General features: G+C 69.4%; 101 protein-coding genes, 1 other RNA gene and 2 pseudogenes (1 of these 104 running past the window's edge). 51 read left to right on the forward strand and 53 right to left on the reverse strand.

The genetic code is table 11. The annotated features are described in order from the left end of the window. Positions 1–797: 797 nt before the first annotated feature. Positions 798–959, reverse strand: a complete 162-nt coding sequence (locus ACWDMM_RS17700) for a hypothetical protein (RefSeq protein ID WP_357109063.1) — start codon at positions 957–959, stop codon at positions 798–800. Between the two features lie 85 nt (positions 960–1,044). Between ACWDMM_RS17700 and ACWDMM_RS17705 the strand changes: the two genes are divergently transcribed. The 5 genes from ACWDMM_RS17705 (at position 1,045) to ACWDMM_RS17725 (ending at position 6,005) form a co-directional block, all read left to right on the forward strand. Further along, positions 1,045–2,013 (forward strand): helix-turn-helix domain-containing protein, encoded by a 969-nt coding sequence (locus tag ACWDMM_RS17705; protein WP_357109060.1) that lies wholly within the window; start codon positions 1,045–1,047, stop codon positions 2,011–2,013. Between the two features lie 219 nt (positions 2,014–2,232). Then, positions 2,233–2,790 (forward strand): bifunctional adenosylcobinamide kinase/adenosylcobinamide-phosphate guanylyltransferase, encoded by a 558-nt coding sequence (gene cobU / locus ACWDMM_RS17710; RefSeq protein ID WP_195077812.1) that lies wholly within the window; start codon positions 2,233–2,235, stop codon positions 2,788–2,790. A 545-nt stretch (positions 2,791–3,335) separates the two neighbouring features. Continuing rightward, positions 3,336–4,418: a nicotinate-nucleotide--dimethylbenzimidazole phosphoribosyltransferase gene (gene cobT / locus ACWDMM_RS17715; protein ID WP_195077811.1), complete on the forward strand. Its 1,083-nt coding sequence runs from the start codon at positions 3,336–3,338 to the stop codon at positions 4,416–4,418. Beyond that, positions 4,415–5,170 (forward strand): adenosylcobinamide-GDP ribazoletransferase, encoded by a 756-nt coding sequence (locus ACWDMM_RS17720; RefSeq protein ID WP_357109056.1) that lies wholly within the window; start codon positions 4,415–4,417, stop codon positions 5,168–5,170. The genes cobT and ACWDMM_RS17720 overlap by 4 nt, the downstream gene beginning before the upstream one ends. A 121-nt stretch (positions 5,171–5,291) precedes the next feature. Next, positions 5,292–6,005 carry an MBL fold metallo-hydrolase gene (locus tag ACWDMM_RS17725; protein WP_357109053.1) on the forward strand — a complete coding sequence of 238 codons (714 nt, stop codon included), beginning with the start codon at positions 5,292–5,294 and terminating at the stop codon, positions 6,003–6,005. A 1-nt stretch (position 6,006) separates the two neighbouring features. Here the strand turns inward: ACWDMM_RS17725 and ACWDMM_RS17730 are convergent, their stop codons facing one another. The 3 genes from ACWDMM_RS17730 to ACWDMM_RS17740 form a co-directional block, all read right to left on the reverse strand. Continuing rightward, a complete protein-coding gene (locus ACWDMM_RS17730; RefSeq protein ID WP_195077808.1) occupies positions 6,007–7,104 on the reverse strand; it encodes a branched-chain amino acid aminotransferase in 1,098 nt (365 codons plus the stop codon). A gap of 94 nt (positions 7,105–7,198) precedes the next feature. After that, positions 7,199–8,299, reverse strand: coding sequence for a glycine cleavage system aminomethyltransferase GcvT (gcvT, locus tag ACWDMM_RS17735; RefSeq protein ID WP_357109050.1), 1,101 nt, complete (start codon positions 8,297–8,299; stop codon positions 7,199–7,201). Further along, positions 8,296–8,949 (reverse strand): GNAT family N-acetyltransferase, encoded by a 654-nt coding sequence (locus ACWDMM_RS17740; protein WP_357109047.1) that lies wholly within the window; start codon positions 8,947–8,949, stop codon positions 8,296–8,298. Before ACWDMM_RS17740 ends, gcvT begins: the two co-directional genes overlap by 4 nt. A 110-nt stretch (positions 8,950–9,059) precedes the next feature. On the opposite strand from ACWDMM_RS17740, the gene ACWDMM_RS17745 reads away from it, so the two are divergent. Together ACWDMM_RS17745 and ACWDMM_RS17750 are read left to right on the forward strand one after the other, a co-directional pair. After that, the gene (locus ACWDMM_RS17745) at positions 9,060–9,857 is read left to right on the forward strand and encodes a TetR/AcrR family transcriptional regulator (RefSeq protein ID WP_357109044.1); all 798 of its coding nucleotides are present in this window, start codon (positions 9,060–9,062) and stop codon (positions 9,855–9,857) included. Positions 9,858–9,866: 9 nt separating this feature from the next. Then, positions 9,867–11,378: a leucyl aminopeptidase gene (locus ACWDMM_RS17750; RefSeq protein WP_195077804.1), complete on the forward strand. Its 1,512-nt coding sequence runs from the start codon at positions 9,867–9,869 to the stop codon at positions 11,376–11,378. Between the two features lie 179 nt (positions 11,379–11,557). On the opposite strand, the gene ACWDMM_RS17755 is transcribed toward ACWDMM_RS17750, so the two are convergent. After that, positions 11,558–11,920: an oxidoreductase gene (locus tag ACWDMM_RS17755; protein WP_397070071.1), complete on the reverse strand. Its 363-nt coding sequence runs from the start codon at positions 11,918–11,920 to the stop codon at positions 11,558–11,560. 260 nt (positions 11,921–12,180) lie between these two features. On the opposite strand from ACWDMM_RS17755, the gene sucB reads away from it, so the two are divergent. From sucB to lipA, 5 genes are all read left to right on the forward strand, one after another. Continuing rightward, the gene (sucB, locus tag ACWDMM_RS17760; RefSeq protein WP_357109041.1) at positions 12,181–13,953 is read left to right on the forward strand and encodes a 2-oxoglutarate dehydrogenase, E2 component, dihydrolipoamide succinyltransferase; all 1,773 of its coding nucleotides are present in this window, start codon (positions 12,181–12,183) and stop codon (positions 13,951–13,953) included. A 19-nt stretch (positions 13,954–13,972) separates the two neighbouring features. After that, positions 13,973–14,881: a TIGR01777 family oxidoreductase gene (locus tag ACWDMM_RS17765; protein WP_449938423.1), complete on the forward strand. Its 909-nt coding sequence runs from the start codon at positions 13,973–13,975 to the stop codon at positions 14,879–14,881. After that, a complete protein-coding gene (locus ACWDMM_RS17770; protein ID WP_195077801.1) occupies positions 14,878–15,414 on the forward strand; it encodes a GNAT family N-acetyltransferase in 537 nt (178 codons plus the stop codon). Before ACWDMM_RS17765 ends, ACWDMM_RS17770 begins: the two co-directional genes overlap by 4 nt. 396 nt (positions 15,415–15,810) lie before the next feature. After that, positions 15,811–16,557, forward strand: coding sequence for a lipoyl(octanoyl) transferase LipB (gene lipB / locus ACWDMM_RS17775; protein WP_195077800.1), 747 nt, complete (start codon positions 15,811–15,813; stop codon positions 16,555–16,557). Positions 16,558–16,642: 85 nt separating this feature from the next. Further along, the gene (gene lipA, locus ACWDMM_RS17780) at positions 16,643–17,683 is read left to right on the forward strand and encodes a lipoyl synthase (protein ID WP_195077799.1); all 1,041 of its coding nucleotides are present in this window, start codon (positions 16,643–16,645) and stop codon (positions 17,681–17,683) included. Positions 17,684–18,304: 621 nt separating this feature from the next. On the opposite strand, the gene ACWDMM_RS17785 is transcribed toward lipA, so the two are convergent. After that, entirely contained in the window at positions 18,305–18,478 is a 174-nt protein-coding gene (locus ACWDMM_RS17785) for a hypothetical protein (RefSeq protein ID WP_357109033.1), read from the reverse strand. Between the two features lie 171 nt (positions 18,479–18,649). On the opposite strand from ACWDMM_RS17785, the gene ACWDMM_RS17790 reads away from it, so the two are divergent. Next, complete coding sequence (locus ACWDMM_RS17790) at positions 18,650–19,228, forward strand: transglycosylase SLT domain-containing protein (protein ID WP_195077797.1); 579 nt, start codon at positions 18,650–18,652, stop codon at positions 19,226–19,228. 72 nt (positions 19,229–19,300) lie between these two features. Here ACWDMM_RS17790 and ACWDMM_RS17795 read toward each other — a convergent pair whose 3' ends face one another. Both ACWDMM_RS17795 and ACWDMM_RS17800 read right to left on the reverse strand, forming a co-directional pair. Further along, positions 19,301–20,074, reverse strand: a complete 774-nt coding sequence (locus ACWDMM_RS17795; RefSeq protein WP_323123881.1) for an esterase/lipase family protein — start codon at positions 20,072–20,074, stop codon at positions 19,301–19,303. 443 nt (positions 20,075–20,517) lie between these two features. Next, positions 20,518–21,924 (reverse strand): helix-turn-helix domain-containing protein, encoded by a 1,407-nt coding sequence (locus tag ACWDMM_RS17800; RefSeq protein WP_449938429.1) that lies wholly within the window; start codon positions 21,922–21,924, stop codon positions 20,518–20,520. A gap of 91 nt (positions 21,925–22,015) precedes the next feature. Here ACWDMM_RS17800 and ACWDMM_RS17805 point away from each other — a divergent pair, with 91 nt between their 5' ends. The 7 genes from ACWDMM_RS17805 (at position 22,016) to ACWDMM_RS17835 (ending at position 26,267) form a co-directional block, all read left to right on the forward strand. After that, entirely contained in the window at positions 22,016–22,231 is a 216-nt protein-coding gene (locus tag ACWDMM_RS17805) for a hypothetical protein (RefSeq protein WP_357109026.1), read from the forward strand. Next, positions 22,228–22,437, forward strand: a complete 210-nt coding sequence (locus ACWDMM_RS17810; RefSeq protein ID WP_195077794.1) for a hypothetical protein — start codon at positions 22,228–22,230, stop codon at positions 22,435–22,437. Before ACWDMM_RS17805 ends, ACWDMM_RS17810 begins: the two co-directional genes overlap by 4 nt. Positions 22,438–22,555: 118 nt before the next feature. Continuing rightward, positions 22,556–23,062 carry a DNA-directed RNA polymerase subunit beta gene (locus ACWDMM_RS17815; protein ID WP_195077793.1) on the forward strand — a complete coding sequence of 169 codons (507 nt, stop codon included), beginning with the start codon at positions 22,556–22,558 and terminating at the stop codon, positions 23,060–23,062. Between the two features lie 143 nt (positions 23,063–23,205). Then, positions 23,206–23,757, forward strand: a complete 552-nt coding sequence (locus ACWDMM_RS17820; RefSeq protein ID WP_195077792.1) for a DUF3558 domain-containing protein — start codon at positions 23,206–23,208, stop codon at positions 23,755–23,757. A 21-nt stretch (positions 23,758–23,778) separates the two neighbouring features. Beyond that, positions 23,779–24,147 (forward strand): hypothetical protein, encoded by a 369-nt coding sequence (locus ACWDMM_RS17825; protein ID WP_195077791.1) that lies wholly within the window; start codon positions 23,779–23,781, stop codon positions 24,145–24,147. A 13-nt stretch (positions 24,148–24,160) separates the two neighbouring features. Continuing rightward, positions 24,161–25,447, forward strand: a complete 1,287-nt coding sequence (locus tag ACWDMM_RS17830) for a hypothetical protein (RefSeq protein ID WP_357109021.1) — start codon at positions 24,161–24,163, stop codon at positions 25,445–25,447. 58 nt (positions 25,448–25,505) lie between these two features. Then, entirely contained in the window at positions 25,506–26,267 is a 762-nt protein-coding gene (locus ACWDMM_RS17835; protein ID WP_357109019.1) for an ESX secretion-associated protein EspG, read from the forward strand. A gap of 188 nt (positions 26,268–26,455) precedes the next feature. Here the strand turns inward: ACWDMM_RS17835 and ACWDMM_RS17840 are convergent, their stop codons facing one another. From ACWDMM_RS17840 to ACWDMM_RS17855, 4 genes are all read right to left on the reverse strand, one after another. Next, on the reverse strand, positions 26,456–26,971 hold the full coding sequence (locus tag ACWDMM_RS17840) for a hypothetical protein (protein WP_357109016.1): 516 nt from the start codon (positions 26,969–26,971) through the stop codon (positions 26,456–26,458). Between the two features lie 378 nt (positions 26,972–27,349). Then, positions 27,350–28,246: a hypothetical protein gene (locus tag ACWDMM_RS17845; protein ID WP_357109013.1), complete on the reverse strand. Its 897-nt coding sequence runs from the start codon at positions 28,244–28,246 to the stop codon at positions 27,350–27,352. Then, positions 28,243–28,590 carry a hypothetical protein gene (locus ACWDMM_RS17850; RefSeq protein WP_195077786.1) on the reverse strand — a complete coding sequence of 116 codons (348 nt, stop codon included), beginning with the start codon at positions 28,588–28,590 and terminating at the stop codon, positions 28,243–28,245. The genes ACWDMM_RS17845 and ACWDMM_RS17850 overlap by 4 nt, the downstream gene beginning before the upstream one ends. A 2-nt stretch (positions 28,591–28,592) precedes the next feature. After that, complete coding sequence (locus tag ACWDMM_RS17855) at positions 28,593–29,168, reverse strand: YbaB/EbfC family nucleoid-associated protein (protein WP_195077785.1); 576 nt, start codon at positions 29,166–29,168, stop codon at positions 28,593–28,595. Between the two features lie 356 nt (positions 29,169–29,524). Here ACWDMM_RS17855 and ACWDMM_RS17860 point away from each other — a divergent pair, with 356 nt between their 5' ends. After that, positions 29,525–30,265: a hypothetical protein gene (locus ACWDMM_RS17860; protein WP_357109008.1), complete on the forward strand. Its 741-nt coding sequence runs from the start codon at positions 29,525–29,527 to the stop codon at positions 30,263–30,265. A 24-nt stretch (positions 30,266–30,289) separates the two neighbouring features. On the opposite strand, the gene ACWDMM_RS17865 is transcribed toward ACWDMM_RS17860, so the two are convergent. Continuing rightward, a complete protein-coding gene (locus ACWDMM_RS17865; RefSeq protein ID WP_357109006.1) occupies positions 30,290–33,736 on the reverse strand; it encodes an AAA family ATPase in 3,447 nt (1,148 codons plus the stop codon). A 136-nt stretch (positions 33,737–33,872) separates the two neighbouring features. On the opposite strand from ACWDMM_RS17865, the gene ACWDMM_RS17870 reads away from it, so the two are divergent. The 3 genes from ACWDMM_RS17870 (at position 33,873) to ACWDMM_RS17880 (ending at position 39,207) form a co-directional block, all read left to right on the forward strand. Beyond that, positions 33,873–35,294, forward strand: coding sequence for a WGR domain-containing protein (locus ACWDMM_RS17870; protein ID WP_195077781.1), 1,422 nt, complete (start codon positions 33,873–33,875; stop codon positions 35,292–35,294). A 129-nt stretch (positions 35,295–35,423) separates the two neighbouring features. Further along, positions 35,424–36,917, forward strand: coding sequence for a serine hydrolase domain-containing protein (locus tag ACWDMM_RS17875; RefSeq protein ID WP_449938438.1), 1,494 nt, complete (start codon positions 35,424–35,426; stop codon positions 36,915–36,917). Positions 36,918–37,014: 97 nt separating this feature from the next. Beyond that, a complete protein-coding gene (locus ACWDMM_RS17880; RefSeq protein WP_195077779.1) occupies positions 37,015–39,207 on the forward strand; it encodes an elongation factor G-like protein EF-G2 in 2,193 nt (730 codons plus the stop codon). A 579-nt stretch (positions 39,208–39,786) separates the two neighbouring features. Here ACWDMM_RS17880 and ACWDMM_RS17885 read toward each other — a convergent pair. From ACWDMM_RS17885 to ACWDMM_RS17895, 3 genes are read right to left on the reverse strand one after another with little or no spacing between them, the layout of a single operon-like run. Next, positions 39,787–42,009 (reverse strand): hypothetical protein, encoded by a 2,223-nt coding sequence (locus ACWDMM_RS17885; RefSeq protein ID WP_449938442.1) that lies wholly within the window; start codon positions 42,007–42,009, stop codon positions 39,787–39,789. Continuing rightward, positions 42,009–43,961: a type VII secretion target gene (locus ACWDMM_RS17890; RefSeq protein ID WP_449938445.1), complete on the reverse strand. Its 1,953-nt coding sequence runs from the start codon at positions 43,959–43,961 to the stop codon at positions 42,009–42,011. Before ACWDMM_RS17890 ends, ACWDMM_RS17885 begins: the two co-directional genes overlap by 1 nt. A 34-nt stretch (positions 43,962–43,995) precedes the next feature. Further along, complete coding sequence (locus ACWDMM_RS17895; protein WP_195077776.1) at positions 43,996–44,376, reverse strand: hypothetical protein; 381 nt, start codon at positions 44,374–44,376, stop codon at positions 43,996–43,998. Positions 44,377–44,535: 159 nt separating this feature from the next. On the opposite strand from ACWDMM_RS17895, the gene ACWDMM_RS17900 reads away from it, so the two are divergent. Together ACWDMM_RS17900 and ACWDMM_RS17905 are read left to right on the forward strand one after the other, a co-directional pair. Beyond that, positions 44,536–45,918 carry an FAD-binding protein gene (locus tag ACWDMM_RS17900; protein WP_449938448.1) on the forward strand — a complete coding sequence of 461 codons (1,383 nt, stop codon included), beginning with the start codon at positions 44,536–44,538 and terminating at the stop codon, positions 45,916–45,918. A 73-nt stretch (positions 45,919–45,991) separates the two neighbouring features. Beyond that, complete coding sequence (locus tag ACWDMM_RS17905) at positions 45,992–47,014, forward strand: hypothetical protein (RefSeq protein ID WP_357205347.1); 1,023 nt, start codon at positions 45,992–45,994, stop codon at positions 47,012–47,014. Between the two features lie 193 nt (positions 47,015–47,207). Here the strand turns inward: ACWDMM_RS17905 and glnA are convergent, their stop codons facing one another. Continuing rightward, positions 47,208–48,644, reverse strand: a complete 1,437-nt coding sequence (gene glnA, locus ACWDMM_RS17910) for a type I glutamate--ammonia ligase (RefSeq protein ID WP_067800793.1) — start codon at positions 48,642–48,644, stop codon at positions 47,208–47,210. Positions 48,645–48,896: 252 nt separating this feature from the next. On the opposite strand from glnA, the gene ACWDMM_RS17915 reads away from it, so the two are divergent. Continuing rightward, positions 48,897–49,352 (forward strand): RDD family protein, encoded by a 456-nt coding sequence (locus ACWDMM_RS17915; protein WP_195077765.1) that lies wholly within the window; start codon positions 48,897–48,899, stop codon positions 49,350–49,352. A gap of 119 nt (positions 49,353–49,471) precedes the next feature. Here the strand turns inward: ACWDMM_RS17915 and ACWDMM_RS17920 are convergent, their stop codons facing one another. Further along, on the reverse strand, positions 49,472–50,206 hold the full coding sequence (locus ACWDMM_RS17920; protein WP_195077764.1) for a DUF4191 domain-containing protein: 735 nt from the start codon (positions 50,204–50,206) through the stop codon (positions 49,472–49,474). Between the two features lie 62 nt (positions 50,207–50,268). Beyond that, positions 50,269–50,712, reverse strand: coding sequence for a TY-Chap domain-containing protein (locus ACWDMM_RS17925; protein WP_357108983.1), 444 nt, complete (start codon positions 50,710–50,712; stop codon positions 50,269–50,271). A gap of 409 nt (positions 50,713–51,121) precedes the next feature. Between ACWDMM_RS17925 and ACWDMM_RS17930 the strand changes: the two genes are divergently transcribed. From ACWDMM_RS17930 to ACWDMM_RS17945, 4 genes are read left to right on the forward strand one after another with little or no spacing between them, the layout of a single operon-like run. Beyond that, complete coding sequence (locus ACWDMM_RS17930; RefSeq protein ID WP_357108980.1) at positions 51,122–52,789, forward strand: CocE/NonD family hydrolase; 1,668 nt, start codon at positions 51,122–51,124, stop codon at positions 52,787–52,789. Continuing rightward, entirely contained in the window at positions 52,786–54,156 is a 1,371-nt protein-coding gene (locus ACWDMM_RS17935) for a M20 family peptidase (RefSeq protein WP_357108977.1), read from the forward strand. Before ACWDMM_RS17930 ends, ACWDMM_RS17935 begins: the two co-directional genes overlap by 4 nt. Beyond that, positions 54,153–55,028, forward strand: a complete 876-nt coding sequence (locus ACWDMM_RS17940) for an alpha/beta hydrolase (protein ID WP_195077760.1) — start codon at positions 54,153–54,155, stop codon at positions 55,026–55,028. Before ACWDMM_RS17935 ends, ACWDMM_RS17940 begins: the two co-directional genes overlap by 4 nt. Positions 55,029–55,037: 9 nt before the next feature. Beyond that, positions 55,038–55,490, forward strand: a complete 453-nt coding sequence (locus ACWDMM_RS17945) for a 6,7-dimethyl-8-ribityllumazine synthase (protein WP_195077759.1) — start codon at positions 55,038–55,040, stop codon at positions 55,488–55,490. Positions 55,491–55,493: 3 nt separating this feature from the next. Here the strand turns inward: ACWDMM_RS17945 and ACWDMM_RS17950 are convergent, their stop codons facing one another. The 3 genes from ACWDMM_RS17950 to ACWDMM_RS17960 all read right to left on the reverse strand — a co-directional run bounded on the left by ACWDMM_RS17950 (position 55,494) and on the right by ACWDMM_RS17960 (position 58,803). Further along, positions 55,494–56,930: a neutral zinc metallopeptidase gene (locus ACWDMM_RS17950; protein WP_357108974.1), complete on the reverse strand. Its 1,437-nt coding sequence runs from the start codon at positions 56,928–56,930 to the stop codon at positions 55,494–55,496. A gap of 132 nt (positions 56,931–57,062) precedes the next feature. Beyond that, positions 57,063–58,007, reverse strand: a complete 945-nt coding sequence (locus ACWDMM_RS17955) for an endonuclease/exonuclease/phosphatase family protein (RefSeq protein WP_323123887.1) — start codon at positions 58,005–58,007, stop codon at positions 57,063–57,065. 103 nt (positions 58,008–58,110) lie between these two features. Then, entirely contained in the window at positions 58,111–58,803 is a 693-nt protein-coding gene (locus tag ACWDMM_RS17960; RefSeq protein WP_357108971.1) for a class I SAM-dependent methyltransferase, read from the reverse strand. Between the two features lie 112 nt (positions 58,804–58,915). Between ACWDMM_RS17960 and ACWDMM_RS17965 the strand changes: the two genes are divergently transcribed. Continuing rightward, positions 58,916–59,242 (forward strand): hypothetical protein, encoded by a 327-nt coding sequence (locus ACWDMM_RS17965; RefSeq protein WP_195077756.1) that lies wholly within the window; start codon positions 58,916–58,918, stop codon positions 59,240–59,242. A 156-nt stretch (positions 59,243–59,398) separates the two neighbouring features. Here ACWDMM_RS17965 and ACWDMM_RS17970 read toward each other — a convergent pair whose 3' ends face one another. Together ACWDMM_RS17970 and ACWDMM_RS17975 are read right to left on the reverse strand one after the other, a co-directional pair. Next, entirely contained in the window at positions 59,399–60,052 is a 654-nt protein-coding gene (locus ACWDMM_RS17970) for a cysteine hydrolase family protein (RefSeq protein ID WP_357109080.1), read from the reverse strand. A gap of 2 nt (positions 60,053–60,054) precedes the next feature. Next, complete coding sequence (locus ACWDMM_RS17975) at positions 60,055–60,381, reverse strand: YciI family protein (protein ID WP_067801329.1); 327 nt, start codon at positions 60,379–60,381, stop codon at positions 60,055–60,057. A gap of 106 nt (positions 60,382–60,487) precedes the next feature. Between ACWDMM_RS17975 and ACWDMM_RS17980 the strand changes: the two genes are divergently transcribed. Then, positions 60,488–60,823, forward strand: a complete 336-nt coding sequence (locus ACWDMM_RS17980) for a winged helix-turn-helix transcriptional regulator (RefSeq protein ID WP_357108968.1) — start codon at positions 60,488–60,490, stop codon at positions 60,821–60,823. Between the two features lie 50 nt (positions 60,824–60,873). Here ACWDMM_RS17980 and ACWDMM_RS17985 read toward each other — a convergent pair whose 3' ends face one another. From ACWDMM_RS17985 to ACWDMM_RS17995, 3 genes are all read right to left on the reverse strand, one after another. Beyond that, entirely contained in the window at positions 60,874–63,885 is a 3,012-nt protein-coding gene (locus ACWDMM_RS17985; protein ID WP_357108966.1) for a bifunctional [glutamine synthetase] adenylyltransferase/[glutamine synthetase]-adenylyl-L-tyrosine phosphorylase, read from the reverse strand. A 58-nt stretch (positions 63,886–63,943) separates the two neighbouring features. Next, entirely contained in the window at positions 63,944–65,281 is a 1,338-nt protein-coding gene (locus ACWDMM_RS17990) for a glutamine synthetase family protein (protein WP_195077753.1), read from the reverse strand. A 164-nt stretch (positions 65,282–65,445) separates the two neighbouring features. After that, on the reverse strand, positions 65,446–66,984 hold the full coding sequence (locus ACWDMM_RS17995) for an alpha/beta hydrolase (protein WP_357205429.1): 1,539 nt from the start codon (positions 66,982–66,984) through the stop codon (positions 65,446–65,448). Positions 66,985–67,171: 187 nt separating this feature from the next. Here ACWDMM_RS17995 and panB point away from each other — a divergent pair, with 187 nt between their 5' ends. The 5 genes and pseudogenes from panB to ACWDMM_RS18020 all read left to right on the forward strand — a co-directional run bounded on the left by panB (position 67,172) and on the right by ACWDMM_RS18020 (position 71,306). Next, positions 67,172–68,026: a 3-methyl-2-oxobutanoate hydroxymethyltransferase gene (panB, locus tag ACWDMM_RS18000; RefSeq protein ID WP_357108961.1), complete on the forward strand. Its 855-nt coding sequence runs from the start codon at positions 67,172–67,174 to the stop codon at positions 68,024–68,026. A 74-nt stretch (positions 68,027–68,100) separates the two neighbouring features. Then, positions 68,101–68,898 carry a phosphotransferase gene (locus ACWDMM_RS18005; protein ID WP_195077751.1) on the forward strand — a complete coding sequence of 266 codons (798 nt, stop codon included), beginning with the start codon at positions 68,101–68,103 and terminating at the stop codon, positions 68,896–68,898. Between the two features lie 91 nt (positions 68,899–68,989). Further along, positions 68,990–69,439: a hypothetical protein gene (locus ACWDMM_RS18010; protein WP_195077750.1), complete on the forward strand. Its 450-nt coding sequence runs from the start codon at positions 68,990–68,992 to the stop codon at positions 69,437–69,439. 13 nt (positions 69,440–69,452) lie between these two features. Next, a pseudogene (pip, locus tag ACWDMM_RS18015) lies at positions 69,453–70,400 on the forward strand (prolyl aminopeptidase); the annotation flags it as partial. A gap of 21 nt (positions 70,401–70,421) precedes the next feature. Further along, positions 70,422–71,306, forward strand: a complete 885-nt coding sequence (locus ACWDMM_RS18020) for a CHAD domain-containing protein (protein ID WP_323123954.1) — start codon at positions 70,422–70,424, stop codon at positions 71,304–71,306. Between the two features lie 18 nt (positions 71,307–71,324). Here the strand turns inward: ACWDMM_RS18020 and ACWDMM_RS18025 are convergent, their stop codons facing one another. Continuing rightward, positions 71,325–72,776: an RNB domain-containing ribonuclease gene (locus tag ACWDMM_RS18025; protein WP_357205332.1), complete on the reverse strand. Its 1,452-nt coding sequence runs from the start codon at positions 72,774–72,776 to the stop codon at positions 71,325–71,327. A gap of 16 nt (positions 72,777–72,792) precedes the next feature. Next, positions 72,793–73,107 carry a hypothetical protein gene (locus tag ACWDMM_RS18030; RefSeq protein ID WP_228827325.1) on the reverse strand — a complete coding sequence of 105 codons (315 nt, stop codon included), beginning with the start codon at positions 73,105–73,107 and terminating at the stop codon, positions 72,793–72,795. 451 nt (positions 73,108–73,558) lie between these two features. Between ACWDMM_RS18030 and ACWDMM_RS18035 the strand changes: the two genes are divergently transcribed. Beyond that, positions 73,559–73,918: a hypothetical protein gene (locus ACWDMM_RS18035; RefSeq protein WP_357108956.1), complete on the forward strand. Its 360-nt coding sequence runs from the start codon at positions 73,559–73,561 to the stop codon at positions 73,916–73,918. A gap of 91 nt (positions 73,919–74,009) precedes the next feature. On the opposite strand, the gene rnpB is transcribed toward ACWDMM_RS18035, so the two are convergent. Continuing rightward, an RNA gene (gene rnpB / locus ACWDMM_RS18040) (RNase P RNA component class A) lies at positions 74,010–74,424 on the reverse strand. Between the two features lie 36 nt (positions 74,425–74,460). On the opposite strand from rnpB, the gene ACWDMM_RS18045 reads away from it, so the two are divergent. The 3 genes from ACWDMM_RS18045 (at position 74,461) to ACWDMM_RS18055 (ending at position 76,507) form a co-directional block, all read left to right on the forward strand. Then, positions 74,461–75,348 (forward strand): alpha/beta hydrolase, encoded by an 888-nt coding sequence (locus ACWDMM_RS18045; RefSeq protein WP_195077747.1) that lies wholly within the window; start codon positions 74,461–74,463, stop codon positions 75,346–75,348. 76 nt (positions 75,349–75,424) lie between these two features. Next, a complete protein-coding gene (locus tag ACWDMM_RS18050) occupies positions 75,425–75,997 on the forward strand; it encodes an NUDIX hydrolase (RefSeq protein WP_357108953.1) in 573 nt (190 codons plus the stop codon). 48 nt (positions 75,998–76,045) lie between these two features. After that, positions 76,046–76,507, forward strand: coding sequence for a GNAT family N-acetyltransferase (locus tag ACWDMM_RS18055; protein WP_195077745.1), 462 nt, complete (start codon positions 76,046–76,048; stop codon positions 76,505–76,507). Positions 76,508–76,513: 6 nt separating this feature from the next. On the opposite strand, the gene ACWDMM_RS18060 is transcribed toward ACWDMM_RS18055, so the two are convergent. Together ACWDMM_RS18060 and ACWDMM_RS18065 are read right to left on the reverse strand one after the other, a co-directional pair. After that, on the reverse strand, positions 76,514–78,217 hold the full coding sequence (locus tag ACWDMM_RS18060) for a GNAT family N-acetyltransferase (RefSeq protein ID WP_449938467.1): 1,704 nt from the start codon (positions 78,215–78,217) through the stop codon (positions 76,514–76,516). A 260-nt stretch (positions 78,218–78,477) separates the two neighbouring features. Further along, positions 78,478–78,891, reverse strand: coding sequence for a hypothetical protein (locus ACWDMM_RS18065; RefSeq protein ID WP_357205326.1), 414 nt, complete (start codon positions 78,889–78,891; stop codon positions 78,478–78,480). 130 nt (positions 78,892–79,021) lie between these two features. Here ACWDMM_RS18065 and ACWDMM_RS18070 point away from each other — a divergent pair, with 130 nt between their 5' ends. Beyond that, positions 79,022–79,834: a helix-turn-helix domain-containing protein gene (locus tag ACWDMM_RS18070; RefSeq protein WP_449938471.1), complete on the forward strand. Its 813-nt coding sequence runs from the start codon at positions 79,022–79,024 to the stop codon at positions 79,832–79,834. A 7-nt stretch (positions 79,835–79,841) separates the two neighbouring features. Here ACWDMM_RS18070 and ACWDMM_RS18075 read toward each other — a convergent pair whose 3' ends face one another. The 7 genes from ACWDMM_RS18075 to cobC all read right to left on the reverse strand — a co-directional run bounded on the left by ACWDMM_RS18075 (position 79,842) and on the right by cobC (position 95,350). Continuing rightward, positions 79,842–87,077, reverse strand: a complete 7,236-nt coding sequence (locus ACWDMM_RS18075; RefSeq protein WP_449938474.1) for an amino acid adenylation domain-containing protein — start codon at positions 87,075–87,077, stop codon at positions 79,842–79,844. A gap of 178 nt (positions 87,078–87,255) precedes the next feature. Then, positions 87,256–89,727 (reverse strand): FAD-dependent monooxygenase, encoded by a 2,472-nt coding sequence (locus ACWDMM_RS18080; protein ID WP_449938477.1) that lies wholly within the window; start codon positions 89,725–89,727, stop codon positions 87,256–87,258. A 314-nt stretch (positions 89,728–90,041) separates the two neighbouring features. After that, positions 90,042–91,223, reverse strand: coding sequence for a bifunctional RNase H/acid phosphatase (locus tag ACWDMM_RS18085; RefSeq protein ID WP_449938479.1), 1,182 nt, complete (start codon positions 91,221–91,223; stop codon positions 90,042–90,044). A 31-nt stretch (positions 91,224–91,254) separates the two neighbouring features. Continuing rightward, positions 91,255–91,992, reverse strand: coding sequence for a zinc ribbon domain-containing protein (locus ACWDMM_RS18090; RefSeq protein ID WP_195077739.1), 738 nt, complete (start codon positions 91,990–91,992; stop codon positions 91,255–91,257). A 72-nt stretch (positions 91,993–92,064) separates the two neighbouring features. Next, positions 92,065–92,709, reverse strand: coding sequence for a hypothetical protein (locus ACWDMM_RS18095; protein WP_195077943.1), 645 nt, complete (start codon positions 92,707–92,709; stop codon positions 92,065–92,067). A gap of 123 nt (positions 92,710–92,832) precedes the next feature. Then, entirely contained in the window at positions 92,833–93,954 is a 1,122-nt protein-coding gene (locus tag ACWDMM_RS18100; protein WP_449938482.1) for a Nif3-like dinuclear metal center hexameric protein, read from the reverse strand. A gap of 355 nt (positions 93,955–94,309) precedes the next feature. Further along, a complete protein-coding gene (gene cobC / locus ACWDMM_RS18105; protein ID WP_357108931.1) occupies positions 94,310–95,350 on the reverse strand; it encodes an Rv2231c family pyridoxal phosphate-dependent protein CobC in 1,041 nt (346 codons plus the stop codon). A 44-nt stretch (positions 95,351–95,394) separates the two neighbouring features. Between cobC and ACWDMM_RS18110 the strand changes: the two genes are divergently transcribed. Further along, complete coding sequence (locus ACWDMM_RS18110; RefSeq protein ID WP_195077736.1) at positions 95,395–95,916, forward strand: low molecular weight protein-tyrosine-phosphatase; 522 nt, start codon at positions 95,395–95,397, stop codon at positions 95,914–95,916. Beyond that, positions 95,916–96,806: an SURF1 family cytochrome oxidase biogenesis protein gene (locus ACWDMM_RS18115; protein WP_195077735.1), complete on the forward strand. Its 891-nt coding sequence runs from the start codon at positions 95,916–95,918 to the stop codon at positions 96,804–96,806. Before ACWDMM_RS18110 ends, ACWDMM_RS18115 begins: the two co-directional genes overlap by 1 nt. Positions 96,807–96,858: 52 nt before the next feature. On the opposite strand, the gene ACWDMM_RS18120 is transcribed toward ACWDMM_RS18115, so the two are convergent. Next, positions 96,859–97,248, reverse strand: coding sequence for a VOC family protein (locus tag ACWDMM_RS18120; protein ID WP_195077734.1), 390 nt, complete (start codon positions 97,246–97,248; stop codon positions 96,859–96,861). A 281-nt stretch (positions 97,249–97,529) separates the two neighbouring features. Continuing rightward, on the reverse strand, positions 97,530–98,447 hold the full coding sequence (locus ACWDMM_RS18125) for a cobalamin biosynthesis protein (protein ID WP_357108927.1): 918 nt from the start codon (positions 98,445–98,447) through the stop codon (positions 97,530–97,532). 138 nt (positions 98,448–98,585) lie between these two features. Between ACWDMM_RS18125 and sigJ the strand changes: the two genes are divergently transcribed. Further along, the gene (gene sigJ, locus ACWDMM_RS18130; RefSeq protein ID WP_357108924.1) at positions 98,586–99,536 is read left to right on the forward strand and encodes an RNA polymerase sigma factor SigJ; all 951 of its coding nucleotides are present in this window, start codon (positions 98,586–98,588) and stop codon (positions 99,534–99,536) included. Here the strand turns inward: sigJ and ald are convergent, their stop codons facing one another. Next, positions 99,537–100,646 carry an alanine dehydrogenase gene (gene ald / locus ACWDMM_RS18135; protein ID WP_195077731.1) on the reverse strand — a complete coding sequence of 370 codons (1,110 nt, stop codon included), beginning with the start codon at positions 100,644–100,646 and terminating at the stop codon, positions 99,537–99,539. Between the two features lie 130 nt (positions 100,647–100,776). Next, positions 100,777–101,544, reverse strand: a complete 768-nt coding sequence (locus ACWDMM_RS18140) for an MBL fold metallo-hydrolase (protein WP_195077730.1) — start codon at positions 101,542–101,544, stop codon at positions 100,777–100,779. 71 nt (positions 101,545–101,615) lie between these two features. Here ACWDMM_RS18140 and ACWDMM_RS18145 point away from each other — a divergent pair, with 71 nt between their 5' ends. The 3 genes from ACWDMM_RS18145 to ACWDMM_RS18155 all read left to right on the forward strand — a co-directional run bounded on the left by ACWDMM_RS18145 (position 101,616) and on the right by ACWDMM_RS18155 (position 103,490). Beyond that, positions 101,616–102,611: a GlxA family transcriptional regulator gene (locus tag ACWDMM_RS18145; RefSeq protein WP_357108920.1), complete on the forward strand. Its 996-nt coding sequence runs from the start codon at positions 101,616–101,618 to the stop codon at positions 102,609–102,611. 10 nt (positions 102,612–102,621) lie between these two features. Beyond that, positions 102,622–103,137 (forward strand): gamma carbonic anhydrase family protein, encoded by a 516-nt coding sequence (locus ACWDMM_RS18150; RefSeq protein WP_357108917.1) that lies wholly within the window; start codon positions 102,622–102,624, stop codon positions 103,135–103,137. Between the two features lie 167 nt (positions 103,138–103,304). Then, entirely contained in the window at positions 103,305–103,490 is a 186-nt protein-coding gene (locus tag ACWDMM_RS18155) for a hypothetical protein (RefSeq protein WP_039803648.1), read from the forward strand. Between the two features lie 24 nt (positions 103,491–103,514). Here the strand turns inward: ACWDMM_RS18155 and ACWDMM_RS18160 are convergent, their stop codons facing one another. Beyond that, entirely contained in the window at positions 103,515–104,510 is a 996-nt protein-coding gene (locus tag ACWDMM_RS18160) for a GAF domain-containing protein (protein ID WP_449938492.1), read from the reverse strand. Positions 104,511–104,617: 107 nt separating this feature from the next. Then, positions 104,618–105,430 carry an SDR family NAD(P)-dependent oxidoreductase gene (locus ACWDMM_RS18165; protein ID WP_449938495.1) on the reverse strand — a complete coding sequence of 271 codons (813 nt, stop codon included), beginning with the start codon at positions 105,428–105,430 and terminating at the stop codon, positions 104,618–104,620. Between the two features lie 343 nt (positions 105,431–105,773). On the opposite strand from ACWDMM_RS18165, the pseudogene ACWDMM_RS18170 reads away from it, so the two are divergent. After that, positions 105,774–106,175 (forward strand): annotated as a pseudogene (locus ACWDMM_RS18170) (TetR/AcrR family transcriptional regulator); the annotation flags it as partial. Here the strand turns inward: ACWDMM_RS18170 and ACWDMM_RS18175 are convergent. Further along, complete coding sequence (locus tag ACWDMM_RS18175) at positions 106,098–108,038, reverse strand: Eco57I restriction-modification methylase domain-containing protein (protein ID WP_449938498.1); 1,941 nt, start codon at positions 108,036–108,038, stop codon at positions 106,098–106,100. The pseudogene ACWDMM_RS18170 and the gene ACWDMM_RS18175 overlap by 78 nt on opposite strands. 182 nt (positions 108,039–108,220) lie before the next feature. Here ACWDMM_RS18175 and ACWDMM_RS18180 point away from each other — a divergent pair, with 182 nt between their 5' ends. Continuing rightward, positions 108,221–108,907 (forward strand): nitroreductase, encoded by a 687-nt coding sequence (locus ACWDMM_RS18180; RefSeq protein ID WP_195077725.1) that lies wholly within the window; start codon positions 108,221–108,223, stop codon positions 108,905–108,907. A gap of 20 nt (positions 108,908–108,927) precedes the next feature. Here the strand turns inward: ACWDMM_RS18180 and ACWDMM_RS18185 are convergent, their stop codons facing one another. The 7 genes from ACWDMM_RS18185 to aceE all read right to left on the reverse strand — a co-directional run. Then, entirely contained in the window at positions 108,928–109,413 is a 486-nt protein-coding gene (locus tag ACWDMM_RS18185; RefSeq protein WP_195077724.1) for a winged helix-turn-helix transcriptional regulator, read from the reverse strand. 233 nt (positions 109,414–109,646) lie between these two features. After that, entirely contained in the window at positions 109,647–111,080 is a 1,434-nt protein-coding gene (locus ACWDMM_RS18190; protein ID WP_195077723.1) for an acyl-CoA carboxylase subunit beta, read from the reverse strand. Between the two features lie 122 nt (positions 111,081–111,202). Then, on the reverse strand, positions 111,203–112,453 hold the full coding sequence (locus ACWDMM_RS18195) for a KasA/KasB family beta-ketoacyl-ACP synthase (protein WP_195077722.1): 1,251 nt from the start codon (positions 112,451–112,453) through the stop codon (positions 111,203–111,205). A 10-nt stretch (positions 112,454–112,463) separates the two neighbouring features. Further along, positions 112,464–112,766 carry a meromycolate extension acyl carrier protein AcpM gene (acpM, locus tag ACWDMM_RS18200; RefSeq protein ID WP_039796877.1) on the reverse strand — a complete coding sequence of 101 codons (303 nt, stop codon included), beginning with the start codon at positions 112,764–112,766 and terminating at the stop codon, positions 112,464–112,466. Positions 112,767–112,888: 122 nt separating this feature from the next. Next, positions 112,889–113,803 (reverse strand): ACP S-malonyltransferase, encoded by a 915-nt coding sequence (locus ACWDMM_RS18205; RefSeq protein ID WP_357108904.1) that lies wholly within the window; start codon positions 113,801–113,803, stop codon positions 112,889–112,891. A 128-nt stretch (positions 113,804–113,931) separates the two neighbouring features. After that, positions 113,932–115,266 (reverse strand): PucR family transcriptional regulator, encoded by a 1,335-nt coding sequence (locus ACWDMM_RS18210; RefSeq protein WP_323123891.1) that lies wholly within the window; start codon positions 115,264–115,266, stop codon positions 113,932–113,934. Positions 115,267–115,277: 11 nt separating this feature from the next. Next, a protein-coding gene (aceE, locus tag ACWDMM_RS18215) for a pyruvate dehydrogenase (acetyl-transferring), homodimeric type (RefSeq protein WP_397070030.1) crosses the window boundary here: on the reverse strand, positions 115,278–115,343 show its final stretch. Its footprint extends 2,850 nt past the window's final position; only the last 66 of its 2,916 coding nucleotides appear in the window; its start codon lies off the right edge, out of view; the stop codon is at positions 115,278–115,280.

The following is a 115,343-nucleotide window of genomic DNA, read 5'->3' on the forward strand; positions in this document are numbered from 1 at the left end:
CTCGCGTGTGCGCGGCCGCCGCTTGCTCCTTCGTCGCGTACGCGGCGGCCGCGCACACGCGAGCCGGGCCGCGAACGGCGGATGCTCGGTCTCGCTTCGCTCGAAACCTAGAGTTGCGGTGCGCTGGGCGCGTCGGTAGCGGAATCCGCTGCCCGGTGCACGGGATTTCGAGTGGCTGGCTGACAAACCGACCGAGCCAGACTCCGACGGTGGCCGACGCCTTTGGCCTGATCGGCAAGCGGCTGACGCGTACTCCCTCGCGCGCAGGCGACGACTGCGCACACGCGAGCAGGGGCCGCGAACGGAACAGGCTCGGTCTCGCTTCGCTCGAAACCTGGAGTTGCGGTGCGCTGGGCGCGTCAGTAGCGGAATCCGCTGCCCCGGTGCACGCGGTCCGAAATGGCTGGTCCAAGCCGCATGAGTCAGGTCGCGACGGTTGCCGCCGCACGGTCCCTGTTCGTGCCGATCGGTCCGAGACTGTCCCTGATTCTTCGCCGCGTGGGCGACGGACGCGAACACGCGAGCCGGATCGCGAACGGCGCACGCTTGATCTTGCTTCGGTCGCCGTCAGGGCGCGTGAGAATCGAATCCTGTCGCCAGGTGCACGCGGTGTGGAGTGGCTGGCCGGCAGGCAGCCGGATCGTGTCGTGACGGTTGCCGCGGTTGCCCCGTGTTCGGCCAGGTCAGCCAAGGGCTGTTGTTTGCTCCATCGTCGCGTCTGCGGCGGTCAGCCGACGCGAGCCGAGGCGGCCAGATTTCCGGTCCGGCGCGTGACGCGACCGGAGAGATCCAACTGGTCAGCGGTGGTGGGTGTTGCGGCCGAGCATGGCGGTCAATTCCGAGTGCAGCCGTTGCGCGTCGCGGTCGATCACCTGCGCGGAGCCCGCGCGGTCGGTGCCGCGGGCGACGAGTGTGGCAAACGCCACGATGACTGCCAAGGTGATGAGGAAAGTAACCATGGCAGTAATTTTGCGGTCAATGATTTACCGCCGACAGTGGCGGTACCGACATTGTTCGTCAAAATCCGGCCACTAGACTGGCGGCATGCTGTCGAAGGTCGCCGTGGTGCTGTCCGAACGCATGGCCATGTTCGAATTCGGGGTCATCTGTGAGGTTTTCGGGCTCGACCGCACCGCCGACGGACTGCCCGCCTTCGATTTCCGGGTGTGCGGGGCCGAGCCGGGCGTCCCGTTGCACTCCACCAGCCCCGGTATCACCGTCACACCGGAGTACGGGCTGGAAGAGCTGGCGGCGGCCGATCTGGTGGCCATCCCCGCCGCCGCGGCCGATCGGGGGTTCGATCCGCGGATCGTCACGGCCGTCCGCGACGCGGCGGCCGCCGGGGCGACCGTGCTCACCGTGTGTTCCGGCGCGTTCCTGGCCGGTGCGGCCGGGCTGCTCGACGGCCGTAAGTGCACCACGCATTGGCGCTACGTGGAGCAACTCGCCGCCGAGTATCCCGCGGCGACCGTCGATCCGGATGTGCTGTTCGTCGACGAGGGCGATCTGATCACCAGCGCGGGCACCGCCGCGGGCATCGACGCCTGCCTGCACCTGGTGCGCCGCGAACTCGGCAGCGGCGTGGCCAACGCGATCGCGCGGCGGATGGTGGTCCCGCCGCAGCGCGACGGCGGGCAGCGCCAGTTCATCGAACGCCCGGTCGCGGCCTGCACCTCCGACAGCCTCATTCCCACCCTGGAGTGGATGAACGAGCACCTGGATCTGCCGCACACGGTGGAAGACCTGGCCACACGCGCCAACATGTCCACCCGGACCTTCGCGCGCCGTTTCGCCGCCGAGACCGGAACCACCCCGGTGAAATGGCTCACCAACCAGCGCGTACTGCTGGCCAAGCAACTGCTCGAGGAAACCGACCTCGGACTGGAACAGATCGCCGCCCGCTCCGGCTTCGGCTCCGGCGCGCTCCTGCGCCACCATTTCCAGCGCCTCGTCGGCATCGCCCCCACCGAGTACCGCCGCCGCTTCGGGCGCAGCTCGGACGCCTCCGCCTGATCACGGAGCCATACAGCCGACCGGCTTTCCGCGTACGTCCGAGACGTATCGGCATACTCGCCCCGGTTCACCGAGCACCGTTGCTGGTCGCCGTCTGTTCGGCCTACCGTCACAGATTCACCGCGGCTGCGCCTGCCCCATCTTCGGAGTTCCCCGCCCGGACCGGGCATGCCTCGAGAGTCACGCGGCAATCCGCGGTTCGGTTGATACCGTGCACTCGTGTCCGAGACTCCCGCGCCTACGCCACGCAGCATCCTCGTTCTGGGTGGCGCGCGGTCGGGGAAGTCGGCGTTCGCGGAGGACCTGGCCGTGCGGGCGGGCGGCCGAGTACGCTACCTCGCCACCGCCGTGCCCGACCCCGCCGATCATGATTTCGCCGAGCGCATCGCCGCACACCGAGGCCGACGCCCAGCGGGCTGGTCGACCATCGAAAGCGCCGACCCCACAGCGGTTCTCCTCGCAGCCATGCCGAGCCCGCCGCCAGTCACCCTGATCGACGACATCGGCACCTGGCTGACCGCCCGCATCGACGCGCGCGAAGCTTGGGAAGCGCCGCGCGGCACGGTCGCTCCCGACACCGACGCGCTGGTCTCTGCCGTCGCCGCCTACACCGGCGACCTCGTGATCGTCAGCCCGGAGGTGGGTATGGGCGTCATCCCGGCCACGCGTTCGGGCCGTCTCTTCCGCGACGAGATCGGCACCCTCAACCAGCGCTTGGCCCAGGTCTGCGACGAGGCTTTCCTGGTCGTCGCGGGCCTCCCCCTCCGTCTCAAGTAGCCGCCGTTCGCAGCGCTCCCTCGTTGCGAGCAACCACCGACCGCGACAGGCGGCCCGCGACGCGCCGGGCGACGCAGCCGCGGCTCGGCGGCGTCGGAGGACTGCCTGGTCACTTGGATGTCGCCGGCCGGAAAACGCGTGTTGTCGCCCCGGAATCCCCGGCCGCGCCGCCGGTCGCCCGCCGCGTTTCCTGCATGTGCGCCGACCACTGCGCGAGACGATCGCCGGGACGTCGTCGCAGAGGCTCCTGGCTCCGACCTCGATCACACCGCTGTGTCGAGCAGGTCGCGCCCTTGGCGCCGATTCGCGACGTCGATCATGGTGTCACCTGCGCCGATCACCGACCCGGCTCGCGGAGGTCTCGCCGACACACCGCCGACCCGGAGCAGGCCGCGTCCTACCTTCTCCGGCAGCGAACCGGCAGGTGGTCCTGCGGCGCGTCGAGCGGCTACGCCGTGATCAGGTCACGGCCCCACGGCGTGGAAGGGCAATGGCAAGATTGGGCGGCGTAGTCGGCGGGACCGCCATGACCGAAAGGCTCGATAGTGACGCACGGATTCGGACCGGTAGCGCCTCCGGACACACAGTTTCGTGCGGCGGCCGAGCAGCGGCAAGCCCAGCTGACCAAACCCGCTGGTGCGCTGGGCCGATTGGAGCAACTCGGCAACTGGGTGGCGGCCTGCCAGGGCGCCTGCCCGCCGAAGCAGTTCGAGCGCGCCAGGGTCGTGGTCTTCGCCGGGGATCACGGCATCGCGCGGCACGGGGTGTCGGCGTATCCGAGCGAGGTCACCGCGCAGATGGTCGCGAATTTCCTCGGCGGCGGCGCAGCGGTGAACGCGCTGGCGGCGGTGGCCGGCGCGACGGTCAGGGTGGCGGACATCTCCGTCGACGCCGACACCGACCCGCAGGTGTCCAAGCACAAGGTGCGCCGCTCCAGCGGGGCGATCGATCGCGAGGACGCGCTCACCGCCGACGAGGTCCAGGCGGCGATCGAGGCGGGCCGCGCCATCGCCGACGAGGAGATCGACGCGGGCGCGGACCTGCTGATCGCGGGTGACATGGGTATCGGCAACACCACACCCGCCACCGTGCTCATCGCGAGCCTGACCAATACCGAACCGGTCGCCGCCGTGGGGCGCGGCACGGGCGTCGACGATGCCGGATGGATCCGCAAGGTCGCCGCGATCCGCGATGCGATGCGGCGCGCGCGCCCGGTGGTGAAGGACCCGGTCGAACTGCTCCGCGTGGCCGGTGGCGCCGACTTCGCCGCGTTGGCCGCGTTCCTCGCCCAAGCCGCCACCCGGCGCACACCCGTCGTCCTTGACGGCGTCGTCGTGACGGCCGCGGCGATGGTCGCCGAGGACCTCGCCGCGGGCGCGAGCGCTTGGTGGCTGGCCGGTCACCGCTCCACCGAACCGGCGCACGACCTCGCGCTGCGACACCTGCGCCTGGAACCCCTGCTCGACCTGACCATGCGCCTCGGCGAGGGCTCCGGCGCGCTGACCGCCCTCCCGATCCTCCGCTCGGCGGTGGCCGCCCTCGCGGAGATGTCGACCTTCGCCGAAGCGGGTGTCAGCACCGCCGACGCCGAACCGGCGAGCGCCCCGCCGAACCTGCGAAAGTCGTGAACGGTACCCGGCTGGCGATTTCCTGGCTCACGGTGCTGCCGGTGCGCGGGCCGGATGCCGTCGACCGGGCCGCGGCGGGCCGTGCGATCCTGCTGGCGCCGCTGGTCGGCGCGCTGCTCGGAGCCGGAGCCGCGGGTTTGCTGTGGGCGCTGAGCCGGGCCGGGGCGAGCGCGGCGCTGGCCGGGTTGCTTGTGGTCGGCGCGCTGGCGTTGATCACCAGGGGCATGCACCTCGACGGCTTGGCCGACACCTTGGACGGACTTGGCAGCTACGGTCCGCCGGAGCGGGCCAGGCAGATCATGAAGAGCGGCGGGGCCGGCCCGTTTGGTGTCGCGGGGCTCGCGTTCGCCATCGGCATACAGGCGTTCTCGTTCGCGTCCTTGGCCGACTCGGCCCGATGGTTCGCCGTCGCCCTCGCCGTGGCCACCGGCCGCGTCGCGGTGATCCTCGCCTGCCGTGGTGTCCCGGCCGCGCCTGGCACCGGGTTCGGCGTCCTGGTCGCGGACACGCAGTCGGCCACCGCCGCGGCCTTCTGGTCCGTGACCACGGTGGGTCTGGCCGTGTTCGCGGTTCCGCGCTGCCCGTGGCTCGGCACCTTGGCCGTCACCCTCGGCCTGACCGCCTCCACGCTCCTGGTCCGGCACTGCGCGCGCCGCTTCGGCGGGCTCTCGGGTGACGTCCTCGGCGCGGCGGTCGAGACCACCGTTGCGCTCACGGCAGTCGTCCTGTCACTCACCGTCCAGCCCGTCTGACCGTCCCCGAGACGCCGGATGGAACGTTGTCCGGGGTGAATCAGCGGCGAGAGTCTGAGTCACTGGAATTTTTCCGGCCGTGGTGCGCGGATCGTCTGGGTCGGGCAATAAGGTGGGCGGTATGTCTTCTGAGCGCCTGTATTTTCGCCAGCTGTTGTCGGGACGCGACTACGCCGTGGGCGATCCGATCGCGACGCAGATGCGCAACTTCGCGTATCTGATCGGCGATCGGGAAACAGGCGAGTGCGTGGTGATCGATCCCGCCTACGCCGCGGGTGATCTGGTCGACATCGCCGAGGGCGACGGTCTGCGCTTGAGCGGGGTGCTCGCCACCCACCACCACCCCGACCACGTGGGTGGCACGATGCTCGGCTTCACCCTGCGCGGGGTACGCGAGCTGCTCGAAAAGACAAGCGTCCCAGTGCATGTCAACGCCAAAGAGCTGCCGTGGGTGGCGAATGTCACGGGAATCGCCGAGAGCGAGCTCACCGGCCACGAGCACGGCGACAAGGTCACCGTCGGAGCCTTCGACATCGAATTACTACACACGCCCGGCCACACTCCGGGCAGCCAGTGCTTCCTGTTCGACAACCGCCTCATCGCGGGCGACACCCTTTTCATCGACGGGTGTGGCCGCACCGACTTCCCCGGCGGCGATTCGGACGAGATGTTCCGCAGCCTGCGCTACCTGGCCGGACTCGCGGGCGACCCGGTCGTGTATCCGGGCCACTGGTACTCGCAGGAGCCCAGCGCGGCGCTGTCCACTGTCCGGGACAAAAATTACGTCATGCGCCCGCAGACGCTGGAGCAGTGGCACACGCTGATGCCGGGCTGAGTCACATCCGCCGCATCCAGCCGTGCTTGTCGGCGAAGGTGCCGCGCTGGATGCCGGTGAGGGTGTCGCGCAGGGCCATGGTCACCGTGCCGGGCTCGCCACCGCCGATGGTGAATTCGCCCGCATCGGAACGAACCCAGCCGACCGGCGTGATCACCGCGGCGGTTCCGCACGCGAAAACCTCGGTGATCTCACCGGATTCGGCGCCCTTGCGCCATTCCTCGACCGAGATCCTGCGCTCCTCGACCGGGAAGCCGGAATCGGCGGCGAGGGTGAGCAGCGAGTCGCGAGTGATGCCGGGCAGCAGCGAACCGGACAGTTCCGGGGTGACCAGCCGTGCGTCGGAGCCGGAACCGAAGACGAAGAACAGGTTGTTCGTACCCATCTCCTCGACGTAGCGGCGCTCGCACGCGTCCAGCCACACCACCTGGTCGCATCCCTTGGCCGAAGCCTCCGCCTGCGCCAGCAGGGAAGCGGCGTAGTTGCCCGCGACCTTCGCCTCACCGGTCCCGCCCGGCGCGGCGCGCACGTATTCGGTGGACAGCCACACCCGCACCGGCTTCACGCCACGCGGGAAGTACGCCCCCGCCGGGGAGCCGAGCAGCAGGTACTTGTACGCCGCGGCCGGTTTGACGCCCAGCCCGGCCTCGGTGGCGAACATGAACGGCCGCAGATACAGCGATTCCTCACCGCCCGCCGCGGGCACCCAGTCGCGGTCCACCTCGAGCAGCTGGCGCACCGACTCGATGAACAGTTCGTCGGGCAGCTCGGCCATCGCCATCCGGCGAGCCGACCGGCGGAAACGCGCGGCGTTGGCGTCGATGCGGAAACAGGAGACGCTGCCGTCGCTCTGCCGGTAGGCCTTCAGGCCTTCGAAGATGGCCTGGCCGTAGTGGAACACCATGGTCGCGGGGTCCAGCGCCAGCGGCCCGTAGGGCTCCACCCGCGCGTTCGTCCACGTGCCGCCGACGTAATCGATCGAGACCATGTGATCGGTGAAGTACCGCCCGAACCCCGGCTCCGTCAGTACCTCCTGTCGCCGCTGCGCCGGAAGCGGCGCGGGGTGCGGAATACGGGTGAACTGTGCGGCAGCGGTCATGGCGACGATCCTATCCGGCCCCGTTGCGGGCATTTCGCCACGGTCCACCCCCCTCCCCGCGCGGCCGAGCGCCGCCGGGGCCTGCGGAAAGCGGCTACTTCGTGCTGGTCCGGACGAACGGCGGGCGAACGATCTCGCAGCGCAGGCGGCGGCCGCGCACGTCGACCTCGACCTCGGCGCCGGGCTCGAGGCCCGCCGCGGTGTCGAGCAGGGCCAGCGCGATACCGAGCTTGAGGGTGGGCGAGAAGGTCCCTGAGGTGGTTTCGCCGACCGGCTCGCCATCGCGCAGCACGGTTTGCCCCTGCCGGAGCACACCGCGGTCGAGCGCCTTCAGCCCCAGCAGGATTCGGCGCGGACCAGCCGACTTCTGCTGTTCCAGCGCGGCCTTCCCCCAGAACTGCGGCTTCTGCCAGCCGACCGCCCAATCGCAGCGCGCCTGCACCGGGGAGATGTCGAGGGAGAGTTCGTGCCCGTGCAGCGGATAGCCCATCTCCGTGCGCAGGGTGTCGCGGGCGCCGAGCCCGGCCACCTGGCCCTCAGCGGCACGCACCTGCTCGACCGCGGCGCGGAACAGCGGTTCGGCGTCGTCCCAGCGGGGCAGCAACTCGTAGCCGTGCTCGCCGGTGTACCCGGTGCGGCAGACCCGGACCGGGCGGCCGTCCCAGTCGGCGTCGGCGTAGGCCATGTACTCGAGGTCGGCGGGCAGCCCGAGCGCGCTCAGCACCTCGACGGAGCGCGGGCCCTGCACGGCGAACACGGCGTAGTCGCGGTGCTCGTCGCTCACCGTGACGCCTTCGGGCGCGGCCTTGCGCAGTTCCGCGACGACCGCCGCGGTGTTGGCGGCGTTGGGCACCAGGAAGATGTCGTCGTCGGAGACGTAGTAGGCGATCAGGTCGTCGATCACGCCGCCGTCGGGGGCGCAGCACAGCGTGTACTGCGCCTTGCCCGGCCGGATCCGGCCCAGATCGTTGGTCAGCGCCGAGTTCACGAACGCCGCGGCGCCGTGGCCGCGCACCGTCGCCTTGCCGAGGTGGCTGACGTCGAACAGCCCCACCGTCGTGCGAACCGCCTGGTGCTCGGTCACCGTGCCCGCGTAGGACACCGGCATCTCCCAGCCGCCGAACGGCGCGAAGGTCGCCCCCAGCTCGACGTGCACGGCGTGGATGGGTCCTTGCAGGAGGTTCGTCTCGGTCACCGGCCGAGCTTATCCGGGCCGGGTCCGGCCGAGTCCCGCACGCGCTGCGGCCGGTACCACATCGGGATGAGCGTCGGGCCGTTCTCCGGCAACGTGTGCGTCGTTGCGGTCGGCGCGAACCCGCAGCGGCGGTAGAGCCGGGCGGATCGCTCGGTGCTGGCTTCCAGGAACGCCGGGACGCCGGCTTCGGAGGCCGCTGCCAACCGATCGGCCAGGATCGCCGCACCGGCTCCCTGACCGCGATGCTCCGGCACCGTGACGATCACTTGCAGGTAGCGGTGCGGGAATTCGCGGGGATGCTCGCGGGCGAGCAGGTCGGTGACGATCGCCAGCCGCTGCGCCACGCGCAGATCGGGAGCCTGTTCGAGCATGGTCCGCGCCTCGGCGGCTTCGTCGGCGAATCGCTCCACCGAGGTGACGTGCTGCCAGATCGATATCGACCAGATCTCCTCGCCCGCCCCCGCGACCCAGATCTCGTCCTCGCGCAACGCCCGGTCGACCAGGCCGGGCACGAACGCGGTGCGCAAACCCGCGTCGGACTGCCCTTCGAGCACCCACGCGGTCACCACCTCGTCCGCGCTGGCGATGCCGAACGCCTCGATCAGCGCGTCGCGGTCCGCGACACCGGCCTGGCGAGCGGTGATTTCCATCCCCGTCCCCTTTCCTCGTGAACACCGTTTTCCGAGCTCGAATCTAGGCAGCTCACAGCGGTATCAGTAGCATTTCGTCACACCTGTTCGTGTGTCGAAAAGGATCGGCGATGACCTGCGCTACCTGCCGCGACGAACTCACCCAGCCCAGCCGGGGCCGGCGGCGCAAATACTGCTCACGCTCCTGCCAGGCCCGCGCCTATCGCGCCCGCCGCGCGGCGATCCCGGTACGTGGCCCCGCTCGTACCACGCGACTGACCACCGTCGGCATCGCCCGCACGGCGGTGGAGCTGGCCGACCGCGACGGAATCGACGGCCTCACCATGCGCCGCCTGGCCAGTGCGCTCGGCGTCGCCACCGCCACCCTCTACCGCCACTTTCCCGACCGGGAAGCGCTGCTGGCGAGCATGGCGGAACTGGTGCTCGCCGAGATCCCGCCGCCAGGGCCGGCGTGCACCGGCCTGCGCCCCCGGCTGCGGCACGAGGCGCACGAGGAGTGGCGCCTCTACCGCAGGCATCCGTGGATGCTGCCGCTGCTGGCGCGGGTGCGCCCGCCGCTGGGCCCCGCGCTGCTGGACGTCCTGGAACGGAACTTCGCCGCCCTCGACCATCCCGGCCTGACCAGGCAGAACGGATTCACCATCTATCTCGCCGTGTCCGGCCTGGTCCAAGGGCTCGCCCTGCTGTGGAGTTCCGAGCGCGCCGACCGCTTCGGCGATCCGCGCGACGCCGCCGAGACGCACCCTGACTTCGCCGAGTTGCTCGACCCGGCGCTGCGTCCGGTCCTGCACCGCTACTTCACCGACCTGGACTCCGGCTTCGGCATGGACTTCGACGACCTGCTGGCGAACGCGGTGGAACTGCTGCTCGACGGCGTCGCGCTGCGCCATCCGGAACCAACCGAATAGCCTGTGCCAATGACCGCTGTTGCAGATCGCTCGCTCGGACCGGAACTGGCACGCACCGAGACCATCGGCGCGGACACCGATGTGCTCGTCATCGGCTTGACCTCCTCGGAGGACGGCCCCGCCATCGTGCCCGAGGACCTGTTCGGCGACGTGCTCACCGCCGACGTGCGCGCGGAACTGCTCGATCAGCTCGGCGCGGTGGGCGCCAAGGGCAAGGCCGAGGAACTCACCCGCATCCCGGCGCCCGCCGGACTGGACGGGGTGACCAGCGTCCTCGCCGTCGGGCTCGGCTCCGCCGAGAAACTCGACGCCGAGCAGATCCGCCGCTCGGCCGGTGTCGCCGCCCGCGCGCTGTCGGGCACCGAATTGGTGGTGACCACGCTGTCCGGGCTGGATATCGGCGCCGCCGCCGAGGGCTTCTACCTGGGCGCCTACTCGTTCACGCCGTTCCGCTCGGACAAGTCCGCGCCCAAGCCGGACGAGCGGCCCGTGGCCCGCGTCGAGTTGCTCGTGCCCGAGCCGGGATTCGGCGAAGAAGCCCTGTTCCGCGCGCAGCTCACCGCCGAGGCCGTCGCCACCGCACGGGATTTCGTGAACACCCCGCCCAGCCACCTGTTCCCGGCCGAGTTCGCCTCGCGCGCCCAGGAACTCGCCGAGGCCGCGGGCCTCACCGTCGAGGTGCTCGACGAGAAGGCCCTGGAAGCGGGCGGTTACGGCGGCGTGCTCGGCGTGGGCAAGGGTTCCTCGCGCCCGCCGCGGCTGATCCGGATCACCTACGCGGGCGGCCCGAAGAAGGTCGCGCTTGTCGGCAAGGGCATCACCTTCGACACTGGCGGCATCTCCATCAAGCCCGCGCAGAACATGGAGAACATGACCTCCGACATGGCGGGCGCCGCCGCCGTGATCGCCACGACGCTGCTGGCCGCGCGGCTGAGCCTGCCGATCACCGTCACCGCCACGGTGCCGATGGCGGAGAACATGCCGTCGGCCACCGCGCAGCGCCCCGGCGACGTGCTCACCCAGTACGGCGGCACCACCGTCGAAGTGCTCAACACCGACGCCGAGGGCCGGTTGATCCTCGCCGACGCGATCGTGCGCGCGAGCGAGGACGAGCCGGAGTACCTGATCGACGTGGCCACCCTGACCGGGGCGCAGATGGTCGCGCTCGGCACCCGCACGCCCGGCGTGATGGGCACCGACGAGTTCCGCGACCGGGTGGCCCGCATCTCGCGCGAGGTCGGGGAGAACGGCTGGGCCATGCCGCTTCCCGCCGAACTGCGGGCCGACCTGAACTCCAAGATCGCCGATCTGGCCAATGTCGCGCCGCACCGCTGGGGCGGCATGCTCTCGGCCGGGCTGTTCCTCAAGGAGTTCGTGCCGGAGAACGTGCAGTGGGCCCATCTCGACGTCGCGGGCCCGGCCTACAACACCGGCGGTCCGTTCGGCTACATCGGCAAGGGTGGCACCGGCGTCCCGGTCCGCACGCTGATCGCCGTGCTGCAGGACATCGCCGCGGAGTGAGCGTCACGCGCGCCGTCCGGGGTGGCTCCCGGACGGCGCGCGTCGTCCATGCGCCCGGCAGCACGCGTCCGGCGGACTCCGAGCCCACCGGGAATCGGCGGATCCGGCCGGCGTTCACGACCGCTCGGGAAGCGGCGCACGGCGCCCGGAAATCGGGCGCAACGGACAAACCGACAGCCTCAGAGGTCGTACAGATCGCGCTCCAACTCGCGCTGCCGCTCGATCCGCTTGCGCGCGTCGTAGTCGCGCATCCGCTGCGGATATCCGGTCTTGCCGACGTCGTAGACGGGGATGTGCAAATCCTTGGCAAGCCTTCGCGCCCCGCGCTCGCCGACGATCCGGCGTGTCCATTCACCATCCGCGGCAACAAGGACGACTGTGACATCTGTCACCGTGGTCTTCGGTTCGATATAGCCCTCGACGCCCACATGCGTGCGCACCCAGTCGGCCAGGTACCGAGCGTCCTGCCCGGACACCGAACCCCCACGTAGAGTGCCGCCACCCCGGGCGACGCCGCCGCGGAAACGATCCAGCAAACCCAACGACGCCGACCTCCTTTCCTGCACCGGAGAATGTTCACCGCCGGTCTTCCCATACTGCCAGCTCCGCGCAGTTCGCCGCCCTGTGCTACATGGCTTGCGGACGAGTGCAAGGATGGACCGCGGTACAAGAACCACACGGATCTCCGGTGCCACGCACAATGATCGGTGGCTTCCGGACTCCCGTCGCGACCCGCGGCGGGCGTCCGCAGCGAGATCAACTGTTGTAGAACCCCGTCGAGCAGTCAGAGGAGTCAACGGACATGGCCTTCTCCGTCCAGATGCCCGCTCTTGGTGAGAGCGTCACCGAGGGAACGGTGACCAGGTGGCTGAAGCAGGAAGGAGACACGGTCGAGGTCGACGAGCCGCTGCTCGAAGTCTCCACCGACAAGGTCGACACCGAGATCCCGTCCCCCGCGGCGGGTGTGCTGTCGAAGATCGTCGCAGGCGAAGACGACGTGGTCGAGGTCGGCGGCGAACTCGGCGTGATCAGCGAGCCCGGTGAGGCGGAGTCCTCCGCTCCCGCGCCCGCTCCGGAAGCCGCGGCGCCCGCGCAGGAGACTCCCGTCCCCGCGGAGGAAGCGCCCGCCGCCGAGCCGCAGGCCGAGCAGTCCGCTCCCGCCGCCCAGGCCGCTCCCGCGTCGTCCGGTGACGGCACGCCGGTGAAGATGCCGGAACTCGGCGAGTCGGTCACCGAGGGCACCGTCACCCGCTGGCTGAAGTCGGTCGGTGACGAGATCGCTGTCGACGAGCCGCTGCTCGAGGTCTCCACCGACAAGGTCGACACCGAGATCCCCTCCCCCGTCGCGGGCACCCTGCTGGAGATCACCGCCCAGGAAGACGATGTCGTGCCCGTCGGCGGGCAGCTCGGCGTCATCGGCAGCGGAGCACCGGCGGCCGCCGCACCGGCTCCCGCCCCCGCACCGGCCCCCGCGCCCGAGCCCGCTCCGAAACCCGCCCCGGCACCGAAGCCCGAACCGGCTCCGGCCGCCGCCGCTGCGGCCCCGAAGCCCGCGCCCGCCCCCGCACCGGCTCCCAAGCCCGAGCCTGCTCCCGCGCCCGCCGCCACCGCGGCCGCCGAATCCTCCAACGGCGCAACCCCCTACGTCACTCCGCTGGTCCGCAAGCTGGCCGAGGAGCACAACGTCGACCTCGCCGCGATCACCGGTTCCGGTGTCGGCGGCCGCATCCGCAAGCAGGACGTGCTCGCCGCCGCCGAGGCCAAGAAGGCTCCGGCCGCCGCCCCTGCCGCGTCCGCTCCGGCCGCGCAGGCGCCCGCGGCGCCCGCCGCCGCCCGTTCGCAGCTGGCTCACCTGGTCGGCACGGTGCAGAAGGCCAACCGCATCCGTCAGATCACCGCGACCAAGACCCGTGAGTCGCTGCAGACCACCGCGCAGCTGACCCAGGTGCACGAGGCCGACGTCACCAAGATCGCGGCGCTGCGCAATCAGGCCAAGGCGGCGTTCAAGGAGCGCGAGGGCGTCAACCTGACGTTCCTGCCGTTCTTCGCCAAGGCCGTGGTCGAGGCGCTCGGCGTGCACCCGAACGTCAACGCCAGCTACGACGAGTCCAGCAAGGAGATCACCTACCACGCCTCGGTGCACCTCGGCATCGCCGTCGACACCGAGCAGGGCCTGCTGTCGCCGGTGATCCACAACGCCAGCGACCTTTCGCTGGCCGGACTCGCCCGCGCCATCGCCGACATCGCCAACCGGGCCCGCAACGGCGGCCTCAAGCCCGACGAGCTGGCCGGCGGCACCTTCACCATCACCAACATCGGCAGCCAGGGCGCGCTGTTCGACACCCCGATCCTGGTTCCGCCGCAGGCGGCCATGCTGGGCACGGGCGCGATCGTCAAGCGCCCGGTCGTGGTGACCGACGAGACCGGCAACGAGTCCATCGGCGTCCGCTCGATGTGCTACCTGCCGCTCACCTACGACCACCGCCTGATCGACGGCGCCGACGCAGGGCGCTTCCTGACCACGATCCGGCACCGGCTCGAGGAAGCGGCGTTCGAGGCCGATCTCGGCCTGTGAGGAAGGTCCCGCGGCACGTATGAAGGTCGTGATCGCCGGCTCGTCCGGGTTGATCGGGACGGCGCTCGTCGCGGCTCTGCGCCGCGACGGGCACGAGGTCGCCAGGCTGGTGCGCAGGAAACCGGCTGGCCCGGACGAATTCGCCTGGAACCCCGCCCGCGCCCAGCTGGACCAGCGGGCGCTTCGCGACGCCGACGCCGTGGTCAACCTGTGCGGGGCGGGCGTCGGACGACGGCGCTGGAACGGCAGCTTCAAACAGGAGTTGCGCGACAGCCGGATCACACCGACCGACGTGCTGGCCGGGGCGGTGGCCGCCGCCGGCGTGCCCGTGCTGCTCAACGCCAGCGGGGTGCACTACTACGGCGGCGACACCGGCGATCGGGTGGTGGACGAGTCCTCCCCGCCCGGTTCGGGATTCCTCGCCACGTTGTGTCAGGACTGGGAGAAGGCGACCGAGCCCGCCGCCGCGGCCGGTGCGCGCACGGTGCTGTTGCGCAGCGCCGTGGTGTTGTCCCGGGCCGGCGGCCTGCTCGGAATGCTCCACCCGCTGTACGCGATCGGCTTGGGCGGGCGGCTGGGCAACGGCCGCCAGTACACGCCGTGGATCTCCATGGCCGACGAGATCGGCGCGATCGTCTTCGCGCTCACCCACGACACGGTGTCCGGTCCGATCAACGTGGTCGGCCCGGCCCCGGTCACCAACGCCGAGTTCAGCCGCGCGCTGGGCCGGGCGCTGCATCGCCCCACGCCGCTCGTCGTCCCGGCGTTCGCGCTGCACGCGCTGGTCGGTGAGCTGGCGCGGGAGGCGATCCTGCGCGGGCCGAGAGCGATTCCCACCGCCCTCGAGGAAGCGGGCTACCAGTTCCACCATCCCACCATCGGCGCCGCGCTGGCGGCCACGGTGGGACGACCCGGAGATGCTCGATGACCGACCGAATCGACACCAGGCCCGCCACCGTCATCCGCGACGCCACCACCGACGATCTTCCGGCGATCCTCGACATCCACAACACGAATATCGCCACCTCCACCGCGATCTGGGACACCGAGCGCGTCGGCCTGGACGAGCGCCTCGGCTGGTTCCGCACCCGCACCGGCGCCGGGCTGCCCGTGCTGGCCGCCGAGAGCGACGGGGAACTGGCCGGTTACGCGAGCTACGGGCCGTGGCGCGCCAAATCGGGATACCGCTACACGGTGGAGAACTCCGTGTACGTCGACGACCGTTTCCAGCGTCGCGGCATCGCCACCGCCCTGCTCACCGAACTGATCGACCGCGCGCGCCGCGCGGGAGACGTGCACGCCATGATCGCCGCCATCGAATCCTCCAACACCGGTTCGATCCTGCTGCACGAGCGCTTCGGCTTCCGCACCGTCGGCGTGCTGCCCGAGGTGGGCCACAAGTTCGGCCGCTGGATGGATCTGACGCTCATGCAGCTGACCTTGCCGGTCGACGTCGACTGACCCCGCGTCTTCACACCGGGGCCTGCCGAATGCGCCGGCAGCGCTAGGGGTGTGTGTGCGCTCGTTGATCTACGCCGGGCAGCGAGCCATTCGGCGCTGCTGCGAGCGCGCGGTCTTGCACTCCCACCGGCAGGTGTCAGTGACGAAATGCGCTTCCGCCGGTGGGGATGCCGATCGTCGCGGCGAGCTCGGGCGCCGCCACGGTCGGCCGGGCGCTGGACCACCCGGTGCGCCCGCGCTGACCACGCGCGGTCGGCGCAGTAATCTGCCGCCGACCACAACGACTCCACCGCGCTGGACCTTGTCAGCTCTCCCCTGGCAACCCCGATTCAGCTGTGGGGGCTCTCACCTCGAGGTGCTGGAAACGGCTGCCCCCGTGGGCGTACCGTCATCGCTGTGACCAAGCCGCGCACCACCGTGTCCGCCCGCTTCGATACGACCCCGATCGTGGTCGACGACCTCGGGCTGATCGACTACCACGCCGCCTGGGACCTGCAACGCGGCATCGCCGAGCAGCGCGCCGACGGCACCGGATCCGATCATCTGCTGCTGCTCGAGCACCCCTCGGTGTACACCGCGGGCCGCCGCACCGAAGCCGACGATCTGCCCATCGACGGCAGCCCGGTGGTGCAGGTCGATCGCGGAGGCAAGATCACCTGGCACGGTCCCGGCCAACTGGTCGGCTATCCCATCGTGCGGCTCGCCGAGCCGGTCGACGTCGTCGGCTACGTGCGCCGCCTCGAGGAGGCGTTGATCACCGTGTGCACCGGCCTCGGGCTGGTCTGCGGCCGCGTCGACGGGCGCTCCGGCGTCTGGTTGCCCGCCACCGAGTGGCATGCCGAACGCAAGATCGCCGCGATCGGTGTGCGCGTGCAGCGTGGCGTCGCTCTGCACGGCGTCTCGCTCAACTGCAACTCCGCCCTCGACGGGTTCCAGGCCATCGTCCCGTGCGGCATCCGCGATGCGGGCGTCACCACGCTGACCCGCGAACTCGGCCGCGAAGTCACCGTCGCCGAGATCAAGCCGCTGGTGGCCGACGCCATCGTCCGCGCGCTGGACGGCGACCTGCCGGTCACCGACCACGACATAACCCGCGTCACCCCTGGTGACACCACCCCGCAGTCCCCGATCACGACGGCGTAAGGTCGATCAGGTGACCTCAGTCGACACCCCGACACCACACGGCGCGTCCGCAGCCGAATCCGCTGCGGCACTCCCGGGTCCCTCCGTGGCTACGCACGCTACCGCCTCCGGGCCCGACGCTCGCGCCGCAAACGGCCGCAAGCTCCTGCGCATCGAAGCCCGCAACGCGGAAACCCCGATCGAGCGCAAACCCAAGTGGATCCGCACCCGCGCCACCATGGGCCCCGAGTATTCCGAACTCAAGGGCTTGGTGAAGCGCGAAGGCCTGCACACCGTCTGCGAGGAAGCGGGCTGCCCCAACATCTTCGAATGCTGGGAAGACCGCGAGGCCACGTTCTTGATCGGCGGCGAGCAGTGCACCCGCCGCTGCGACTTCTGCCAGATCGACACCGGCAAGCCCGCCGCCCTCGACCGCGACGAGCCCCGCCGCGTCGCCGAGAGCGTCCAGGCCATGGGCCTGCGCTACTCCACCATCACCGGCGTCGCCCGCGACGACCTGGAAGACGGCGGCGCGTGGCTGTACGCCGAAACCGTCCGCGCCATCAAGCGTTTGAACCCGCACACGGGCGTGGAACTGCTGATCCCCGACTTCAACGCCGATCCCGACCAGCTCGCCGAGGTCTTCTCCGCGCGCCCGGAAGTGCTCGCGCACAACCTCGAGACGGTCCCCCGCATTTTCAAGCGCATCCGCCCGGCCTTCCGCTACGAGCGCTCCCTCGCGGTCCTGACCGCCGCCCGCGAAGCCGGCCTGGTCACCAAGTCCAACCTCATCCTCGGCATGGGCGAAACTCCCGAGGAAGTCACCCAGGCCATGCGCGACCTGCACGACGCAGGCTGCGACATCCTCACCATCACCCAATACCTGCGCCCCTCCCCCCGCCACCACCCCGTGGACCGCTGGGTGAAGCCGGAGGAATTCGTCGAGCACTCCAAGACGGCCGAGGAAATCGGCTTCGCCGGCATCATGGCCGGCCCCCTGGTCCGCTCGTCCTACCGGGCCGGACGGCTCTACGCCCAGGCGATGGCCCACCACGGCCGCGAGATCGCCCCGGAAATGGCCCACCTCGCCGAGGAAGGCACGGCCTCCCAGGAAGCCAGCTCCGTTCTGGCCCGCTTCGGCAGCTGACCTACCTCCGAGCACCTTCGGCCCTCGCGTCCTTCCCGCGCGAGGGCCGACGCATATCTGCGAAGTCCGGGCAGACCGAGCAACTCCAGCAACCGGACAAACTAAGCTGCGATCTTAGTAAGTCGGCGTCTTAGTTCCCTGCCACGCTGTCGCCGGTGCCCTCGATCGCCCGGTTCAGCCGACGAGCGAGCAGGTCGGGTCTCGACAGCCTTGACCGCTCGGTACTCGCGGCCCTCCGGCACCGGCCGTGACACCGGTCGTTGCTGTCTCCCACCCGGTGTCGCCGAGACTTGCCGCTTTTAATGCCCTGGGGGCCAGAGGATCTCGTCCGAGCGTGGGAGTGACCCACCGCCATACGGTCGCTTCCGTTGTCGGTAGTGTCCATTCCAGCCCCTGAATTGCAATTCACGGCAATACGGCGAGACATGCTTGCGAGGAAGATTCCGATCGCTCAGCTCAGCCGTAACGCATTCGCCGGGTACCTCGCGCCGAACGGTCGCCTCAGGTCGGGATCGGGACTCCGGTGATCGAATCGAGACAAACTCGGTCTCGTTACCATGAAAGTGAGATTTGTGGCGTAAATCACGTTTATCTGCAAAAACGCAGGTCAGCGCCGCGCGCTCAGGCGTAGAACAGCACTCCAAGATCGGTAATTACTGTCATTAATTTCGAGTTTGCCCAATGTTCACCGGCCGTGATCAAGCTGAGATCAGGTCCGGAAGAGACCTGAGAAACCAGCTTCACAGCTCCACCGGCTTGTTTCTCTTCGGGTACGGCAGCGGCACCGTCGGGCACCGCCCGATTGTGCACCGCGTCGCGCCGCCGGGGATTCGAACCCGGCTTTCACAACGAAATCCGAAAACCGCACACGAGCCGAGACGGCGAACACCGCGCCTGGTGCACGCCGTGGATCCCGCGCTGGTTTTTCCGGCCGGATCGCCGCACGAACAAGGAACTGATTTCTCGATGCCTGACGCACGCCTTTCTTTCCTCCGCCGCCCGTCCCTTCGTAAGGGCGCAGCCCTCGCCGCCACCGTCGGCGTGATCGCCGTCGGTTTCTCCGCAGGTGTCGCGGTGGCCGACGACCACGCTCCGGCTCCGGTCGCCGCCGCCGCGCCGATCGACCTCCCCGGCCTGCCCGGCCTGCCCGCGCTACCCGAACTGCCCCCGCTGCCAGGCCTGCCCGCGCCCGAGGGTTTCCTGCCCGCGCCGCCCCCCGTCTACGAGAACAACCTCGACGGCTGGATCCGTCAGTCTCTCGACATCATGCGGATGCACGGCATCCCGGGAAGCTACGAGGGCATCCACCGCAACATCATGCGGGAATCCGGCGGCAATCCCAAGGCCATCAACCTGTCGGACTCCAACGCCGCCAAGGGAACTCCGTCCAAGGGCCTGCTCCAGGTGATCGACCCGACCTTCAACGCCTACCACGTCGACGGCACCGCCTTCGACATCTGGGACCCGGTCGCCAACATCACCGCCGCCTGCAACTACGCGGCGCATCGGTACGGCTCGATGGACAACGTCAACGGGGCCTACTGAGCCTCGAACCGAATCCGGGCAAGCGCCTCCTCGTCTCCTCGACGCGGAGGCGCTGCCGTTTCCGGGCCCCGACTACTTCACGAAGTCGCGCACGCCCTCGAAAACCGTCGACGACGACAACAGCGCGACATGGCCCAGACACGGCGTCTGGGTGTTGGTCGCGCCGCTGAGAACGGTGCTCTGATCAGGGTTGATGATCTCGTCGCACGGTGACCACCAGGTGCCGTAATTCACGCGGCCGGGAGTCTCGTCGGTGCTGTTGAGTTCGGCGAGGAAAGCTGAACCGGGCCGCATCTCGGTGCAGGAGACGTCGAAGCATCCGTTGGCGACGTCTGTGCCGTGATTAGGGCCTGCGATGGAAACCCAGTCGTCGACGGAATTCAGGCCGTCGAGGTTCTTCAAGTACCAGCGACTGTTGAGGCCGCCCATCGAGTGGGAGACGATATCGACCTTGGCTGCGCCGGTTTTCGCGCGCAGGGCATCGGCCTGCGCTTTCACCTCCAGTGCGATGTCCTTGTTCGACTGGGTGGTGTCGTAGCTGAATCGTGCCATCTCACCCTCGGAGTATCCCGCCTCCAGGAATCGGCCCCACATGTAATTCCAGTCCGCCGCAGATCCTTGCCAGCCATGGACGAAGAGGATCGGATCTCGCGCCGGCGCGGCGGCCGCCTGCGGCGTGGCGATGCCGAGGGAAGCGGTAGCGGTCGCGACCAGGGTGAGTAGTGCCATCCCGATGCGGCGCGTGATCGATGTGGTGCGCATGAATTGACTCCGATCTGCTCGCTGCACTGCGAGCAGACAGAAGATAGCGTCCAGCGGCTCATCCGGAGAGTTGTGAGACTTCACTGTTTCAACTTGCCGCCGACTTCCGGGATCTATCGCGGCGCGCGAGACAATCGCGGGAGAAGCTGTGCCAGGCCACGCCTCGACCTTTCCCCGGACGCGGCAGCAGCCACAGCGTGGCTCGCCGAGGGCCGCTTGGGTCTGGGCGTACCCTTCACCTTCACGGCCGCGGTCCGTCGGCGGACGAAATCCGAATTGCCGAGCAAGGCCAATGCGTGTGGCCTTGTCGATCTCACTCCACTGGCCAGATTGGCGTCAGCGCCCCACATCGATTCCGAACATGAGGAAACTCCGTCATCCGGTAACCTCGGCACCCTCAATGGCCATGTGCACTACGGCAATTCGACCGGCGACACCTTTCCCACGAACTCCGCGACGGTCAGGGGATACGGCGAGGCTTGTTCACGATTTCTCGAGCCGTTGGCGCTGCGAACAAATACGAGTTGTCAGACCTGCGCCGCGCGCCGAGCCAGGAACTCTCGCACCTCGGGGACGCGAGCGTGGCCGCGCACCGTATTCGCGATAGCGTCGATGCGTTGGTGCAAGCGGGTGGATGCCAGTCCGGCGATGGTGTCGTAGTTGTCGGCAAGCAGTGAGCAGGCTCGTGCGACGTCACCCGCGCTGACGAAGTTGCGCGCCAGGCTGAGCTGCCACGCCGCGCGCTCCCTGGGCCAAGCCGATGAGCCGTCGATGGCAGCTTGCATGTGTGTCGTTGCCGCCGCGTGCTCGCCGACCCACATCTGGGCTTTGCCGGTGATGAAGTTCAGTTCGGCCTCGGGCAGGAATACCCACTCCGGATCATGCCCCCGAGTGGATTCATACGCACGGAAAGCTCGGCTGATCGCCGACGTCATCGCGGTCTTGTCTCCACGGGCACCGTGTGCCTCGGCCTCGCGAACGGCCATCAGCGCGCGCAGTTTCGGCCCGCCTTGACGAAGGGAAACCTGTGAGGCGGCCTGCGCGTACTGCACCGCCAAAGGGTTCTTTCGCATGTCTCCTGGAAGGCTGGTCATCAGACAGCTGGCATTCCCCAGCGCATGCGCCGCGGCGATCCCGTCACCAGCCGCGTTCGCGGCGTTCGCCGCGTCCGCGTAATACCGCCGCGCGTCGTCGAGACGCCCGGCGTCGTAGTGCACCCACCCGGCGGCGGTCATCATCTCGGCCGCGGCGCTGGTGAGCGCACGCCCGACCGCCTCGGTGTAACTGCCCTGGTCGAGAAGCTGTTCGACATAGCGGACCTGACTGGCCGCCACCCGGCACAATCGGTCACCGCCGACCACCAGATCCAATTCGTGGATCTGGTTCACGCTGTCGATGATGGCTTCCACGTCGCTCGCGCCGACTTTCCCGCCGGACGCCGACGCCGCGCTCGCGGTGGCGGAAACCGACATCATGGCAGCCCCGGCGCTTCCTAATGCCCCTGCTTTGAAGAAGTTGCGACGGTCCACATCTGCCTCCTGGTCCGACTCCACTACCAGTATGGCAAGCGGAACTCCCAGTGCGCGGGCTACGAGCCGTAAGACCCGAACGTCGTGCGAGGCAGGCCCGCCGCGCTCCAGACCCGAGACGGCGGGCTGTGAGAAGTTGATGAGCGCACCCAATTCCGTCTGCGTCATGCCGACGGATTTCCTGATGCGCCGGATCACTTCGCCCGTGGTCATGTACATGGCCGAGCGTCCCCCTGATCGTTGGTCGGATTTCCCCACAGCTTTTACCCCGAAAGCGGTTGTCCCGGGAGAATATACGGCTCTTCGGATAGCCGGAACGAAAACGGCGATCGACGCTCCCGTTTGGCGGATTACCGCGCTTACCTTCGGTCGCGGGTGCCCGGGACCGGGATGACGCCGCGCCATCAGCGGTGCATCAGCCCGTCACAGTGGCGGGCCGGTGGCGAGAGCCCCCGGTGCCGGGCGCCGGTCGATCCGCGAGACAGAGAGGTTTCCCGTGTCCACCCATTCCCTCGCCAAATACCAGCTCATCGCCCTGTGCGACGCGGCCGCCCACCAAGCGCCGATGCGACCGTTCAGCGTCGGCCAGGCCCATGACGTGATGCAGATCCATGTGGCCTGCCGCGCGAAACATTGCGCACGCAAGGCTGCGGCGCGGCAGGTGCTCGTCGACAGCGGACGAATGGTGCCCGATCCGAGCAGGCCGCAGTGACGGCAGCCCCGCCGGGGCCGCCGCACCGGCGCCGCCACATCCGGATCGAGTCCGGCCCGTTGCGCCTCGACTACCAGGCGAGCGCCGAACACGCCGAAAGCGTCGCACATGCGCTGGCGCAACGGTTCCCGGCTGTCGAGGTCACCGTCGACGACGACTGGGACGACGATCTCCCGCACCTGCCATGCGCCCGGCTGTGGGACTGACCGCTGCGCCCTGCCACACCCTCATCCATCATCGAAACGCCAACGGAGATCACATCGATGCGCTCCACTCGTCCGAAACAAGGCCGACTGTTCCCTACTGCGCGCTAGGGAGCGGGCCATGAACACGGATTCCGCCTCCGATCCCACACTCACCCGCTGCCTGCGCTACCGGCACGTCTATGGGCTGCCGTGCTATGTCCACGAGGAAACTCGGCGAATCACCCTGCGCGCAGGTGAAGTAGGCGCGGTGACGGTGCCCGAACAGGTCGGCAGAATGGTCCACGCCGACCTCGCCAGGCAATACCTGCTCGGCCCCGTCATCGCACACGGCTCCGGACGCTGGACGATTCTCGTCCGCCCCGACGACACCCGCCGGCTCACCGACGACACCGGCATTTTCATCGCACTGCTGCGCGCCTCCGCGACCATCGTCCCCGACGGCGGCGAGATACTGCTGCCCTCCCCCACCGACGAACGGACCGGCTACCGGTGGTGGGCCGTCGCACCGCGCGACGCGTTCCGCCCCCATATCACCACCGTTGTCCGGTCGATCATTCTCTGCACCGACCGCACTGCGCACCCTTCCGGCTTCCAACAACCTCACCGGCCGCGAGACCACTCGTAGCGACGATCGCCGAGCCACGCTCCCGCCGATGGGATGCGCGAGCCGAGCCGATCTCGTCTGAGCGAATCCGATGGAACCGAAGGGCACCCGAGCGCGTCATAGACTTCAGGGACGACTTCGACGGCCCGGATCGGGAGGCTTCGGTGGGACGACGGACGACAGCGACGGTTGCGGTGCTCGCTGGAGCGGCGCTGGTCGCATCGGGGTGCGGTTCCGGCACGAACGGAACTGCCACGCCGAGCACCACAACCGACACATCAGCGGCCACTGCGGCACTGTGGGATCCGTGCACGCAGGTTTCGGATCAGCAACTGCAACGGATCGGCGTAATTTCATCCACGAAAAGGTCGGGCATCGCTGGTGTCGAGCAACCCGGATGGAAGGTCTGCTCCTGGCATGATGCGGCTTCTCAGTGGAGTTACTCGCTGGGAGTATGGTCGACGATCTACTCCATCGATGATCTCAAGAAGAAGCCAGAGAATACCGACTTCGTGAGCATCAATGTCGGCGGACGCGATGGTTTTCGTTTTCGAAACACTTCCGATGTCGATGGCGAGGATTGTGATCTGGCGTTCCCCGCTGGGCATGGTGCCCTGCAGATCACTGTCTTCAATACATCGTCCAACAGCACTCCTGCGCCATGCGATCGGGCCATGAACGCTGCGGAAGTGCTTGTGCCGACGTTTCCACGCTGATCAGGAGATTTCGCTATGTCGATGAGCGAAGAAGTATCGCGGTGGCGATACCTTGCCGATGAGGCCACTGCCGGCAGGCTTTATCTCGATCGCGCGGTCGCGGAGAGTTGCCGCGATGCTTGCAATCGTCAGATTGATCTTTATGTCACGCTCCTAGAAGACCTCAAGATGATGGCCCGTGTCACGGGACTAGGCGATTTCGACTGCTCCGACGAGCTGGCGAAGATGCTGGGCGCCAAGGCCATCGGCGGAGACGGCGATGTGGACTCCGCGCTGAGAGAGCACATCGAGGTATTGACCCTGATGCGTGATACCATCCAGATTTCCGTGGACCGCATCGGCGCACAGGACGACTCCAACGCGCAAGACACGAGCAATCTGCTGAACTGACCGGGGGAAGATCATGGGTCTGCCATTCTTGGTGGCGATCGGCGCCGCCCTGCTGGAGCAGTCGAAATCGGGTCCACCGGACAGCGGCTCGCGCGACGAGAGCCCCGACGCGGCCATCGCACGCAACCGCATCGCCGAGATCATGCGCGGTGGCACCGATTTACAGACCCAGTCGCCGAGAGTGCCCGAGAGCGCCTACAAGAATCCGGACGGAATCGACGATCTCTACCAACGCGTGCAGGCTATGTCGATCACCGATGTCGTCGCGCTGCATCAGCGATGGGAATCCATTCGCAATCGGCTCGAGCAGGGATTGCGGAGTTTCGGCCCGGAGATCGGCAAGGCCATGGAGGGCAAATGGGAGGGGGCGGCGGCGAAGGCCGCGGCGGACGGGATCAAGGAATACGTCGACAAGTCCAGCGGCCTGATCGGTTCGGTGCAGATCGTCGCCGAGAAGGTCAAGATCATCCGATCCGGCATCGAGGTCACCCGGCCCGCCGTGCAGGAAGCGCCTGCGCACACATGGACCAGCAACGTCGCGAGTTGGGTGCCGGGCCCGACCTGGAAGTTGAACCAGCATCGCGACGACGCCGCGCACGATGCGTCGGTGAACGTCGTCAAGAACGTCTTCTATCCTGCCGTCCGGGAGGCCGACACCGGCGTTCCGCTGGTGCCCAAGCCGTACAACCCCGTGCAGAAAGCCGGAGACCAGCCGCCCGCGCCGAACAACGGTTGGCAGCCGTCGTCCTCCGGTAACGACACCGCCGACAAAGCGACCACGACCGACCGAACGCAAGAACCAGCTACCCAGAACACGCCGGAGAGCGCCGTTCCGGCCAGCACGAATCCTGCTGCGGAGCTGGAGAGCACGCCCGAACAGACCACGACCACGCCCGCAGGCACGAGCCCGTCGACTCAACCGGCAAGCACGAATGCCGGCACCGATCCGGCATCGACCCGCCCCGGAACACCGAGCCCCGGCTCCCCCGGCACGCCTCACCCGAGCACCGTCACCCCGGGCGTGCCCGGCCTCGGCACTCCCGCGCCGGGTCGCAGCAGCAATGGTGTGCCCGGCGTCCCGGGCGGAGTTCCCGCAGCCGCGTCCGCGCGTCCTGGCACCGGGCGGCCGGGGGCGAGCGGCACGCCGGGCATGATGGCGCCGGGTGCTCGCGGCAAGGGCGACGACGACAAGGAACACCAGACGAAGGACTATCTGGTGAACCAGCGCAACGGCGAGGAACTCACCGGGCTCGGTACGGAGAACAGGGCGAAGTCGGTGCCGCCGGTGATCGGTGAATGAGCGACCCGGGTATCGACGCCACGCGACCACCCTGGCAGACAACGAAGGAATCAGCTTCATGAACCGGCGGGACTGGTCATTCACCGCACTCGGCTTCACGGTGCTGTGGCGGGCCGTCGACCGAGACGTGCTGCCTTACCCGCTGCAGTACCGATCCACCGCGGAGACCGTCGCGGATTACGAGTCGGAGTGGAGGTCCGAAGCCGCCGGGCTGCACCGCCGCCTCGACGAGTCCCTCTACAGCGCGCTACGAGTGCTGGCCGAACCCGAGGCACGCGTCGAAATGGCGGGATTCCACGGGGAAGACAAACTGCGCGTTCACGCGGCCGTGCATTACCGGCATGCTGTGCTGCTGGTGCAGGAGCCCACGTCGTCGCCGGATCGCGGCGGGGCGGTGCACATGTCGCTGATAGATGCGCAGAGCGTCAGCCGCCGGGTCATCGACCTGCTGCCCGACGGTGCACGCGGCAGCGGCCCCGGTATCGAGATCTCCCGGCACGAACTCGACGCCGAGGACGAGGAACCGTATCGCGTGGGCGCCCCGGCCCCGCCCCGCGTCCGAGCCCAGCAGTTCTTCGAACGCCCCCGCACCACCATCGCCCACGTCGCGGTGTATGCGGGCCCGGCATGGGACAACCGCCCGGCACCCGCCCGTGGCTTCCACGTGATGGACTATCCCGACGGCCGCTATCTCGTCCGCAGTGGAGCCACCCTCGAGGCCATCCCTGCCGACACTGCGGAAGCACGATCCCAACTCGACCGCGCCATACACGCCACGGTCGCGGCCTTCCGCGAGGAAAACGATCCCAGCTACAGCTGACGCCATCGGTACCGCTGCTTCCCAGCCGCAACCGGAATCGAGCGCGCCGACGGACTCGGCAAACGGTCCAGCGCCGGATCGCACCGGGCGAACAGCTCACTTCCCCCTCTGTGCAGCGGAACCGGCCGCCCGATGGCATGTCGTTGCCGATCCGCACCAGCACCGACATGCCACAGCGCTTCGACGACTCAGTCGAGGATGTTCATCACCACCGCCGTGAGCGCCAGGGCGAGGAACAAGCCGCAGACGACCCAGCTGGTGCGAATCCAGTTGAGACCCGGCCATCTCGGCGGTTTCGGAGCGATCGCGCCGGGCAGAAGGTGAAACGCCGGGGAGCGGTAGTACACCGTCGTCCGGCATCCGGGTTCCACCGGCACCACGGCGTCGGCCGGACCCATATCGGAATCCCACGCCCGGACGAACCACGTGACGAGGCCGTGGACGCCTCGCGTCAGAACTTCTACCCGGTAGAGTCCAGGCGCCGCCGGAATGCGAGTGCGTCCCCACGAGGCGTTCGGTATTTCGTTGCCGTTGACGTAGATGCGCGGTCCGGTCGTCGCGTACACGGGGGCCGCGATCCACCACCGGAAGTAAGACGTGTCGACCACTATCCCGGTCTCGCCCGGCTCCGGCCGGTAGGCGTCGACCGGGTGACGCTCGCTGTCTTGGGCGAACCGGAGTCGCGGCAGGCCAACGGTGTGCATCGGTGGCGGCACATAGTGCGTTCTCCCGCCATACGAAAACATCTCCGGTGCGTAGGGGTTCGGCTGGACCGCGTGGGGCGCGGACCGGCCTCGGTCCCCATGCGGCGGCAACGGTGCGCCGAAGCCCGGCTGTGGTGCGGGCGGAGGCCCCGCCTGCGCGGGCCGCCACGGATCGCCCCAACTCGACTGCGGCGGCGGAGCACCCGGACCGGTTGTCCCGGGTGGCGGCGGACCGAAGCCCGCCTGCCCGACAGGCGGGCCGCCCGAGCCCTCCACCGGCCCCGTCGGCCGAGACGGTCCATTTGCCGGACCACCGGAATGTGGCCCTTGCTGATAGTTCACGGTACTGATTCCCCTCGTCGTGCCGACTGTGGATGATCAGGCCTGGGCAGGCTGGTTATCCTTACCCAGAAGGGCATAGATGACAGCGACAACGGCCTGCGTGAGCGTATGGACGTCTTTGAAGGCCTTCGCCATGTCGAGAAGCAGTGTCGAGATCTTCAATCCATCGCGCCCGATCCTCGCGAGCGCCGCCGCGGCGACATGCGGCCCCGCGGCGCCCAAGCTGATCGCGAGTTCGATGGAGTAGCCGATCAGGGCTCCCGCCAAGCTGGTCAGGATGTCCTGGACCATCTTCCGGAGAGCTTTGACGATCTGTGCGACGGTGTGCATGATCTCGCCGAGAGTGGCCGCTACCCCGCCCGCCCCGGCGATCTGGTCGATGAGATCCGTGGCCCGGCTCCGGTACGCATCTCCCGCGCTCCCGGTCCATGTCGCGATATCGGCTTCCAGACCCGACTGCCACGACGTGCTCATAGTGGTCAGCTCGGTGGCGATATTCTTCCAAGTCGTGGAATACGCCTCCACCATCTTGTCGTTTCCGGCGAGCCCGTCCAGCACCTTGCGGTATGGCTCGACGTGCGTGAGCATCCAACCGGCGATCTGGTCACCCACGAACCCGAACGGATCGACCCACGCGTCCGCGGCGGTCACCCCGGCCGCGATGCCACCGGTGATCGACTCGAAGGTCTTCCCGTTGCGGAAATTGGCGTACGCCTCCCAAGCGTCCCCGGCGATCGTGCCGGACAGGAACCCGGGCAGCTTGGTTTCCTCGTCCGGCTTCAGGCCGACGTCGTGCATCCAGAAGACGGTCTCCTGGAAATACTCCTCCCGGTAATCGGTCCCCTCCGCGATCAGTCGATTGTTCTCGGGCTTCTTCCGGTCGTCGAAACCGGGAGTGTTCTCGTTGAGCCAATTGCCGACACTCGTGCTCACTTCGGGCCTCCAGACGCGCCGGCGATGGTTTCCCGCAGTTCGGTCACCGACCTGCCGAACGCGCCGTCTTTGTCTTCGAATGCCGTTGCCACGGTGGCGAGTTTGTCGGGCAGCGCTGCGACGTCCTCCGCGAGTTTGCGAATCACCGCGATGGTGTCGCGATGCTTTTCGGCCAGCACCATCCGCACGAACGGCCGCGGGATCTCGCCGAAACCGTCGTCCGCTTCGCCAAGGTAGCAAGCGGCTTCGAGCGACAGCCGCAAGCTCTCCATGAGCGTCCGCAGGTTCGCGGCGTGATCGCGCACCTCGCCGGGATCGACGGAGATGGCGTCGGGATTGGTCATGGTCACACCAGCCAGGAACGGTTGTAGTACTCGGTCTCCGGATCCGGCTCGTCGGGAACGACGATCTGGTCACGGTTGGGTTTGCGGCCGCGCGGGGAGGAAGTCGCGTCCGCGGCGACCGGGCCCGGCGGCGGGGTATAGGCGGGCGGCGTGTTGGGCGCGCTGTCACGCGGTGAGCCCTGAGTACGGTCGTCGGACGCTGCGGAAGGCTCCGGGTCGGGGAAGCGCTGGGCGTACTGGGCGGTGATCGCGGCGCCCGCCTCGTCGTCACCGACGGTGTCGCGCACCAGCTCGGTGACTCGCGTGCGCAGACTCGACTGCGCCCGTCGCATGCACGACAGGATCTCCGCGGACAGCGCCCCCGGATCCATCCCGCGCGAGTTCGGCGACAGATCGATAGCCGTGGGGACACCGCTGCTGTCCACGGTGACACCGACCCGGCCGTCCCTGCTGGACTCGGTGACCGTCAACGCCTGCATCCGGCCTTCCAGCTCCTGAAACCGCCCGGCCCTACGCTCGAGATCCGCTGCCATCCGCGCCAAATCATCCGCGGCATGGCCCACATCGAATGCGGCCATCAACACCTCCACTTCGTCGCTGCCTACTTCGAATCGACCTGCCGACACGCGACAACCGGAGTTCCGCTGTGTCTCATACCGACACAGACGCAGCGCACGGCCGATCGGTTCCATGGAATTTCGCGTTCCGACCGAACCGGCGCGTGCCGATCCGGCCCGAACATACGAAGGCGGCCTTGCCCTGCACCGGCACGTCGCTGTCCGATACACGACAAGCACTGCGCCACAGGGCATTCAGCGCCGAGCAAGTCGCCGCAACTGGCTCATCGAGCCGACGAACCACCATCGACGCAGGTCGGACGGGTACTCCCGCCAGTGACAACAGGTGCGGCTCCTGGGACACCTAACCTTGCCCTATGCCTCGCTGGAGTACGCACCGTCGCAAGCCGGCGGAGGTGGGCAGGCTGGCACGGGTCGGTGGCGATCCCGAATCATTCTCGGCCGCAACTCTTTCCAGATCGATCACCAGATCGATCACCGCCGCGGCGAGCGGACCGGGCAGGTCGTCGAACGCGAACAGCGAAGCACCACCGCCGCCGCGAGTGCATCCCGGCTCGCTGGCGCCCAAGAGCGAATCTCTCGCGCAGGCGACGGCGATGCCGCCGCCGCCCGAACGTGAGGATGACGAGCCGCATCGGGTGTACCACTCCGGGGCGGCCGCATTCGTCGGGCTCTGCGTCGGTGTGGTGCTCCTGCTGGTGTCGGGGTGCCTACTGGTGAACAACCACCCGACCGGAACATCGGCAGCTGCCACGACGGCGCTGCGCACCAGCGCACCGAGCGCCCCGGCGGCGACATCCACCGTGCGGACGACAACGCAGGCAGCCGCTGCGCCTCCCGTCAAGACGGGCATCGGGGTCACCTTCGGAAAGGTCGTCGCCAACGACGGCACGACCATGGTGGTCAGGAACGCGTTCACCAGCAGCAGCGTCAAGGTCCGCGCGGACGCCGACACCAAGGTCAACGTCTTGGTGGCCAAACGGGCGCCGGACATCCGCGTCGGCGCCATCGTCGCCGTCTACGGGCGGCAATATCCCGATCACACCATCGTCGCCGAGATCATCACCGGCATCTCGATCGGCGCACCCTCCAGGTGAGCGCAGCTGGGCGGGATCGCAGCGTCAGTCCCTCCCGCGCAAAGCCGCCTCCACCGCCGCGTCCTCGACCGGCTCGGTCTGTCCCCACACGGCACGTGCCAGCCGCAGCTTCCCGGACATGCTGGCCACCAACGCCGCCTCCGCCACCTCGCCGGCCTCGCCCTGCCGGAGCGCTTTGCTGTAGCGAACCGCATCCACGACGACCGATTTGACCCGCTCGTGATCGAGATAGGTCCGCAGGTCACGACGCCACTGCCCGATCGCAGCCGCGGGCTCCGCGGCGACCCATGCGGCGAGGAACACCTCCTGCTCTTCGGCCAGGTACCCCATCTTGTGCAGATGCGTGGCGACGTCGTAGACCGGGTCGCCGAACAGTGCGAATTCCCAGTCCAGGAAGACGACCCGGTCGTTTCGCACAATCATGTTCTTCCGATGCACGTCGGCATGCAGCATCCGGAAAGGCCTGGCCTCGAGGGTGTCCCACGCCGCGACGATGTGCTGCAGCGGCTCGTCGGGCACGCCCAAGCGCCGGTATACCTCACCGAAGTCGGCGCTGCTCTCGCGGTGCACGCGCGCGGTGACGGCGGACAATCGGCGGGCGAACGCGGCGGGTTCCTCACCCCAATCCAGCTCGACCGGCGGCAGCAGATCCCGTGGGATACGCCGGAGCTCACCGAACAACGCCGCCACGTCCTGCGGTACGTGAGCCGGAACCCGGACGCCGCGCGGCGCGATGTGATCCAGCAACTCGCCGTCGATGTAGTCGTGGATTTGGTATGCGGGGTGGACCGATTCCCAGCGCAGCCTCGGCGCCGAGGTGACGAAGGGCTCGATCGCGATCAGCACGGCTGGTTCTGGCCACTGCCGCAGATCCATCACATCGGCGCCGGCGACGGGAATTCGCACGTTCACCGTCCCGGCGACGCCGTCGACGCGGACGTTGTGGTTGTAATACCCCGCAGCCGACCGCGATCGGGAAAGCGCGTCGTCGTACATCGACTCGGCGTCGACACCGATCACCCGCGCGATCACGCGTGCGGCGTCGCGGTCCGAGACAGACCCTGGCGTCGGCGGCTGGATGCGCGACCGCGCGGCCGCCGCGGCTTTCGAGATATCGGGTTCGGTCCAGCCGTACAGCGCCAAGACCGCTCGCGCGACGAGGACCAGCCCCGGGTAGACGTTCGCGCCCTCGAATTCCGCGATGGCCCAGCGCACACTGCGGACAGCATCGTCGCGCTGCCCGCGGCGCGCGAAGACCCCCGCGCGGAACAGTTCGGCCCTGGCCCGTCCCGAGCGGTACCCGGCCTGCTCGAGAATCTCGCACGCTTCGGCGAGTGCGTGCTCGGCCGCGTCCAGTTCTCCGAGCGACAATCGGGCGAGCCCCAGGGCGGTGTAAGCCTTTCCGAGTTCGTGCAACGCGCCGAGTTCACGCTGCCGCACGATCGCCGCTCCGGCTGCCTCGATCGCGCGGGCCGGGTCCGTGAGCGCCAGGAGTTCGGCCAGGTTCGTCGCGACATTCGCCTGTCCGACGACGCTGCCCGCCGCTCGGTAGTGAGTCTCGGCCTCGGTCAGATACCGGGCGGCACGTTCGGTGTCGAACGCCAGCCGGTAGGCGAGATGACGCAACCGTGCGATGTCGCCGAGGAACTCCCGGTCGTCGTCGTCCGCCATCGCGACGAGTTCCTCACACATGGTCAGGGCCTGACCGAATCGACCTTGGCACATGTGCAGATCGGCCGCCCACTGCCCGGCGACGAGCCGGGCTCGCCCCGAGCCGCGCGACCATACATCGTGATAGATGGCCAACGCGTCGTCGGTGTCGCCGAGTATGCGGCGTGCGTTCGCCGCCGCGACGGCCAATCGCTCGGCGATCGGACCGGTCCGGTCCAAGGCGACGTCCCGGGTGAGCCGATCGGCTTGCTTGGCGTCGCCGAGCAGCACCGCCGCTTCCGCTTCCAGGCACCGCGTGAGTTCCGACAGTTCGGCCATACCTGTCAGGTTCTCATGCGTTTCGCTCAGGTAGCGGTCCAGATCGCTGATCACGCCGCCGATTCCCTGGCTACCGCCCGCCGCCTCGATCCGGTCGACGTATCCCAGCAACGTCACTGCGGACAGCAGCCCCGACCGGACACCGTGGTACCCCGCCTCCCGCAAGGCCGCGACCCGGCCCGTCGGCCGCTCGGCGCGCGCGAACCAGAGATCGTGCAGCAACGCGTGCAGATTGCGCCGCACATCGGGATCCAAACGCCGCTGCAACGCGTCGACCATCAATTGGTGCAGCTGGAACCGTTCGCCCTCGTCGCTCTCGTCCGCCGCGTACACGAACGAGTACGCGACCAGGGACTTCCACGCGGCTATGTGGTGCGGTAGGTGGAACTGCCCCGCCACCGCGGTGAAGATCTCCTGATCGAACGTCCGTGGCAGTCCCAGCAGTTCCAGTATGCGAACTTCGTCAGGGCGCACATGTTGCAGGAAGCGTTCGAGAATCGTCTCCGGAGAGACCAATTCGGACGGTGTCACCCAACCCGCACGGGTGCGGGCATCGATGGCCAGATGCAGGTAGAACGGGACGCCCGCGCTGGAAGCGGCGATCGCCGCGCGCTCGGCGGGATCCTCTATGCCGGAGGAATCGAGCAATTCGAAGCGGGCGTCCATCGGCAGGTCGTCGACCGGCACGGCCCGGATCCGGGTCGACCACTCCGGGTCATGACGCTCCCACCCCAGCGGCTCGCGGCTGGCGATCACCACCAGCCCGGTGTCCAGCTGCGCGACCACGTCGCGTAGCCAGGCGTCGGACGCGGCCGCGCGGCCTTCGCGATCGGTGCCTCCCATCAGCGCTTCGTAAGCGTCCAGGAAGACCACATAGGGCTTGCCTTCGGTCCCGCTCTTCAGGTCTTCCGCGAACAGGTAGGAAACGGCTTCTTCCAGGCCCGCGAGACTCAAACGGTCCAGTTCCTGGAGGACCGGATCGTGGCGGACCCGATGGGTGCGGATCACCCTGCGGGCGCCGAGATCGAGCAGCCGGGTCGCGGTGCCGAAGACCGGGATGCCGGTGGCGTCGTTGAGTATCTCGGTCAGGATCTCGCTGTGCTCGGCGAGCGCGAGCGAGTCCGGGGTCAGGCGCAGATGCGGGTGCATGCGCTGCCACAACACCGCACGGGCGATGTCGAAGCGGTGGAACTTGATCTTCTGCGCGCCGAACTGCATGCGCAGCACCGCGAGTCCGTCGGCGGCCTGGCGATGACTCGGAACCTGCAGGTCGAGCACGGCCGCCGGATACTTCTTCCCGACCCGCGCCCGCAACTCGGTGACCAGCCGGGACTTGCCGATCCCGCCGACTCCGCCGAGCAGCATGATCCGGGGACGCTCGGCGGCCTCGGCCAGCAGTTCGTCGAACCGCGTCAGCACCGGTTCGCGGTCGACGAACGGACGGCTGGTCGATCCCGGCTGGAACCGCGCGGTCAACACCATGGCGTATCCCCCTCCTGACGAGCCCGGCACGATTCTGCCAGATCCGGCCACCGGTGAATCCGGACCCGCCGCCGAATGTCGGTGCCCGTTGCTAACTTTCGTCCCGTTCCGATCTGACGAAAACAGGCGAGGCGCTATGACTATCGGGGGAACCACCTATCTCGAACTGTCCGAGGACAGTGGTACCGCGCACAAGTTCTACGAGGTGATCGTCGCGGGTACGCAAGTGAGCGTCCGCTTCGGTCGCATCGGTGAACAAGGGCAGACGAAGGTGAGTTCGTTCGCCTCCGAGGAGAAGGCGCGGGCGGCCGCGGCGAAGAAGATCGGCGAGAAGGTGCGCAAGGGCTACGCGCCCGCCGTGATGGGCGCGCGGGCCAGGCGTCCGGTGACCAGGCGGGCGATCAGCAGCGGGCGTTCCACCGCGAAGGCAGCGCCGGTGCTGTGGAGTTTCGACTCCGGCGCGGCCGCCTTCGGCATCTTCGTCGACGAGCGCCGCTGCTGGGTGGGCAACGAGAGCGGCGACGTGTTCACCCTGACTCCCGACGGCGTGGTCACCGGCCGCTACCGCCTGCCGGATTCGGTCAAATGCATCGTCGCCGACGACTTCTGGATCTATGCCGGATGCGACGACGGGCGCGTGTACGACCTATCCGGCAAGGTGCCGCGGGCGGCCTACGACATCGCGGCCGATGTGGACATCTACTGGCTCGACATCCACGACGGCATCCTCGGCGTCTCCGACCGCCAAGGCGGCATCACCGTGATCGACCACGAGGAGGAGTCGCTGTGGACCCGGCGCAGCACCGGCGATTCCGGCTGGATGGTGCGCATCGACGCCGACGGCGTCTACCACGGGCATTCCACCGGCGTCACCAAATACGACCTGGACAGCGGAAGCACCATGTGGCAGGTGGGCACCGGCGGCGACGTCCTGTTCGGCTGGCAGGAATCCGATGCCGTCTACGCGGGCACCGCCCGAAACCAGGTCCGCATGGTGTCCAAAGGCGGCCGGGCCGAGCGCACCTACCAGTGCGACGCCGCGGTCTTCTCCTGTGCCGCTTCCCCGGACGGCCGCTACGTCTTCGCCGGCGACAACTACTCCTCGGTGTACTGCTTCGACGCCGCGGGCAACCGCGTGTGGAAGCTGGCCACCGGCTGCGGATCGGCGTACTCCATGCAGTACCACGACGAGAAGCTGTACTTGGTCACCACGACCGGCACGCTGGCCTGTCTCGATGTCGCCGAGGCCGCCATCCGCGATGCCGAGCAAGGTGTGCTGCCGCAGACGGTGTCGGTGAAGGCCCCCGAGATCTCGGTGGTGGTGCCCAGCAACACCGTCGAACTCACCTCCGAAGCGGGCAACGGCATCGTCGTCGAGTGCGTCAGCCATGGCAGTTCCCTGCGCGTGCGAGTCGTGTCGCCGGGATATCACCACGGATGGAACGTGCAGTTCCCCAAAGACATTCGCCGAGCAGGCGCTCGATACGTGGTCGACGGCATCGCGGAGTCGGTGCGCGGTTTCTATCGCGTGCGCGGGGACATCCGCCGGCTGTCCTGAGACAGACGTTCGGCAAGAAAGCGTTCCTCGCAGGTCTCGTAGATGTGCGAGGAACGCTGACAGCAACCCGGCCGCTCCGGGTCCTGGCACACTGACAGAAGCACTTTCGAAGAGGGGGGGGACGACTCGATGGGTGGACGATTCACATCGCTGGGTGCGCTCGTCGCGGCGCTGACGACCACCGCGGCGTTGCTGGCCGGGTGCGCGTCGAACCAGCGCGAGGACCGAAGCTTTCCAACCGAGGCAGCCGAGCAGATCGACCGCGTCGTGCGACCGCAGATGGACGCGCGGCTGGCTCCTGGAGTGCTGGTCGCGGTGCGTGACCCGAAACGGGGCGCCTTCGTCAGGGCGTACGGCACGGCCGATCTCGCGACCGGTCGTCCGATGGACGTGGCCGATCATGTCCGGATCGGGAGCATCACCAAGACGTTCACCGCCACCGCGGTGTTGCGCGCGGCCGACGAGGGAAAGCTCTCTGTGGACGACGTGCTGGAACGGTACGTGCCGGGCGTGCCGAACGGAGACACCATCACCCTTCGGGATCTGCTCGGGATGCGAGGCGGCGTCTGGGATCTTCACCGAGAGCGGGCCTTCGCCGACCAGATAGTCGCAAAGACCCCGGCGTCCGAATGGCACGAGGGCGACCGCCTGCGCGCGATCATCGCGCATCCGGAGAAGGCGATGCCGCCGCGCGGCCGCGTGGAGTACTCCAACTCCGAGTACTACCTGCTGGGCCTGGTGCTCGAAAAGGTCTTCGGGAAACCGGTGCACCAAGTGATCGGTGAAGTCGTCGCCGCGCACGGACTGCGCGCCACGACGTATCCCACCGACGCCGCCGTCCCCGCACCCGAGAGCCGCGGGTATTCCTACTTCGACGAAACGCCCACCGACGTCACCGCCCGGACCACCCCCGCCCTCTTCGGCGCGGCAGGCACCATGGTGTCCACGATCTCCGACCTCGCCGAGTACGCCCGCCTGCTCGGCCGCGGCGACCTGCTGAAGCCGGAGACCTTCCGCGCCAGGATCCAGTTCGCCGGAGATCTGCGCTACGGCCTGGGCATGGTGGAGTTCGGCCGCTGGATCGGCCACAACGGCGCCGTGCCCGGCTACACCACCCACATGGCCTATCTCCCCGAGCAGGACGCCGGCGTCACCGTCGCGGTCAGCGAATTCACCTCTCCGCCCCTGCTCGGGGTGACCGCGTCGGTCATCTGGTTCGGCATCGTCCGTCAGCTGTATCCGGGCACGGTGCCCGGCGTGCCTGCGGGCACGGAACCGGAGCCGCCACCGGTGCCCGCGGTCGCCGATCTCGACAACCGACTACGACAGACGCTGGACCCCGCGGTTCCCGTCGCGCGGAAGCCGCTGCGGATCGCGGACGACGACAAGGACCCGGATTTGGTCACTCGGGTCGCGGAGAGCTTGTCACTGACCACCACGACGGTCGGCAAAGTGACCGCCGCAGGCGGCCACCTCCTCGCGACCGTCGTCTTCGCCGGGCCCAACGGCCGCCGCCCGGCCATCGTGCCGTTCGTCCCGCGCGACGGCTCCTGGCGTATCGACCGGTCTTGGGCGTGCGAGAACATCGCCGGAACCGGGCCGCCCTCGCCCGCCTGCGAATGACGCGCGCTCCGCACCCTGATCTGCCGATTCGTCGGCGGAACGCAACGCCCGGTGGGAAGGTGGACGTACGGCAGGTGTCGGCAGAGGAGCGAGACACATGGTGGACAAGACCAACGGAGCTGCCGCGGGCGACGGCGGCGTGATGACGGCGGAGCGGCCCGACCAGATTCGCAACGTGGTCCTGGTCGGGCACAGCGGGTCGGGAAAGACCACGCTGGTCGACGCCATGGCGCTCACCGCGCGGGCGGTCAATCGCGCCGGGCGGGTCGAGGACGGCACCTCGCTGTCGGACTACGACGAGATCGAGCACCGCCAGCACCGATCGGTGCAGCTGTCGGTGGTGCCGGTGACGTGGGACGGTAAGAAGGTCAACCTGGTCGACACGCCCGGGTACGCGGACTTCGTCTGCGAGCTGCGGGCGGGGTTGCGCGCGGCCGACGCGGCGCTGTTCGTCATTTCGGCGGCCGAGGGAGTGGACGGGATCGCGGGAGCGACCAGGGCGCTGTGGGAGGAGTGCGCCGCGGTCGGGATGCCGCGCGCGATCGTGATCACCCATCTGGACACCGCGCGCGACGAGTACGACGTGATGACCGAAGCCTGCCGCACCGTGCTCGGCGGCGGATCGGAGAGCATCCTGCCGCTGCACCTGCCGGTGTACGGCCCGAAGAACCCGGACGGTCACCGGCCGGTCACCGGCATGGTGGAGCTGCTGCCGCACTGCGTGGGCGACTACTCCTCCGGAGAGGAGGTCCAGGGCGACCCCTCGCCCGATGAGGCGCCCGCGCTGGAAGAAGCGCGCAATCGCCTCATCGAGGGCATCATCGCCGAGAGCGAGGACGAGAGCCTGATGGAGCGCTACCTCGACGGCGAGGAGATCGGCCTGGCGACGCTGGTCGCAGATCTGGAGCGAGCGGTCGCGCGGGGCACCTTCCATCCGGTGCTGTTCGCCGCGCCCGCGCCGGAAGGGGCCAAGCAGGGCCTCGGCACGGTGGAGCTGCTCGACCTGATCACCGGTGGTTTTCCGACGCCCGCCGAACATCCCATCACCGCCAGCAACGGCGCCGAACCGCATCCGCTGCGCTGCGACCCGGACGGTGAGCTCGCCGCGGAGGTCATCCGCACCGCGTCCGACCCGTACGTCGGGCGGGTCTGCATGGTCCGCGTCTTCTCCGGCACCTTGCACGCCGACGACACGGTGCACATCAGCGGGCACGGCCTCGAGGACCGCGGCCATGAGAGCCACGAGCTGGACGAGCGGGTCGGCGCGATCTCGGCTCCGTTCGGCAAACAGCAACGCCCGCTGCGCCAGGCGATCGCGGGCGACATCGCCTACGTCACCAAACTCGGTCATGCCGAGACCGGCGACACGCTGTCGTCCACGGACAGCCCCTTGCGGATCGAGCCGTGGCCGATGCCCGATCCCCTGCTGCCCGTCGCCATCCGCGCGCACAGCAAGACCGATGAGGACAAGCTCTCCCAGAGCCTCGCCCGGCTCGCCGCCGAGGACCCGGCACTGCGGCTCGAGCACAACGCGCAGACCCACCAGCTGGTGCTGTGGTGTCTCGGCGAGGCGCATCGCGACGTCGCGCTGGAACGATTGCGAACTCGGTTCGGCGTGCAGGTCGACCTCACCGACTACCAGGTGGCCTTGCGGGAGACGTTCGCGGGCAAGGCGACCGGGCGCGGCAGGCATGTGAAGCAGTCCGGCGGGCACGGGCAGTACGCCGTGTGCGAGATCGAGGTCGAACCGCTGCCCGAAGGGTCCGGGATCGAGTTCGTGGACAGAGTTGTCGGCGGAGTCGTTCCGCGCCAGTTCATTCCGTCCGTGGAGAAGGGCGTCCGCGCGCAAGCCACCCGTGGATTGACCGCCGGTTATCCGCTCGTGGACGTGCGTGTCACGCTGTTCGACGGCAAGGCCCATTCGGTCGACTCCTCCGACGCCGCGTTCCAGACGGCTGGTGCGCTCGCCCTCCGTGAGGCAGCGGCCGCCGCGGGGATCAGGGTGCTGGAGCCGCTGGCCGAAGTCTGGGTGCTGGTCTCCGACGACTACGTCGGACCGGTGCTCAGCGACCTGTCCAGCCGTCGCGGTCGCGTCCTCGGCACCGAGCCGCACGGCGCCGGGCGCACGCGGATCCACGCCGAGGTTCCCGAACTCGAACTCAGCCGCTACGCCATCGACCTGCGCTCCATCTCCCACGGCACCGGCGATTTCACCCGCGCGTACGCGCGCCACGAACCGATGCCCAACCAGGTCGCCGCCGCGGTGCGCGGGGAGAAGGCACGCGCGTAGTCCGCTTCTGCCGAGCCGCTGATCCGCGCCGTTCCACCAGCGCGCTCGGCGAGCGGCATCGGTCACCGGCTCAGGCGGATCGATGCCGCTGATCCGACCGCACGGCGCGACAACGCATACGCCGACTCGAAACTCGCGAACCTGTATGGGCTCGACCGGCGAGGCCGCGATCGCGGTGGCCGCTCACCGGGGGCGCGAGCACCGAAGCGTCCCGCTACTTCCCCACTGTTCCGTCTGCCGAATCTGGCGATAGCCGGGCATTTCGGCCGCACACCATCGATGGCGCCCTTCCCGCCCTGCGCAGCGCCACCGACCCGGAGGTCGAAGGCGGTGAGTACTGAGGTCCTGACCGACTTCCGAGATACAGAAGCTATCCGGCCAGGGTCCAGCCGAGCAGCCGCGCGCGATGGTCAGCGGGACATCAACCTGTGTGAGGCATCGGAGTGCCTGACCGGAGGGCGCTACTGCGTCGGATCCGCGGCAGGGCAGGCGAAGCCGAACGCCTGACCGCGCGCCCGGCGGGCGAGCATCGCGACCGGTCCACTTCGCGAGGGATTCGGCCGCGATGCTTCGCGTCGCTCAGACCTGCGGCGGATTGATGGCCGGCGGACCGGCGGGTTGCGGAGCAGCGGGCGGTGCCGTGCTCAGGGTGGGCGTAGGCGGTGTCGCGGCCGTGGGGTCGGTGGCGGAACCGACGTTCAGACCCGTCGGATGCGCGTAGCCGGTGAAACCGCCGTACTTGTCCGTCAGCGGCGGGTTGTTGGGGTCCAGCGGAATCAGTTGGCCCTCGTCCACGATGGTCAGCCCGGTGTCGGTCTTGACGATCAGCGCGCTGTGCTTCTCCCATTGCACGACATCGCCCGACTGCAACTGGGCGACATCGTTGACCGTCGCCCAGGGATGCTCCGCCGTCGACTCACCGGGAGTCCCGGCGTACGCGGCCGCCGCGTCCATGGCGGTGTTCTGCGCCTGCCGCTGCAAGGGTTCCGAGATGTCCGGGGGCACCTGCACGGTCTGGTTGCCGATCTGGAGCGGCACCGTTGCGCCCGGCGTCGTCACAGCCGGCGGCGTACCCGCGTACGTCGGCGCCGTCACACCGGAAGGGCTTCCAGGCTGCGGCTGACCGGTTTGGTTCGCGGCGGCCGCCTGCGCCTCGCGCTCGCGCCGCCGTTCCTCACGCCGCTCTTCGCGCTCCTCGCGCTCCCGCCGGTCCTCTTCTTCCTGGTAACCGTTGTGCTGGTTGCCCTGGTTCATCATCCCCGCCATGGCAGCCATCATGGCGAGATTTTGCAGCATGCCCGCGCCGCCGTCACCACTGCTGCCGGTCGAGCCGGTGGAGCCGGTATTGGCGCCCGTAGCGGTTCCGGTGCCAGTGCCCTGCGATGACGAATCGCCCGTGGAATTCCCATTGCCCGACGTGGACGTATCGGTGCCACCGTCGGAGCCCTCCGTGTCACTGTCGGATTGCGAGTTGCCAGTGGAATCGTCGTCACCGGTGCCGTCTTTGTCACCGGCGCCCTCTTCGTCACCGGTGCCGTCTTTGTCCCCGGTGTCACCGTCATCGTTGCCGTTATTGTTGCTGCCGTTGTTGTCGTTGCCGTTTCCGTTGTTGCCGTTGCCGTCGTTACCGTTATTGCCGTTATTGCCGTTATTGCCGTTTCCGTCGTTACCGTTGCCCTGGTCGCCCTGGTCGCCCTGGTCGCCCTTGTCCCCCTTATCTCCCTTATCCCCTTTGTCGCCCTTGTCGCCCTTGTCGCCTTTGTCGTCACCGCCGCTGTGGTCATCGGCGTCTTTTCCGTCGACGTCCTCAGCTTGCTTCTGATATTTTTTCGTCGCTTCGCCGTATACCTTTTCCCACTCGGCGGTGGCATCGTCGATGGCCCGGACGTAGTACCGCTGCTCCGCCTCGGCAGTGAGAAAATATTCGCCGTAACCCTTGGTGCCCTCTTTTGTATTCTTCTCGTAGACAGGCACCTGCATCTCGGAGGTGGGGGGACCACCGGAGCTCTCGGTGAGCGTATTTCCACTGCGCGTGAGACTCGCCATCGCAGGTGCGTACTCGAGATCCTTGTTGAGCTCGTCCATGATTCTTTTCAGCTCTTTGAAGGTATCGGAGCCGGTGATCTTCGAATCATAGGTGGCATTTGCGACAGACTTGTGGTCGCTGGTGTGGTCCTTCTGCCGCTTCTCCAACTGGGTTTTCAGTTCGCCGTGCGCGTCTCTGACCTTGGACCAGCCGTCCGCGCTCTCGACCTGCTTGCCGTCGAGGACCGCGGTGAAGTCCGGCGCAGCTTTGGGATTACCGACGCCGAGCGTGTCGAAGTCCCACTGCATCGTGAACTCGGTGTCCGCGATCAGTTGTCTCAGCGCCTCACTCGCACCTTTCGGCACATAGAGGTCGACGTACTGCGCGTGCTTGTCCTCGCCCTTGAAATCCTCGTAGCCGTAATCCCCGAACTTCGGATCGCCGGCCGCATCGTCCTCTTTCTTTTTCTTGGCGTTGAGGTAATCTTCCGGCTTTTTGGTCTTGAGCGATTGGATGAGATCCTTGTACTCGGGCTTGTCGGCGAGACCCTGCTCCTCGGCATCGTGCACCAAACGTTCCATCAGATCGTACTGATATGCGTCGGCCCATCTGATGTCACGAAGCCTGTTGAATGCCTCTGTGAATTCGGTCGAATTCAGCCCTGCGAGCTTGTTCAATGAATTCTTGGCTTGGTCGTCCTGGAAACCGACACTATCCCACCCGTGTGCTTCGTAGTCGTGTTTGATCTGCGAGACGACGTCGTCCACCTTGCTCATCAGGCTCTCCTCTGCTCACCGGAGCTCTCCGACCCCGCCAGACCACTCAACAATCCGGTGACGGAAGGGGGACTCTCGCCATGGCTCATAGAACTCACACCGCCGGAGACCGTTCTACTCATGCGGGCAGTCTGCGCAACCGATACCCGCGCTGTCGCCGGGAACAACGGATGCTCGGTGATCTGGCTGTAGGTGTAGAGCGCGTCACGGAGGGTCTGCCGGTCGGGCTCGCCTTCGGCGAGCGACAGCAACAGTTCATCGACACGACGTTCGAAGACCATGCCGCGCAGTACCTCCATGTCGGCCACCCGCAACGGGACGCCGCCGACCGGGATGTGGGACACGTCGATCCGTCGCGAATTCGCCGCGGCCGCTGTCAGCGCGTCGGCCGCTCGTATCTGATGCCACCAACTCGGCGGGACGGGCAGACCCGCGTGCAGGGCATCGAGGATTCGAGCGCGGTGGGGCGAGCCATTCCCGTCGGCGCCTGATATGGCCGCCCGCACTCGAGCATCCGCGGCCCGCGCCAACTCGACGCACTTCGCCCGGATTTCCGCATCCGGCACCGTCGCGGCCTCCCGCAGCAAGTCGTCCGATCCGGCCAGCGTGAGCCGATCGACCAATCCGGGCCCTGGGGATGTGAGATCGACCGCGGACTCGGCGGCGGGCACCCGGTCCTCGATGGCGACGTCGCGGCCGAGTGTTGTGCGCAGGTCGTCCGCTATAGCCGCGGACGACACCAGGGCACTGATCCGGACCGGCCTGCGCTCGCCTACCAACAAGGTGAATTCGGCGAGCATCCGGGCCGGATCGGTAGTTCCTTCCAAGGCCGCGACGGCTTCTCGACCTGCGGCACGCAATATCGAGTCCCACCGCCACGGGATGATGACTTCCGACGGAAGGAACAGTCCGGGAGGCAACCAACCACGCCCCTCGGTGGAAGTCAGCAGGACCAGGGGCCCGGCGGGAGTCCGCGCCACCGCTACCCCCCAGTCGAGACCGAGCGCCGAATCGGCTACGGCGGAGAGAATCGCGGCAAGCAGAGTGCGCGCGAGCGCCAAGTCGTCTTCTACGCGCTCACCCACCACGAACGACGGCAGCGCCCTGCGTTCCTCGGCCGGATGGAGGGCCGCCGCCAACGGGCCGGTAGACAGTGGAGCGGGGGGACGAATGGCCGTACGCGCACTCATACCGTCTGTGGGAACCGCCGCGGGGAAGACGCTTCCCGCCATTGGTGCGAGCAACCCGTCTGTCGTGCCCATGGGACCGCTCACGTCGATCGACACCTCGGCGCTGCCGTTCTGGAATCCCAAAGGGTCGAGAGATGCGCCAACGGCACCGGGCTCCGGCATCCCGTTCACGCCGAACTGCGGCATGCCGGGCGTAACGGGCATCGTGCCCTGCGGGGGGACGACTCCCGTCGGCATGCTGTCGTGGATCTGCGGGAGGGATGCCGCGAGCTGCGCCGGTACAGAGTCGGAGTGTCGAGCGGTCTCCGGCATCTGAGGCGTGGCCGATGTGGTGGGAGGATGCCCCGGTTGTGGGCCGTTCGTCAGCGGCGTGTCCGGAGCTGCGCCGACCGGCGCCGGGGGACCGGGGAGCGTACTGAGAGCAGGACCGCCTCGCGGCGCGCCGTTACCGAAGTCACCCGCATTGCCGATGGTCTGCCCACCGGAGTGGTCGGCGTCTTCGAGGGCGGCCGCGGCGGCGAGCAATTCGTCTCGCGTCCGCTCATGTCTGGCGGCGAGGCGCTCAGCCGACTGGTGCCGCCTGTTGTAGTAGTCCACCAGAGCCCCCCGCATCGGGTCGGCGATCACACCGTAGGTGGACTCGAACTCGGCAAGCCAGTCGTGCGGGATCTCGCCCCACTTCCGGATGTCCGCGGCGAGCGAATCATGCTGCTGGGCCATGCGGCGCAGCTGATCCGGCTCAACATCCAGGTGATTGGGCATGCTCGGTCGATCCCTCCCGCCAGCTATCTCGGGTTCATTGTTCCGCCTTCCCAAAATTGGGGACCGGATCGCTTCCGGTTTTCCACTCCTGCATCACCTCGGCGAAGGGGCGGGGCAAATTCTCGGCATTGTTCATGGCGAAGTGGTATTGCCGCCGGGCATCCTCGGTACTTTCGGTGATGGCGGCCATGATCTCGGCGGCGAGTTCCTGGTTGCCGAATCGGGCACAGGTGCCGGGCGCCAGATAGAGATCCCGCAGCCGTCCCATCACGTCGACCTCGGGAATGACCAGGCCACTCGGGGAGGGTCGGCGCGCCACGATGGCGTCGGACCGTTCCCGCATCTCAGCGATGCGGTGCCGCAACTCCCGGGCCATGCTCAGTCCGGCGCGTACGTAAGGATGTACTTCCCTCACAGATCCTCACTTATCCGCGGCCACCGAACGCCCGCCTATGGGCGATCGGCGCGCCCGCACTCGTACACATGTCGGCAACGCCGTCGCCGAGCGCCCGGCTCTGCCGAGCGCAGGGCGCCCTTCAGGATGCGGCACCCGGAAAGAGTCCACTTCCCAACCGTGGGAAGCGAGCATACTCGAGCCAGAGCCGGTTTCCCGCACGGAGATCACGAGTTCCGCGAGGCCCCCATCGACGAGTTCAGCACCGACTTCGGAGGTCTGCGCTACGCCGTCCCACGCGCTGTACACCGGATGCCATCCGCATTTCCTTCCGCGCTGCTCGGCTCCGGTCGGCAGTTGACGTTGCGCGGCGCGGGTCATTCCTCGGACGGGCAGACCGTCACCGAGGGAGAACTGCTGGTCACCTATGCGCCGGAATCCGCCGCCGCGCAAGTGCGGGACCTCGGTGACGGCCTGATCGAGGTCCCTGCCGGGATGAGCTGGTACGGCTTGGAGCGTTATCTGAATCGCCGGGGCGCGGCATTTCCCGTGCTGCCCGACTATTTGCAGTTGTCGGTGGGTGGCACGCTGTCGGTGGGCGGCATCGGCATCGACTCCGTGCGCTCCGGCATGCAGGTCGATCACGTGGAGCGGATCCAGCTGATCGACGGCACGGGGACCAGCCGTTGGTGCTCGCGTACCGATCACTCCGAGCTGTTCCGGTTCGCGCTCGGCGGATCGGGCACCGTCGGACTGATCGAACGGGCGGTGCTGCGCACCGTGCCGTACCGTCGCGACACCCACCTCCACCGCACGCGGCACGACACGACGGCCGAACTCGCGGAGCACACCGAGCGGATGGCGTTGCGCGACGACATCGACATCTTCTACGCGTCCATCCGGCACGGCGTGGTCCAGACCACCACCGGATGGCGCGGAAGCGGTCCGAAGCGCTGTGGCGACGCCGACTGCGCGATAGTCGCCGATCTCTCGCTGCGGGGAAACTACGGCACCGCGCGCACCGTCGCCCCGCCCGCCGGCCATGCCCGCTTGTGCGCCGACTTCATCGTGCCCGCCGGGCAGCTGGCGCCGTTGCTGGCGGCCGTGGACGCACTACGGCACCTGGATGCACTGGACGGTGGGCTCGAGCTGTTGTGGATTCTGATCGTGCGCCGTTCCTCGGACGCGACCGCATTCCCTTTCACTCCGGTCGGCAGTGCTCCCGTCTCGATCGCCGTGGGCTTCTGCACATCGCTACACCGCGAGTTCGCGGCCGTCGACGCTACCCGGACCGCGTTGCGCGGCCTGCTGGAGCGCTGTCTCGAGTTGGGCGGACGTCCCTACCTCTACGGCTTCGACGTCCTGGACGCCGCACCGGCCGAGCGCCTCTACGGAGCGGACCTCGCCCGGCTCGCGCAGCTGCGCTCGGCCCACCGCCTGGACCACGTCAACGCCCACCACCCGCTTGTCCGTGCGACCGTGAGCCCTCCTCCCGACAGTGCCCACTCCCCTGCTGCCGCCAACGATGGGAAGCCCGATGACAGGACGTCTCGATCCGAGTGAGAGAGTTTGGCGATATGGGTAGAAGTGTCCATCCACCGCTCGCCGCTCCCGACATCGGCAAACAGTCCTGACGATGGTGTCGTCTGAAGCGGCGGGAGACTTCCTGGTCGATTTGGCCGAGCGGTTGACCGTCTCGTGTGACCCCGCCTCTGTTCGCGCGATGATGGAGCGCGCCTGCGGTGGACAGCTTTCCGAGCGAGGGCCGGATGGATACCGCGCCAGTCTTCTGACCCTCTCCGGACTTCCGTTCGAGGCAAGTGTGTCCGGCGGCGGCGGCAAAGTGGCGCCCGTGGTTCGTTACGCCACCGAGACCGCCACTCAGGAAACGCGATTCGACTCGCGCGTGGCCGCCCAGATCGCCGCGATCCGCGCACTCGTCTCCTGGCTGCCGAACGGAGACCAGACGGTCGCCGATATGTTCGAGTCTTTCGTCACGACGCTGTATCCCGATCCGGCGAGTGTGTCTGCACGTTATCGCTCGGCTTCGTGGATCGGTGTCGTCCACGACTCCGCGGTGCCGGACCACGCGGCCCGGCTCAAGGTATACGGCTACCCGGACGTCGTGCCCGGAGGGCTGCGCCGGTTGTGTGACGTGTGGCCTGGATTCGCCGATCTGGCTCCGGTGCCCGACGATCCGAAGCTCATCAAACCGGTCATCGCCGCGCTCGAAATGGATGCCCGCGGCGAGTTGAACCACAAGATCTACCTGCGCGCCGGATACGACGCCGCCGTGCCGATGAAGCTGGTCCGAGACTTCGGCCATCCGGCGTGGGAGGTCCTGTCCGAACTCGTCCGGTGCGGTCTCGACGCGGCCGAACTGCACAGGTATGACTACTTCATCTGCTGCGCACGCGGTTCGGGCCCCCCGACCTACGCCTTCACCTTGGCCGCCCGCGTCGGCGACGACCTGGCCGGACTCGCACGCGAACTCGCGTCCCGGCACCACGGCAGCACCGTCGCCGTGGACGCACTCGCACAGGTGGCAGCGTCATCCGGCGCGAGCTGGCGTTACTCGGCAGTCGGACTGGGTGTATCCGCCGAGCACGGCCTCGACAAACTCAACGTCTACGGCGTCCCCACCTGGAGCGACGCGTAGCACCGCGACCACCGACGCACTGGCGCCCGTTCCACTGTGAACCTCGCCTGCGGATGGCCGGGCCGAACGCAGACGAGTCCACCCGCTCCGCGATCGATGAAGTGATCGCGGAACGGATGGACTCGCCGGAACCCTGCTGCGGACGGAGGACCTTGGTCAGATCCTCCGCCGCAGGTAAGAAGCCCGGAAGGGCTTACACGTCGAAGTACAGCTCGAACTCGTACGGGTGCGGACGCAGGTTCACCGGGGCGATCTCGCCCTCACGCTTGAGGGTGATCCAGGTCTCGATCAGGTCCTCGGTGAAGACATTGCCTTCGGTGAGGTAGTCGTGGTCCTGCTCGAGGCGGTCGATGACCGAGGCCAGGCTGGTGGGGGCCTGCGGGATGTTCTTGGCCTCCTCCGGCGGGAGCTCGTAGAGGTCCTTGTCGACCGGGGCCAGCGGCTCGATCTTCTTCTTGATGCCGTCCAGGCCTGCCATCATCATGGCGGCGAAGGCCAGGTACGGGTTGCCCGAGGAGTCCGGCGCGCGGAACTCGAGGCGCTTGGCCTTCGGGTTGTTGCCGGTGACCGGGATGCGGACCGCGGCGGAGCGGTTGCGCTGCGAGTACACCAGGTTGATCGGGGCCTCGTAGCCGGGGACCAGGCGGTGGTAGGAGTTCACCGTCGGGTTGGTGAACGCCAGCAGCGACGGCGCGTGGTGCAGGATGCCGCCGATGTAGTGGCGGGCCAGGTCGGACAGGCCGCCGTAGCCGGCCTCGTCGTGGAACAGCGGCTTGCCGTCCTTCCACAGCGACTGGTGCACGTGCATGCCCGAGCCGTTGTCACCGAAGAGCGGCTTCGGCATGAAGGTGACGGTCTTGCCTTCCTGCCACGCGGTGTTCTTGACGATGTACTTGAACAGCTGCAGGTCGTCGGCCGCGGCGAGCAGGGTGTTGAACTTGTAGTTGATCTCGGCCTGACCGGCGGTGCCGACCTCGTGGTGGCCGCGCTCCAGCTCGAAGCCGGAGTTCTGCAGGTTGGTCGAGATCTTGTCGCGCAGGTCGACGTAGTGGTCGTAGGGCGCGACCGGGAAGTAGCCGCCCTTGTTGCGAACCTTGTAACCGCGGTTGCGGGTGCCGTCCGGGTTGAACTCCGCGCCGGTGTTCCAGGAGCCGGAGACCGACTCGATCTCGTAGAAGGCGCCGTTCATGGCCGAGTCGTAGCGGATCGAGTCGAAGATGTAGAACTCCGCCTCGGGACCGAAGTACGCGGTGTCGGCGATGCCGGTGGAGCGCAGGTACTCCTCCGCCTTGCGCGCGACGTTACGCGGGTCGCGGCTGTAGGCCTCGCGGGTGAACGGGTCGTGCACGAAGAAGTTGAGGTTCAGCGTCTTGGCGGCGCGGAACGGGTCGACACGCGCGGTGGAGAAGTCGGGCAGCAGCAGCATGTCCGACTCGTCGATGGACTGGAACCCACGAACGGAGGAGCCGTCGAACGCTAGCCCTTCCTCGGCGAGGTCGGTCGTGAAGGCCTTCCCCGGGATCGAGAAGTGCTGCTGCACACCGGGCAGGTCGCTGAAGCGGATGTCGACGTACTCGATGTCCTCGTCAGCGATGTATTTGATGACCTCGTCGGCCGTGCTGAACGTCACTTGTTCTCCTTACGGATCGGTTCCCAGCCAGTGTCGCTTGCATGGGTTCGTCGCGACCAGACGCTATGGATGCCGTGTTTCCCTGCAGTCAAGGATGTGTTTCGCCGGTGTTACACGTGCATCCGGCGGCGTGGTGCTGACCACCATGACTCGAAATGCATGGTAGTCCTGCCCTCGCGGTGGCGCGCGGCGACGCTGAACTCCGCATATGCGATGCCCGGAGCCCGTTCCGTCGCGCCTATTGTGGGGTGCATGGCACGCATCACCGGCTCCTGGCTTTCCGGACCCCCGGCCGACTCCGGCGGCCCGGCAACCCCCGAGTTCCCCGGTGCGCAACTCGGCCTGCCGAAGACCGGGGCGGGCTCGCTGGCCGGTATGGGCCGCCGTATCGCCGCCCTGTTCGTGGACTGGCTGATCGCCCTCGGCATCGCCGCGCTGATCACCCGCAGCGGTTCGGCGTCGAGTCTGACGCTGCTCATCTGGTTCGTCATCGGCGTGGGCGCGGTCACGCTGTTCGGGTTCACCCCGGGGCAGTATTTCCTGCGGCTGCGCACGGTGCGCGTCGACGCGGCGGTGCCGGTCGGCTTCGTGCGGGCGCTGGCCAGGCAGGTGCTGCTGCTGTTCGTGGTGCCCGCGCTGTTCACCGACGCCGACGGGCGCGGCATGCACGACCGCGCGACCGGCACGGCGCTGGTGCACTCACGCTGAACGTCCGATTCGCGCGGTAGCGATCCGACCGAAAGGCCCGCCTCCGGGACAGGGAGGCGGGCCTTTCGAGTTCGAGGACAGCGCGCGCCCACAAGGCCGCCCAGCGCGCCGGAGCAGGATCAGCGACGGCGGATCGTGCGCTGCACGCCGCGCATCTTGGCGCCCGCGGGCATCGGCCCCTTCGGCAGGGCGGGCCCGCTGCGCGCGCTGAGGGCCGAGAGCCTGCCTTCGATGAGGTCCATGCGCTTGGTGTCGATGTTGCGCGGCAGCTTGGTGAGGTAACGCTGGAGGTCCTTGAGCGGGACCTGGCCTTCGTCGTTGCCGATGACGACGTCGTAGATCGGAGTGTCGCCGATCAGCCTGGCGGTGCGCTTCTTCTCCTGGGCGAGCAGCGACTTGACCCGCTGCGGGGCGCCCTCGGCGACCAGCACCACACCGGGTAGGCCGATCACCCGGTGCACCGCGTCCAGTTGCGTAGTGGCGGCGACGCCGTTGCTCACCCGCCATTTGCCTTGCAGGTTGTCCAGCACCCAGGCCGCGGCGCCCGCTTGGCCCTCGGCCTTGCGGTAGACGCTCTTCTGCACCCGCCTGCCGAAGATGATGAACGCCACCAGCGCGCCGAGCACGACGCCCAGCGGGATCAGGAACCAGGTCAGCCCGAAGATCAGGCCGATCACGGCGAAGACGGCGGTGCTGCCGACCAGGGCGCCGATCATCAGCGGAAGCAGCAGCTTGTCTTCCTTGCGCTGCATCTGGAACGCCTGCCACAACTGCTTGCGGCGTTCCCTCGACTGCTGCTTGCGGGCCGCTTTCGCCGCGGCCTTCGCTTCCTTGGTGGGCTTACCTGCTGCCATGACTCTCAGGATAGTGCCCAGGTAGTCGCGGCTCCGCCGTGGGACAGCGGCCCGACCGGGCGCTACCCCCGGCGCGCGATCGATCCGAGCACCGTGAGATCCAGGTCACCCGATGCCTCGGTCCAGCCCATCGCTCGCAACTCGGCCGGGGCAGCGACACCGAGAGCGTCGCGCAGGCCGACGGCGACCGAGCGCGCGAACTCCAGCAAGCTGTTCGGCGCGATGGGCCAGAACAAGACCCTGGTCCAGTTGTCCGCGTCGTGCCCGTCCGCGGGCGCGTGCCAGCCCAGTGCCCGCAACTCCCGCACGGCGGTCTCCGGTATCGGGTTGCTCAGATAATTGTTTCCGGCCAGTTCGGCGGATAATTTGATGTCGTATTGGACAAATTGGACATAGCGATTTCCGGGGGCGGCGATGATGAGGGTTGCCCGCGACGGCAGCTCCGAGAGGCAGTGCGCCAGCGCTTGCACGAACTGTTCCCAATCCGTTGTCGCCGGCTCGCTCATTCTTCCCCCGGGTATTCGCACTGGGGTGATCATACGCCGCCGCAGCCGGGACACCAGACGAATCCCCTTGCGAGTTCACGTAGTTCGCCGGACTATAGCCGTTTGCCATATCAGATATCGCCTCCGCGCCGAACACCGCCGGGACCTGCGACATCCGCGCCGCGTGACACCGGGCCGCGCGCGGCGGGCGCACGGATCACGCGGCGGAAAGTCGATCCCCGATCGAGGTTTTCGATTACCTCCGGCGTTTTCGGGCTGGCGCAGAATGGCTTCCGCAGGAATGCTTTCGATTCGCATCGCATTGTGGCTTCGCCCCGGCCCGCGCGAAGTCGGCGGGGAGACGACAAGTACAGAACCACTACCCCGGTTCCGGGGGCTGGACGACCGTGCGGCCACACTCGATAGTCCTATGGTGATCGAACGAGCCGTCCTGTCTCGTGCCCTCTGCGGCCTGATGTTGCTGTTGGCCGCGTGCGTCCCCGCTCGAGCGGCCGCGGAACCGCTGCCGGTGCCCTATCAGTGGAAGCAAGCGTTCATCGACGGCACGGACGGCACTCGCCTGCACGCGGACATCCTGCGCCCGGCCGACGTCTCCGATGACACCCGCACGCCCGTCATCCTCACCGTCAGCCCGTATCGCGCGCACCTGGCGTACCTGAGCGAACCGCGCGTGACCGGCGGCCCGTCCACCGACAATCTCACCGCCGAGTTGTTCCTGAACGCCGGATACACCTACGTCATCGTCGACCTGCGCGGGTTCGGCGGCTCCAGCGGCTGCCCCGATTTCGGCGGCCAAGGGGAACGAGCCGACGTCGCCGCCGCCGTGGAGTGGGCGGCGAGCCAGCCGTGGTCCACCGGCCGGGTCGGACTGTTCGGCACGTCGTACGAGGCGTGGACCGGCCTGATGGGCCTGGCCGCCGCCCCGAAGGGCCTCGCCGCGGTGGGCGCGTTCGAGCCGGTCGTCGATCCGTACTCCTACCTGTACATGCAGGGCGTCTCGTGGAAGTTCTCCGGCAAGCCGGTCACCGAGAGCGGGGTGCGCCCGGCCGACTTCGCGGGACTCGAGCACCTGCTCATCGCCTCGACCCCGCCGCGCCCGGAGGACTCCGGCGAATACCAGGCGAATGCGACGCAGTTGCCGTGGCAGTGCTATCAGCGCTACCTCGCCGAGATCGGCGACCACAACCCCGACACCGTCTTCTGGCGGGATCGCGATCTGGTCGCGCGGCTGCGCGGCGCCACGATCCCGCTGTTCCTCGGGCAAGGCTTCGTCGACTACAACACCCGGGCCTACCGTGTGTTCGATCTGTGGAACGGCCTCGGGCCAGGCGAGCACCGCGCTTGGTTCGGCCAGTGGGGACACCGCACCTGCCACGACAAATGCGGCACGCCCCACTTCGACACCGAACTGCTCGCGTTCTTCGACAAGCACGTCGCCGCCCGCGACGTGCAGGTGCCGGGCCCGCGGATCACCGTCGGCCAGTTCGACGGCCGCTGGCGCGCCGAGACGGCGTGGCCGCCCGCCGACGCGAGCCGGGTCCCGGTCGAGTTGCGGACCGGCGAGTACACCGACCGCGGGCTGCTCCCCGGCCCCGATCGCGAGATCTGGTCGGTCTCCGCGCCGCTGACCGGTGACCAGCACCTGTCCGGCATCCCCACCGCAACCCTCCGGCTCAGCGGCCCGCCGAGCGCCACGGTCGCGGTCGAGCTCTACGACATCGCGCCCGACCTGCGGGCCACCGTCATCACCCGCGGGATCGCACCCGTCCGCGACACCGCCGAGGTCCGGCTGCTCGCCCAGGACTGGCCGATCGCGGCGGGCCACCGGATCGGCGTGCGGATCACCGACGTGGTCGACGACGTGTGGTCGCACTCCCCCGCCCTCGCGGCGGTCTCGGTGACCTCCGCGCGCATCGAACTGCCCCTGCTGACCGGAACGCGTCGTCCCGATCTGCCGGGCGGGCTCACCGAAGGCATCGTGAAGTGGCGAAACGAGAAGACGATCGCCTTGGACCCGCGTGTGTTGAACAATGCAACGGTGTCCATGAATCCGCCCGACCGCGCCGGTGACCGATGACGGAGCCGGTCGACGACCCGACCGCCGAACGCCTCGCCGCCGCGCTGCGCTGTGCGACGGTGTCCACCGACGACCCGAGCGAAGCCGACAGCGCGGCGTTCGACCGCCTCGACGCGCACCTGCGGGCCTCGTTCCCCCGGGTGCACGCCGAACTCGAATTGCGGATGTTCGCCCACAGCAGGCTCTACCGCTGGCCCGGCGCCGAACCGGACCGGGTGGCCGCGATCCTGCTCGCGCATCAGGACGTGGTGCCGGTGGACGACGCCAAGCGCTGGACGCACCCGCCGTTCGCCGGCGTGGTCGACGACGAGTTCATCTGGGGGCGCGGGGCGATCGATGACAAGAGCCGCGTGCTCGCCATCCTGGAGGCGGTCGAATCGGCGCTCGCCGCGGGCCTGCGACCCCGGCACACCGTGTACCTGGCCTTCGGGCACGACGAGGAGGTCTTCGGCGGCGAGGGCGCCGAGCGGATGGCCGAGCACCTGCGCGCGGCGGGGGTGCGCGCGGATCTGCTGCTGGACGAGGGCGGCGTGATCACCGCCGGCGTCGTGGAGGGCGTGCGGCAGCCGGTGGCGACGATCATGCTCGGGGAGAAGGGATACGCGACGGTCCGGCTGTCGGTCACCGAGGTGGGTGGGCACTCGTCCATGCCGGGCAGGCAGACCGCGGTCGGCCGGATCGCGCGGGCGGTGAGCCGCATCCAGGACCATCCGATGCCGCTGCGCCTGACCCCGGTGATCGCGGACATGCTGACCAGGATCCGCGAGGTCATGCCCGCGCCGCGGCGGCGCCTGCTCGGTCTGGCGAAGCTGGCCGCGCCGGTGATCACCCGGGTGATGGCCACCCAGCCGCAGACCGAGGCCATGGTGCGCACCACAACGGCGCCGACGGTGATCCGCGGCGGCGTGCGGGCCAACGTGCTGCCCCAGCGGGCCGAGGCCATGGTGAACTTCCGCATCCTGCCCGGCGACACGGTCGCCTCGGTGCTGGCGCACTGCCGGAAAGTGGTGCGCGACAGGGGAATCCGATTCGAACTCGTCGGCATGTCATCGGAGCCGTCACGGATCACCGGACCGGGCCCCGCCTTCGATCTGATCGCCGGCCTCGCCCGCGCCGTCGTCCCCGGCATCGCGGTGACCACCGGCATCGTCCCCGGCGCCACCGACTCCAGGCACTACGACGACCTGGCGGGCACCCGGTGCAATTTCGCCCCCATCGTGCTGGACGAGCGCGACCTCGGCTCGATCCACGGAACCGACGAGCGCATCTCCCGCGTCAACTACGCTCGACTCATCGAGTTCAACCGGCGACTGATCGAGCATTTCGCGACGGTCGGCGCGCCATCGACGTCAGGAGCTGATGGATGACGACCGAGCCGACGGCGGGCGACGCCACGCCCGCGATCCGCACCGAGTCCGGTGAGTTCGACGGCGTCGGCAGCGGAGTGGCCTGGCGGGCGTGGCTGCCGGAGGGCGCGCCGCGGGGCGTGATCGTCCTGGTGCACGGTGTGGCCGAGCATTCCGGCCGCTATGTCCACGTGGGGCAGCGTCTGGTCGCCGCCGGTTTCGCGGTCTACGCGCTCGATCACATCGGCCACGGCAAGTCCGCGGGCGGCAAGGCCAATATCGGCTCCATGGCGGGCGCCGCGGACAATGTCGCCGCCATGCTGGACATCGCGAGCCGGGAACAGCCCGGCGTGCCGCGCTTCCTGCTCGCGCACTCGATGGGCAGCCTGATCACCCTGTACCTGGCCACCCGCGCGCCGATCGACGTGGCGGGCATCGTGCTGTCCGCCCCGCCGCTGGACATCCCGGTTGGCAATCCGGTGCAGCGCGCGCTCGCGCCGGTGCTGAGCAGGTTCACCCCGAATCTCGGTGTGCTGAAACTCGATTCGTCGCAGATCAGCCGCGACCCCGCGGTCGTCGCGGCCTACGACAACGATCCGCTGGTGTATCGCGGCAAGCTGCCCGCGCGCACCGGCGCCGAGATGCTGAGCGCCACCGACACGGTCAAGCAGCGCTTGGCGCGGGTGACCGTGCCGCTGCTGGTGCTGCACGGCACGGCCGACGCGATCGCCGCTCCGTCGAGCTCCGACCTCATCGAGCGGGGCGCCGGGTCGAAAGACCTCACGGTGATCCGCTACGAAGGGCTCTACCACGAGGTGTTCAACGAGCCCGAGCAGGACAAAGTGCTCGATGATGTCGTCGGATGGCTGGAAGCGCACCTTACCGGACAGTAGTATCCCTGCATGAGTACCACCGGATCCATCGCGTTCATCCGTGCCAGCTGGCACGCCTCGATCGTCGGCAAGGCGTACGAGGGCTTCCGCGCCGAGTACGCCGACCTCGGTTTCGATCCCGCGACCATCGACGTCTTCGAGGTGCCGGGCGCTTTCGAGATCCCGCTGCACGCCAAGCGCTTGGCGCGTTCCGGCCGGTACGCGGCGATCGTCGCGTCCGCGCTGGTGGTGGACGGGGGTATCTACCGGCACGACTTCGTGGCCTCGGCGGTGATCGACGGGCTGATGCGGGTGCAGCTGGACACCGACGTGCCGGTGTTCTCGGTGGTGCTCACCCCGCACCACTTCCACGAGCACAGCGAGCACGTCACGTATTTCACCGAGCATTTCGTGACCAAGGGCGCCGAAGCGGCCCGCGCGCTGGCGGGCACGCTCAGCTCGCTGCGGTCGCTGCCGGTGTAGCGCCTACCGGAACTCGGCCAGGCAGGCGCTCTCACCGTCCAGGACGCCGGTGCGGAACGCTTCCAGCCGCTGGTAGCCGCTCGGCACGACCTTGCCGTTCACGTCGGCGGCAGCGAGACCGTCGGCGAGCAGGCCGGAGACCGCTTCGTCCAGATCGCCCGCGGACAGGTGCGGGTCGCTGCCCGGCTCGCTCAATCTGGTGGTCACCACGCCGCTGAGGCAGGCGGTGCGCAGACCGGCTGTCTCCGCGCCGGTCAGCGACAGCTCGCGATCCTGTTGCACCGCGAGCACATAGCGCGAGACGAAGACGACGAACGCGTTGTAGTCGCCGTCCACGACCGCCGACAGCGGGTCGTCGTCCGCCATCGTTCCGCCGCGGCGGGCCAGGGCGGGCACGTCCGTGCCGATCCGGTTGACGCTCGGGCAGTACGACACCGGCCGGGTGACGGTTCCGTCCGAGCAGCCGCGGCCGACGCCGGAGTAGTCGAATTGCGGCGTGCGGGTGACCGGGAAGATCTTGGTCAACGCCGTGCTCAGGCTGGTCAGCGCGGCGGCGTCGACCGGAAGCTGCGCCTGCTCCTCACCGGGCTCGAAGGTGGTGGGGAGATTGCCCCGACGCTGGGCGATCTCCTTCCTGGTGATCTTCTTGCAGCCGTCGGCGCCGTCGGTGTAGCCGATCTGCACCGCGGTCACCCGCTCGAAGGCCGAGCCGTGCACGTTGTCCGGATCGTTCGGGTCCCGGTCGCGCACGGCCACCGTCGCGCCGAGCACGGCGTTGAGGCCGTCGGTGGTGTTGAGCGTGAAGTGCGCCGAATTCCCTTCGGCCACATGCCGCAGGAAGACACCGGCGAGGCAGTCGGCCTGCTGCTCCTGCACCAGCGGCGGGGTCAGCAAGCCCGCGAGCCTGGCCTGCCCTTGGATGGCGTGCCCGTACTCGTGGGCCAGCACCATCACCACCGCCATCTCGCCGTACTTCTGCACCAGCTTCGGCAGCAGGACTCCCCGGTCCCAGCCGATGGTGTGGTCACCGCCGCAGTAGGCGGCGTTCACCACCTGGTAGGTGTCGGATTTGCAGAACTTGACCGACTGGGTCCTGGGCGCTTCGGCGTCCCAGGAGATGAACCTGGTCACCGGTTTGAAGGTGCCGGGAAAATGCTCGGAATACTCGGTGGTCCAGAAGTCCTGCACGTCGGCGATGGTGTTGAGAGCCAGTTTGTCGACGGCGCCGCCGTCGCCGTTCTCCGCCGTGAGCGGCGCGTCCGGCACGCCCTTGCGAGGCCCGTTCGGGCCGGAAGCCGTCATCGATCCGGCCAGCTCCCAGGTGTCGGAAGGCGGCGAAACCGGCTGCGCCGCACGGTCGTTCGCGCCCTGCGCGCATCCGGCCACCACCGTCGCCATCACCGCGAGCACGGCAACACCGAATCGCCTGATCCTCGTCATGAACTCGCCTCCCCGAGTACCGCGTCTCGGGCCCGCCGAGCGCTCACATCGTAATCGCCGCGAGCGCGCTGCGCGCATCACAACGCCACGATCGCCTCCGAACGGGCAAGGCGCGCAGCGTTTTCACGCCCGTCACCGCAGGCGGACGCGGGACAGCAGCGCTCGGTGGTCGGAGCCGGGGACGGAGAGGGTGCGCACCTGTTCGGCGGTGGCGTCGGCGAGCAAGATGTGGTCGATGCCGATCACCGGTCCCCAGGTGCGATCGGCCGGGAAGGTGGGCAGCAGGCCCGCTCCCGCTTGGTCGGCCGCCGAGGCGAAGCGTCCACGCAGCAGGTCGCGGAAGGCCGTGTGGTCGCGGGTCGCGTTGAAGTCGGCGCCCACGATGGCCGGACCACGCTGGGCGTCGAGGATCTCCAGGGTTCTGCGCATCTCCGCCTGCCAGGCGGGGAAATCGAACGGCGGCGGGACCGGATGGAACGCGAAGACCGTGATCGGACCCCGTTCGGGGTGATCCATCGTCGCGGAGACGTTGTTGAGGATGTATCCGTCGTATTTCACGGTGTCGCGCAGTGGATAACGGCTGTAGATACCGGTGCCGCCACCGCCGTCGCGGGTGGGCTCGGTGTAGTGATACGGCAATTCGCCGGGCAGGCCTGCGCTCGCCAACCGATCCAGCGCGGCCTCGGTCAGTTCGTCCACCGTCAGCACGTCGACCCGGTTGTCCCGCACCGCGCGCACCACGGCGGCCGGATCGGCGCCGCCGAAAAGCAGATTCGACTGCATGACGGTGAGCTCCGGGCCGCTCGCGGCGCGGCTCTCCGGCACGAACGCGGGCACCAGCGTCCACAGCGCCGCGACGGCCAGCACCCCGGCGACAGCCGCGCTGCGCCACCCGCGCGCTATAAGCAACAACACCAGGCCGACGATCGCGCCGGTCATGAAATACGACGCCCCCGACGCGAGCAACACCAGCCCGCGTCGCTGCCACGCCCCGAAGTGCAGCACCATCCCGATGGCGCCCACGGCTACTGCGCACCACCCCACACCGAGCAATGCCCGGTCCATCCATCTACGCATGCGGTCGAGCCTAGGCAATGCCGGTGAAGCCCTTGAGATGGTGCAGCTCGAGACCAGCGCAGAGGAAGCCCGGGGACTTCGATGCGACCTCGCTGTCGGAGAATCAGCCCAGGTGGGCCGACAGCAGCCAGGCCGGAACCGACTTGCGGCCGCCGGGCTCGTCGCGTATCCCTTCGAACCGGACCGGCGCGCCCTCGGGCAACTCCGCGGGCAAGTCGGCGTGAATTCGCGCCGGCCTGATCTCATCGATCGTCCAATACTTCGACACCACCTCCCCGAGCTCATCGGCGGTGACCGGCGACGGCCCCGGCTGGGGCACTTCGGGCAAGCCTGCCCGGTCGAACACGAGCGCGAAGTACGACGCGCCCGGCGCGGCGGCGCGGACGATCGCCTGCTGGTAACCATCCCGCGACTCGACCGGGATCGAATGGAACAGCGTGCTGTCGACGATGGTGCCGAAGCGGCCGTCGTAGCCGGTGAACGAGGTGATGTCGGCGACCTCGAACGAAGCGTTCGGCAAGCCACGCCGGGCCGCCTCGGCACGAGCCAGCTCGATCGCGGTCGGCGACAGATCCAATCCCACGGTCTGGTAACCCCGCTCGGCCAGATACAGCGAGATCGCCGCCTCCCCGCATCCGACGTCGAGCACGTCACCGTGGAATTTGCCCTGCTCGATCAGGACGGCGAGCTCCGGCTGCGGTTCGCCGATACTCCACGGCGGTTTGACACCCGGCCCGAACGGGCCGCCCGCGCCCCGATAGATGGCATCGAAATCCAGATCATCCGGTGTCGTCATAGCAAACGAATATCAGTGCACCGGCCCCAGGCCGGGGACCTTCGCACGCGACGCGCCTGATCCGCTCGGTGGGCGCCGGGAGGGGTGATATCCCGCCTACACTGGCGGCGTCGTGAAAGGGGGAGGAATGTACGTCGAGGAGTTTCGCGCGGCGGGACCGTTGACGGCCGAGATCGCCGAAGACCTGGCACTCGTTCCGAGTATGTATCGTTCGTCCATCACGATCAGCAGCAACGGGCGCAGCGTGCACGCGCCCGTGCTGCCGGTGGCCTGGGACGTCCTGCGGATCCGCTCCGGCACCGAGGTCACCGTCACCACCGCGAACGGGCTCGGCGACGAAGACCGGCAGGCCCTGCGCCGGTTCGTCGATCGCTTCCAGAGCTTGACCGGCGGCGCGAACGTCCCACCGCGCGTCGACTCGCCTCGCCGGAGCCGGTGACCCGGCTGCCTCGTCCGGCCGGTCGTCGACTCGGGCAGCCCAGGAAACCGTGCGACCGGATCGCGGTTCGCTGCGTACGGATATGGCTGCCCATTCGGCCGGGCGGACAAGGCGATGACCATGACACCGGCACGCCGCGCGCACCGGCTCGGACCGTCAACGTCGGTCGGCGTGCCGACTCATGGCCGCGGTCAGCGCGGCGGTGTCCGTCGTCAGCGATCCACCGGTGAACTCGAGCGTGGCATAGGACCTCTCGGCCGCCGCCGGATGACCGGCGCCGCACGCGTCGGTGACGATGATCGGCAGGTAGCCCAGGTCCAGGCTGTGCCGCACGGTCGGCTCGATACCCACCTCCATGGCGATGCCCGCCACGGCGTAGGTGTCGATCCCGCAGTCGCGCAGCGCGAAGTCCAGTGGGGTGGCCACGAACGCCGACATGGTGATCTTGTCGAACACCACCTCGTCCGGACCCGGCGTCAACTCGGGGACCAAGTGGAATTGCGGCGACCCCTGCGGAAAGCTCGAGCGCACCTGCGCCGGATCGTCCACCCGCTGCCAGGACATCGCGCCGCGCAGTTGGGCAACGCCCGATGCCGCGACCGGCAAGGACATGTGCCGGGTGTAGTACACCCGGAAGCCCGCCGCTCGCGCGGCATCGCGCAGCCGGACGCACGCCCGCACGATCTCCTCGCCGCCGGGAATCTGCCGCACAATGCCTACCTGCATGTCGTAGATGAGCAGCGCCATCCGCGCGGGATCGCAGGCTTCCGGCACGGTCTGCGGAATGCTCAGGCCGAATGCGTGCCGCATGCTCACGCGGTCCGGTCGTAGGGCTCGGCGACGTCGACGGCCGGATCCATCAGCGCCTCCAGCGGCAGCGGCGCCTGGACGGGGACGAAAGTCCATTCCAGGTAGCCGGCCTTGGTCAGCGGGAAGTCCGCTACGTACTTCCGCGCCTCCTCGACACTGCCGACCTCGAAGACGATCACCACGCCTGGCTCGTCGGCGCGGGCGTAGTTCTCCCGGACGATGCCCGCCTTCCACAGCCGCCACACATTGGCGACCTCCTCGGGCAGGTACGGGTTGATCGTCTCCAGGGTGACGCCTGGCTTGAAGCGGTCGAAAACGATGACCTTCACGATGTTTCGCTCCATGTCTGCGGTGGTCGATCCGAACGTCATTCATGGAATCGCGATGATTACAGTGTTACAAGAACGCACTTTTCAGTGAGTACCCGGAGGACAGGTGCCCGGCAAGCGCTACAACTGCGCCGTGGAGGTGACCGTCGATCTGATCGGCGGCAAGTGGAAGCCGGTGATCCTGGCCCACTTGAAGGAGGGCGTGCACCGCTACGGCGAGTTGCGCAGGCGGATGCCGTCCACCAGCGAGAAGATGCTGATCCAGCAGTTACGTGAGCTGGAGTCCGACGGCTTGGTCCGGCGCACCGTCTTCGACACGGTGCCTCCGCAAGTCGAATACACCCTCACCGACGAGGGCCGCACGCTCGTCCCCGTGCTCACCGCGCTCTACGACTGGGGCGAACAGCGCGCGGCCCGTACCGGCCTCACCGTCGGCGCCTGAGTCCGGGCGCGCTCGATTCCGCCGAGAAGGACCCGGACCGAGCAGCGACCTCAGGCGCCGAAGACTCGTTCGACGACCGCTTTGGCCCGCCGGGTGACGCGCATGTAGTGGTCGAGGAATTCGCTGCCGTCGTCGTTGGGCCATCCCGCGACGCGGGCGACGGCGGACAGCAGCCGTCCCGGACCGGGGAGCTGATCGCTCGGCTTGCCGCGCACCAGCACCAAGGCGTTGCGCGCGTTGGTGGCGGTCAGCCACGCGTCGCGCAGCAGTGCCACGTCCTGCGCGTCCAGCAGCGCGGTCTGCTCGATCACGTCCAGCGCCTCGAGCGTGGAGGTGTTGTGCAGGCCGGGCACCTCGTGGGCGTGCCGCAGCTGCAGCAGCTGGACCGTCCACTCGATGTCGGCCAGCCCGCCGCGGCCCAGCTTGGTGTGCGTGGCCGGATCGGCGCCGCGGGGCAGCCGCTCGGCGTCCACCCTGGCCTTGATCCGCCGGATCTCCCGCACCGCCTCGGCCGACACACCGCCCTCCGGGTACCGCACCTTGTCGATGACGTGCAGGAAGCGCACCCCGAGTTCCTCGTCACCGGCCACCTGGTGGGCGCGCAGCAACGCCTGTACCTCCCACGGCTGCGCCCACTGCTGGTAGTACGCGGCGTAGGCGGCCAGGGTGCGCACCAGCGCGCCGTTGCGGCCCTCCGGACGCAGCCCGGCGTCCACGTGCAGCGGCGGGTCGGTGCTCGGCGCGCCGAGCAGCTGCTGCACCCGGTCGGCCACCCCGATCGCCCACTTCACGGCCTTGGTCTCGTCCTCGCCGGGCCGCGGGTCGCAGACGAACAGCACGTCGGCGTCGGAGCCGTAGCCGAGTTCCATGCCACCGAGCCTGCCCATGCCGATCACCGCGATGTCGGCGGGCGCACGGCAGCCCAGGTCGGCTTCGCTCGCCCGGATCACCGCGCGCAACGACGCCTCGAGCACCGCGACCCACACCGACGACAACGCCAGGCACACCTGCGGCACCTCGAGCATGCCGAGCAGATCGGCCGACGCCACCCGCGCGAGTTCGTGCCTGCGCAGCGAACGCGCCGCGGCCACGGCGCGTTTCGGGTCCTCGTAGCGCGCGGCGGCGGTGAGAATGCCGCGGGCCACCTCGTCGGGCTGCGGGCCGAGCAGCAGCGGGCCGCTTGGACCGTCGGCGTACATCCGGATCGTCTCCGGCGCGTTGATCAGCAGATCCGGCAGGTATTCCGAGGAGCCGAGCACGATCATCAACCGTTGCGCGATCGCCCCCTCGTCGCGCAGTTCGCGCAGGAACCAGATCTGGTCGGCGAGCCCCTCCGACACGCGGCGATAGGCCAGCAGGCCCGCGTCGGGATTCGGTGTCTCCCCGAGCCATTCGAGCAGCGTCGGCAGCAGCAAGGCTTGGATGCGCCCTTTACGGGACACACCACCGGTGAGGGCCTTCAGGTGGCCGAGAGCGTGTTCCGGCGCCGCGTAACCGAGCGCGGCCAGCTGCCGGATGGCGGCCTCGGGGCTCAGGCGCAGCGCGTCGGGTTCCATCCGCACCACCGATTCCAGCAGCGGCCGGTAGAACAACTTGGCGTGCAAGCGCCGCACCCGCACGGCGTTGCGGCGGATCTCGCTGCCCAGCACGCCCACCGCGTCCTGTCTGCCGTCGGGCCGGATGTGCGCCGCGCGGGCCAGCCAGCGCATGCCCTCCTCGTCGTCGGCGGCGGGCAAGGTGTGGGTGCGGCGCAGCCGCTGGAGCTGGAGCCGGTGTTCGAGCAACCGCAGGAACTCGTAGGACGCCGTGAGATTGGCCGCGTCGTCGCGACCGACGTAACCGCCGGCGGCCAGCGCGGTCAGCGCCTCGACGGTGCCCTGTACGTGCAGGGTCTCATCCACCCGCCCGTGCACCAATTGCAGGAGCTGCACCGCGAATTCGACGTCGCGCAGACTGCCGCGCCCCAGCTTGAGTTCGCGTTCGCGCAGATCGGCCGGCACCAGATCCTCCACGCGGCGGCGCATCGCCTGCACGTCGGCGACGAAATCGGGCCGCTCCGACGCCGACCACACCATCGGCATGACCGCGTCGCGGTACTGCTCGCCGAGCGCGATGTCACCGGTCGCGGGACGATTCTTCAACAGCGCCTGGAACTCCCAGGTCCGTGCCCAGCGCTTGTAGTAGGCGATGTGCGAATCGAGCGTCCGCACCAACGCACCGGCTTTGCCCTCAGGCCGCAGCGCCGCGTCGACCTCGAAGAAGGCCTGGCTCGCCACGCTCATCATCTCCGCGGCCAGACGAGTGGCTGTGGCGTCGGCGGGTTCGGCGACGAACACCACGTCGACGTCGCTGACGTAGTTCAGCTCGCACGCGCCGCACTTGCCCATCGCGATCACCGCCAGCCGCACCGGCACCGGCTCGTCCTTGCAGACCCGCGCCACCGCGACCGCGAGCGCCGCGGTCAGGGCGGCGTCGGCCAGGTCGGTGAGGTGCCTGCCGACCACCTGGTAGGGCAGCACCGGCTCGTTCTCCACCGTGGCCGCCAGATCCAGCGCGGCCAGCAGCATCAGGTGATCGCGGTACCGCTTGCGCAGCGACGCCACCACTTCCGGCCCCGAGATGCCCGCGCGGAACAGCATCGGGGTCGCGTTCGGCCCCTCCTCTTGCGCCGCGTCGACCACAGCGAGCAGATCGGCGATCAGCTCGTCGCGTCCAGGTAATTCCCTGCGCCGCAACCGTTCCCACGCCTCCGGCGCCGCGACGAGATGATCGCCGAACGCGCTGGAAGAGCCGAGCAGCGCGAACAGCCTGCCCCGCAGCGCGGTATCCGTGCGAATCGCCGAATCGATGGCGTGCCAACCGTCCCCGATGCTCTCCCGCAGCCGCATGAGCGTGGTCAACGCGAGATCGGCGTCCGGCGCGCGGGACAACGACCACAGCACGGGGATGCTCTCGACGTTGTCCCAGCCGAGATCACGCAACGACGCGGCGGCGGAGGGCTCGAGCAATCCGAGCCGGCCGACGCCGGGGACGGCGGAGCGCGCGGAGGGGGGCCGGACCATGGTTCTCAAATTACCCGGCCGCGATCGGGGGCACGCCGCCCCGGGGCAGATGCTCGGATTACAACCCCAGATATTCCTTCAGCTCGAACGGCGTGACCTGGCTGCGGTAGTCCGCCCACTCCCTGCGCTTGTTGCGCAGGAAGAAGTCGAACACGTGCTCGCCGAGGGTCTCGGCGACCAGCTCGGAGCGCTCCATCGCCTGCAGCGCCTCGTCCAGCGTGCCCGGCAGCTCGCGGAAGCCCATCGCGCGGCGCTCCGCGACGGTCAGCGACCACACGTCGTCCTCCGCCTCCGGCGGCAGCGTGTAGCCCTTCTCGATGCCGCGCAGACCGGCCGCGAGCAGCACGGCGAAGGCCAGGTAGGGGTTGCACGCGGAATCCGGGCTGCGGATCTCGACGCGCCGCGAGGACGACTTGTTCGGCGTGTACATCGGCACGCGCACCAGCGCGGAGCGGTTGGACCGGCCCCAGGAGGCCGCCGTGGGCGCCTCGCCGCCGTGGATGAGGCGCTTGTAGGAGTTCACCCACTGGTTGGTGACCGCGCTGATCTCCGGGGCATGCTCGAGGATGCCCGCGATGAACGCGCGCGCGGTCTCCGACAGGTTCATCGGGTCGTCGGGGTCGTGGAAGGCGTTGGTCTCGCCCTCGAACAGGCTCATGTGCGTGTGCATCGCCGAGCCCGGGTACTGGGCGAACGGCTTGGGCATGAAGGTCGCGCGCACGCCCTCGTCGATGGCCACTTCCTTGATCAGGTAGCGGAAGGTCATCACGTTGTCGGCCATGGACAGCGCGTCGGCGTAGCGCAGATCGATCTCCTGCTGGCCTGGAGCGCCCTCGTGGTGGCTGAACTCCACGGAGATGCCCATGGACTCCAGCGCGTCGATGGCGTGGCGGCGGAAATTCGGCGCCGAATCGTGCACGGCCTGGTCGAAGAAGCCGCCGGAATCGGCGGGGATCGGGACGCCGTCCTTCGAGGTGTTCTCCAGCAGGAAGAACTCGATCTCGGGGTGCACGTAGCAGCTGAAGCCGACATCGCCCGCCTTGTTCAGCTGGCGGCGCAGCACGTGGCGCGGGTCCGCCCAGGACGGCGAGCCGTCCGGCATGGTGATGTCGCAGAACATGCGCGCGGAGTGCTGGTGGCCCTTGCTCGTGGCCCAAGGCAGCACCTGGAAGGTGGACGGATCCGGCCGGGCGACCATGTCGGCCTCGGAGACGCGGGCGAAGCCCTCGATGGCCGAGCCATCGAAACCGATACCCTCTTCGAACGCGCCCTCCAGCTCGGCGGGCGCGATCGCGACGGACTTCAGGTAGCCCAAGACGTCGGTGAACCAGAGACGTACGAAGCGGATGTCCCGCTCTTCGAGCGTCCGCAGCACGAATTCCTTCTGGCGATCCATGCCCGCGAGCGTAAGCATCCGGCGTTAAATCTGTGTTACATACACGCTTAAGATTGCTGACCTGGATCTTTTCGGAAGACTCCGCACAGTCGGATCGTCCGGTTTGTGAGTTTTTTCCGTACCGGGCCGGGGTGCGTGATCGATCAGCAACCCGGCCCGTCCGCTCAGCAGGTGAGGCCGGAAGCGGGTTCGGTCAGGTCGACCAGATAGGCGACGACCGCGTCGTCGACGCACGGAACGCCGCCCGCGAGCGCCACCGTGTGCCGGTTGCCCTGATAGGTGATCAGCGCGGCGCCCAGCTGGCCGGCCAGATCGACCCCGGCCTGGTACGGCGTCGCCGGGTCCTCGGTGGTCGAGACCACCACCGTCTTCGGCAGGCCGGTCACCGAGATGCGATGCGGTTCACTCGAGTTCGGCACCGGCCAGGCGGCGCACAGCTCCAGTGGCGCCGCGCCGGTGCCGCGACCGTCGTCCAGGAAGGGGGCTGCCTTCCGGTATTCCGCGTCCTGACGTCCGGCCACCGCGCGGTCGGTGATGCGCGGATCGTCCACACAGCGGATCGCGTTGAACGCGTCGGTGGTGTTGGCGTAGGTGCCGTCGTCGCGGCGGCCGTCGTACAGATCGGCCAGCGTGAGCAGCGTGTCGCCGCGCCCGTCGCGCAGCTCGGACAGCCCGAGCGTGAGCACGCCCCAGAACTCGTCGGTGTAGAGCGCTTGACGCACGCCGGTGATCGCGTCGCCGTAGGTCAGCCCGCGCGGGTCGGTGGTCGCCGCCGGCTTGTCCCACAGCGGGTTCACCAACGCGCGGAACCGCGCCACCGCCTGCGCCGGGTCCGCGCCGAGGGGGCAGTCCGGCTGCCGCGCGCAGTCGGCGGCGTAGGCGTCGAACACCTTCTGGAAGCCCGCCGCCTGGCGCAGCGACTCCTGCACCGGATCCTGCGAGGAGTCGATGGCGCCGTCGAGCACCATGGCGCGCACGTGGTCGGGGAACCGCTCCGCGTACGCCGAGCCGATCTTGGTGCCGTAGGAGTAGCCGACGTAGGTCAGCTTCGCGTCCCCGAGCGCGGCGCGCATGATGTCGAGGTCCTGCACGACCTCGCGGGTGCCGACATGGGCGAGGAACTCCTTCCCGGTCCGCTCGGCGCAGCGATCGGCGTACCGGCGGTTGTCGGCCTCGGCGTCGGCGATGCCGGCCGGGGTGTAGTCGTCCTCCGGCTCGGCGCGCTCGGCGTCCTGCTCCTGGGGCGTCTGGCAGACGATCGAGGGGGTGGAGGAACCGACGCCGCGCGGGTCGAAACCGATCCGGTCGAAGCGCTCGGCCAACGCCGTCTTGTTGCCGAGCGACGACAGGCCCAGGCCCGACTCCCCCGGCCCACCCGGGTTCATCACCAGCGAACCGATCCGCCGGCCGGTCGCCCGCATCCGGGATATCGCGATCTGCGCGGTCGGCCCGTCGGGCGCGGCGTAGTCCACCGGCACGGTGATCCGCGCGCACTCGGTGCTCGGCGGCAACCGATCGTCCGGCCCGCCGAATCCGGTGCAGTCACCCCACTGCACCGCCTGGCCGTAGAACTTCTCCAGTCCGGTGGGCGGCGCGGGCAGCGGCTGCCCCGTCTCGGTGCGGGTGACGCCGCACCCCGAAACCAGCACAGCCAGCGACGCCAGCACCGCCACCGGGAGCGCGCCGCGCCCACTCCGCACCATCGACATGCTGTCGATATTGCCATCGGGCAAACGCCGCGGCCGCCCCGGGCGAAGACTGCCGTGCTGTGACCAATCGCACCGGTCATCGACCTTAATCCGCCTCGGTGGCGGGTGGCACACTGAATCTCGTCAGACAAACCCGGGGACCCGGACGGGCCCCGAGGCGACACAGACGAAAGGGACGATGATGTCCGTATCCGATTCGGAAACCCCTGCCTACGGTGCGGCGCCCGCGGAGCCCAAGAAGGTGCGCAAGACCCGGGTGCACCACCTGCAGCAGATGAAGGCCGACGGTGAACGCTGGGCGATGCTGACCGCCTACGACTATTCCTCGGCGCGACTGTTCGAAGAAGCGGGCATTCCCGTGCTGCTGGTCGGCGATTCCGCGGCCAACGTGGTGTACGGCTACGACACCACCGTGCCGATCACCGTGGACGAGCTGATCCCGCTGGTGCGCGGGGTGGTGCGCGGCGCGCCGCACGCGCTGGTGGTGGCCGACCTGCCGTTCGGCACCTACGAGTCCTCCCCGCAGCAGGCGCTGGCGACGGCGACCCGGTTCATGAAGGAGGGCGGGGCGCACGCGGTGAAGCTGGAGGGCGGCGAGCGGGTGGCCGAGCAGATCGCGGTGATCACGGCGGCGGGCATCCCGGTCATGGCGCACATCGGTTTCACTCCGCAGAGCGTCAACACCCTCGGCGGATTCCGGGTGCAAGGCCGTGGCGACGGCGCCGAGCAGCTGATCGCCGACGCCATCGCGGTGCAGGAGGCGGGCGCGTTCTCCGTGGTCATGGAGATGGTCCCGGCCGAACTGGCGGGGCAGGTCACCCGCAAGCTGACCATCCCGACCGTCGGCATCGGCGCCGGCGCCGACACCGACGCGCAGGTGCTGGTCTGGCAGGACATGGCGGGCTACACCAGCGGCAAGACCGCGAAGTTCGTCAAGCGATTCGGCAACGTCGGCGACGAATTGCGCACCGCGGCCGCGGCCTACGCCGACGAAGTGCGCCGGGGCACCTTCCCCGGGCCGGAGCACAGCTTCTGACCGGCGATTCCGCGACCACCGGCCGGGCGGCGCGCGCACCTGTCGCGCTGCTCGGCCAACCGCTGGAACCTCTGGTGCGCTGGGCGCGCACGGTGCTGCGCGCCGGGAACATCGAGATCACCGGCGCGGCGGTCGAGACGAAACGGCGAGCGTGGTCGCTGCTGGCCCGCATCCCCACCGACGCGGGAACGATGTGGGTGAAGGCCAACGCACGCGCCTTCGCGCACGAGGGCCCGCTGTTGCGCCTGCTGGCCCGCCTGCGTCCCGGGAGCGTGCTGGAGCCGTTCGCGGTGCACGCGGACAACGGCTGGCTGCTCAGTCCCGACGGCGGCGCCACCGCCGGCGATTCCGGCGACGGATGGGCCGTCCTCGTCCGCCACTACGCCGATCTCCAGCACTCGCTCACCACCCACGTGGCGGATCTGCGAGCCACCGGCACCCCTTACCTTCCACCAAGCGAATTGATCGGCGTCTACCGGCATTTCGAGTCGCGGGCACCCGGGCTCGGCGCCCGCATCGAAGCGGCCGCCGCGGTGCTGGCCGAGTCCGGCAGACTCAGCATCGAACACAACGACCTGCACCCGGGCAACGTCTTCGCACGCGATCCTGGCCCAGGCCTGCTGTTCGACTGGGGTGACGCGGTGATCACCCATCCATTCCTGTCCCACCGCCTGCTGCACAGCCCCCATCGCATGGAGTACTTCGCCCGCTGGCGGCAGTTGGAGCGGATATCCGAAGCCGAGATCGCCACGGCCGAACGCCTGGCCCCCTTGGTCGCCCTGCACCCGTGGCGAACCGTGGAAAACGCCGAGCCCGCCTTCGACCACGTCCGCCGAGACCTGCTCGACGAGCTACGCGCGCACTTCGGCTGACCTATTCCCACCGGCAGCGGCCGGTTCGGGCCGGGCGGCGGAATCAATGGCAGACTCGATGCCGACAATCCCGACACGACCAGAGGTACCCATGCCGTACAGCCGTTGGATTTCACGCAGCACCCTGTTGGTGGCCGGCGCTCTCGCCGCCGCGGCGTTGACCGCTTGCGGCAGCGACTCGGGCCCGGCGCCGACCGGCAGCTCGAGCTCCACCACGGTGTCGGCCACCGCCGCGCCCGGTACGACGTCCGGCCGCGTCACGCAGGCGAGCCCGGAGATCTCCGACGCGGCGGCGACCCAGCTGTGCGACATGATCCGGCCGGAGCTGTCCAATTGGCGGATCCAGGGCGGCACGCTGGGCAAGATCGGGCTGAACGCCTTGGTGCACGAGTGGGCGCTGCGCAACGGCGGCATCAACGGCGCGGTGCTGGCCGACAAGCCGATCGTCGACCGCGTCACCGTCAAGGCCTGCCCGGACGTGCGCCAGCAGGCCGTGGAGGCGCTGGGGATCCCCGACCTGGCCTCGGGCCTGGCGTTCTGAGCCGGGCGGCCGGATGCGTACCCTCTATCCCGAGATCGAGCCTTACGTTTCCGGCATGCTGGCGGTCGGTGACGGCCAGTCGGTCTACTGGGAAGTCAGCGGCAATCCGGACGGCAAGCCGGTGGTGTTCCTGCACGGCGGCCCCGGCGGCGGCACCGCCCCGTTCCATCGGCGCTTCTTCGATCCGGCGGCCTATCGGATCGTGCTGTTCGACCAGCGTGGGTGCGGCCGCTCCACCCCGCACCTGGCCGACGACGCGAGCCTGGAGCACAACACCACCGATCATCTGATCTCCGACATCGAGGCGCTGCGCGCCCATCTCGGCATCGATCGCTGGCAGGTGTTCGGCGGCTCGTGGGGTTCCACGCTCGCGCTGGCCTACGCGCAGCGCCATCCCGACCGCGTGACCGAACTGGTGCTGCGCGGGATCTTCCTGCTGCGCCGCAAGGAAATCGACTGGTACTACAACGGCGCCGCCGGCTACGTCTACCCCGACGAGTGGGAGAAGTTCCTCGCGCCGGTGCCGGAGCAGGAACGCGATCGAGATCTGGTCGAGGTCTACCACCGCCTGCTGCACTCGTCCGACGAACAGCTCGCCCGCACGGCCGCGATCGCCTGGTCCAGCTGGGAGGGCGCGACCAGTTCGCTGCTGCCGCATCCGGATCGGGTGGCCGAGACATCGCAGCCGCGATTCGCGCTGGCGTTCGCCAGGATCGAGAATCACTACTTCCGCCACGGCGGGTTCCTCGACGAGGGTCAGCTGCTACGAGACATCGACGCCATCGCGCACATCCCGGCCGTGATCGTGCAGGGCCGCCACGACATCGTCTGCCCTACGGTCAGCGCGTGGGAACTGCACCGGGCCTGGCCCGGCTCGGTGCTGCACATCGTCGACGACGCTGGGCACGCCGCGAACGAGCCGGGCATCACCCATCACCTGGTCGAGGCCACCGACCGATTCGCGAGAGCGGAGGCGGGCACGGTGAGCACGGCGGGGGACGCTTTCGCGGCGGCGTTGCGCGAGGACATCGACCGGCTCCTGGCCGCGGAGCCCGAGGTCCGCGCCGACGCGGAGGACTCGGTCCATCAGATGCGGGTGGCCACCCGCAGGCTGCGCAGCGTGCTGCGGTCCTACCGCGAACTGCTCGCAGGCAAGCCCGCCACCGGGATGCGCGCCGAGCTGAAGTGGCTGGCCGGTTTGCTCGGCGAAGCGCGGGACGCGGAGGTGCGCGCCGACCGGTTCGCCACGCTGCTGGCCGATCACGCCGAGCGGGCCGATCCGGCGGAGCTCGACGCCGTCACCGCGCGTCTGGTCGAGGCCGAACGGCAGCACTATCGCACGGCGCACGACGAGGTGCTGGCCGCGTTGGACGGCGCCCGCTACCGCGAGCTGCGCGAAGAACTGTCCGGATGGCGCACCGATCCGCCGCTGCGCCCCGCCCGCGCCGAGGCGGCGGCCCCGGAGGTCTTCCGGAAGGTGCTGCGGCGCGATCTGGACCGCGTGGACTCCCTGATCCGCACCGAGCCCACCGTAGACCCGCGCGAGCGGGTGGAGCTGCTGCACGAGATCCGCAAGAGCGCCAAACGGTTGCGCTACGCGTGCGAGGCGGCCGAGCAGGTGCTCGGCGACGAGGCCGCCGAGCGCGGCGACCGCGCCAAGAAGCTGCAGACCGTGCTCGGCGACCACCGCGACGCGGTGGAATCGCACAACGCGATCCTGGACCGGGCCGGCGAGGCCGTCGCGGCGGGCGAGAACGCGGGTCTGTACGAACTGCTCGCGGCGGCGGAGGAGGCAGCGGCCGGGCGCGAGCTGAGCCGCTACCCGGCCACCGCCGCCGCGCTGTTCGGGACGGCCGTCACGGGGTGATTCCGGCGCCGCGCCCGTTCACGCGGGGTAGGTGAAGGACACTTTCCGCTCCTTCGGGTCGGCGGACAGCAGCCGCACCCGTACGGTCTCGCCTTCCGGTGGTCTGCCCACGCACGGGCCGAGCACGGGCGGTTCGGCGACGAAGACCACGGCGGGCCGGTTGCCGTTGGCCTCGCGCACCACGACGGCGTCGAACACCGTGCCGGTACGCGGCGCGAGCAGGGTCGACTCGGTGAGGTCGATGCAGGCGCGCTCGATCTTGCCCGCCACGCTGTCGCTGCGCCGCATGGCCTCGGCCGCGCTCGCCAGCCCCTCGCGCACCCAGCGCGGCACCTCGGCACCCGCGCACCTGGCCAGGCAGATCTCGGTCGCGAACCGGTCGGACAACCGCCGCAGCGGGGCGGTGACGTGCGCGTACGGCGCGCCGATGGCGCTGTGGCGCAGTGTTTCCCGCGCGTACGGCGCTGCTGCGGCGCCGTCGAGGACGGTGTAGGTCGCGCCGCGCAGCAGCGTCGTCGCCTCGGACATCAGCACCAGCGCCGCGGGCGTGCCTGCGTCCAGCCGGGCCAGCATCTGCCCGACCGCTTCGTTGTCGGGCCAGTCCACGCCCAGCGCCTGCGCGGTCCGGCGCATCGATGCGATCGCGGATTCCGACGGCGGCGGCATGGTGCGCAGCAGCGCGATCGGCTCCCCCGCCGACGCCGCGCCGTCGAGCATGATCCGCGCCGCGCACATGCCGGTCAGCAGTGAGACCTGCTCGTTCCAGTCGTCGGCCGCGGTGCGCGGCTCCACCACCAGTCGCCAGTGCCCGTCGGCGTGCTCGTCCTCGACCACCGTCTGCGCGGGCAACCGCAGCCCGATCGCACCGCGCGCGAGCCCCGCCTCGATGCGCCGCGTGCCGAACTCCGGCAGGGCCGCGATGGAAGGATGCAGCCGGCCGGACTCCGCGTCGGCCTGCACGCGGGCGTAGTCGAGCCGGGCGCGGGAGCGCACCAGGGCGCGGACCACCGAGAACCGCGCCGGTTCGGCGCGCTCGTCGAGTTCGATCGTCCACAGCGCGGCCGGACGCGTGCGATCCGGAAGCAGGCTGGCGGACCCTTCGGACAACGCGGGTGGGTGCAGCGGCACGGTGCCGTCGGGAAGGTAGAAGGTCTGGCCCCTGGCGCCGGATTCTTTGGCGAGCGCGCCGTCGGGAGGGATCACGGCGCCCACGTCGGCGATGGCGTAGTGAACGGTGAAGCCGCCGGGGGTGCGTTCGATATGCAGGGCCTGGTCCAGATCCATGGCCCCGGGCGGGTCGATCGTCACGAACGGGATGTCCGTGCGATCGACCCGATCGCCCGCGAACGCGTCCACCGCGTCGCGGGCTTCGGCGCCGGCCTCGGCGGGATACGCCGAGGCCAGCCCGAACTCGGATCGGATGGCGCCGAAATCGACCGGCGCCGACACGATCCGCTGGTGGAGTTCCACGCTTGGGCGCCGGGTCCTACTGCAGCGCCAGCATGGAGCCGTTCAACTGGTCGAACGGCCCGTAGACGGTGAAGGTGACCCGGCCGTTCGGCACCGAGGACGACACCTGAGCCGCCGCGTCCAGCGCCTCGCCGAAGGAGGCGGCGGACGGATGCGGCAACCCGGCGATAGCCAGACCGACATGATTCTGGTGCACCCATACCGTGTCGGCGGGACTCAGGTCGACCTGAACCCCACCCGGCAGCGGGGTCACGGCGACAGCGCCGGCCGAACCCGCACCCAGCACCGCGAAAACCGAAGCGGCGCCTGCGACCAATGCGCCGGCGACCATGGAGCGAACTACTCGCATATGTGTTGAGACCTGCTTTCCCGCGATCGAAGTATGAATGGCCCGATGCTGCCCCGCACCGGGCCGAGCCAACGGCGACTACTTTATGACGTCGATCACCATCTGGGCCAGTTCCGCACGAATCGGACAGCGGAAAATCTCGCCCCGAGACACGACGGCGGCGGCGCTGCTAACGTGGCCCGCCGTGACGGGCTGGTTCGCCCGCGCGTTTGGAAAATGTCCCGCACGTCGACAATTTGGGAGCTCCATACCTATGTCATCGATTTTGTTCGACTACCTGCTGCCGCTGCTGGGCCCCGAGCAGGCCGCGTACTGGGCGCAGGTTTTCGTGATCAATCCGATCTGACCCGCGCGATTCTTTTCCCGCTACTCGTCGCCTCCCGTTAACCTGACGGGAGGCGGCGGTGGTTGTGGACGGCTAGCATGCCGCTCCGTGACAAGAACTACCGCCGCGATCGCGGCCAGCGCCACCCTCTTGGCCCTGCTCCTCACCGGTTGCGGGGACGACAAGACCAGCACCGCCACCACCACGGCGGCACAGGCCGCCGCCCAGGTCGACAGCGTGAAGGCGGGCGCGTTCCTCGTCAGCTTCCGCGGGGCGTTCCCCAAGCTGGCCGAGGGCAAGGACGACGCGAAGATCGCCGGCATCCTGACCGAGACCTGCGGCGATATCAAAGCGGGTAAATCCGAGGACGACGTCGTCAAGAACATCGTCAAGCGCGCGGGCGGCGCCACCCAGCCCAGCACCGAGGAAGCCAAGGCGATCTACCAAATGGCCAAACTCATGTGCTGACCCGCTCGCAATCCGGCCGTGCTTCGCACACCCGCCGATTCCGCGCGCAAAGCGTGTGCGGAATCGAGCCGGTGTGCGAAGCACCCCCGGGCGGACGAGTTGGTCTGTAAGCCGGATCCTGTCCCCGGCGCTGAGCCGGGGGGCGGCCATCCATCTGGGCACACCGTCACCGGGTGCCTCGAGCGGTCCACCCGCAGGCTCGGGCGAGCAGCCCTCGAACACCTGCGCAGCCGCACCGGCTACGGTGCGGCCTTCGACCTTGCTCCGGGCGGGGTTTACCGAGCCGCCCCGGTCACCCGGGGCGCTGGTGCGCTCTTACCGCACCGTTTCACCCTCACCGCACGACCGCTAGGCCGTGGGCGGTCTGTTTTCTGTGGCACTGTCCCGCGGGTCACCCCGGGTTGCCGTTAGCAACCGCCCTGCTCTGTGGAGTCCGGACTTTCCTCGGCGCCGGGCGGCGGCACATCCGTGCCCGTTCCCGGTGCCGCGGCCGCCCGACCAACTCGTCCGCCAGAACAGGATACTGGGTACGGTTGATGGCCATGGAACGTGTCGAGGTCGGCTTCCCCTCCGGAAGCGAACAGTGCGCGGCGTGGCTATACCGCCCGGACGGCGCACCCAAACCCCGCCCGCTAGTGGTGATGGGACACGGCCTGGGGGCCAATCGGGAGATGGGACTGGATCGGTACGCGCGGCGTTTCGCGGCCGCGGGAATGGCGGTCCTGGTATTCGACTATCGGCATTTCGGCGCCAGTCAGGGCACACCGCGCCAGTTGCTGAACATCGCGCGTCAGCGCGCGGACTGGCATGCCGCCATCGCGTACGCCCGCACGTTGCGCGGCATCGACGCGACTCGGATCGCGTTGTGGGGCACGTCGTTCGGCGGTGGGCACGTGCTTTCGGTCGCGCCGGACGATGCCTATATCGCGGCCGTGGTCGCGCAGGTACCGTTCACCAGCGGCCTGTCTTCGGCGTTGGCGAAGGGACCGATCAGCCTGCTCAAGGTCAGCACCATCGCGGCCACCGACCTGCTGCTCGGAACGCTGCGGCGCAAGCCGGTGGGCATCCGGCTGGCCGGACGCCGCGGCGCCGCGGCACTGATGAGCGCGCCCGACGTACCGGACGGCTTCCGCAGGCTGACCGACGAGAGCGAGACCTACGAACCGAAAGTGGCCGCGCGCGTGGCATTCTCGGCTCTCTTCGACGCACCGTGGCGACGGGCGAAAGCCCTGAAGATGCCGGTGCTGTACGCGCTGTGCGACGACGATTCCGTCGCGCCGGTGAAATCGGCGCTGCGCGCGGCCGAACGCACCAAGCACGCGGTGGTGAAGCGTTATCCGGCGGGACATTTCGACATCTATTTCGACGAGGTCTTCGAGAAGACCGTGTACGACCAGACCGAATTCCTGGTGTCGGTGCTGCGGCCATAGGGCGTTTCGCGGCCCGGCTGAATGCCGTTGCGCTGGACGGCTGAACTTGTCGGTGCCCGGCGCTACAGTCCGAGCCATGCAACCCGTCACCGCCGCGGTCGCCGAGATCGTGCGTCGGATCGCGCCGCTCGACGACCTCGAGCGGCAGCACATCGACACGACGCTGGCCTGGCTCGCGTCGACCGACGACATCTTCCGGCGGGTCAGACCGGCGACCCCGCCGCGGCACCTGGTCGCCTACGTCGTGCTGGTCGATCCAGCGGCGCGGGCGGTGCTGCTCGGCAAGCATCGCCTCGCCGGGCTGTGGTTGCCGACCGGGGGGCATGTCGATCCCGGTGAGCATCCGCTCGACACCGCGCGGCGCGAAGCGGCCGAGGAGATCGGCGTCGAGGCCCGGTTCGACGTCGTCGGGTCCGACCCGCTGTTCCTCACCGTCACCGCCACGGTCGGTCCGGGCTCCGGCCACGAGGACGTGAGCCTCTGGTACGTCATCCGCGGTGGCCGCGCCGACGGCGACACCCTCGACCCGCGCGAGTTCGACGGTGAACGATGGTGGGCGCTGGATGGATTCGCCCTCGACGACACCGACCCGCACTTCGGGCGTTTCCGCACCAAACTCGACGGCGCGTTGCGATCCGCCGCCGGTTGAGTGCCGTTCGAGTCGACGGAATCGGCCGATGCTGTCACGATGACGCGGATGATTGTCAGGCTTGCGCGAGAGGACGACCTCGCCGGTTTTCTCGAACTGGCGGGGCAGGTCGAGCAGTGGTTCGGCGCGGGAGCCGACGACGCCGGGTTTCGCGCCTCGGTGCTGCGGCACGTGCGGCGCGGCACGGCGCTCGTCGCCCGGTCGGCGGGGGCGGAGATCCTCGGCGGCATCCTCTTCGGCTCCGACCCGCCGATCTACCGGGTGCACTGGCTGGTCGTCGCGGAACAGGCTCGCGGGCACGGGATCGGCCGGGCGCTCACCACGGACGCGATCCGCCGGTACGTGCCCGCCCCCGGCACGCTCGAGGTGGTGACGTTCGGAGCCGACCATCCCGGCGCGGTCACCAGTGGTGCGCGCGCGTTCTACGAGAACCTGGGCTTCCATCCCGCCGAGGAAGCGGATCCCGGGCCGGAAGGCGGGTCGCGGCAGATCTACCGGCGTCGCGTGTGAGACAGGTCAGCCTCGGCGGAACGCCCGCCAGAAGATGAAAGCCAGGACCGAGGCGGGAATCGCGGCGAGGACGGGCTTGTCGCGGAGCGTCTCCAGAAGCGTGCGGCCCGGATGGGCTACCGGTCCTGGGATTCCCGCCGCGCCACGTTCGGCGGCGGTGGCGGCTTCCGCCTCCACCTGCTCGGCGCGTTCGGCGGCACGCCGAACCGACTCCGCTATCGGCGTCTCCTGCCCACCCGCTGCTTCGGCGGCATGCCTCCCGGTGGATTCCGGCTCCGTCTCTCCTGCCGCGCTGGCGATGTCGTCCGCCTTCTTCTCGCTCTTGTTCGAGGCCACCGTCTTCGGCTCCTGGTTCCCTCCAGCACCAAGGGCGCTGTCCGCCTGCGAGGCGGTACCGGCGGTCGTCGGGGTCTGCGAAGCACCAGCCGCGCTGCTCGCCTGCGCAGCCGCCTCCGGAGTCCGCGCCGACGACACGGCCTCCCCCACACCAGCGGCACCGCCGGCCTGCGGAGCCGCGCCGGTCGAAGTCTTCGCCGCCGAGGACGCCGTCTTTCCCGTATCGGGCGTGCTGCCCGTCTGAGAGGCCGTACCGGTCTCCGCCGCATCGGGCGCGCTGCCCGCCTGCGGGGCCGTACCGGTCGGAACCCTGCCCGAAGTCACCGTCTCCGCCGCACCAGCGGCACCGCCGGCCCGCGAGGCCGCGCCCGTCGAAGTCTTCGCCGAAGAGGCCGTCTCCCCCGCATCCTGCGCGCTACCCGCCTGCGAAGCCGCGCCGGTCTCCCCCGCATCCTGCGCACTGCCCGCCTGCGGGGCCGTACCGCTGTCCGCCGCATCGGGCGCACTGCCCGCCTGCGGGGCCGTCCCGGTCGGAACCCTGCCCGAAGTCACCGTCTCCGCCGCATCGGCGATGCCGCCCGCCTGCACAGACGTGTCTTGCGATAGCCGCACCGCGCTCGGGGGTTCGGATGCTCCCGCGACGCCGTTGCTGGAGGTATCCGTCGCGCGCTGGTTCGCAGATTCCCCGCCGGCCCCGTGCGCCGCACCCTCGGACGACTGCGCGGTTCCGGCCGGCCCGCCGCCGGTGGCGCCGTGCAGGTCGTCGGTCCCCTTGTCCGTCGGTTTGCGCTCGTTCATGGCTTTCTCCTGTGCTGGGCCTCGCGGTACGGAAACGGATGTCTCGGATGCCGTCGCGGCCCGGATACCCTGCGGATCAGCAGGCAAACCGGGCCGCCATTCCATCTCGAACTCCCGGCGCGGGTCGCCAGGGCCCATCGGCCCGCTCACCCCGGTGCGCACGAACCCGTTGCGCAGATACAGTCGCTCGGCGTGGGCATTGTGCTCGGCGACCTCCAAACGGACGACCGCGTGCCCCCTCTCGACCGCCCAGTCGAGCACCGCGCTGACCAGCCGGTCCGACACGCCGGTTCCCCGCGCCCGCGGCGCCACCCACATCGAGATCAGGTGCACGCCACCGCGTTCCGGGTCGGGCATGCCCGCGACGGTCCCCACTCCCGTCCCGTCCGCCTCGGCCAGGAACTGGGCCCGATCCGACAGCGCGCGCCGCCAATCGCTTTCGGTGCGAGCCCGCGCCTCGGCCAGGGTGGTCCCGAAGAACTCCGGCGCGTCGGTCAGCGCCGCGAGGCGGACCCGCCGGAACACCGCCCAGTCCTCTGGCACGAGCAACCTGATCCCGGGTATCGAGATGTCCATCGGCATGTCTCTACCCGGTCGACGGCTTCCCGCACAAAGGATTTCGACAACGCGGTCGATACGGGCCCGTCCACTCGCCCGCGACCGGCACGGTCGTGTCCTGCCACGCGGTCCACAACCCATCGTCCCGCCCGCCGCAGCACCATCCTGGTCCGGCCTCCTGCGGCGCTCATCGGGACCAGTAACCTACTGGCAACCATCACCGCCACATCGGCGACGCCGAACCGGATCGTCGTGCCCCTGGATGGGAAAGGCGGGCGTCATCGAGCGCGATCCGCACCGAGCCTGCGCAGCCCGGCGAACTCCAGCCCGGCGAAGGTCGCCACCGCCGCCGCGCCTGCGAGCAGGAACGCGACGCCCGGCCCCGTCAACGCGAAGACCCCCGAACCGGCCAGCCCGATCATCCCGGCCGCCGAGAGCGCGTTGACGACGACCACCGCCCCCGCGTAGCGCGCGGCGACCGCCGGACGCCGGGCGATCGACAGCAACACGAGCGCACCGCCGAGCATGACGACGCCGAACGCGACGCTCCACCCGGTCGGCACCCCGAGCGGCTCGCGCAGCAGCCTGGCCCCGGCGAGCAGCACCGCGCCGAAGACGCCGGTGCTCCAGCCGTCCACGCGCAACGCGAAACGCAGGAACGCGTCGCGGCGAGCCGAGGTGGTGGATGTCATGAGTACTCCCGTCGGTCGATCCGTACGGGGCCGGTCGGCTCCCGGCGCCGAGCCTGCAGGCCGCAGGTGCGCGTCTCAATAACCTCGGAGGTCATGGCCGCACCGCGGGGCGGGATGCTTCACTGGCCGGGTGACACCGGCGCGAACACAGTCGAGAGCGGGCATCCTGCTGCGAGAATGGCGGCAACGGCGCAGGTTGAGCCAGCTCGACCTGGCACTGGCGGCGGACACCTCGGCGCGGCACCTGTCCTACGTGGAGACCGGCCGCGCCGCGCCGAGCCGGGCGGTGGTGCTGCGGTTGTGCGACACGCTGGAGGTGCCGCTGCGCGAACGCAACACTGTGCTGGTGGCGGCGGGTTTTGCCCCCGCCTACCTGGAGAGCAGTCTCGACGACGCCCATCTCGCGTCGGTGCGCACCGCATTGGAGACCATGCTGACCGCGCACGAACCGTACCCCGCGGTGGTGATCGACCGGCTGTGGAACGTTGTGGTGGGCAACGCGGCGATGAGCGTGCTGATGGACGGCGTCCCCGAGCACGTGCGCGCGCCCCGGCCCAACGTCTACCGGCTGGTGCTGCACCCGGATGGCCTCTCGTCCCGGTTGGCCAACCTCGCCCAGGTGCGGGAATTGTTCCTGGAGCGTTTGGCCAGGCAGGTCAGCGCGAGCGGGGACGCGGAACTGTCCGCGCTGTACGACGAGGTTTCCGGCTACCCCGATCCGCCGGGGGCGGACGCCGCGGCGGCGGTGACCGGCACGCCGAGCCCGTTCGAGGTGCCGATCCGCATCCGCACTCCTGCGGGCGAGCTGTCGATGTTCAGCACGATGGCCACCTTCGGCGCTCCGGCCGATGTGACGCTGTCGGAGCTGGCCATCGAATTGTTCTATCCCCTCGACGCCTTCACCGCGGCCGCGCTGCGCTTGGCGGCCACGGCGAAGGCGTGAGCGGACCTCAGGCGTCCAGCATGGATTCGTCCCACTCGCGGTCCAGGTCGGGGTCGGCGGCCGAGAGCACCTCGTCCAGCCGCAGCCCCAGCTCGGCGATGTTCGGCTCGGTCATCATGTTCAGGTGATCGCCCGGCACGTCGATCACCGTGAACCGGCGCGCCGCGTACTGCTTCCAGCCGTTGTCGGCGCTGTCGAACATGCTGCCCACGGTCTGGTGCGCCAGATCGACGCCCGGCGGCAGGCCCTCGGTGGCGCGCAACAGCGTGATGTCGCGCTCGTACGGCTCGAGCTTGTAGTCCAGCATGGCCGAGTAGTTGGCGAAGAACACCTCGTAGAGCCGCCGGATCGCCTGCGGCGAACTGTCGGCGGGCAGGATGCCCGACCGCACCGACTCCGCCAGCATCGCCGCGAACAAGTCCTCGGAATTGTGCACGTCGGGCTCGAAATCGACCAGCGCGGAACGGCTTCCCCGCGCGTACCACAGCAGCTCGAGGAAGAACCACCGGATGAGCTTCTCCTCCGGAATCGGGGTCCGGGTGCGAGCGCGCAGCGCCATCGTGTCCAGCAGCGTCACACTGGAGACCTCGTGCTCGGGCAGCTGGCGGGCCATCTCCAAGGCGACGTAGCCGCCGAACGACCAACCCGCCAGGTGATACGGCCCCTTCGGATGCACCCGCCGCACCGCTTGCAGATACGACTCCGTCATCGCGGGAATGGTCTTCTCCGGGGCGCTGCCGGAATCCGCGCCCGCGGCCTGCAATCCGTAGATCGGGCGATCCGGATCCAGGTACCGCGCCAGCGCCAAGTAGCACAGCACGTTGCCCCCGATCGGGTGCACCAGGAACAGCGGCGGCTTGCTGCCGCCGACGCTGATCGGCACCAGCGGGTCGAACGTGCGCCGCACGTCGCCCGACCGGATCAGCGTGGCGATCCCGGCGGCGGTGGGCGCGCCGATGAACGCGTCCAGCGGCACCTCCACGCCCCAGCGCCGCGACAGCGCCATCACCACGCGCATCGCCCCGATCGAGGTGCCGCCCGCGGCGAAGAAGTCGTCGTCGACGCCGATCGCGCGCAGCCCCGCGTACTCGGCCAGCAGTTCGACCGCCGTGCGTTCGTATTCGTCGGCGGGCTCCCGCCGCGCCGACACCGTCTCGGTGGCGTCCTCGCCGTAGGCGCGCAGCGTCGCGTCGTCGCGCTTGCCGCTGGGCGTGCGTGGCAGTTCGTCGAGCCAGGCGAACCGCGAGGGCACCATGTGCGCGGGCAGCATCGTGCGCAGGTCGTGCCGCAGCGCGGCGAGGTCGGTCCGCTCGGGCGAGCCGACCAGGAACGCGATCAGCGAACCGTCGATGCCGCCGAAACCACGGGCCACCACGGCGGCCTCGGTGATGCCGGGGAACTTCTCCACCAGGCTCAGGATGCACAACTCGACTTCGGCCGGTTCCACACGGAAGCCGCGGATCTTGACCTGGCTGTCACTGCGTCCGAGGCAGACGATGTCGCCGGAGAACAGCCGGACGCCGAGGTCGCCGGTGCGGTACCGGACCGCGCCCGCGTGCGTGGCGACGAACCGCTGCGCGGTGAGCGCGGGCCTGCCCTCGTAGCCGCGGGCGATGCTGCGGCCACCGAGATAGATCTCGCCGATCACGCCGTCCGGCACCGGGCGCAGGGCGCTGTCGAGCAGTTCGACGGTGTCGCCGTCGACGGCGCGCCCGATGGGCGGCAGCGCGGGGAACTCGTCGGCCGGACCCGTGAGGGTGAACTTGGTCGCCACGTGGGATTCGGTGGGGCCGTACTGGTTCTCCAGCACCAGACCGGGCACCACCTTGCACAGCGCGCGGATCTCGTCGGTGATGCGCAGCTGTTCGCCGGAGGAGATCAGCACTTTCAGCTCGGTCGGGAACATCCGGTGCGCCACTGCCGCTTCGGCGAACGCCTGCAAGGCGACGTACGGCAGGAAGAGCCGCTCGATGCGCTCATCCACCACCGTGCGCAGCAGTTGCTCGACGTTCGATCGCAGATCGGCCGAACTCACTCGCAGGGTCGACCCCGCCGCGAGGGTCGTGAAGATCTCCTGGAACGACACGTCGAAACTCAACGGCGCCAACTGGAGTGTGCTCAGCAGGCCGGTGCCGGTGGCCGCGCGATTCTGCCAGTCCACCAGGGAGGTCAAGCCGCGATGCGGCATCGCGACGCCCTTGGGCTCGCCGGTCGAGCCCGAGGTGAACAGGACGTAGGCCACCGCGTCGGGCGAGATGTGCGTGGGCAGCGACACTTCCGCGTCGGGTTCGGAATCGTCGAAGAGCGCGGCGGTGTCCAGCACCAAGGCGGCCTCGTCGACGATGTCGCGATAGGCGGCGTCGGCGATCACGCGGTGCGGGCGGGCGCGGTCGATCATCAGATTGAGCCTGGCGCGCGGGTAGCTGACATCCAGCGGTACGCACGCGGCCCCGAGCCTGGTCAGCGCGAGCACGAGCAGGATCAATTGCGGGCGGCGCCCCATCAGGATGCCGATCCGGTCGCCCGGCGACACCCCGAGCCCGGCCAGTCGCCGGGCCAGCCGGTCGGAGCGTTCGATCAGCTGGTCGTAGGTGACGGATTCGTCGTCACCGGCCAAGGCGACGCGCGACGGATGGAGCGCGGCGGCCTCGGCCACCAGAGTGCCCACGTCGCGGGCGGTCGCGGGGCCCACGCCGCGGTCGATCGCCGTGTCGGGGTCGGCGACGATACCGGCCAGCATGCGCAGCTGCGTGCGGGCCACGGTCTCGCATTGCTCGGCGGTGAGCGTGTGATCGCCGTCCACCCGCAGCCACATCCGGCCGTCGCGCGGGTCGGTCGCCGCGGTGACCAGCAGTTGGAAGTTGGTCTCCTCGCGGGCCTCGAAGTCGAGCAGGCGCACGCCGTCCAGCACGAGCATCGGCTGGAAGACGTGATAGTTGACGAAATTGAACGCCGTCTCGAAGACCGGCCCGCCGTCGGCGAGGATCGACCGCAGCGGGTAGCGGCGGAACGGATACGCCTCGCGTTCGCGTCGCGCGAGCTGCTCCACCGCCGCGCGCCATGTGGTCGCGGCGCCGTCCAACCGGATCGGCAGCGTGTTGAGGAACAGCCCCGCCACTCGTTCGGCGCCGGCCCGGTCCGGGCGGCCGTGGCTGACCACGCCGGTGGTGACATCCGTGCGGCCGGTGAGCGCCCGCAGCGCCAGGCAGTGCGCGGCCAGATACACCGACTTCTCCGGCACCTGATGGCGCGTGGCGAACGCCGAGACCTGTTCGGCCAGCCTGCGCGGCACCAGCGCCCGCGCTTGCGGCACGCCCGCCACCACCGGCTGGTGCGCCCCGAGCGCGGTCAGCGCGGTGGGCTCGGCGCCTTCCAGGGCGGTGCGCCAGTACGCGCGGGCCGCGCTGTCGCGTGCCGCGCCCTGTTCGGCCCGCGCGTATTCGGCGAGCACGGTGGCCGGATGCGGGGCGGCCTCGACCTGGTTCTGGGTCATGCCCAGGTGATGCAGGTAGTCCAGCAGCAGTTCCAGCACCGACGTGGCGACGCTCCAGCCGTCCAGGATGGCGTGGTGGAAGCTGAGCACCAGGTCCACCGTGCCGACCGGTTCCTGCGGCCCGGGGCGGACGAACACCCGGATGGCGAACAGCGCGGGGACCGAGATGTCGTACTGGGCGTGGGCCCGCTCCTGGAGATGGATCTCGATCAGATCCTCGCCGTCCGCCTCGTCCATCTCGCCGAGATCGACGATCTGGAGATCGTAGGAGGGCGCTGTGTGCACGATCTGCAGCGGAACCGAGTACTTGCTCAGTTCGAACGACGAGCGCAGCGCGGGTTGACGCCGCACCAGCCGGTCCACCGCGTCACGGAACTCAGCTGCGTCCCAAGGGATTTCGAGACTGTAGCGGAACACGTCCTTGTAGGTGACCGAGTCGGCGCGCTCGATGCTGTGATACAGCATGCCCAGTTGCAGCGCGGTGGCCGGGAACGCGTCCTCGGCCTGGTACAGCGCGGCGCGGTCGATCAGCGGCACCGTCTCCAGCGGCGCGGCGACGCGGCCGCGCTCGTCGCGGCGGTCGTCGCGCACCACGCGGGCCAGTTCGGCGATGGTCGGCGCCTGGTAGAACGAGTCCACGTCGAAGTAGAGCCCGGCGCGTTCGGCGGCGGTCCGCACGGCCAGCGCGAGGATGGAGTCGCCGCCGTGGGTGAAGAAGTTGTCGTGCACGCCGATCGACTCGACGCCCAGCACGGTGCGCCAGACCTGCGCGAGTCCGGCCTCGACATCGGTGCGCGGCTCGCCGCCCTCGGCCGGTTCGGCGCCGTGACCGAGGACGAGTTGCTCGGCCAGCGCGCGCCGGTCCAGCTTCCCGTTGCGGGTCAGCGGGATCCGGTCCACCCGGATCAGCCGCGACGGCACCATGTAGCGGGGCAACCCGGCCGCGAGCTGCTCGGCGATCTCCTCGCCGGAGACGTCGGCGCCGACGAAGTAGCCGACCAGTTGCACGCCGTGCGCCTCCGAGACCTCGTCCACCACGGCCGCCGCACGAACCCCGGCGCAGCCGAGCATGGCGTTCTGCACCTCGCCGAGGGTGATCCGGTTGCCGCGGATCTTCACCTGGTCGTCGAAGCGGCCCAGGTACTCCAGGTTGCCGTCGGGCAGCCAGCGCGCCAGGTCACCGGTGCGGTACCGGCGGCGCCCCGGCACCGCGCGATCGTCGACGAACGCCGCCGCGGTCAGCTCGGGCCTGCCGCGATAGCCACGGGCCACGCCGACGCCCGCGATGTTCAGCTCTCCCGGCACGCCGACCGGCACCCGGCGGCCGATGTGATCGAGCACGAGCAGGTCGATGTTGTCGATCGGGCGGCCGATCGGCACCACCTCGAGCGGCTCGTCGGCGGGGCAGTCGAAATAGGACACGTCGACCGTGGCCTCGGTCGGGCCGTAGAGATTCACCAGCTGCGGCGCCGCCGCTCCGGCCGCGGCGAAGACCGCGTGGAACCGGCGCACCAGCGCCGGGGGTAGCGCCTCACCGCTGCAGAAGATCCGCCGCACGCTGCCCAGCCGCGCCACCGTCGCCGGGTCGGCCGCGAGTTCGTCGACGAACGCGGCCAGCATGGAGGGCACGAAGTGCAGCACCGTCACGCCGTGCGCGGCGATCGCGTCGGCGATGCGGCGCGGATCGCGCTCCCCGCCCGGTTCCAGCAGCGCCACCCGCGCGCCGGTGATCGCCCACCAGAACAGCTCCCACACCGACACGTCGAAGGTCACCGGCGTCTTCTGCAGGATCACGTCCGACTCGCGCAGCGGGTAGCGCCGCTGCATCCAGGTCAGGCGGTTCACCACCGACCGGTGCTCGATCATCACGCCCTTGGGCACGCCCGTCGAACCGGAGGTGTAGATGAGGTAGCCGAGATCCGCCGGGTGCGAGACGCTTTCGACGCCGCGGGCCGGGACGGTGTCGGCCACCGTGATCCTCGTGACGCCCAGTTCGTCGAAGACCGCCTGATGCCGCGGCCCCGCCACGACGAAGCGCGCCCCGCAGTCGGCGAGCACGGTCTCGATGCGAGCGGCCGGGAAGTCCGGGTCGAGCGGCACGTACGCGCAACCGGCCCGCAGCACACCGAAGATGGCGACGAGCATCTCGGTCGAGCGGGGCAGCACCACCGGTACGCATTCGTTGCCGGTCGCGCCGAGCGCGTGCAGCCTGGCGGCGAAGCCGTCGGCCAACGTGGACAATTCGGCGTAGCGCAGCGGCTGCTCCCCTGACCCCGCCACCGGTTCGATCGCGATCCGATCCGGATGCCGTGCGGCCATGTCGGCGACCAGCCGGTCGATCGTCGTGTACGGGAACTCCGCGCGCGGACCGGATTCGAACGCGGCGATGGCCGCCTGCTCCCGCCTCGGCATCAGCGGCAGGTCCGAGATCGGCGCCTCCGGCCGGTCCAGCGCCGCGACCAGCAGCGCGCCGACGCCGCGCACGACCGATTCGAACGGGAAATTCTCGTCGAAGACGTCCTTGTCGTAATACAGCTGGAGGTTCAGCGAGCCGTCGCGGGCGTGCTCGACGCCGAGAATGTTCAACGCCTCGAGCACCGTGCCCGGATTGACGATGTCGAGCGTGCCGAGGATCTTGTCGAGGTGATCCGAGGGCGGCATCTTGATGTAGGAGTACGCCACGTCGAACAGTGGCGGAGCCGTCGGATCGCTGCTGAGGGCACGGGCCAGGTCGCCGTACGGGAAGCGCTCGTAGCGCTTGAGTTCCCGGATCTGCGCGGCCACCTCGGTAGCGACCGCCGACAGCGGCTCGGTGGGATCGACCCGGATGCGCAGGGGCACCACGTTCGTCCGGTGCCCGGCGGTGCGGAAGGTCTCCGCGCTGTGCCGGTTGAGCATCGGGACTCCGATCACCACCTCCTCGGAGCGGTGGATGGTGGTCAGGTAGGCGGCCAGGGCCGAAACGGTGAACGCGAAGACGGAGAAGCCGGTGGCTCGAATGCGGTCGAGGAACGCGGGTTCGACGACCACGCGCCGACGCCCCCGATCGACGTTCGGGGTGCTCGCGCGTCCGGAGAAGAGTGAGGGGACCACTCCTTCGAAGCGGCGCACCAGCGCGTCACGGTCCGCCGCCCACTGCGGCGAGGACAGATACTCCTCGTGTTCGGCGGCGATCCTGCGGTAGGTCGCCGCACTGCGGTCGGTCTGCTCGGTGAACGGCTCGGGCTCGGCGAGCTGCTCGAGCGAGAGGTCGCCGCGGCTGTAGTTGTCCACCAGGGCGCTCCACAGCGCGTTCACGCCCCAGCCGTCGATCATCGCGTGGTGCATCGCCACGTAGAGATGGAAGTGGTCGGGCCCGTCGACCAGCGCGGCGATCCGGAACGGCTGGCGCGGCGGGGACGGCGTCACATTGGCCCGGTTCACCCAGTCCCGGCGCGCCGCGGCCGGGTCGGAGGCCCAGCTGAGATCGACCAGCTCCACCTCGGGTAGCTCGTCGGAGACCCATTGCCAGAAACGGCCTTCGGAGAACTCGAACCGCAGGCGCAGCGCCTCGTCCGACAGCAGCGCCCTGCGCACCACGGCGCGCAACCGGTCCATGTCGAAGGGCTCGTCCATGAACGCGCAGTACGCGTTCCGGGTGACCGGAGCCGGGGCATACCGGTAGGCCACCGACAACACATCGCGCTGGTACGCGCTGACCGGCCAGGCTTCGGGGGGTCTCTCGGAAGTAGCACTCGGTTCGAATGTCACAGTCACTCCTATCGCGACAGTCGCGGCACCGGCCGTGCGCGGATCCGCTCGGGCCCACCCTGATCGCTGACACGCAAAGCTGCTACCACACTTATCCAGTTATCGATATCGCGAATCACGGCATCGGCAGTGCCGATGCCGCGACTCTGCTGTTGTTATCGCGGGGTATGCGGGCCGGTCAGCAAGCCGACAGCAGCGCACGCACGCTTTCGTCGGCCAGACGATCGGCTCGGTCGCGGGAGACCGCCGGCTCGACGTAGCCGATGTTGAGGGACAGCTCGTTGTGCGTCGCGTTGGCGGTCGCCATGATGAAGCCGCTGACGGACATGCCGGAGACGAACTGCGCGCCCTCCAGCTGCCAGGAGCCGATCTTGTCGGGGAACGGGTAGTCGCCCAGGTAGGTCATACAGAGATGACCGGGGCCGCGGGTGTCCATGAGTTTCACCGTGGACGCGCTCGCGGCCACCGACTTCGGCGCGGCCACCTTCAGCAGGTTCAGCGCGGACAGGTGATCGCGCCGGTCCATCCTGGCGCCGTACTCGCGTTCGATCTCGGCGGCGATCTCCCACAGCGAGGCCCACGGCGCGTACTTGGCCGGAGTGGCGATCATGCCCTGATAGGTGCCCACTTCGGTGTCGCCCGCGGCGCCGTCGAGATGGTCACGGAAGTTGACCGAGCTGCCGACGGTGTACCAGGCGGCCTTCTCGGTGCCCGCCTCCCTGGCCGCGGCGATCAGCAGCGCCGCGGAGAGGGCGGCCTGCAGGCCGACGCCGTGGCGGGCGCAGCCCGCGGTGAGCGCGTCCAACCGGTCGCCGTCGAGGCTGCGGTGCACCACCCGGCTGCGCCGCTGCGCCGGCGGGGCGAGCCTGGTCGGCTCCAGCCTGCGCGGCTTGCGCAGCTGCGACTTCTGGTCGCGCAGGAACGAACCCGCGGTGCGCAGCGCACCGCCCGCGCCTTGGAAGCGCGGCGGGAACAGTTCCTCCGGGCCCGGCCGGACCGGAGCGGGTGCGAAATCGCCCCCTTCCCCTGCGGCCGCTTGGAGCACCTGCTTGGCGACCGACAGCGCGCTCTCGCCGTCGGCGATGGCGTAGTGCAGCGTGACGATCAGCTCGTTGGTGCCGTCGGTCTCCTTGATCAGCACCGCCCTTGCCAGCGGGCCGGTGCGCCAGTCGAACGGCTCGCGCAGCTCCACCTCGTCGGCCTCGGCCAGCCAGTTCGTGCTGTCCTCCGATTCGATCACCCGCAGCGGAATCGGCGCCTGCACCGGCACGAAACGCGGTGCGGTGCCGTCCGGTTCGGCGGCGACGGCGACCCGCAACAGCGGATGCCTGCGCTGCACTTCGTCCAGACCCGCGCGGATCTGTTCGGCCTCGACGTGGCCCCGGATGCGCACCCGCGACAGGATGTGCAGCGGCGCGAGCTGATCGGCGATCCAGTGCCAGCGCTCGACCGGGGAGAGCGGACGCGGCAGCCGCGCGGTCGGCCCGTCCGGTTCGGGGAAGGACATCGGCTTGCCGAGGTTACGCAGGAAGAATTCGGTGGGCGCGTGCCGGAAGTAGGTGTCGCGCACCCGCACCAGGCGCGGGTCGGTGGTCTGCTCGATCTTGGCCAGCGAGGCCGATCCGTTGACGAACATGGCGGTGCGGTCGGCGCGCAATTTCTCGTAACGACGCAGGCCCGCCACCGGATCCAGGGAGTTGCGCAGCACACCGGCCAGCACCACCGCGTCCTCGATCGCGGCGTTGGCGCCCTGGCCGAGGCTGGGCAGCATCGGATGCGCCGCGTCGCCGAGCAGCGTCACCCGGCCGCGGCCCCACCCCGCCAGCGGCGGACGGTCCTGCGCGGGCACGGCCAGGATCGCCGCCTCGTCGGTCTGCTCGATGCAGGCGCGCACCTCCGGCGCCCAGTCGGCGTACAGGCGCAGCAGGTCGTCCTTGCCGCCCTGCCAGTTCGCGGCCTCGTCGGCGGGCAGCGTCTTGGTGCCCCACCAGTACACCCGGCCGTGACCGATGTCGTGAATGCCGAAACGCATTCCGGTGCCCCAGAAATGCGCCGACAACCCGCGCGCGACATTGGGATGCTCGAACGGGATGCAGGCCAGCCAGCAGACGAAATTGCCGGGACGCGGCTCGGCGCGGCCGTGCAACTGGGCGCGCACCACCGAGTGGATGCCGTCGGCGCCCACGAGCAGGTCACCCTCGGCGACCCGGCCGTCGGCGAACTCGACGCGCACGTGTTCGCCGTCGTCGACGAACCGGATGGCTTGCGCGCCGGTGAAAGTCGGCGTGTCACCGATCGCGCTCAGCAGCACGTCGTGCAGATCGGTGCGGTGCAGTGCGACAGCGGGTGCGCCGAGCTGGGCGTCGAGCCGATGCACCGGAAGCACCCGGATCGGGCTGCCGTCGGGGTTGCAGAAGCGGAAGGTCTCGACCCGGCCGCCGCGCTCGAGCAATTGCTCGTCGATGCCGAGGCCGAGGGTGCGCAGTGCGTTGATGCCGTTGGCCTGCACCGAAAGTCCGAAGCCCTGTGCCCGCAGTTCGGGGCCCGCTTCGTATAGTTCGACGCCGAATCCCGCATGCCGCAGGGCGGCCGCGGTGGTGAGTCCTCCGATCCCTGCCCCGAGAACGACAACCTTGATCGGACTGCTCATCGAACCTGCACTCTCATCGAACAACTCGACGGCACAGGTGCTTCGTGCCGCGACGCGGCCCGCGGGCCACACCGCCCGCGCGAAACCGTCCCGCTGCGCAGCGCCGGCCGAGGCCACCGTGTCGGCCCCGGCCGGGCAGGCAGCTGGGACGCCTGTGCCTGACCGTCCGGAAGCCTACCGCTACTCGGCGCGCAAGGCCGAGTTGAAGTGAGATTCACCGCATCATGCGATTGTGAAACGCAAATGTGTTGCAATGGTGCATAATTCGCCCTCCGTGCACCACGTTCGCCCTCGATTCCGGCACGTCGCCGGGCTCAGAGGTAGGACGTATCGTTCACCAGACGCACCGAAGACCCGCCGTCGAGATAGAACTCCGCTATCGACAGCGACGCCAGATCCAGATGCAAGCGATACAGCAGCGACGGGCCCGCATCGAGAGCAAGCCGCAGCAGCGTCTTGATGGGGGTGACGTGACTGACCACCACCACATTGGCGCCGGGATACCGCTCGAGCAGGTCGCGCAGCGCGGCGTCCACCCGTGCGCGGACCTCCTCGAAATTCTCCCCGCCCGGCGCGGCGACGGTGGGGTCGCCGATCCAGCGGGCGTGCAGATCCGGATCGCGCTGCGCGGCCTCCGCGAAGGTCAGACCTTCCCACGCGCCGAAGTCGGTCTCGATCAACCCCTCGTGGATCTCCAGCGGAACCTCGAGCGCGGCGGCGGCCGCCTCAGCGGTCTCCCTGGCCCGGCCGAGCGGCGAACTGACCACCGCGGCGATATCGCCTTTGGCGGCCAGCATTTTCGCAGCACGCGCGGCCTGCTCGCCGCCGAGCGGCGTGAGCGGCGGATTGCCGCGACCGGAATAGCGGCGCTGCAGCGACAACTCGGTTTGGCCGTGGCGAAGCAACAGCAAACGCGTGGGCCTGCCGATGGCGCTGGTCCAGCCGGGGCCGTGCCGCGCAGGCTCGGTCTGCCCGGCGTTCGCGTCCCTGGCTTGGCCGATCCAGCTCGGCAGCTCGCGCTCCGTGGCCGCGAGGGCCGGATCGGCGGCCTCCGTCGAGCTGGTGGCGGCCGCACGGACATCGTCGGCTCCGGCGTCCATGGCCTCGTTCGCCAGCCGGTCGGCATGGGCGTTCTGCGCGCGCGGAATCCAGTCGTAGCTCACCCGGGCGAACCCGGCCGCGATCCTGCGCGCCTGGTCGGCGAGCGGGATCAGGGCCGCGTGCTTGATCTTCCAGCGACCGGACATCTGCTCGACGACCAGCTTGGAATCCATACGCACCACGACCGATTCGGCGCCCAGTTCCGCGGCCGCCGCCAACCCCGCAATCAATCCGCGATATTCGGCGACGTTGTTGGTCGCGACGCCGAGGAACTCCCGGCGCTCGGCGAGCACCCGGAGGTGGTCGGCGTCGTAGACCACCGCGCCGTACCCGGCAGGCCCCGGATTGCCCCGCGAGCCGCCGTCGGCTTCGACGATCACCTCCGGGAAACTCATCGCACTCCCGTGGCAACCGGTCGCGGCGAACTCACAGCCCCGATTCCTTGGTCCGGACCAGGATGGCGCCGCACTCCGGGCAGCGCACGACCACGTCCGGGGCGGTCTTGGCGATGCGGGCGATCTCGCCGCGATCGAGTTCGATGCGGCACGCGCCGCAGCGGCGCGCCTGCAACAGCGCGGCGCCGACGCCGTGCTGCTGCCGCTGACGGTCGTAGATGGCCAGCAGCTCGCCGGGCAACTTCGCGACCACGCCGGCGCGATCGGTCTCGCAGCGCGTCTGCGCCACGTCCAGATCCGCGAGCGCCTCGTCGCGCTGTCGCCGGGCGGCGGCGAGTTCCTCGTCGGTCTTGCTCAAGCGCGCGCCCGCGTGCTCGTGATCGGCGGCGGAGGCCTCGCGCCGCTCCATCACCTCGAGCAGTTCGTCCTCCAGCACGGAGCGGCGGCGCTGCAGGCTGCCCAGCTCGTGCTGGATCTCCGAAAGCTGCTTGGCGTTCACCGTTCCCGCGGTGAGCAGGCTCTTGTCGCGCTCCTCACGCTTGCGCACCGCGTCGACCTCGCCCTCCAGCTTGCGGATGTCGCGATCGAGGTCGTCCAGCACGATCTCCACGGCCACGGCGGCGTCGGAGTGCGCGTTGCGCTCGGCTTCCAGCCGCGCCACCTCCTGCTGCTCGGGCAGCACGGTACGGCGGTGCGCGATCCGGGTCAGCTCGGCGTCGACGGCGGCGAGCCGCAGCAGCTCGGCCTGGATCGGGGGTTCGACATTCAACGCGGACAAACTCCTGGACGGGGTGGACGGGACTGGTGTTCAACCGTACCCCGCCGGATCGGCGGACCGGCGTCAGCCGCCGACGGCGCGGGTTTTGATCGCGTCGCGGGAGATGTAGACGTCGTACTCGCCGGGCACCGCGATGACCGCGTTGCCGTAGGCGGAGCGCACGAACGGCTGGGTCCACCAGCGGCCCTCGCGCATGTCGGCGAAGAAGTCGCGGTCGCCGTCGTTGAGGAAGATCTGGTTCTGCTTGGTCGCGACGCCGTCGAGGCGCTGGCCGTACAGGCGGCTGATCCGGTAACCGGAGTGGAAGCCGAGGGCGTTCACCCACGGTTCCAGCTCCACGATGCCCGCCTGCAGCACCCACATGTCGCCTTCGACCCGGTGGGTGAGGCGCTGTTCGGGGTGGTCGTCGTCGCCGTACAAGGTGAGGTCGACGTCGAGCAGGTGTTCTTCTCCCGCCACCGGCTTGGCGACCACGTGCGCCGCCTTGATCTCGCCGGTCAATCCGAGGTAGGTCTGCAGCAGGGTCGCGATCCACAGCAGCACCGCGGCGACCAGCAGCAGTGCGAGCCCACCCGTTCCCCGCGCGAGCAGCGGCCGCATTCCCACCCGCCGCGCGGCGATCAGACCGGAGATGATCAGCGCGACACCGACGACCAGCAGCAGGATCAGCCCGATCTGCACGAGCCCGAAATCGACCGGGAAGTTCATGCGGTAGTTGTACCCCGCGCGAACCGGTCGATTCACCCGAACCGCCCATCCTTTCCCGGCTCGGCGCGGACACGCCCCGACACGCCGTTGCCAGTTCTGCGCCGGGACAACGGCTTCGCCGGATCAGCCGGGCGCGTGCACCGTCCACGGGTCGGTGCGCACCGTGGACACCCTGGTCTCCAGACCCGGCAGGGCGGTTCGCACGACCGCTTCCGCTTGTGCGCACCAAGGGAATTCGGTCGCCCAGTGGGCGGCGTCGACCACGGCGGGCCCGCCCTTGCGCAGGTGCTCGTCCACCGGGTGGTGGCGCAGGTCGGAGGTCAGATACACGTCGACGCCCAGTCCGGTGGCCCTGCCCAGGTAGGAGTCGCCCGCGCCGCCGCAGACCGCGACCGTGTAGACGGTGCGGTCCGGGTCACCGGCGGCGCGCACGCCCCATGCGGTGGGCGGGAGGGCCCGGGCCACGCGATCGGCGAAGGCGCGCAGCGATTCCGGTTGCGGCAGCGTGCCGACCCGACCGATGCCCAGCGAGGACGGCAGCTCGGCGCGTTCCCCGATGTGATAGACCGGGTCTTCGCCGGGGTGCGACGCGCGCAGCGCGGTGAGCACCGCCGAACGCGCGGAGCGCGGGGCGGACACCTCGATCCGGTCCTCCTCGACGTACCGCAGTTCCGTCAGCGAACCTTGGTCCGGACCGGTTTCGGCGATCGGACGGAATTGCTCGGTCGCGGGCACGCGCAGCGCACGGTCGCAACAGTGCCCGCCCGCACCCGCGCCCGCGGCGAAAAGCGCGGCGAGCACGGCATCGGTGTGCGTCCGTGGCACCTGGATCACCCAGTTGTCGACGGGAGCTTCGGGTTTCGCGTCCAGCGGTCCGGTCACCGTGAGACCGATGGCCGCGGCCAGCGCGTCGGAGACGCCGGGATCGGCGGAGTCGGCGTTGGTGTGCGCGGTGAACAGCGCGCAGCCGGCGCGGATCAGCCGGTGCAGCAGCGCGCCTTTCGGCGTGCTCGCCGCGACGGTGTCGACGCCGCGCAGCAGCAGCGGGTGGTGCACCACCAGCGCCTGCGCACGCCAGTCGATCGCCTCGTTGACGACCGCGGCGGTCGCGTCGACCGCGAACAGCACTCGGGTCAGCTCTTCGGCCGGGTCACCGCAGACCAGGCCGACCGAGTCCCACGGCTCGGCCAGCGCGGGCGGGTAGGCCGCGTCGAGCGCCCCGATGAGATCCGCGAGCGTGGTCATCGTCCACCTTCCTTCGCTTCGGTCCTGCACTGTGCGGCACCGGGTGCACTGCCGGACGTGCCGGCGCGGCTGCGTGCGCTCGCCTCTCTAGGGCACGCGCTGTGCGTGGTCGGGCGCAGTCCGGCGCCACGAGCGCCGCTGGAGCGGCTGTCGAGGTGACCGCCGCCTGCTGCATTGCTCGTCCGGATGCCCGATGCGGCGATCACCATGCGGCGGAATTCCGACCGACTCCACAGCAGGTTCTCGCCGAGTCGTGAAGATCGGCCGCCGGCCGCGAGACTTCCGGCGCGCGAGATCTCCGTCCGTCCGGCCGGCCTGCGCGCGGGATCGACGTGGCGCGGCCGGAGCCTCGCACTCACCGGACATCCGCCGATCGGATCGCCGCGACCAGCCGATCGACCTCCGCGGGGCCACGGACCGCGACGCGCAGATGATCCGGGCCCAAGCCGGGGAAGGTGTCCGCGCGCCGGACCGCGATCCCCTCCGCGACCAAGTGTTTGCGCAGCAATTCGCCGTCCGCCACGCGCAGCAGCAGGAACGGGCCTTCCGCCGGAGTGTGAACCGCCACGCCGAGGTCGCTCAGGCGCTCGATCATCGCGGCACGGTGCACGGCGAGCGTCTCGGCACGGCGCTCGGATTCGGCCACGGCGACCGGGCTCGCGGTGGCGGTGATCGCCTCCAGCTGCAAGGTGCTCAGCGGCCAGTGCGGACGCCCGTGGGCCAGCCGCGCCAGCACGCCGGGCGCGCCGAGGAAGTAGCCGCAGCGCAGCCCCGCCAGCGCCCACGTCTTGGTGAGGCTGCGCAGGACGAGCAGGTCGGGCGCGGGGTCGGCGGCCAGCGATTCCGGCTCACCGGCCACCGCGTCGGCGAAGGCCTCGTCGACCACGATGACGCGACCGGGCCTGCGCAGGGCGCGGATGGTGTCGGCGGGGTGCAGCACCGAGGTCGGATTGGTCGGGTTCCCGAGCACCACCAGGTCGGCTTCGGCGGGCACCCCGGCGGGATCGAGCCGGTAGGGCGGTTCCAGCACCACCCTGGTGACGGGGACGCCCGCCTCCCGCAGCGCGAGTTCCGGCTCGGTGAACGACGGATGCACCACCGCGGCCGACCGCGGCGCGAGGCGGGGCAGCATGGCGAAGCCTTCCGCGGCGCCGGCCAGCAGCAGCACTTCGTCGGGATCGCGGCCGTGCCGGGCCGCGACCGCGCGGCGGGCCGTTTCGGCGTCCTCCGCGCTCGGATAACGCCCCAGATCGGACAGGCGCGCGGCCAAGCGCCGCCGCAGCCATTCCGGCGGCGCGTCACCCTGGACGTTCACCGCGAAATCGAGCATGCCGGGACGAGCGTCCACGTCGCCGTGGTGACGCAGTTTCGCTCGATCGACGGTGTCCTCGGCCACGAGACCACACCCTACGTGGCGGTCACGCGTCCGGACCGGCCAGAATGGCAGGCGTGGGCCAGCTGCACGTCTCGTTCGTCTGTACCGGCAACATCTGCCGCTCTCCGATGGCGGAGAAGATCTTCGCCTCGCACCTGTACCGGGCCGGACTGGCCAACCGGGTGCGGGTGAGCAGCGCGGGCACCGGTTCCTGGCACGTCGGCGACGACGCCGACCCGCGCACCAGCGCCACCCTGCGCAAATACGGCTACCCGACCGGGCACGTCGCCGCCGTGTTCGGCGCCGAGCACAGCGACGCGGACCTGGTGGTCGCGTTGGACCGCTCCCACCAGCGCGACCTGGCCCGCCTCGGCGTCCCCGCCGAGCGGCTGCGGTTGCTGCGCGCCTTCGACCCGGACGCCGACGGTCATGACGTGGCCGACCCCTACTACGGCGACGCGGCCGACTTCGAACTCGTGCGCGCCCAGATCGAGGCCGCCGTCCCCGGCCTGCTCGACTGGGTGCGCGCCGAACTCGCGGCCGCCGAACCGCCCGGTCTGCGCCCCGTTCCCGACGAGCGACCGTGATGCGCAGGCTCGCGTTCCTGCTGCGCCCCAGCTGGCTGATCCTGGCGGTGCTGGTCGCCGCGTTCGCCTACCTCTGCTTCACCGTGCTCGCGCCGTGGCAGCTCGGCAAGAACACGGCCACCTCGCACCGCAACCAGCTGATCGCGGACTCGGTGCGGGCCGATCCGGTCGATGTCACCACCGTGCTGTCCGGCACGGCGAGCGAGCACACCGAGTGGCGGCGTGTCACCGCTTCCGGCAGTTATGTGCCGGACTCGACGGTTCTGGTCCGGTTGCGCCACCTCGACGGCGCGCCGGGATACGCGGTGCTGGCGGCGTTCCGCTTGGACGACGGACGGGTGCTGCTCGTCGACCGCGGACTGGTGTCGGCCGTCGAAGGGTCGCGCCCGCCGCAGGTCCCCGAGCCACCCGCCGGGCCGCAGCGCATCGAGGCCAGGGTCCGCATGTCCGAAGGCGTCACGCCCGGCAAGGACCCGAGCGTCCAGGACGGCTATCGCCAGGTGTACTCCATCGACACCACCCAGGAGACGGCGGTCTTGCGACAGTCCCTGACTCCCGTGCCCACCGGCGGCGAACGCGGCGGCTATCTGCAACTGAGCGACAACCAGCCGGGCGCGTTCACGCCCACTCCGCTCCCCCAGCTCGATGCCGGCCCCTACCTCTCCTACGGCCTGCAATGGCTCGCCTTCGGCATCATGGCTCCCCTCGGCCTCGGCTATTTCATCTACGCAGAGATCCGGGAGAGAAGGAAAGAAAAGGGCGCCGCCGAACCAGCCCGCGCCACGTCTCCCGCCGACCCGGCCCGGTCGGAGCCGGTCGCCCCGGCCACGCCCGCCGCACCGACCACGGAAGCCCGCCTCGCCGACCGCTACGGCCGCGGCCGCGGTTGATCCGGGCAGTTCCGCTCCGCCCTGACTCGACGCCGGACGGCCGCTGAGGCTGTTACGGGCCGAGCAGATCCCACCGGTTGCCCGCGATGTCGAGGAAGACAGCCACCTGCCCGTATGACTCGCTACGGGGCACTCTGACGAACTCGACACCATGCGAGACCATTCGGTCATACGCCGACTGAAAGTCGTCCACCTGCAAGAAGAACCCGACACGGCCCGCGACCTGCTGCCCGATCACCGCCGCTTGCGTCTCACCGTCGGCCCGGGCGAGCAGGATGCCCGTTTCGGCACCGGGCGGCCGCACGACCACCCACCGTTTCGGGCGGCCGTCGTCGGTGCGCGCCGGGGAGTCCTCGATCAGCTCGAATCCCAGCGCGTGGACGAAGAAGTCGATCGCGGCGTCGTACTCCGCCACCACGATGGTCATGAGCGCGATTCGCACCTGCCGACCCTAGCCGAGCCCGAACGCGGGTTCACGCGGTCGACGGCGCTCGCTGATAGGGGTGATCCGCATGTTGCGGCCGGTGACCCACGGTCGCAGGGCGATCGCAACCGGCTGGGGCCGCCGGTGCGCCCCGTTGACTCGGTTCTGTAGCTGCCGTTCGCCATGGCTTGCCAGGGCGGCGAACCCGCACCGCCGCGCCGGCCCCGGCTGCGGCGGCACGCGGCTATGCCTGGCGCGGCTTGCCGCGCAGACTCCGGCGGCGGCAATCGCAGACCTGGTCAGCGCCTGATCGCGGCCACGGCGGCGGCGAGCAGGGTGGCGGTGAACTGCACGGCCTCGGAAAGACGGACGGCGCGGCGCAGGTCGTGCACGGTCGGAGCCGGACCGTCACCCAGGGTCGGGCGCAGCTCCACGCCGTGCGGGTAGTCGGTGCGGCCACCCAACCGGACGCCCAGCGCCCCGGCCATCGATGCTTCGGCCACGCCCGCGTTGGGGCTGGGATGCCCGGCGGCGTCCCGCCGCCACGCGGCAAGGGCGGCGGCGGGTCGTCCACCGATCGAAGGGGCGAGCAGGGCGGTGAGCACCCCCGTGACGCGCGCCGGGACCAGATTGGCCGCGTCGTCGACGCGCGCGGCGGTCCAGCCGAATCGCCGGTAGCGCTCGTTGCGGTAGCCGATCATCGCGTCGAGCGTGTTGACCGCGCGATACCCGAGCAAACCCGGAATGCCCGCCACCGCTCCCCACAGCACCGGCGCGACGGCCGCGTCGGAGGTGTTCTCGGCGATGGACTCCAGGGCCGCGCGAGCCAGACCGTCGCCATCGAGCGCCCGCGGGTCGCGCCCGCACAGCGAGGGCAGTAGCGCGCGGGCGCCGTCCAGATCGTCCTCCGCCAAGTGGTCGGCCATCCGGCGACCGGTCCGGGCCAGGCTTCGGCCCCCCAGCACGGTCCAGGTCGCGACGGCGGTCGCGGCCACGCCGCCCCGGCGAAAAGCCACGCCCAGCCCAACCACCGCGCCGACGGCCATGGCCTCGTGCACCAGCCCCGCGGCGCGCCGGTCGGCATAGGTCACCGACTCCAGCGCAGCGACGGCGGAACCGAATCCGGCCACCGGATGCCACCGCCGCGGATCGCCGAACGCTCGATCGAGCGCGAAACCGAGCAGCAACCCGAGCGCGGTGGAGGTCCCCTTCTGCACCCGGCGACACTATCGGGCGGTCCCCGACCGGCCCGCACGGCCCGGCCGTGTCACACTCCGCGTCCCCGCGTCGTCGACCCGGTGACGCATCCATAGACTCGCCCCGGCGGGGGCCCGAACGACGAACGGCGAACAGCAGTGACTTCCGAGCAGCCTTCCCCCGAGCATCTCGACCCGGCCGAGCTGGCTCGGCGTTTCGAGGAACACCGCCCGTATCTGCGCAGGCTCGCCTACAGCACCTTGGGCAGTCTGAGCGACGCCGACGACGTCGTGCAGGAGGCGTGGCTGCGGTTGCAGCGCCAGTACGAGACCGGCGCCGCCGGTGAGATCGACAACCTGCGGGCATGGCTGTCCACCGTCACCGGCCGGCTCGCCCTCGACCACCTCGGCTCCGCCCGGGTGCGCCGCGAACAGTACGTGGGCGAATGGCTGCCGGAGCCGGAGGTGACCAGCTGGGAGGACCCCGCCGACCGGATCACCCAGGACGAACGGGTCACCACCGCGCTGCTGGTCGTGCTCGAGTCGCTGTCGCCCGCAGAGCGCACCGCGTTCGTGCTGCAGGACGTCTTCGGCATGAGCGGTCCCGAGGTCGCCGAAGTGGTCGGCCGCACCCCGGCCGCCGTCCGCCAACTGGCCTCCCGGGCACGCAAACACGTCGAGCAGGGCACTCCGCGCTTCCCCGCTTCCCCCGACGAGCAGAAGAAGGTGGTGTCGGCCTTCGCACTGGCCTGGCGTTCCGGCGATCTCAGCGCCCTGCTCGGCGTCCTGGACACGAACGTGAGCCTCACCGCCGACGGCGGCGGCAAGGTGCCCGCGATCCGCCAGCCCGTGCACGGCGCCGAGCTCGTGGCCAAGTTGCTGCTCGGCTGGTACCAAGTGGCGGGCGGCTGGGGCCGCACCGTGCTGGTCAACGGCCAGCCCGGACTGGTGGTCTTCGACGGCACCCACACGGGGGTGTTCTCCTTCACCGTCGACGCCGGTCGTATCGTCGCGATCGACGTGGTGCGCAACCCCGACAAGCTGCGTGACCTGCCGACCACCGGCGAGCCCGACTGGTACATCGGCGGACGCCGCGCCGAGCGGGAGTAGTCAGCCCGCGACGCCGAGCGGCCGCGAATACCCGTGCGCGGCCGCGACTTCCGCCGAGAGCAGCCGCCCGGCGTCCGCGGTGAGCCCGTGCGCGAGATCGGGGCGCCTGGCGCATGCCTCCTGCCAGCCGAGTTCGGCGATCGCCCGCACGTAGGGCAGGGTCGCGTTGGTGAGCGCGATCGTCGAGGTGTGCGGCACCGCCCCCGGCATGTTGGCGACGCAGTAGAACAACGAATCCGCCACCCGGTAGGTCGGATTCGCGTGCGTCGTCGGACGCGCCGAGGCGAAACAGCCACCCTGGTCGATGGAGATGTCCACCAGCACCGCGCCCGGGCGCATATCGCCGACGAGTTCGTCGGAGACCAGCTCCGGCGCGCGTGCGCCGGGAACCAGCACCGCGCCGATCACCAGATCGGCCGACAGCACCGCGCGCCGGACCTCGGCGGCGTTCGAGGCGACGGTGACGATCCGCCCGTCGAAACGGGCGTCCAGTTCCCGCAACCGGTTCAGGTTGGTGTCCAGCACGCTGACGCGCGCGCCCATGCCGACGGCGACCGCGGCCGCGTTCGACCCCGCGACGCCGCCGCCGAGCACCACGACCTCCGCCGGACGCACGCCGGGGACGCCGCCCGGCAGCAGTCCGGCGCCGCCGAGCGGAGCCATCAGGTGATACGCGCCGACCTGCGCGCCGAGCTTGCCCGCGATCTCGCTCATCGGAGCCAGCAGGGGCAACGATCCGTCGGCCGCGCGCACCATCTCGTAGGCGATGGCCGTGATGCCCGAGCGCAGCACGGCGTCGGTGCATTCGCGTGACGCGGCCAGGTGCAGGAAGGTGAACAGCACCTGCCCCCGGCGCATCCGCGGGTACTCCTGCGCGATCGGCTCCTTCACCTTCAACACCAGTTCGGCTTCCCGCCACACCTGGTCGGCGTCGGGAATCAGGCGGGCTCCCACCGCGGCGTAGGCGGCGTCGGGGAATCCCGATCCGGCCCCGGCGCCCGCCTGCACCAGCACCTCGTGTCCGTGCCCGGTCAGTTCCCCCGCGCCCGCAGGCGTCAGGGCTACCCGGAACTCTTGCTCCTTGACCTCCCGTGGTACTCCGATCCTCATACCGTCATCGTCGCCCCGGGCCGGGGTCCGCGCCACGACCGACGCGCCGGACGCGCACGGCGACCATCCTGACCCCGTGCCGTGGGCGAGTTTCTCGGCACGTTGTCCAGCTGGACGCGGGCGGGCCGGCTCACACGGTGGTGGTGCGCCCCAGCGGCGGAACGCGCAACTGCTCGGCGCGGCCGCCGTAGCGGAAGACGTGGCCCAGATAGTCGAGCGTCTCGCTGAAGTGCGCCCAGCCTTCGGCGTGCACCGGCACGATCAGCGCGTCACCGAGCGCTTCTGCCGCCTGCAGCGCGGTGCGCGCGTTCAGGGTGACGTCGGTGTCGCCGAAACGGCCGATGTTCGCGGCGCCCACATTGAGCACCGCGATATCGATGCGGCCGATCCGCTCGGCGATCCGGCGCACCAGCTCGACCGACGCGTTGTCGCCCGAGACGTACACCGTCGGCTCGCCTTCGGCGCGCAGCACGAACCCGGTGACGACTCCGCTGAACGGCTCGCAGCCCTCGGGGCCGTGCAGGGCCGGCACAGCGGTCACCCGCACGCCGTGCACCGTCACCGTCTCCCATTCGGCCAGCCCGCGCACGCCGTCGATGCGGGTCGCGGCACCGGGTGTGGACAGCACGGTCGGCACCGTGGTCAGCAACTTCCGGCCGGAGTCGTCGAGGTTGTCGGCGTGTTCGTCGTGCGAGAGCAGCACCACGTCCACGGGGCCGATGTCCTCCTGCGATACCGCGGGCCCGGTGAGTTTGTGCAGCGTGACGGGGCCGGGATAGTCGCCGGGTTCGTCGAAGGTGGGGTCGGTCAGCCAGGTGCGGCCCGCGTAGCGGAACCACACCGTGGGGCCGCCGACATGCAGGAGTTCCAGGCCGGTGCGTTCGATCGTGTTGCTCATGCCGTTGATCTTGTCTTGCCCGTAAGTCCGGAGACAGTGGCCCGCGAGCCGCTTACCGTTAAGATCGGGCCATGCGTACGGTGGCCGTCCTCGCTTTCGACGGGATAAGCCCCTTCCATCTGTCCGTGCCCAGCCTCGTCTTCGGCCGGGTCGGCGTGGAGGGGCCGGCGCCTTACCGCGTGGACGTGTGCGCCGAGCGCCCCGGAAGACTGCGCACCCCCGCCGGATTCGACATCCACGTCCAGCACGACCTGGAGACGCTGACCCGCGCCGACACCGTCGTGATCCCGAGTTGGCCACTCGGCGAACCGCTGCCCGCCGACGTGCGCGCCGCCGTGCGCGCCGCCCACGCGCGCGGCGCGAGAATCGTCGGGCTGTGCCTCGGTTCCTGGGCGGTGGCCGCCACCGGCCTGGCCGACGGTCGCGAGGTCACCACCCACTGGGCCTCCGCGGCGGAACTCGCCCGCGCGTTCCCCGCGGTCCGGGTCCGCGCCGACACGCTGTGGTCGGATCTGGGCGACGTCGTGACCTCCGCCGGGGTGGCCGCGGCGCTGGACTGCTGCCTGCATCTGGTCCGCGGCGATCTCGGCAGCAAAGCGGCCACCGAGTTGGCCAGGGCACTGGTCACCGCCCCGCATCGCAGCGGCTCCCAGGCGCAGTACATTCCCGTCGCGGTGCCCGACGCCGCCGACGACGATCCGATCGAGCGCGCCATGGTCTGGGCGCGCGCGAATCTCGGCGACCCGCTCGACCTGGACCGCTGGGCCCGCGTGGCGCTCATGTCCCGGCGCACGTTCACCCGCCGCTTTCGCGACCGCACCGGCACCAGCCCCCAGCAGTGGCTGCTGCTCCAGCGCACCGACCGCGCGCGCCTGCTGCTCGAATCCACCGCCGACACCGTGGAACGCATCGCCGCCGACACCGGCTTCGGCACGGCGGTGAGCTTGCGCCACCACTTCCACCGCATCCTCGGCACCAGTCCCGCCGCCCACCGCGCCAGCTTCCAGGGGCAGCACCGGCCTGCCGCCCCGCGGGCCATGAGCGACCCGGACAGCCAGGCCAGCTAAGTTCGTGGCCATGCGGATTCAGCTGGGCGAACATGCGCCGGAGATCGATGAGAGCGCGTGGATCGCGCCGAACGCCACCGTGATCGGCCGCGTGCGGCTCGATGCCGAAGTCAGCGTCTGGTACAGCGCGGTGCTGCGCGGCGACCTGGAGACCATCGAGGTCGGCGCGCGCAGCAATATCCAGGACGGCTGCGTGCTGCACGCCGACCCGGGCTTCCCGCTGACCGTCGGGACGGGTGTCTCGGTCGGGCACAACGCGATCCTGCACGGGTGCACCATCGGCGACGACGTGCTGGTCGGCATGGGCGCCACCATCCTCAACGGCGCCGTGGTCGGGCCGGGCAGCCTGATCGCGGCCAACGCGCTGATCCCGGAAGGCGCGCGGATTCCGCCCGGCTCGCTCGTGGCGGGCGTGCCCGGCAAGGTGCGGCGCGAACTCGGCGCCGAGGAGCAAGATCGCATTCGCCTGAATGCGACTGTCTACCTAGCAAATACAGCCCAACATCGCACGGCGAATGAGGTGTGAAACAGGACACACTGATCAAGTGTCCAATAAAGATCGCTGATAGCATTCAGCCAGCGTGCCCGGCGACCCGGGCTCTCCTGTCGACACGGTCGTCGTGCGACTTGTAGCGCAGTGGGGAACCCACCCGGGTCGGTGGGTGGGCGAGCGTGCAGGCAGGAGGTATCACGGTGTCGTACGTGCAGTCGGGTGTGCACGGGCCCAAGGGCCGGATCAGCGTCGCCGACATCGCGGCCCAACCCGGCGGAGTCGAGGCGCTCCAGCGCCGGGTTCATGAATTACGTTCTCGCGGTGTCGATTTCGCCGCGAATGCGATCGAGAAGGAAATGGCCGAGCTGGATCTGCCGCGCCAATGACTTCGCCGCCACGCTCACCGCGGGTCACGTTTCCGCGGTGAGCGTGGCGAGTCCGGCCGTGGTGTGCTGATCCAGCGCCATCAACGCGGCTCGTATTCGTACCGGTTGCCAGCTGCCGTCCACCCGGCGCAGACGCACCGTTCCCTCGGTGCGCCGCCGCGCCAGGTCCCGCGACATGGCCTTCGCGGTCGCCAGATCTTCCGTATGAATCTGCGGTCTCGGCTGTCCCGGCAGATCCGCCCAGGCGACGTCGGGCATGGGCGGCCCGATCCACCGGATCAGCCGCAACGAGCGCAGGTCCACGATCGCGCGGTACTCACCGGGCTCGGTGGCGGCCTCCAGCACCGTGTACTCGAGGATCGTCGGCGGCGGAGCGGCGGAGACGGCCGTGGCCGCGCCGATGTCCTGGGTCACGCCGCGCAGCAGCACCCGCCGCTCGCCCGCGTCATCCGGCTCGGCGACGATCCGGCAGGCGAAATGCCCGGCGCGCAGGGCGTCGTCGTCGCGCCGGATGGTCCAGACCGCCTGATGTTCGGTGCCGGGCGCGGAATTGACGATCTTGGCCAGCGCCTCGCTCTCGTCGCGGTTGGTGACCAACCGGGTGAACGCGCCCGCGATGGCCAGTTCGGCGGCGCGGTTCTGCGGCGCGACGCCGTACAGGTCCAGCAGGTCGATGCTGCGCACCGACCGGTTGTTCGTGAGATCGAAGTACCACGCCCCCATCGGGTCGGGCGCGGCGACCGGCTCCTGCCGGGGACCGACCCACAGTCGTACGGCATGCGCCCGCCCGGGCGCGATGAGCAACGGCTCGGCCCGCACCGTGCGCCGCCCGTCACCGGAGACGTGCGCGACCGGCGCACCGGTGGCGCATACCCGCCGCAACGCCGCCTCCGCGTCGGCCCGCGACAGCGGATTGCGCACGATATTGCCCAGCGGCACGAACGACTTCGGCGTGGAACCCACCGCGATCACGCACCCCGGCTCACCCGAAAAGCACTCGAGCAAAAGCCATTTCGTCACCACAGGCACCCCAGCGCGCCATCATCGTCAAGTCGCCGTAACTCGGAATATGTTCGGCCGGTTGTCATTTCGCCCTCCCCGTCGCCGACCGCGCCACCCGCGTGCGGTCAGGAACGGAATACCATGTCCAGCACCTTCTCGTGGCACGACCCCGCGATTCGTGTGACCAGGTCCACAGCGACGGCGTCGATGCCGACCAGCACCTTCGCCTCGCCGCGCGCGACGCCGCGCAGGATGCTCCGCGCCGCCGCGGCCGGGCTGGTCCTGGCCACGTGTCCCTCGAATCGGCGCACCACCTCTGCCGCGTCGACGCCCGGCGCGACGCTCGCCGACCGGGCGATGCCGGTGAGCACGCCGCCGGGATACACCCCGGTGACCCGCACCGAGCCGCCCGCCGCCCGCATGTCCTGCCGCAGCGACTCGGTGAAGCCGCGCACGGCGAACTTCGCCGCGTTGTACGGCGCGTGCCGCGCGACGGCCACCAGTCCGAACGCCGAAGACATATTGACGATGTGGGCGCGCTCGGCGGCCAGCAGATGGGGCAGGAACGCCTTGGTCCCGTTGACCACACCCCAGAAGTCGACGGCCATCACCCGTTCGAAGTCACCGAACGGCGACTCCAGCACACTGCCGACGTGCAGGATGCCCGCGTTGTTGAACAGCGCCTCGACCCGCCCGAATCGCGCGACGGTCCGCTCCGCGTACGCGAACACCGCCGCGCGATCGGTGACGTCCACCGTGCTCACCGACGGCTCGCGGCCGACGGCCGCGCACAACTCCCCCGTCTCGGCCACGGCCTGCGCCGACTTGTCCGACAGCGCCAGCGAGGCCCCCGCACCCGCCAGCGCCACCGCCAACGCCCGGCCGATTCCAGCGCCCGCGCCGGTGACCGCTACCACGCGGTTCGCGAAATACCCCATGGCTCAACCCCTTTCCGCGCCGGCCGAAGGCGCGGCCGGACGCCGACCACAGGCTAGCCCCCCGATTTTGGACACGCGACCCACTCCGTGTCACCGCGCCGACGGCCGATGCCGGGTCACGCCGCGCCCACCCAATGAAATAATGGACTTCCCCGTCCGTCACCCGTCGCGATGCCGCGCCCACCGGCCACCGCCCGGCGACCGCGCCGAACCTACTGGAGATCCGATGCCAACCATCTCGCCCATGTTGCAGCGCATCCTCGAGAAGCCGGTCGCCGACGGCGAAAAGCTCCTGGAAAGCGCGCTGTCGGCCTTCTTGGACTTCGGCATCAAGCGGACCAGCATGGGCGAGATCGCTCGCCGCGCCGGCATCAGCCCCGCCACCCTGTACCGGCGCTACGAATCCAAGAACGACCTGGTCGAGGCGGTCAGCGTCCGGGAGGCGCAGCGCTTCGTCGCGGCGATCGAGAAGCAGGTGCACACCGTCTCGGGCAACGACGATCAGCTGGTCGAGATCTTCGTCGCGTTCATCAGCGCCATCGCGGGCAACGAACTGCTGCGCAGGCTGCTGCGCACCGAGCCCGACCTGATCCTGCCCCGGCTCACCACCGAGGCGGGCCCGATCCTCGCCGTCGGCCGCGACTACCTGGCCGAGAAGCTGCGCGAGCTACGGGATGCCGGTGGCACGCACGACTTCGACGCCGACCTGGTCGCCGAGATCATGGCCCGGCTGGCGCTGTCGCTGGCCCTCACCCCCGACGGCCTGATCCCGGTCAGCGATCGGGACGCGGCCCGCGAGTTCGCCCGGCGCACACTGCTGCCGATGGTCGGCGTCCAGGTCAGCGCCTGATCCGACGCCGAACGCCGCGGCCACCCGCTCGTCCAGCTCGGCCCGCGCCACCGGGTCCGCCGCCCGGCCCTCCACGAACTCGCGCACCAGATCGATCACGCGCGCCGACCGGGCCGTCGCCGGATCGGGCACCGGCAGCCGGGACACGTACTGGGTGATCCACCGCCGCCTGCCCGAGTACAGCCGATTGCCGCAGACCACGTCATAGAACCGCAATCCGAGCGCCGAGTTGGCCACGCCCATCAGCAGATAGGCCAAGCGCGTCGCCTCGGCGGGCGCACCGGCCAGATCGGGCAGCGAGATCCAGTAGCAGTCGCCGTTGACCACCGCGCCCGAACTGTCCAGCGCGAAACGCGGCCGATCGCTGATGTCCGGGAAGACCAGCTTCGGCTGCCGCCACAGGTGCGGGCGCTGCGGAACCCAGATCTCGTACCAGGCGCGACCGCTGTCGATGACATAGCGACGCCCGGCCAGCGTCGCGCGATGCGACCGCAGATACGCGGCCGCGCCTGGGTACCGGCCGAGATCGATCGGCGTGCGGCGGGCACGGGCCAGGTCGTAGGGATACAGCACGCGCACGTCGCGGGCGCGGGTGGCTCGCCACGGTGCCAGATCGTGATGGGTGATCAGGTCGAGCAGCAGTTCGGGCTCGGGACACGGGTCGGCCTGTGCCCAGCGGTCGGAGATGAACACGCGGTCGGCGGTCGTCTTGATGCCGACCCGGATGCGCGCCAGCTCACCGAAACTGCGCCAGGTCGCCCCCGCTATCCGCGCCAGCCACGCATCGATCGCGTCGTGCGACATCCGCCACGCGGTCTCCGGCTCCCGCGCCACGCCCCGGGAAATCCTCCGTCCCACCGTGCGTTCCGGCGCGGCGCCAGGACTCTCCTCGCGACCACGACCGGCTCCGGCGTCCGCGGGCGGCCCGCACTCGGTCGCCAACCTGCCGACCTCGACGGCGAAGGTACGGCCGTTGTACTGGACGATCGAACCGCCCGGGTCGAGCAGCGCCTCGAACAGCGTCTTCGCACCGGGTGTTTCGCCGGTGACCTCGTAGGCGGAGGCATAGCGGCAGCCCTCGCCGTGGTTTTCGCGGCGCGCGATGGTGATCGCGGGCAGTACAGCGGCGGTGAACAGTTTGGTGTCTCCCAGGTCGTACAGCTCGACCGGAGCCAGATCGGTCAGCAACAGCCGCCGGATGTTCGCGCCCGCCTTGGTGGTCAGGAACCGGTTGGCGCACAGCAGGCCGAGCACACCTCCCGCGGCCAGCAGCCGGGGCAGCGTCGCGACGAACGGGTGGGTCAGGTCGATCCGCCCGCGCAGACCGAATCGTTTGCTCAGCAACTGCGCGGTCGGCCCACCCAACTGCTGGGTTCGCACATACGGCGGGTTGGTGATCACCGCGTCGAACGAGCCGTCGGCGAGCCGCGCCTCGACCGCGAGGAAGTCCGCCTCGCGCCAGTGCACGGCGATCCCCGCCGCGCGGGCGCGCTTACGGGCGATCGCGAGCGCGCGGGCGTCCAGGTCGTAGCCGATCAACACCAGACGGATGCCGGGAAACCGGGCGGCCACCTCACGGTGCACGGCGAACAGCAATTCGCCGTCGCCGCAGGCCGGATCGAGCACGCGCAGGACGCCGGCGGCCGACGGCTCGGCATGGCGCAGCAGCCGTTGCGCGAGGAACCGGGCCAGCACGGGCGGCGTGTAATGCCTGCCGTGCCGTTTGCGGTCCCGCGCGGCGGGAGCTTCGGACGCCATATCGGGATTCTGCCTGCTGCGACCGCGCCCGTTGCCGCAACGCGGGCAACACTTTTGCGCGACCGCGCGCGTCGCGCTCGACTCGCCCCGTTCCGGCGACGGCGGATCCCCCCGGCTTTCGCGCCACGGCATTCGATGCTAGCGTTCGGTCTCGAAATAAGACTGCCAAAGGAGGCGGGGGAATGACCGTGACGACCGACGACTTCACGACGCTGGCCCGAGTGCTCGACGACCGATGGACCTGCAGGCAATTCCGCTCCCAGCCCGTCGAGCGCGACACCATCCGCGCCCTGTTGCGGCTGGCCCAGCGGACGCCGTCATGGTGCAACACCCAGCCTTGGCAAGTCGTGGTGACGGAGGGCTCCGGAACCGATCGCTTCCGGAAGGAACTGCTCGAACACATCGCGACGGCGACACCGGCGCCGGATTTCGAGTTCCCCGCCCAGTACACCGGCGTCTATCGGGACCGCAGGCGCGAGTGCGGAAAGCAGCTGTACGACAGCGTCGGCATCGCCAAAGGCGATCACGAGAAGACCATGCGGCAGGCCGTCCGGAATTTCGAACTCTTCGACGCCCCGCATGTGGCGATCGTGACCACCGAAGCCGATCTGGGCGTCTACGGGGCGGTGGACTGCGGCCTGTACATCGGCAGTTTCCTGTTGGGCGCGCAGAGCCTCGGGCTCGGCGCGGCGCCGCAGGCGGCACTGGCCTCCTACTCCCCCTTCCTCCGCGAGTACTTCGGCATCCCGGAGCAGCGCAAGGTCGTCGCCGGAATCTCGTTCGGATATCCGGACCTCGATCATCCGGTCAACGGCTTCCGCACCACCAGGGCCGACGCCGACGAAGTCACCACCTGGTTCGCCGACTGACCCCGAGGGCGCGCCCGCCGCTAGCGCGCGCTGCCCGCGGTCGCCTCGGCGCCGGTGACGCCCAGCAAGCCGGGGCCCGGCGCCGGGGTGACATCGCGCGCGGTGAGTTCGCTTCCGCACGAATCGCATTCGAGCCGGACGTGCGCCTCGCCCGTGCAATCGTGATGGTTGTACCGCACCGGGGGGCCTTCGGGGGCCATATAGGTGTCGCCCCAATCGCGGATGGCCAGCAGAATCGGGTAGATGTCGTGGCCTTTGGGGGTGAGGCGGTACTCCTCGTGCGCGCCGACGGCGGCCTTCTGCTTGACGAGGATGCCGTGCTCGATCAGCCGGTCCAGACGATCCTGCAGTCTGCTGCGCGAGATACCGAGTGCGCTCTGGAACGCGTTGAACCGACGGATGCCGGAGAAGCACGACTTGAGAATCAGCAACGTCCAGCGGTCACCGAAGATCACGAGCGGGCGCGTGATCGAGCACGGCACATCGGCCAGTTCTTCGTAGCGCACCTCCCGATGCTACCGACCATCGAGCCGCTCCCGCCCCGTGAGACCTCACGATTTCGCCGCTCGGACTGCGTGCGACACCCCAAAACCATCGAGTCCACACCGCCGCCGGGATACGAAGTCGCCGAACGCGAAGCGGGCCCCGCAAACCGACACGGTCGCCGCAATCTCCCGATTCGAGAGCGTTGCGACGACCGCGTGAACCCACGTGTGCCGGGCCCGCTTCAGCGCGTAGTTCAGAGCGGAATGTTCTTGTGGTGGCTGGCGCGGGCCGGGGCCGCGGCCAGCGCGGCGGCGATGATGCTGCGGGTCTTCGCCGGGTCGATGACCTGGTCGACGACGCCGATGGCCATGGCGCGCTCCACACCGCCCGCGATGCGCTCGTGCTCGGCGGTGAGCCGCTCGTGCAGCGCTTCGCGCTCCTCCTCCGGCGCGGCCGCGAGAGCCTTCTTGTGCAGGATGCCGACCGCGGCCTTGGCGCCCATGACGGCCACCTCCGAACCCGGCCACGCGTAGACCGCCGTCGCGCCGAGCGAGCGGGCGTTCATCGCGATGTAGGCGCCGCCGTAGATCTTCCTGGTGACCAGCGTGACCCGCGGAACGCGCGCCTCGGCGAACGCGTGCAGCAGCTTCGCGCCGCGCCGCACGACGCCTTCCCACTCCTGGCCGACGCCGGGCAGGTACCCCGGAACGTCGGTGATCACGATCAGCGGAATACCGAACGCGTCGCACAGCCGCACGAAGCGCGCCGCCTTCTCCGCGCTCTCGGAGTTCAGGCAGCCGCCCAGCCGAATGGGGTTGTTCGCCAGCACGCCGACGGTGCGGCCGCCGAGGCGACCGAGACCGGTGACGATGCTGCGGGCGTACCCGCCCTGCAATTCCTCGAACGACGACTCGCCGTCGACGTTGTCGAGCAGCTCGTTGATGATCGGCTTGACGTCGTAGGCGCGCTTGGCCGACTCCGGCAGCATGGCCTTCAGGTCCACGTCGCCGTGCTCGGCCGCGACCAGATCGAATTCGCCCTGCTCGGCGAACATCGACACCAGCCTGCGCGCGCGGTGCAGCGCGTCGGACTCGTCGTCGGCCACGATGTGGGTGACGCCGGACTTCTTACCGTGCGTCTCCGGCCCGCCGAGAGTGGCCATGTCGACCTGCTCGCCGGTCACGCTGCGCACCACGTCCGGGCCGGTCACGAAGACGCGGCCCTCCGGAGCCATGATCACGATGTCGGTCAGCGCCGGGCCGTAGGCGGCGCCGCCCGCCGCGAAGCCGAGCACCACGGAGATCTGCGGGACCAGGCCGGACGCGCGGACCATGGCCTCGAAGACCTGGCCGACCGCGTGCAGCGCCTCGACACCCTCGGCAAGGCGAGCGCCACCGGAGTGCCACAGGCCGACCACGGGGACACCGGAGTCGATGGCGGTGTCGATCGCGTCGACGATGTGCTTGCAGCCCTCCACGCCCATCGCGCCGCCCATGACGGTGGCGTCGGAGCAGTAGGCGACGGTGCGGACGCCGTCCACCTCGCCGATGGCGGCGAGCACGCCGGACTTGTCACGCGGGTGGAGCGGAAGAATGGTGCCCGGATCGAAGAAGCGCTGGAGCCGGCCGAGCGGATCGCGCGGGTCGGTCGCCGTCTCCTGGTGCAACGCGGGAGCGATGATTGTCATCGCGTTGTCTCCTCATTTCAAAGAGCGTGCCGCTGCCGCGGCTGCGTATGTCGAAACACGGCGGGGCCGAGCCAATCGAGATGGCCGGCCCCGCCGGAATCGTTGTGCAGTCGATCGCGCGGCTATGCCCGACCGAAGGCGAGCGCCACGTTGTGCCCACCGAATCCGAAGGAGTTGTTGATCGCGTACTCGATCTCCTGGCGGCGGGCTTCGCCCTTCACCACGTCGAGATCGATCTCCGGATCCTGGTTCTCCAGGTTGAGCGTCGGCGGAACGATGCCGTCGCGGATGGACAGCACGGTCAGCACGGACTCCAGGGCGCCGACGGCGCCGATCGAGTGGCCGAGCGCCGACTTGGGCGCGTACACCGAGGCGTGCGTGCCGACGGCCTTGTTGATCGCGTTCGCCTCGGCGGTGTCGCCGATCGGCGTCGCGGTCGCGTGCGCGTTGATGTGCGTGATGTCCTTCTTGGTCAGACCCGCGGACTGCATCGCCCTGGTCATCGCCCGCGCGGCGCCGTCACCCGTCGGATCGGGGGCGACGAGGTGGAAGCCGTCGGAGGTGATGCCCGCGCCGAGCAGACGCGCGTGGATGGTCGCGCCGCGAGCCTTCGCGTGCTCCTCGGTCTCGATGACCATCAGCGCGCCCGCCTCGCCGAAGACGAAACCGTCGCGATCCTTGTCGAACGGACGCGAGGCGCCCTTCGGGTCGTCGTTGCGGGTGCTCATGGCGCGCATCATGGTGAACGCCGCGATCGGCACCGCGTCGATGAAGCCCTCGACGCCACCGGTGACGACGATGTCCGCGTCACCCATGACGATCATCCGCCAGGCGTTGGCGATGGCCTCGGAGCCGGACGAGCATGCCGAGACCGGAGTGACCACTCCTGCCCTGGCCTTCAATTCGAGGCCGACAACGGCCGAAGGGCCGTTCGGCATGACCATCTGCACAGCCAACGGCGAGATCTTGCGGTAGCCGCCGTTCTTCAGCTTGTCCACGGAATCGATGAGGGCGTCGCCGCCTCCCAATCCGGTGCCGATGGCCACACCCAGCCGCTCCGGGTCGACTTCCGGGCTGCCCGCGTTGCGCCAGACCTCGCGACCGAGCACGGTCGCGAGCTGCTCGACGTAGGCCATGCGCCGACATTCGACACGAGACAGCAGGGTGTCGGGCCGGACCTTCAGGTGACCGCCGATGCGGACCGGAAGATCGTATTCCTCGACGAAGGAATCCTCGAGAACGTCGATGCCGCTCTCGCCGTTGAGGAGTCCCTTCCACGTCGCATCGACGTCACCCGCGATCGACGTGGTCGCCGCAAGGCTGGTTACGACGACGTTGGGGAAGTTCCCGTTCAAGGTGGAAGGAGTGGTCACAGTTTCGGCCCTACTCGGCGTTGTCGAACTTGGCCTTGAGCTCGGCCGCCGCCTCAGCGTTCTCGGCCTCGAGCTTCTGGATGTAGTTGACGGCGTCGCCGACCGTCTTCAGGCTGGCCAGATCCTCGTCGGGGATCTTCACGCCGTACTTGTCCTCGGTCTGAACCGCGATCTCGACCATGGACAGCGAGTCGATGTCCAGGTCATCGACGAAGGACTTCTCGATCGTCACCTCGGAGGGCTCGATGCCGGTCACCTCTTCGATGATCTTGCCGAGTTCCTCGACGATTTGTTCCTGGGTCAGAGCGGCCACTTCGTGGCTCCCTTCTTGATACTTTGTAGGGCTCTACTGGTTTTTTTCGGATCGAGCGCGGTAATAGTTACCGCCTCTCGGTCACGACCTCGCATCGTGCGATGCATGGTCGCGCAGGAAAGCTAGCCGGAGACGGTCAGCTCAGCCAACGCGGGGAGGTCTTGCGGGGTCTTCAGGGCCAGCGTGGGCGTGCCCTTCAGTTCCCTTTTGGCGATGCCGACGAGGGTGCCCGCCGGCGGAAGCTCCGCCACCGCCGCGACGCCGGCCCGCCGGACGGTCTCGGTGCACAGATCCCAGCGAACAGGCCGGGTGACCTGCGCGGCGAGCTTGTCGATCGCGTCCTGTCCGGACGCGACCGGCTTGCCGTCGAAGTTCGAGAGCAAGGTCCTTGTCGGCTCGTTCGGCGTGATCTTCGTTATGGCTTCGGTCACAGCATCCTGCGCCGGAGCCATGAACGCCGTGTGGAACGCGCCAGCGACGGGCAGCGCCCGAACCCTGGCCTTCTCCGGAGGGTTCGCGGCGAGCTCGGCCAGAGCGTCCAACCGGCCCGCCGCCACGATCTGACCCACCGCGTTGCGGTTGGCCGGAACGAGGTCGAGTTCGGTGAGCCGTTCGAGCACGGCGGCCTCGTCGCCGCCGAGCACCGCGGACATACCGGTCGGCTCCAGTGCGCACGCCTTGGCCATCTCCGCTCCGCGGATCGCGGCCAGCCGGACCGCGTCGTCGGCGGAGATGACTCCGGCGACCGCGGCGGCGGCGAGTTCACCGACCGAGTGCCCGGCAACGATGGTAGCGGCGGGAAGCTCCTCGGGCGAGATCTCCGCGAACGCCAGCAGCGCGGCGGCGACCACCAACGGCTGGGTCACGGCGGTGTCGGTGATCTCCTCGGCCGTCGCGGTGGTGCCGAGACGGACCAGGTCCAGGCCCGAAGCCTTGGACCACAGCGTGAGGCGCTCGTTCGCGCCGGGAAGGTCGAGCCAAGGCGCGAGCATGCCGGGTGTCTGAGAGCCCTGTCCAGGGGCGAACAACGCGATCACGCCTCTAAGAAAACACTGTGAGGCGGGCCGCACGAGATGTCGACGCGGATGAAGGTTCGGAAGCGCTTTTGTGGGGGTTCCACAAAAGACCACGTGGGCTGTCCGAATCGACCGATTCCCTCGGCGCGTTACAAGCCGTCGGGACCCAACGCGATCGAAGTGACCTCTGGGGCAGGAGATGACGATTCGTTACGGGTTCGTGTCAAACGACCCACTGTTGCGGCGATCCTGAGCACATAAGCGTCTCGTGGGTTCATCGGATCACGGCCGGTGATCTCGGCGATTCGCTTGAGGCGGTACCGCACCGTATTTGGATGGACGTACAGCTGACGCGCACACGTCTCGACCGCACCACCGCAATCCAGATAGGCATCGAGGGTGTCCGCCAGCGACGACCCCGCCGCGGCCAACGGTAGGACAAGGTACTCGTTCAGCGCGTCGATCGCAGCTCGATCACCCAACAAAGCGCGTTCCGGCAGCAATTCCGCCGCATGCACCGGTCGCGGCGCCCCGCGCCAGCCCACCACGGCCTCCATCCCGGCCAGCGCTTCCACCGCGCTGGCGTGGGCCGCGCCCAGCGTGCGGGTGGTCGGCCCGATCACCACCGGGCCGTCGGAGAACACCTCGGCGAGCAGGTCGGCCAGGAACGGGGAGATATGCGCGGTCTCGCCCAGATGCCCGGAGACCACCATCACCAGCCTGGTGCCCTGCACCACCGCGAGCGCGGCCCGCCCGTGCCGCGCCGCGATGGAATGCACCGCCCCCACCGACGAGACGCCCTGCTCGCCGGGCGGCGTGCCCACCAGCACCGTCGCCGGTGCGGTGGCGTCCCAGTTCAGCGTGGCGGCCCTGGAGAGCATGTCCGGGCCGGTGTCGCCGCGCACCACGGCGTCGACGACGAGCGCCTCCAACCGGGTGTCCCACGCGCCGCGCGACTCGGCGGCGCTGGCGTACACCGAGGCGGCGGCGAAGCCGAGCTCACGCCCGTACCGCAGCACCGCCTCGGTCAGCGCGACCAGCTGCCGGTCGTTGCGCGCCAGCGCGGGCAGCCACTGCTCGAAGAACTCCATGGCGACGCGGACCATGTCCACGGTCTGGCGCAGCGTCAGCCGCCGCGCCAGATCCTGCGGGATCACCTGGAAGGCGTCCAGGCTGAACCGGATGTCGCTGTCGGGGTCCTGGAGCCATTCCAGGAAGTTCACCACCGCGGTCTGCACCAGCATCTGCACGCCGGCGCGCTGCGCGGCGTCCAGATCGGCGAAGAACGGCAACCGATCCTGCATCGACCCCACCGCCTCGGTGGAGAGGCGGCCGGAGAACTGCTTCACGCGTTTGAGCAGCGTGTCCGGAAGAGGGTCGCGGGTCTGCCGGTTCGGGGAGAGCGCGCCCGTCGGCAGATACACCTCGTGCTCGGAAGAGCCCTCGGAGATCCGTCGCGGCCGCGGCGGTTTACGGTCCACCATCCAATATTCCGCTATGCGAGGTCTTCGTCCGAACTCACCGCCGCCTTCGGCGCGGCGTCCACGTCGGCGATGCCGTA

The sequence above is a fragment of the Nocardia sp. NPDC003726 genome (assembly GCF_053586955.1).

Coding starts and splice junctions, on each gene's coding strand:
- ACWDMM_RS17700 (WP_357109063.1), bottom strand. CDS start 959: ATGGTTACTTTCCTCATCACCTTGGCAGTCATCGTGGCGTTTGCCACA.
- ACWDMM_RS17705 (WP_357109060.1), top strand. CDS start 1,045: ATGCTGTCGAAGGTCGCCGTGGTGCTGTCCGAACGCATGGCCATGTTC.
- ACWDMM_RS17725 (WP_357109053.1), top strand. CDS start 5,292: ATGTCTTCTGAGCGCCTGTATTTTCGCCAGCTGTTGTCGGGACGCGAC.
- ACWDMM_RS17730 (WP_195077808.1), bottom strand. CDS start 7,104: ATGACCGCTGCCGCACAGTTCACCCGTATTCCGCACCCCGCGCCGCTT.
- ACWDMM_RS17740 (WP_357109047.1), bottom strand. CDS start 8,949: ATGGAAATCACCGCTCGCCAGGCCGGTGTCGCGGACCGCGACGCGCTG.
- ACWDMM_RS17745 (WP_357109044.1), top strand. CDS start 9,060: ATGACCTGCGCTACCTGCCGCGACGAACTCACCCAGCCCAGCCGGGGC.
- ACWDMM_RS17750 (WP_195077804.1), top strand. CDS start 9,867: ATGACCGCTGTTGCAGATCGCTCGCTCGGACCGGAACTGGCACGCACC.
- sucB (WP_357109041.1), top strand. CDS start 12,181: ATGGCCTTCTCCGTCCAGATGCCCGCTCTTGGTGAGAGCGTCACCGAG.
- ACWDMM_RS17765 (WP_449938423.1), top strand. CDS start 13,973: ATGAAGGTCGTGATCGCCGGCTCGTCCGGGTTGATCGGGACGGCGCTC.
- ACWDMM_RS17770 (WP_195077801.1), top strand. CDS start 14,878: ATGACCGACCGAATCGACACCAGGCCCGCCACCGTCATCCGCGACGCC.
- ACWDMM_RS17790 (WP_195077797.1), top strand. CDS start 18,650: ATGCCTGACGCACGCCTTTCTTTCCTCCGCCGCCCGTCCCTTCGTAAG.
- ACWDMM_RS17800 (WP_449938429.1), bottom strand. CDS start 21,924: ATGGCGCGGCGTCATCCCGGTCCCGGGCACCCGCGACCGAAGGTAAGC.
- ACWDMM_RS17815 (WP_195077793.1), top strand. CDS start 22,556: ATGAACACGGATTCCGCCTCCGATCCCACACTCACCCGCTGCCTGCGC.
- ACWDMM_RS17825 (WP_195077791.1), top strand. CDS start 23,779: ATGAGCGAAGAAGTATCGCGGTGGCGATACCTTGCCGATGAGGCCACT.
- ACWDMM_RS17830 (WP_357109021.1), top strand. CDS start 24,161: ATGGGTCTGCCATTCTTGGTGGCGATCGGCGCCGCCCTGCTGGAGCAG.
- ACWDMM_RS17835 (WP_357109019.1), top strand. CDS start 25,506: ATGAACCGGCGGGACTGGTCATTCACCGCACTCGGCTTCACGGTGCTG.
- ACWDMM_RS17840 (WP_357109016.1), bottom strand. CDS start 26,971: ATGCACACCGTTGGCCTGCCGCGACTCCGGTTCGCCCAAGACAGCGAG.
- ACWDMM_RS17850 (WP_195077786.1), bottom strand. CDS start 28,590: ATGACCAATCCCGACGCCATCTCCGTCGATCCCGGCGAGGTGCGCGAT.
- ACWDMM_RS17855 (WP_195077785.1), bottom strand. CDS start 29,168: ATGGCCGCATTCGATGTGGGCCATGCCGCGGATGATTTGGCGCGGATG.
- ACWDMM_RS17860 (WP_357109008.1), top strand. CDS start 29,525: ATGCCTCGCTGGAGTACGCACCGTCGCAAGCCGGCGGAGGTGGGCAGG.
- ACWDMM_RS17865 (WP_357109006.1), bottom strand. CDS start 33,736: ATGGTGTTGACCGCGCGGTTCCAGCCGGGATCGACCAGCCGTCCGTTC.
- ACWDMM_RS17870 (WP_195077781.1), top strand. CDS start 33,873: ATGACTATCGGGGGAACCACCTATCTCGAACTGTCCGAGGACAGTGGT.
- ACWDMM_RS17875 (WP_449938438.1), top strand. CDS start 35,424: ATGGGTGGACGATTCACATCGCTGGGTGCGCTCGTCGCGGCGCTGACG.
- ACWDMM_RS17880 (WP_195077779.1), top strand. CDS start 37,015: ATGGTGGACAAGACCAACGGAGCTGCCGCGGGCGACGGCGGCGTGATG.
- ACWDMM_RS17885 (WP_449938442.1), bottom strand. CDS start 42,009: ATGAGCAAGGTGGACGACGTCGTCTCGCAGATCAAACACGACTACGAA.
- ACWDMM_RS17890 (WP_449938445.1), bottom strand. CDS start 43,961: ATGCCCAATCACCTGGATGTTGAGCCGGATCAGCTGCGCCGCATGGCC.
- ACWDMM_RS17905 (WP_357205347.1), top strand. CDS start 45,992: ATGGTGTCGTCTGAAGCGGCGGGAGACTTCCTGGTCGATTTGGCCGAG.
- ACWDMM_RS17915 (WP_195077765.1), top strand. CDS start 48,897: ATGGCACGCATCACCGGCTCCTGGCTTTCCGGACCCCCGGCCGACTCC.
- ACWDMM_RS17920 (WP_195077764.1), bottom strand. CDS start 50,206: ATGGCAGCAGGTAAGCCCACCAAGGAAGCGAAGGCCGCGGCGAAAGCG.
- ACWDMM_RS17925 (WP_357108983.1), bottom strand. CDS start 50,712: ATGAGCGAGCCGGCGACAACGGATTGGGAACAGTTCGTGCAAGCGCTG.
- ACWDMM_RS17930 (WP_357108980.1), top strand. CDS start 51,122: ATGGTGATCGAACGAGCCGTCCTGTCTCGTGCCCTCTGCGGCCTGATG.
- ACWDMM_RS17935 (WP_357108977.1), top strand. CDS start 52,786: ATGACGGAGCCGGTCGACGACCCGACCGCCGAACGCCTCGCCGCCGCG.
- ACWDMM_RS17940 (WP_195077760.1), top strand. CDS start 54,153: ATGACGACCGAGCCGACGGCGGGCGACGCCACGCCCGCGATCCGCACC.
- ACWDMM_RS17945 (WP_195077759.1), top strand. CDS start 55,038: ATGAGTACCACCGGATCCATCGCGTTCATCCGTGCCAGCTGGCACGCC.
- ACWDMM_RS17950 (WP_357108974.1), bottom strand. CDS start 56,930: ATGACGAGGATCAGGCGATTCGGTGTTGCCGTGCTCGCGGTGATGGCG.
- ACWDMM_RS17955 (WP_323123887.1), bottom strand. CDS start 58,007: ATGCGTAGATGGATGGACCGGGCATTGCTCGGTGTGGGGTGGTGCGCA.
- ACWDMM_RS17960 (WP_357108971.1), bottom strand. CDS start 58,803: ATGACGACACCGGATGATCTGGATTTCGATGCCATCTATCGGGGCGCG.
- ACWDMM_RS17970 (WP_357109080.1), bottom strand. CDS start 60,052: ATGCGGCACGCATTCGGCCTGAGCATTCCGCAGACCGTGCCGGAAGCC.
- ACWDMM_RS17985 (WP_357108966.1), bottom strand. CDS start 63,885: ATGGTCCGGCCCCCCTCCGCGCGCTCCGCCGTCCCCGGCGTCGGCCGG.
- ACWDMM_RS17990 (WP_195077753.1), bottom strand. CDS start 65,281: ATGGATCGCCAGAAGGAATTCGTGCTGCGGACGCTCGAAGAGCGGGAC.
- ACWDMM_RS17995 (WP_357205429.1), bottom strand. CDS start 66,984: ATGGTGCGGAGTGGGCGCGGCGCGCTCCCGGTGGCGGTGCTGGCGTCG.
- panB (WP_357108961.1), top strand. CDS start 67,172: ATGTCCGTATCCGATTCGGAAACCCCTGCCTACGGTGCGGCGCCCGCG.
- ACWDMM_RS18010 (WP_195077750.1), top strand. CDS start 68,990: ATGCCGTACAGCCGTTGGATTTCACGCAGCACCCTGTTGGTGGCCGGC.
- ACWDMM_RS18030 (WP_228827325.1), bottom strand. CDS start 73,107: ATGGTCGCCGGCGCATTGGTCGCAGGCGCCGCTTCGGTTTTCGCGGTG.
- ACWDMM_RS18045 (WP_195077747.1), top strand. CDS start 74,461: ATGGAACGTGTCGAGGTCGGCTTCCCCTCCGGAAGCGAACAGTGCGCG.
- ACWDMM_RS18050 (WP_357108953.1), top strand. CDS start 75,425: ATGCAACCCGTCACCGCCGCGGTCGCCGAGATCGTGCGTCGGATCGCG.
- ACWDMM_RS18055 (WP_195077745.1), top strand. CDS start 76,046: ATGATTGTCAGGCTTGCGCGAGAGGACGACCTCGCCGGTTTTCTCGAA.
- ACWDMM_RS18060 (WP_449938467.1), bottom strand. CDS start 78,217: ATGGACATCTCGATACCCGGGATCAGGTTGCTCGTGCCAGAGGACTGG.
- ACWDMM_RS18065 (WP_357205326.1), bottom strand. CDS start 78,891: ATGACATCCACCACCTCGGCTCGCCGCGACGCGTTCCTGCGTTTCGCG.
- ACWDMM_RS18080 (WP_449938477.1), bottom strand. CDS start 89,727: ATGAGCAGTCCGATCAAGGTTGTCGTTCTCGGGGCAGGGATCGGAGGA.
- ACWDMM_RS18085 (WP_449938479.1), bottom strand. CDS start 91,223: ATGAGTTTCCCGGAGGTGATCGTCGAAGCCGACGGCGGCTCGCGGGGC.
- ACWDMM_RS18095 (WP_195077943.1), bottom strand. CDS start 92,709: ATGAACTTCCCGGTCGATTTCGGGCTCGTGCAGATCGGGCTGATCCTG.
- ACWDMM_RS18100 (WP_449938482.1), bottom strand. CDS start 93,954: ATGACCACGCTCGCGGATCTCATCGGGGCGCTCGACGCGGCCTACCCG.
- ACWDMM_RS18110 (WP_195077736.1), top strand. CDS start 95,395: ATGGCAGGCGTGGGCCAGCTGCACGTCTCGTTCGTCTGTACCGGCAAC.
- ACWDMM_RS18115 (WP_195077735.1), top strand. CDS start 95,916: ATGCGCAGGCTCGCGTTCCTGCTGCGCCCCAGCTGGCTGATCCTGGCG.
- ald (WP_195077731.1), bottom strand. CDS start 100,646: ATGAGGATCGGAGTACCACGGGAGGTCAAGGAGCAAGAGTTCCGGGTA.
- ACWDMM_RS18140 (WP_195077730.1), bottom strand. CDS start 101,544: ATGAGCAACACGATCGAACGCACCGGCCTGGAACTCCTGCATGTCGGC.
- ACWDMM_RS18145 (WP_357108920.1), top strand. CDS start 101,616: ATGCGTACGGTGGCCGTCCTCGCTTTCGACGGGATAAGCCCCTTCCAT.
- ACWDMM_RS18150 (WP_357108917.1), top strand. CDS start 102,622: ATGCGGATTCAGCTGGGCGAACATGCGCCGGAGATCGATGAGAGCGCG.
- ACWDMM_RS18165 (WP_449938495.1), bottom strand. CDS start 105,430: ATGGGGTATTTCGCGAACCGCGTGGTAGCGGTCACCGGCGCGGGCGCT.
- ACWDMM_RS18175 (WP_449938498.1), bottom strand. CDS start 108,038: ATGGCGTCCGAAGCTCCCGCCGCGCGGGACCGCAAACGGCACGGCAGG.
- ACWDMM_RS18180 (WP_195077725.1), top strand. CDS start 108,221: ATGACCGTGACGACCGACGACTTCACGACGCTGGCCCGAGTGCTCGAC.
- ACWDMM_RS18190 (WP_195077723.1), bottom strand. CDS start 111,080: ATGACAATCATCGCTCCCGCGTTGCACCAGGAGACGGCGACCGACCCG.
- ACWDMM_RS18210 (WP_323123891.1), bottom strand. CDS start 115,266: ATGGTGGACCGTAAACCGCCGCGGCCGCGACGGATCTCCGAGGGCTCT.